The organism is Cupriavidus sp. SIMBA_020, from assembly GCF_046535395.1.
In the GTDB taxonomy this organism is placed as follows: Bacteria; Pseudomonadota; Gammaproteobacteria; order Burkholderiales; family Burkholderiaceae; genus Cupriavidus; species Cupriavidus campinensis.
This window is the reverse complement of sequence record NZ_JAWRWU010000008.1, coordinates 55,722-169,855: the sequence shown is the minus strand read 5'-3', so window position 1 is coordinate 169,855 and position 114,134 is coordinate 55,722. Positions and strand designations below refer to the sequence as shown.

General features: G+C 68.4%; 102 protein-coding genes, 1 tRNA gene and 1 pseudogene (2 of these 104 cut by a window edge). 60 read left to right on the top strand and 44 right to left on the bottom strand.

The features are described from left to right. Window positions 1-773, top strand: partial view of a bile acid:sodium symporter family protein gene (locus SB751_RS17255; RefSeq protein ID WP_144197320.1) — the 3' portion only. The gene continues 256 nt to the left of window position 1, outside the view; only the last 773 of its 1,029 coding nucleotides appear in the window; the start codon falls outside the window, past its left edge; its stop codon occupies window positions 771-773. A 69-nt stretch (window positions 774-842) separates the two neighbouring features. Here SB751_RS17255 and SB751_RS17250 read toward each other — a convergent pair whose 3' ends face one another. Next, the gene (locus tag SB751_RS17250; RefSeq protein WP_144197319.1) at window positions 843-2,342 is read right to left on the bottom strand and encodes an N-acetylmuramoyl-L-alanine amidase; all 1,500 of its coding nucleotides are present in this window, start codon (window positions 2,340-2,342) and stop codon (window positions 843-845) included. Continuing rightward, a complete protein-coding gene (gene tsaE, locus SB751_RS17245; protein WP_144197318.1) occupies window positions 2,336-2,869 on the bottom strand; it encodes a tRNA (adenosine(37)-N6)-threonylcarbamoyltransferase complex ATPase subunit type 1 TsaE in 534 nt (177 codons plus the stop codon). The genes SB751_RS17250 and tsaE overlap by 7 nt, the downstream gene beginning before the upstream one ends. Window positions 2,870-2,885: 16 nt before the next feature. Here tsaE and queG point away from each other — a divergent pair, with 16 nt between their 5' ends. After that, window positions 2,886-4,052, top strand: coding sequence for a tRNA epoxyqueuosine(34) reductase QueG (gene queG, locus SB751_RS17240; RefSeq protein ID WP_246118941.1), 1,167 nt, complete (start codon window positions 2,886-2,888; stop codon window positions 4,050-4,052). Here the strand turns inward: queG and SB751_RS17235 are convergent. Further along, complete coding sequence (locus SB751_RS17235) at window positions 4,045-4,938, bottom strand: AEC family transporter (RefSeq protein WP_144197316.1); 894 nt, start codon at window positions 4,936-4,938, stop codon at window positions 4,045-4,047. The genes queG and SB751_RS17235 overlap by 8 nt on opposite strands. 182 nt (window positions 4,939-5,120) lie before the next feature. Between SB751_RS17235 and SB751_RS17230 the strand changes: the two genes are divergently transcribed. From SB751_RS17230 to plsY, 6 genes are all read left to right on the top strand, one after another. Then, window positions 5,121-5,741 carry a chalcone isomerase family protein gene (locus SB751_RS17230; RefSeq protein ID WP_244845077.1) on the top strand — a complete coding sequence of 207 codons (621 nt, stop codon included), beginning with the start codon at window positions 5,121-5,123 and terminating at the stop codon, window positions 5,739-5,741. 92 nt (window positions 5,742-5,833) lie between these two features. Continuing rightward, window positions 5,834-6,811, top strand: coding sequence for a tripartite tricarboxylate transporter substrate binding protein BugE (locus SB751_RS17225; protein WP_144197314.1), 978 nt, complete (start codon window positions 5,834-5,836; stop codon window positions 6,809-6,811). A 99-nt stretch (window positions 6,812-6,910) separates the two neighbouring features. Beyond that, window positions 6,911-7,390, top strand: a complete 480-nt coding sequence (locus SB751_RS17220) for a methylated-DNA--[protein]-cysteine S-methyltransferase (protein WP_211944082.1) — start codon at window positions 6,911-6,913, stop codon at window positions 7,388-7,390. Next, window positions 7,387-8,325 carry a site-specific tyrosine recombinase XerD gene (xerD, locus tag SB751_RS17215; protein ID WP_144197312.1) on the top strand — a complete coding sequence of 313 codons (939 nt, stop codon included), beginning with the start codon at window positions 7,387-7,389 and terminating at the stop codon, window positions 8,323-8,325. Before SB751_RS17220 ends, xerD begins: the two co-directional genes overlap by 4 nt. Window positions 8,326-8,346: 21 nt before the next feature. Further along, the gene (locus SB751_RS17210) at window positions 8,347-8,838 is read left to right on the top strand and encodes an aminoacyl-tRNA deacylase (RefSeq protein ID WP_144197311.1); all 492 of its coding nucleotides are present in this window, start codon (window positions 8,347-8,349) and stop codon (window positions 8,836-8,838) included. 110 nt (window positions 8,839-8,948) lie between these two features. Then, window positions 8,949-9,557, top strand: coding sequence for a glycerol-3-phosphate 1-O-acyltransferase PlsY (gene plsY, locus SB751_RS17205; RefSeq protein WP_144197310.1), 609 nt, complete (start codon window positions 8,949-8,951; stop codon window positions 9,555-9,557). 6 nt (window positions 9,558-9,563) lie between these two features. On the opposite strand, the gene SB751_RS17200 is transcribed toward plsY, so the two are convergent. Both SB751_RS17200 and SB751_RS17195 read right to left on the bottom strand, forming a co-directional pair. Next, complete coding sequence (locus tag SB751_RS17200; protein WP_144197309.1) at window positions 9,564-10,844, bottom strand: ATP-binding protein; 1,281 nt, start codon at window positions 10,842-10,844, stop codon at window positions 9,564-9,566. Next, window positions 10,841-11,575 (bottom strand): response regulator, encoded by a 735-nt coding sequence (locus SB751_RS17195; RefSeq protein WP_144197308.1) that lies wholly within the window; start codon window positions 11,573-11,575, stop codon window positions 10,841-10,843. The genes SB751_RS17200 and SB751_RS17195 overlap by 4 nt, the downstream gene beginning before the upstream one ends. Window positions 11,576-11,862: 287 nt before the next feature. On the opposite strand from SB751_RS17195, the gene SB751_RS17190 reads away from it, so the two are divergent. From SB751_RS17190 to SB751_RS17175, 4 genes are read left to right on the top strand one after another with little or no spacing between them, the layout of a single operon-like run. Next, a complete protein-coding gene (locus SB751_RS17190) occupies window positions 11,863-13,371 on the top strand; it encodes an MdtA/MuxA family multidrug efflux RND transporter periplasmic adaptor subunit (RefSeq protein ID WP_410748244.1) in 1,509 nt (502 codons plus the stop codon). Between the two features lie 24 nt (window positions 13,372-13,395). Next, window positions 13,396-16,584 carry an MdtB/MuxB family multidrug efflux RND transporter permease subunit gene (locus SB751_RS17185; protein WP_246118940.1) on the top strand — a complete coding sequence of 1,063 codons (3,189 nt, stop codon included), beginning with the start codon at window positions 13,396-13,398 and terminating at the stop codon, window positions 16,582-16,584. Next, on the top strand, window positions 16,584-19,898 hold the full coding sequence (locus SB751_RS17180) for an efflux RND transporter permease subunit (protein ID WP_144197306.1): 3,315 nt from the start codon (window positions 16,584-16,586) through the stop codon (window positions 19,896-19,898). The genes SB751_RS17185 and SB751_RS17180 overlap by 1 nt, the downstream gene beginning before the upstream one ends. Before the next feature lie 5 nt (window positions 19,899-19,903). After that, window positions 19,904-21,427, top strand: coding sequence for an efflux transporter outer membrane subunit (locus SB751_RS17175; RefSeq protein WP_211943633.1), 1,524 nt, complete (start codon window positions 19,904-19,906; stop codon window positions 21,425-21,427). Here SB751_RS17175 and SB751_RS17170 read toward each other — a convergent pair. Both SB751_RS17170 and SB751_RS17165 read right to left on the bottom strand, forming a co-directional pair. Next, window positions 21,424-23,034 (bottom strand): hypothetical protein, encoded by a 1,611-nt coding sequence (locus tag SB751_RS17170; protein ID WP_144197304.1) that lies wholly within the window; start codon window positions 23,032-23,034, stop codon window positions 21,424-21,426. The two genes, SB751_RS17175 and SB751_RS17170, sit on opposite strands and share 4 nt — an antisense overlap. 140 nt (window positions 23,035-23,174) lie before the next feature. Beyond that, window positions 23,175-24,074, bottom strand: coding sequence for a LysR family transcriptional regulator (locus SB751_RS17165; protein WP_144197303.1), 900 nt, complete (start codon window positions 24,072-24,074; stop codon window positions 23,175-23,177). A 138-nt stretch (window positions 24,075-24,212) separates the two neighbouring features. Between SB751_RS17165 and SB751_RS17160 the strand changes: the two genes are divergently transcribed. Beyond that, complete coding sequence (locus SB751_RS17160) at window positions 24,213-24,659, top strand: PACE efflux transporter (protein ID WP_410748243.1); 447 nt, start codon at window positions 24,213-24,215, stop codon at window positions 24,657-24,659. A gap of 101 nt (window positions 24,660-24,760) precedes the next feature. Next, window positions 24,761-26,344, top strand: coding sequence for a D-alanyl-D-alanine carboxypeptidase/D-alanyl-D-alanine-endopeptidase (gene dacB, locus SB751_RS17155; RefSeq protein WP_144197302.1), 1,584 nt, complete (start codon window positions 24,761-24,763; stop codon window positions 26,342-26,344). 60 nt (window positions 26,345-26,404) lie between these two features. Here the strand turns inward: dacB and SB751_RS17150 are convergent, their stop codons facing one another. The 7 genes from SB751_RS17150 to SB751_RS17120 all read right to left on the bottom strand — a co-directional run bounded on the left by SB751_RS17150 (window position 26,405) and on the right by SB751_RS17120 (window position 34,111). Further along, window positions 26,405-27,394 carry an L-threonylcarbamoyladenylate synthase gene (locus SB751_RS17150; protein ID WP_144197301.1) on the bottom strand — a complete coding sequence of 330 codons (990 nt, stop codon included), beginning with the start codon at window positions 27,392-27,394 and terminating at the stop codon, window positions 26,405-26,407. Window positions 27,395-27,403: 9 nt separating this feature from the next. Next, on the bottom strand, window positions 27,404-28,648 hold the full coding sequence (locus SB751_RS17145) for a 5-(carboxyamino)imidazole ribonucleotide synthase (RefSeq protein ID WP_144197300.1): 1,245 nt from the start codon (window positions 28,646-28,648) through the stop codon (window positions 27,404-27,406). A 51-nt stretch (window positions 28,649-28,699) separates the two neighbouring features. Then, on the bottom strand, window positions 28,700-29,197 hold the full coding sequence (gene purE / locus SB751_RS17140) for a 5-(carboxyamino)imidazole ribonucleotide mutase (RefSeq protein ID WP_092292053.1): 498 nt from the start codon (window positions 29,195-29,197) through the stop codon (window positions 28,700-28,702). A gap of 21 nt (window positions 29,198-29,218) precedes the next feature. Continuing rightward, window positions 29,219-30,127 carry a phosphoribosylaminoimidazolesuccinocarboxamide synthase gene (locus SB751_RS17135; protein ID WP_144197298.1) on the bottom strand — a complete coding sequence of 303 codons (909 nt, stop codon included), beginning with the start codon at window positions 30,125-30,127 and terminating at the stop codon, window positions 29,219-29,221. 93 nt (window positions 30,128-30,220) lie between these two features. Then, entirely contained in the window at window positions 30,221-31,285 is a 1,065-nt protein-coding gene (fba, locus tag SB751_RS17130) for a class II fructose-bisphosphate aldolase (protein ID WP_144197297.1), read from the bottom strand. Window positions 31,286-31,405: 120 nt separating this feature from the next. Further along, entirely contained in the window at window positions 31,406-32,842 is a 1,437-nt protein-coding gene (gene pyk, locus SB751_RS17125) for a pyruvate kinase (RefSeq protein WP_144197296.1), read from the bottom strand. Window positions 32,843-32,914: 72 nt separating this feature from the next. Next, entirely contained in the window at window positions 32,915-34,111 is a 1,197-nt protein-coding gene (locus tag SB751_RS17120; protein ID WP_144197295.1) for a phosphoglycerate kinase, read from the bottom strand. A gap of 435 nt (window positions 34,112-34,546) precedes the next feature. Here SB751_RS17120 and SB751_RS17115 point away from each other — a divergent pair, with 435 nt between their 5' ends. Then, a complete protein-coding gene (locus tag SB751_RS17115) occupies window positions 34,547-35,653 on the top strand; it encodes a helix-turn-helix transcriptional regulator (protein WP_410748242.1) in 1,107 nt (368 codons plus the stop codon). Window positions 35,654-35,771: 118 nt separating this feature from the next. After that, on the top strand, window positions 35,772-36,917 hold the full coding sequence (locus SB751_RS17110; RefSeq protein ID WP_211943629.1) for a helix-turn-helix transcriptional regulator: 1,146 nt from the start codon (window positions 35,772-35,774) through the stop codon (window positions 36,915-36,917). A 22-nt stretch (window positions 36,918-36,939) separates the two neighbouring features. Here the strand turns inward: SB751_RS17110 and SB751_RS17105 are convergent, their stop codons facing one another. From SB751_RS17105 to SB751_RS17085, 5 genes are all read right to left on the bottom strand, one after another. After that, window positions 36,940-37,263 (bottom strand): AzlD domain-containing protein, encoded by a 324-nt coding sequence (locus SB751_RS17105; RefSeq protein WP_144197292.1) that lies wholly within the window; start codon window positions 37,261-37,263, stop codon window positions 36,940-36,942. Then, window positions 37,260-38,099, bottom strand: coding sequence for an AzlC family ABC transporter permease (locus SB751_RS17100; protein WP_211943628.1), 840 nt, complete (start codon window positions 38,097-38,099; stop codon window positions 37,260-37,262). Before SB751_RS17100 ends, SB751_RS17105 begins: the two co-directional genes overlap by 4 nt. Window positions 38,100-38,293: 194 nt before the next feature. Beyond that, window positions 38,294-39,619, bottom strand: coding sequence for an MFS transporter (locus SB751_RS17095; RefSeq protein ID WP_144197290.1), 1,326 nt, complete (start codon window positions 39,617-39,619; stop codon window positions 38,294-38,296). 31 nt (window positions 39,620-39,650) lie between these two features. Then, window positions 39,651-41,189 carry an amidase gene (locus SB751_RS17090; protein WP_211943627.1) on the bottom strand — a complete coding sequence of 513 codons (1,539 nt, stop codon included), beginning with the start codon at window positions 41,187-41,189 and terminating at the stop codon, window positions 39,651-39,653. Between the two features lie 221 nt (window positions 41,190-41,410). Continuing rightward, entirely contained in the window at window positions 41,411-44,338 is a 2,928-nt protein-coding gene (locus tag SB751_RS17085; protein ID WP_246118939.1) for a DEAD/DEAH box helicase, read from the bottom strand. 142 nt (window positions 44,339-44,480) lie between these two features. Here SB751_RS17085 and SB751_RS17080 point away from each other — a divergent pair, with 142 nt between their 5' ends. From SB751_RS17080 to SB751_RS17055, 6 genes are all read left to right on the top strand, one after another. Continuing rightward, window positions 44,481-45,401, top strand: a complete 921-nt coding sequence (locus SB751_RS17080) for a branched-chain amino acid transaminase (RefSeq protein ID WP_144197288.1) — start codon at window positions 44,481-44,483, stop codon at window positions 45,399-45,401. Window positions 45,402-45,455: 54 nt separating this feature from the next. Beyond that, complete coding sequence (locus tag SB751_RS17075; RefSeq protein ID WP_092292027.1) at window positions 45,456-45,650, top strand: zinc-finger domain-containing protein; 195 nt, start codon at window positions 45,456-45,458, stop codon at window positions 45,648-45,650. A gap of 112 nt (window positions 45,651-45,762) precedes the next feature. Next, window positions 45,763-46,785, top strand: coding sequence for a lipopolysaccharide heptosyltransferase II (waaF, locus tag SB751_RS17070; RefSeq protein WP_092292025.1), 1,023 nt, complete (start codon window positions 45,763-45,765; stop codon window positions 46,783-46,785). 10 nt (window positions 46,786-46,795) lie between these two features. Beyond that, complete coding sequence (locus SB751_RS17065) at window positions 46,796-47,236, top strand: YybH family protein (RefSeq protein WP_092292023.1); 441 nt, start codon at window positions 46,796-46,798, stop codon at window positions 47,234-47,236. 13 nt (window positions 47,237-47,249) lie between these two features. Next, entirely contained in the window at window positions 47,250-48,302 is a 1,053-nt protein-coding gene (locus SB751_RS17060) for a YheT family hydrolase (protein WP_144197515.1), read from the top strand. A 9-nt stretch (window positions 48,303-48,311) separates the two neighbouring features. Next, on the top strand, window positions 48,312-48,908 hold the full coding sequence (locus tag SB751_RS17055) for a DUF2946 family protein (protein WP_144197287.1): 597 nt from the start codon (window positions 48,312-48,314) through the stop codon (window positions 48,906-48,908). Window positions 48,909-48,917: 9 nt separating this feature from the next. On the opposite strand, the gene SB751_RS17050 is transcribed toward SB751_RS17055, so the two are convergent. Next, window positions 48,918-50,702 (bottom strand): M48 family metalloprotease, encoded by a 1,785-nt coding sequence (locus tag SB751_RS17050; protein WP_144197286.1) that lies wholly within the window; start codon window positions 50,700-50,702, stop codon window positions 48,918-48,920. 111 nt (window positions 50,703-50,813) lie between these two features. Between SB751_RS17050 and moaC the strand changes: the two genes are divergently transcribed. From moaC to SB751_RS17035, 3 genes are all read left to right on the top strand, one after another. Next, on the top strand, window positions 50,814-51,290 hold the full coding sequence (moaC, locus tag SB751_RS17045) for a cyclic pyranopterin monophosphate synthase MoaC (RefSeq protein WP_144197285.1): 477 nt from the start codon (window positions 50,814-50,816) through the stop codon (window positions 51,288-51,290). A 251-nt stretch (window positions 51,291-51,541) separates the two neighbouring features. Beyond that, window positions 51,542-52,024: a hypothetical protein gene (locus tag SB751_RS17040; protein WP_144197284.1), complete on the top strand. Its 483-nt coding sequence runs from the start codon at window positions 51,542-51,544 to the stop codon at window positions 52,022-52,024. Further along, window positions 52,021-52,545, top strand: a complete 525-nt coding sequence (locus tag SB751_RS17035) for a hypothetical protein (RefSeq protein ID WP_092292011.1) — start codon at window positions 52,021-52,023, stop codon at window positions 52,543-52,545. The genes SB751_RS17040 and SB751_RS17035 overlap by 4 nt, the downstream gene beginning before the upstream one ends. Window positions 52,546-52,572: 27 nt before the next feature. On the opposite strand, the gene SB751_RS17030 is transcribed toward SB751_RS17035, so the two are convergent. The 12 genes and pseudogenes from SB751_RS17030 to recA form a co-directional block, all read right to left on the bottom strand. Then, window positions 52,573-54,357, bottom strand: a complete 1,785-nt coding sequence (locus SB751_RS17030) for a Wzy polymerase domain-containing protein (RefSeq protein ID WP_410748241.1) — start codon at window positions 54,355-54,357, stop codon at window positions 52,573-52,575. A 152-nt stretch (window positions 54,358-54,509) separates the two neighbouring features. After that, on the bottom strand, window positions 54,510-54,839 hold the full coding sequence (locus SB751_RS17025) for a pilin (protein WP_410748255.1): 330 nt from the start codon (window positions 54,837-54,839) through the stop codon (window positions 54,510-54,512). Then, window positions 54,833-54,986 (bottom strand): annotated as a pseudogene (locus tag SB751_RS17020) (prepilin-type N-terminal cleavage/methylation domain-containing protein); the annotation flags it as partial. The gene SB751_RS17025 and the pseudogene SB751_RS17020, both read right to left, overlap by 7 nt. A 232-nt stretch (window positions 54,987-55,218) precedes the next feature. Then, window positions 55,219-55,743, bottom strand: coding sequence for a pilin (locus SB751_RS17015; protein ID WP_410748240.1), 525 nt, complete (start codon window positions 55,741-55,743; stop codon window positions 55,219-55,221). Window positions 55,744-55,754: 11 nt separating this feature from the next. Next, entirely contained in the window at window positions 55,755-56,282 is a 528-nt protein-coding gene (locus SB751_RS17010; RefSeq protein WP_410748239.1) for a pilin, read from the bottom strand. Window positions 56,283-56,552: 270 nt separating this feature from the next. Continuing rightward, window positions 56,553-56,987: a pilin gene (locus SB751_RS17005; RefSeq protein WP_410748238.1), complete on the bottom strand. Its 435-nt coding sequence runs from the start codon at window positions 56,985-56,987 to the stop codon at window positions 56,553-56,555. A 260-nt stretch (window positions 56,988-57,247) separates the two neighbouring features. Continuing rightward, on the bottom strand, window positions 57,248-57,943 hold the full coding sequence (locus SB751_RS17000) for a TerC family protein (protein ID WP_144197277.1): 696 nt from the start codon (window positions 57,941-57,943) through the stop codon (window positions 57,248-57,250). A gap of 279 nt (window positions 57,944-58,222) precedes the next feature. After that, window positions 58,223-59,104: a succinate--CoA ligase subunit alpha gene (sucD, locus tag SB751_RS16995; RefSeq protein ID WP_313818917.1), complete on the bottom strand. Its 882-nt coding sequence runs from the start codon at window positions 59,102-59,104 to the stop codon at window positions 58,223-58,225. Window positions 59,105-59,188: 84 nt separating this feature from the next. Then, a complete protein-coding gene (sucC, locus tag SB751_RS16990; protein ID WP_250025060.1) occupies window positions 59,189-60,355 on the bottom strand; it encodes an ADP-forming succinate--CoA ligase subunit beta in 1,167 nt (388 codons plus the stop codon). An 89-nt stretch (window positions 60,356-60,444) separates the two neighbouring features. Continuing rightward, window positions 60,445-61,119, bottom strand: a complete 675-nt coding sequence (locus tag SB751_RS16985; protein ID WP_410748237.1) for a DUF2889 domain-containing protein — start codon at window positions 61,117-61,119, stop codon at window positions 60,445-60,447. A 337-nt stretch (window positions 61,120-61,456) separates the two neighbouring features. Further along, a complete protein-coding gene (gene recX, locus SB751_RS16980; protein ID WP_144197273.1) occupies window positions 61,457-61,915 on the bottom strand; it encodes a recombination regulator RecX in 459 nt (152 codons plus the stop codon). 85 nt (window positions 61,916-62,000) lie between these two features. Continuing rightward, entirely contained in the window at window positions 62,001-63,065 is a 1,065-nt protein-coding gene (recA, locus tag SB751_RS16975; protein ID WP_144197272.1) for a recombinase RecA, read from the bottom strand. A 234-nt stretch (window positions 63,066-63,299) separates the two neighbouring features. On the opposite strand from recA, the gene SB751_RS16970 reads away from it, so the two are divergent. The 19 genes from SB751_RS16970 (at window position 63,300) to creC (ending at window position 82,453) form a co-directional block, all read left to right on the top strand. Next, on the top strand, window positions 63,300-63,989 hold the full coding sequence (locus tag SB751_RS16970) for a response regulator transcription factor (RefSeq protein ID WP_144197271.1): 690 nt from the start codon (window positions 63,300-63,302) through the stop codon (window positions 63,987-63,989). Between the two features lie 12 nt (window positions 63,990-64,001). Further along, entirely contained in the window at window positions 64,002-65,567 is a 1,566-nt protein-coding gene (locus tag SB751_RS16965) for a sensor histidine kinase (RefSeq protein ID WP_250025058.1), read from the top strand. Then, entirely contained in the window at window positions 65,564-65,929 is a 366-nt protein-coding gene (locus tag SB751_RS16960; RefSeq protein WP_144197269.1) for a DUF4212 domain-containing protein, read from the top strand. The genes SB751_RS16965 and SB751_RS16960 overlap by 4 nt, the downstream gene beginning before the upstream one ends. A gap of 250 nt (window positions 65,930-66,179) precedes the next feature. Beyond that, on the top strand, window positions 66,180-67,874 hold the full coding sequence (locus SB751_RS16955; RefSeq protein ID WP_144197268.1) for an MFS transporter: 1,695 nt from the start codon (window positions 66,180-66,182) through the stop codon (window positions 67,872-67,874). A gap of 205 nt (window positions 67,875-68,079) precedes the next feature. Next, window positions 68,080-68,156 (top strand) — tRNA-Met (locus SB751_RS16950). A 192-nt stretch (window positions 68,157-68,348) separates the two neighbouring features. Continuing rightward, entirely contained in the window at window positions 68,349-69,338 is a 990-nt protein-coding gene (locus tag SB751_RS16945; protein ID WP_144197267.1) for an MBL fold metallo-hydrolase, read from the top strand. A 73-nt stretch (window positions 69,339-69,411) separates the two neighbouring features. After that, window positions 69,412-70,422: a LysR family transcriptional regulator gene (locus SB751_RS16940; protein ID WP_211943617.1), complete on the top strand. Its 1,011-nt coding sequence runs from the start codon at window positions 69,412-69,414 to the stop codon at window positions 70,420-70,422. A gap of 151 nt (window positions 70,423-70,573) precedes the next feature. Beyond that, a complete protein-coding gene (locus tag SB751_RS16935; RefSeq protein WP_244844878.1) occupies window positions 70,574-71,551 on the top strand; it encodes an isopenicillin N synthase family dioxygenase in 978 nt (325 codons plus the stop codon). Window positions 71,552-71,558: 7 nt separating this feature from the next. Next, on the top strand, window positions 71,559-72,338 hold the full coding sequence (locus SB751_RS16930; protein WP_144197265.1) for an alpha/beta fold hydrolase: 780 nt from the start codon (window positions 71,559-71,561) through the stop codon (window positions 72,336-72,338). Beyond that, window positions 72,335-73,315, top strand: coding sequence for an ABC transporter substrate-binding protein (locus SB751_RS16925; protein ID WP_144197264.1), 981 nt, complete (start codon window positions 72,335-72,337; stop codon window positions 73,313-73,315). The genes SB751_RS16930 and SB751_RS16925 overlap by 4 nt, the downstream gene beginning before the upstream one ends. An 18-nt stretch (window positions 73,316-73,333) precedes the next feature. After that, the gene (locus tag SB751_RS16920) at window positions 73,334-74,107 is read left to right on the top strand and encodes an ABC transporter ATP-binding protein (RefSeq protein WP_144197263.1); all 774 of its coding nucleotides are present in this window, start codon (window positions 73,334-73,336) and stop codon (window positions 74,105-74,107) included. A gap of 25 nt (window positions 74,108-74,132) precedes the next feature. After that, the gene (locus tag SB751_RS16915; RefSeq protein ID WP_144197262.1) at window positions 74,133-74,894 is read left to right on the top strand and encodes an ABC transporter permease; all 762 of its coding nucleotides are present in this window, start codon (window positions 74,133-74,135) and stop codon (window positions 74,892-74,894) included. Window positions 74,895-74,927: 33 nt separating this feature from the next. Next, entirely contained in the window at window positions 74,928-75,443 is a 516-nt protein-coding gene (locus tag SB751_RS16910; RefSeq protein ID WP_144197261.1) for a nucleoside deaminase, read from the top strand. Between the two features lie 27 nt (window positions 75,444-75,470). Next, window positions 75,471-76,262 (top strand): FAD binding domain-containing protein, encoded by a 792-nt coding sequence (locus SB751_RS16905; RefSeq protein WP_144197260.1) that lies wholly within the window; start codon window positions 75,471-75,473, stop codon window positions 76,260-76,262. Continuing rightward, the gene (locus SB751_RS16900; protein WP_410748236.1) at window positions 76,259-78,541 is read left to right on the top strand and encodes a xanthine dehydrogenase family protein molybdopterin-binding subunit; all 2,283 of its coding nucleotides are present in this window, start codon (window positions 76,259-76,261) and stop codon (window positions 78,539-78,541) included. Before SB751_RS16905 ends, SB751_RS16900 begins: the two co-directional genes overlap by 4 nt. After that, on the top strand, window positions 78,538-79,002 hold the full coding sequence (locus SB751_RS16895; RefSeq protein WP_211944206.1) for a (2Fe-2S)-binding protein: 465 nt from the start codon (window positions 78,538-78,540) through the stop codon (window positions 79,000-79,002). The genes SB751_RS16900 and SB751_RS16895 overlap by 4 nt, the downstream gene beginning before the upstream one ends. Window positions 79,003-79,131: 129 nt before the next feature. Then, window positions 79,132-80,238 (top strand): NAD(P)/FAD-dependent oxidoreductase, encoded by a 1,107-nt coding sequence (locus tag SB751_RS16890; RefSeq protein WP_144197257.1) that lies wholly within the window; start codon window positions 79,132-79,134, stop codon window positions 80,236-80,238. Window positions 80,239-80,277: 39 nt separating this feature from the next. Continuing rightward, window positions 80,278-80,967 (top strand): two-component system response regulator CreB, encoded by a 690-nt coding sequence (gene creB / locus SB751_RS16885; protein WP_144197256.1) that lies wholly within the window; start codon window positions 80,278-80,280, stop codon window positions 80,965-80,967. A 13-nt stretch (window positions 80,968-80,980) separates the two neighbouring features. Beyond that, window positions 80,981-82,453 (top strand): two-component system sensor histidine kinase CreC, encoded by a 1,473-nt coding sequence (gene creC, locus SB751_RS16880; protein WP_250025050.1) that lies wholly within the window; start codon window positions 80,981-80,983, stop codon window positions 82,451-82,453. Here the strand turns inward: creC and SB751_RS16875 are convergent. From SB751_RS16875 to SB751_RS16855, 5 genes are all read right to left on the bottom strand, one after another. Continuing rightward, complete coding sequence (locus SB751_RS16875) at window positions 82,443-83,414, bottom strand: spore coat protein U domain-containing protein (protein ID WP_144197254.1); 972 nt, start codon at window positions 83,412-83,414, stop codon at window positions 82,443-82,445. The genes creC and SB751_RS16875 overlap by 11 nt on opposite strands. After that, a complete protein-coding gene (locus SB751_RS16870) occupies window positions 83,411-85,897 on the bottom strand; it encodes a fimbria/pilus outer membrane usher protein (protein WP_410748235.1) in 2,487 nt (828 codons plus the stop codon). Before SB751_RS16870 ends, SB751_RS16875 begins: the two co-directional genes overlap by 4 nt. 18 nt (window positions 85,898-85,915) lie before the next feature. Further along, on the bottom strand, window positions 85,916-86,623 hold the full coding sequence (locus SB751_RS16865; RefSeq protein ID WP_410748234.1) for a molecular chaperone: 708 nt from the start codon (window positions 86,621-86,623) through the stop codon (window positions 85,916-85,918). Between the two features lie 51 nt (window positions 86,624-86,674). Then, window positions 86,675-87,172, bottom strand: a complete 498-nt coding sequence (locus tag SB751_RS16860; protein WP_144197251.1) for a spore coat U domain-containing protein — start codon at window positions 87,170-87,172, stop codon at window positions 86,675-86,677. A 273-nt stretch (window positions 87,173-87,445) separates the two neighbouring features. Next, entirely contained in the window at window positions 87,446-88,063 is a 618-nt protein-coding gene (locus SB751_RS16855) for a response regulator transcription factor (protein ID WP_144197250.1), read from the bottom strand. Window positions 88,064-88,370: 307 nt separating this feature from the next. Between SB751_RS16855 and SB751_RS16850 the strand changes: the two genes are divergently transcribed. Then, window positions 88,371-88,808, top strand: coding sequence for a universal stress protein (locus SB751_RS16850; protein WP_144197249.1), 438 nt, complete (start codon window positions 88,371-88,373; stop codon window positions 88,806-88,808). A gap of 9 nt (window positions 88,809-88,817) precedes the next feature. On the opposite strand, the gene SB751_RS16845 is transcribed toward SB751_RS16850, so the two are convergent. Continuing rightward, window positions 88,818-89,852, bottom strand: a complete 1,035-nt coding sequence (locus SB751_RS16845) for a serine/threonine protein kinase (protein WP_144197248.1) — start codon at window positions 89,850-89,852, stop codon at window positions 88,818-88,820. 14 nt (window positions 89,853-89,866) lie between these two features. Then, window positions 89,867-91,465 carry a DEAD/DEAH box helicase gene (locus SB751_RS16840; RefSeq protein WP_410748233.1) on the bottom strand — a complete coding sequence of 533 codons (1,599 nt, stop codon included), beginning with the start codon at window positions 91,463-91,465 and terminating at the stop codon, window positions 89,867-89,869. Window positions 91,466-91,866: 401 nt separating this feature from the next. Here SB751_RS16840 and SB751_RS16835 point away from each other — a divergent pair, with 401 nt between their 5' ends. The 14 genes from SB751_RS16835 (at window position 91,867) to SB751_RS16770 (ending at window position 106,037) form a co-directional block, all read left to right on the top strand. Further along, a complete protein-coding gene (locus tag SB751_RS16835; protein ID WP_092291965.1) occupies window positions 91,867-92,253 on the top strand; it encodes a hypothetical protein in 387 nt (128 codons plus the stop codon). Window positions 92,254-92,360: 107 nt separating this feature from the next. Continuing rightward, window positions 92,361-93,713: a tRNA (N6-isopentenyl adenosine(37)-C2)-methylthiotransferase MiaB gene (gene miaB, locus SB751_RS16830; RefSeq protein WP_211943418.1), complete on the top strand. Its 1,353-nt coding sequence runs from the start codon at window positions 92,361-92,363 to the stop codon at window positions 93,711-93,713. An 8-nt stretch (window positions 93,714-93,721) separates the two neighbouring features. Further along, window positions 93,722-94,735 (top strand): PhoH family protein, encoded by a 1,014-nt coding sequence (locus SB751_RS16825; protein WP_144197245.1) that lies wholly within the window; start codon window positions 93,722-93,724, stop codon window positions 94,733-94,735. Between the two features lie 2 nt (window positions 94,736-94,737). Continuing rightward, the gene (gene ybeY / locus SB751_RS16820) at window positions 94,738-95,478 is read left to right on the top strand and encodes an rRNA maturation RNase YbeY (RefSeq protein WP_144197244.1); all 741 of its coding nucleotides are present in this window, start codon (window positions 94,738-94,740) and stop codon (window positions 95,476-95,478) included. Between the two features lie 122 nt (window positions 95,479-95,600). After that, the gene (locus SB751_RS16815; RefSeq protein WP_144197243.1) at window positions 95,601-96,485 is read left to right on the top strand and encodes an HlyC/CorC family transporter; all 885 of its coding nucleotides are present in this window, start codon (window positions 95,601-95,603) and stop codon (window positions 96,483-96,485) included. After that, a complete protein-coding gene (gene lnt, locus SB751_RS16810; RefSeq protein ID WP_410748232.1) occupies window positions 96,482-98,089 on the top strand; it encodes an apolipoprotein N-acyltransferase in 1,608 nt (535 codons plus the stop codon). The genes SB751_RS16815 and lnt overlap by 4 nt, the downstream gene beginning before the upstream one ends. 511 nt (window positions 98,090-98,600) lie before the next feature. Then, complete coding sequence (glyQ, locus tag SB751_RS16805) at window positions 98,601-99,554, top strand: glycine--tRNA ligase subunit alpha (protein WP_144197241.1); 954 nt, start codon at window positions 98,601-98,603, stop codon at window positions 99,552-99,554. Next, window positions 99,551-100,198, top strand: coding sequence for a hypothetical protein (locus tag SB751_RS16800; protein ID WP_377731481.1), 648 nt, complete (start codon window positions 99,551-99,553; stop codon window positions 100,196-100,198). The genes glyQ and SB751_RS16800 overlap by 4 nt, the downstream gene beginning before the upstream one ends. A 35-nt stretch (window positions 100,199-100,233) precedes the next feature. Then, window positions 100,234-102,357, top strand: coding sequence for a glycine--tRNA ligase subunit beta (gene glyS / locus SB751_RS16795; RefSeq protein WP_144197240.1), 2,124 nt, complete (start codon window positions 100,234-100,236; stop codon window positions 102,355-102,357). A 13-nt stretch (window positions 102,358-102,370) separates the two neighbouring features. Continuing rightward, complete coding sequence (gmhB, locus tag SB751_RS16790) at window positions 102,371-102,967, top strand: D-glycero-beta-D-manno-heptose 1,7-bisphosphate 7-phosphatase (RefSeq protein WP_211943419.1); 597 nt, start codon at window positions 102,371-102,373, stop codon at window positions 102,965-102,967. Window positions 102,968-102,982: 15 nt separating this feature from the next. Beyond that, window positions 102,983-103,744 carry a lysophospholipid acyltransferase family protein gene (locus SB751_RS16785; RefSeq protein ID WP_144197238.1) on the top strand — a complete coding sequence of 254 codons (762 nt, stop codon included), beginning with the start codon at window positions 102,983-102,985 and terminating at the stop codon, window positions 103,742-103,744. Beyond that, window positions 103,741-104,625 carry a M48 family metallopeptidase gene (locus SB751_RS16780; RefSeq protein ID WP_144197237.1) on the top strand — a complete coding sequence of 295 codons (885 nt, stop codon included), beginning with the start codon at window positions 103,741-103,743 and terminating at the stop codon, window positions 104,623-104,625. Before SB751_RS16785 ends, SB751_RS16780 begins: the two co-directional genes overlap by 4 nt. Before the next feature lie 92 nt (window positions 104,626-104,717). After that, complete coding sequence (gloA, locus tag SB751_RS16775) at window positions 104,718-105,125, top strand: lactoylglutathione lyase (protein WP_092291943.1); 408 nt, start codon at window positions 104,718-104,720, stop codon at window positions 105,123-105,125. Between the two features lie 9 nt (window positions 105,126-105,134). Then, window positions 105,135-106,037 (top strand): DMT family transporter, encoded by a 903-nt coding sequence (locus SB751_RS16770; protein WP_250025046.1) that lies wholly within the window; start codon window positions 105,135-105,137, stop codon window positions 106,035-106,037. 49 nt (window positions 106,038-106,086) lie between these two features. Here SB751_RS16770 and trpS read toward each other — a convergent pair whose 3' ends face one another. The 5 genes from trpS to SB751_RS16745 all read right to left on the bottom strand — a co-directional run bounded on the left by trpS (window position 106,087) and on the right by SB751_RS16745 (window position 113,107). Continuing rightward, window positions 106,087-107,124 (bottom strand): tryptophan--tRNA ligase, encoded by a 1,038-nt coding sequence (trpS, locus tag SB751_RS16765; protein WP_144197235.1) that lies wholly within the window; start codon window positions 107,122-107,124, stop codon window positions 106,087-106,089. Between the two features lie 62 nt (window positions 107,125-107,186). Next, window positions 107,187-108,029, bottom strand: coding sequence for a 16S rRNA (adenine(1518)-N(6)/adenine(1519)-N(6))-dimethyltransferase RsmA (gene rsmA / locus SB751_RS16760; protein WP_144197234.1), 843 nt, complete (start codon window positions 108,027-108,029; stop codon window positions 107,187-107,189). A gap of 18 nt (window positions 108,030-108,047) precedes the next feature. Then, window positions 108,048-109,103 carry a 4-hydroxythreonine-4-phosphate dehydrogenase PdxA gene (pdxA, locus tag SB751_RS16755; RefSeq protein ID WP_144197233.1) on the bottom strand — a complete coding sequence of 352 codons (1,056 nt, stop codon included), beginning with the start codon at window positions 109,101-109,103 and terminating at the stop codon, window positions 108,048-108,050. Between the two features lie 38 nt (window positions 109,104-109,141). Continuing rightward, the gene (locus tag SB751_RS16750; RefSeq protein ID WP_144197232.1) at window positions 109,142-110,620 is read right to left on the bottom strand and encodes a peptidylprolyl isomerase; all 1,479 of its coding nucleotides are present in this window, start codon (window positions 110,618-110,620) and stop codon (window positions 109,142-109,144) included. Between the two features lie 9 nt (window positions 110,621-110,629). Then, window positions 110,630-113,107, bottom strand: coding sequence for an LPS-assembly protein LptD (locus SB751_RS16745; protein WP_144197231.1), 2,478 nt, complete (start codon window positions 113,105-113,107; stop codon window positions 110,630-110,632). Between the two features lie 177 nt (window positions 113,108-113,284). Here SB751_RS16745 and SB751_RS16740 point away from each other — a divergent pair, with 177 nt between their 5' ends. Further along, window positions 113,285-114,134, top strand: partial view of an aminoglycoside phosphotransferase family protein gene (locus SB751_RS16740; RefSeq protein WP_144197230.1) — the 5' portion only. It continues 197 nt past the right edge of the window; 850 of the gene's 1,047 nt are visible here — the first part of the coding sequence; the start codon lies at window positions 113,285-113,287; its stop codon lies off the right edge, out of view.

The window sequence follows — 114,134 nt, the reverse complement described above, 5'->3', positions numbered from 1 at the left end:
ACGTGGTGTTCCCGGTGGTGGGCGTGGTGCTGATGTTCGCGCTGCGCGACAAGCTGCCGGCAGACCTGCTGCTCGGCGTGTTCTTCCTGTGCGTGCTGCCGTCCACGGTGTCCTCGTCGGTGGCCATGACGTCGATGGCGCGCGGCAACGTGCCGGGCGCCATCTTCAACGCCACCATCTCGGGCCTGATCGGCATGGCGCTCACGCCACTGCTGATGGGCCTGGTGATCAGCGCCTCGGGCACCGGCAACATGCCGCTGGGCCGCGCGCTGACCGGCGTGGCGCTGCAACTGCTGCTGCCGTTCGCGCTGGGCCAGCTGGCCCGTCCGCTGATCGGCAACTGGCTGGCCAGGAAGAAGCAGATCACCAGCAAGATCGACCGTGGCGTGATCGTGCTGATCGTTTATTCGTCGTTCTGCGATGCCACGGCCGCCGGCCTGTGGCACCAGTACCACTGGCAGACCATCGGCGCGGTGATGGGTATCGCGGCGATCCTGCTGATCGTGGTGCTCGGCGCCACCACCTTCGTTGCGCGTCGCCTGGGTTTCTCGGTGGAAGACGAGATCACCGCGGTGTTCTGCGGCTCGAAGAAGAGCCTGGCGAACGGCATCCCGATGGCCAAGATCCTGTTCGCGGGCCATCCCGCGCTGGGCCTGCTGGTGCTGCCGCTGATGGTCTACCACCAGCTGCAACTGATCGTCTGCTCGGTGATCGCCGGCCGCTACGCCAGCCGCAACGACGCCCCGGAGGCGCGCGGCACGGCTCGCGCGTAAGCCTCTTCCGCATGACAAAAGCGGCGCCCTCGGGCGCCGCTTTTTGTTTTCGGACCAGTACGAAAAGGCTTACACCGACGGATTCTTCGCCAACGGCGGGTTCTTCGCGAAGTACGCCTTGATGCCGCGCAGGATGGCGTTGGCCAGCTGCTCCTGGTGCGCGTCGTCGTTGAGCTTGCGCTCCTCTTCCGGGTTGCTGATGAAAGCGGTTTCGATCAGGATCGACGGAATGTCCGGGGCCTTGAGCACGGCAAACCCGGCCTGCTCCACGCTGCCCTTGTGCAGCTTGTTGATGCCGCCGATCTCGCCCAGCACGGCCTTGCCGACCTGCATGCTGTCGTTGATCTGCGCCGTGGTGGAGAGGTCCAGCAGCACGCGCGCCACCTGGGCATCCTTGTTGCCCATATTGGTCCCGCCGATCAGGTCGGCGTTGTTTTCCTTGTTGGCGAGCCAACGGGCGGCCGAACTGGACGCACCCCGCTCGGACAGCGCGAACACGGACGCCCCGCGCGCCTCGGGCGACAGGAAGGCATCGGCGTGGATCGACACGAACAGGTCGGCCTGCACGCGCCGCGCCTTCTGCACGCGCACGTTCAGCGGCACGAAGAAGTCCGAGTCGCGCGTCATCATCGCGCGCATATTGGGCTGGGCGTCGATCTTGGCGCGCAGCCGGTGCGCGATCTGGAGCACCACGTCCTTCTCGCGCGAGCCGGCCGCGCCAATGGCGCCGGGGTCCTCGCCGCCGTGGCCGGGGTCCAGGGCCACGGTCAGCAGGCGGCGCATCTTGAACTGGCTGGGCGGCGGCACATTGGTCTGGGCCATCGGCGGCGGCACCGGCGGCGCCGAGGGGGCGGAAGGGGACGAAGGCTTGGGCCTCACCTGCGCGACAGCGGGCGGCGGCGCCGTGGTGGCGGGCGGCAGCTGGTCCTTGTCATCGAACTTGCGCACCAGCGCGCCAATCGCATCTTCCTCGGCCCCGGGCGGCGCGCCGGCCACGCCCTCGCTGCCTGCCGGCGGCGGGTTCTGGGCGAAGCGGCGCTGCTTGTCCTCGGTATCGCGCACCAGCTTCCAGAGCGGATCGGGCGGATTCACCGGGTAGAGATCGAACACGAGCCGGTTGCGGTAGCTGCCGATCGGGGCCAGCGTGAACACCTGCGGCGAGACGTCTTCCTTGAGGTCGAACACCATCCGCACCACGCGCGGCCGGTTCTGGCCCACGCGCACGGTCTGGATATAGGGGTCGTTGGTGCTGATCTTGGCCACCAGCTCGCGCAGCGTGGGCGAGAGGTCGAGGCCGTCGATATCCACCACCAGACGGTCCGGGCTGCGGATCATCTGGTGCTGCGCGGCCAGCGGCGCATCGGACTCGATGGTCACGCGCGTGTAATCCTCGGCGGGCCAGACGCGCACGGCCACGATGCCGGCGCCGCGCGCGATCTGCGGGCCGACGAGGGTCAGCACCACCGTGCCGGCGCCCAGCCGCGCAGCCTGCGCCATCCACTTGCGCCGGGCCTGCAGCAGTCCGTCGGGTCCATCGGGTCGGTCGGTGGCGAGTCGCTTGATCAGCATGCGTTCAGCAGGATAAGTCCAGTGGGAGTATAGGCCCGCAGCGTGGCCATGCGGGGATCGGCGCCTTCCGGATCGGCGCCCGCGGCGGATTCCAGCGCGCGGATGTCCGATTGGAGCAACACGTGGAGGTCCGGTTCCCCAAGCAGGCGGCCCGCCTTTTCCGGCCATTCGACGAGATTGAACGCCGGCTCGGCGAAACAGTCGCGGAATCCGGCGTCGATCCACTCCTCGGGGTCCGCGAAGCGGTACAGGTCGAAGTGGTAGACGGTGAGCGGCGAGCCATCGGCGCGGGTCACCTCGTAGGGCTCGCACAGCGTGTAGGTGGGGCTGCGGACCTTGCCGGCGTGGCCCAGCGCGCGCAGCACCGCGCGCGAGAGCGTGGTCTTGCCCGCGCCCAGGTCGCCCGAGAGCTGCACATGCACCGTGCGCGGCGGCATGGCCTGCACCGCGACAGCCAGCGCGGCGCCGAACCGTGCGGTGGCGGCCTCGTCCGGCAGCGTCAGGATGCGTTCTTCGAGCAGGGGCATTGCGTACAATTCAGGAATGATCGATGTCGCAGCACCCGCCCCCACTGAAATCTCGCCACAGGCGCCACCGGATCTGGCCGCCCTGGCGCAGTCCATGCGTGCCTGGGGCGCGGCGCTTGGCTTCGATGCAATCCGCATCGCCGACGTCGATCTGCGCCACGCGGAGGCGGGCCTGTTGGCGTGGTTGCAGGCGGGCTACCACGGCGACATGGATTATATGGCCAACCACGGCACCCGGCGCGCCCGGCCGGCCGAACTGGTGCCGGGCACGGTGCGGGCCATCGTCGCCCGCATGCCCTATCTGCCTGCTGGCGGGGCCGACAAGGGCCCCGACGACTGGCGCGGGCACGAACTCGCGCGGCTCGACGATCCTTCCACGGCCGTGCTCTCGCTCTACGCCCGCGGCCGCGACTATCACAAGGTGCTGCGCAACCGGCTCCAGCAGCTGGCGGCGCGCATCGAACAGGCCATTGGCCCGTTCGGCTACCGCGTGTTCACCGATTCCGCGCCGGTGATGGAGGTGGCGCTGGCCAGCCAGGGCGGGCTGGGCTGGCGCGGCAAGCACACGCTGCTGCTGGACCGCGACGGCGGCTCGATGTTCTTCCTCGGCGAAATCCTGGTCGACCTGCCCCTGCCCGCCGATGCCCCCGAGACCCCCCACTGCGGCAACTGCCGCCGCTGCATCGATATCTGCCCCACGGCCGCCATTCTGGAGCCGTACCGGCTCGACGCCCGGCGTTGTATTTCTTACCTGACCATCGAGCACAAGGGGCCGATTCCCGAGGAATTCCGCGCGCCGATGGGCAACCGCGTCTATGGCTGTGACGACTGCCAGCTGGCCTGCCCGTGGAACAAGTTCGCGCACCGGGCCACGCTGCCCGACTTCGACGTGCGCAACGGCTTCGACGCGCCCGACATGGTCGACCTGTTCGACTGGACCGAGGCCGAGTTCAACCAGCGGCTGGAAGGCAGCCCGATCCGCCGCATCGGCCATGAACGCTGGCTGCGCAACCTCGCCGTGGGGCTGGGCAACAGCCTGCGCGCGGCGTCCGGCACCGATCCGGCGCTGGCCGGGCGCATCCGCGCCGCGCTGCGGGGCCGGCAGGACACCGCCACGCCACTGGTGCGCGAGCATATCGACTGGGCACTGGCCCAGGACCCCTCCCCGACTTCCGCTAGCTGACCAGCGCCAGCCAGAACGGCGTGGTGACGATGGCAGCAATGGTCATCAGCGAGATCGTCGCCGCCACCATCGGCCCGTTGCCGCCCATGCGCACGGCGAGGATGTACGCGCTCGACGCCGTGGGCAGCGAGGCGAACAGCACCACGATCTGGTACTGGAGCACCGTCAGCGGCAGGTAGCGTCCGGCCAGCCACGCGAAGGCCGGCATCGCCAGCAGCTTCACGCCGCACCACCACACCACCGGGCCGACGGTGCCCGTGGCGACGCGCATCTGCAGCCCCGCGCCCACCGTCATCAGCCCCAGTGCCGTGGAGGCCGAGCCGAGCCGGTTGAGCGTCATCGCCACCACTTCGGGCGGATGCAGGCCGAGCAGGTTGGTGATCAACCCGCCCGCCGTGGCCAGGATCAGCGGATTGCGCGCCAGTTCGCGCAGCAGCCGCGACTCCCCGTGCCGCGCCAGCGCCCACACCGCCACCACGTTGCACAGCGGCACGGTCACGCCGACGACCAGCGCCATCAGCGCCAGCCCCTCGCTGCCGCCCAGCCGCGACGCCAGGGCCAGCCCGATATAGGAATTGAAGCGGAACGCGGTCTGGAGCCCCGAGGCGAAGTCCAGCGGGGCCGGCCGCAGCACGTACTTGACGAGGTAACCCGTGACCACGCCGAACGCCGTGGTGGCCAGCGCCAGCCCGAGCATGGCCGAGGTGGAGGAGAAATCGAACCTGGCACTGTTGGTGGATTGCAACAGCAACGCCGGGAACAGGACGAAGTAGACCAGGCGTTCCACGCCGGACCAGAACGCGCGGTCGAACGGCGTGTAGCGGACCAGCAGCCAGCCGATCAGGATCAGGCTGAAGTCCGGCACCAGCAGCAGTGCTGAAGACATGTCTCTTTAGTTTTTTTATGCACAACAGACCACCCTTGTGACGCATGCGGCAGCCGGGAACGCGGGCGGGGGACCCTCACGGCAGGCACGGTCAAATGTGCAGACTAGGGCAGATACGGATGGGTATTGTTCCAGAACTCCGGCAAGATGGCATGCCAAATCTCGTCTTGCCCGCCGCACCCATGAAGGTCCCCGCCCGCCGATCCACCGCTCTGCGCAGACATGCCGCCGCACTGGCCGTGGCCGTGGGGCTGTTGTCGCCGCTGTCGGCCATCTCCACGCATGCCATGGCGATGGAGATCGAGGGGGTGCGCTTCGATGACGCCACACGCGTCGGCGGCAAGGAGTTGCAGCTGAACGGCGCCGGGCTGCGCGCGGTGTTCGTCATCAAGGGCTACGCGGCCGGGCTGTACCTGCCCGAGCGCGCGCGCAACGCCGCCGTGGCGCTGGGCACGCACGGGCCCAAGCGGCTGCAGATCCGCCCGCTGCGCGAGGTGGAGTCCGATGCCTTCGTCAGGGCGCTGAACTCGGGCCTGCGCGAGAACCACTCTGAGCCGCAGCTGAAGCTGCTGGCCGACCGCCTCACCCAGCTCGAACAGAACATGACCCTGGTCGGCACGGCACGCCGGGGCGATGTCATCAACTTCGACTACGCTCCCGACAGCGGCACCGTGGTGGCCGTCAACGGCATCCCGCGCGGGCGGCCGATCCCGGGCGAGGACTTCTACCAGGCGGTGCTGCGCATCTTCCTGGGCGAGCATCCGGTGGACCGCGAGCTCAAGCGCGGCCTGCTGGGCGGCTGAATCCGCAACGCCGCCGGCGCACCGCTCGCCGGCGTTTTATGACCTTGCCGGGCGCGATCCGTCCGGCTTTCAGAACGGGAGACTCTCTTCTCATGCACGCTCGTAAAACCGCACTGACCCTGGCCGTTGCCGCCATCGCCTCGGTCGCCTCCGTGGCCCACGCGCAAAGCTTTCCCACCAAGCCGATCCGCCTGATCATTCCGTTCGCGCCGGGCGGCACCACCGATATCGTGGGCCGTGGCGTGGCCGACCAGATGAGCCGCATCCTCGGCCAGCCCGTGGTGGTGGAAAACCGCGCTGGCGGGGGTGGTTCGATCGGCGCCGACGCCATCGCCAAGGCCCCGCCCGATGGCTACACCATCGGCATCTCCACGGTCTCGACCATGGCCGTGAACCCGGCCTGCAACCCGAAGCTGTCGTACGACCCGATCAAGGACTTCAAGCCCATCACGAACGTGGCCAACGTGGCCAACGTGATCGCCGTGAACCCGAACTTCCCGGCCAAGGACTACAAGGAGTTCCTGGCCGTGCTGAAGGCCAACCCGGGCAAGTACTCGTACGCGTCGTCGGGCACCTGCGGCTTCGGCCACATGCTGGGCGAGCAGTTCAAGGTCTCGACCAAGACGTTCATGGTGCACATTCCGTACCGTGGCGCGGGCCCGGCGCTGAACGACGTGCTGGCCGGCCAGGTGCCGATCATGGTGGACAACCTGCCGTCGTCGATGCCCTACATCAAGGCCGGCAAGCTGCGCGCGCTGGTGGTGGCGTGGGACAAGCGCGTGGACGGCCTGCCCAACGTGCCGACCTTCGCCGAAATGGGCCTGAAGGAGCCGAATGACCCGGCCTGGTACGGCCTGGTGGCGCCCGCCGGCACGCCGGACGACGTGATCGCCAAGCTGAACGCGGCCGCCGTCAAGGCGCTGCAGGACAAGGACTTCGTCCAGCGCCTGCGCACGGCCGGCGCCGAGCCGTCGGGCAACACCCCGGCCCAGCACGCCGCCGAGATCAAGAAGGAATTCGACAAGATGAAGACGCTTGTGAAGGTGCAGAACATCAAGCTGGAGCAGTAAGCCGCTTGAGGCTGGCTCCCCTCGCCCCAAGGGGGAGGGGAGCCAGTGGTTGGAAATCGGCATAAAATCCGGGGTCATCACCCCAGCCGTCCGCCAGCCATGTCCCACCGCTTCGATGCCGTCCTGCCCGCGCCTTTCGGCAAGATCGGCGTGCGTGCCGATGGCGAGCACGTCCACGAAATCGTCTACCTGCCCGACAGCTTCGACCTGATCGCCCCGGCCAGCGCCCTCGCGCGCCGCGTGGCCGCGCAGCTGGACGCCTACTACGCCGACCCCGACACCGTGTTCGACCTGCCGCTGGCCCACCGCGGCACCGCGTTCCAGCGCAAGGTCTGGGACGCCATCTCGGCCGTGCCGCGTGGCGGCCTGACCACCTACGGCACCATCGCCAAAAGCCTGCAGAGCATGCCGCGCGCCGTGGGGCAGGCGTGCGGGCAGAACTGGTTTCCGGTGGTCATTCCCTGCCACCGCGTGGTGGCCGCCAACGGGCTCGGGGGCTTCGCCCATCATGGCGAGGAAGGCTTCCACCTCGGCGTGAAACGCTGGCTGCTGCGCCACGAGGGCGCGATGCTGCTATGAGCGAGGTTGTGCACGCCGAGGCGCCGGCCGGCACCGATCCCAGCGCCGATCTCGCGCTGGTGGACCGATTCTGCGACGCGCTGTGGCTGGAAGACGGCCTGTCGCGCAACACCATCGACGCCTATCGCCGCGACCTGGCCCTGCTGGCGCGCTGGCTCCACGGCGCCGCCCACGGCAAGCTGCTGGGAGTGGATGACACCCTGCTGTCCGCCTACTTCGCCGCGCGCCACCTGGAGACGCGTGCCTCGTCGGCCAACCGGCGGCTCACGGTATTCCGCCGCTTCTACCAGTGGGCGCTGCGCGAGCACATGATCCAGGCCGATCCGTGCCTGCTGCTGCGCCCCGCCAAGCAGCCGCCACGCTTTCCGAAGACGCTCACCGAAGCCCAGGTCGAGGCGCTGCTCGAAACCCCCGATACCGCCACGCCGCTGGGCCTGCGGGACCGCACCATGCTCGAACTGATGTATGCGAGCGGGCTGCGGGTGTCCGAGCTGACCAGCATGAAGACCGTGGAAATCGGCCTGAACGAGGGCGTGGCGCGCATCGTGGGCGGCAAGGGCAACAAGGAGCGGCTGGTGCCGTTCGGCGCGCAGGCCGGGGACTGGCTGCGCCGCTACCTGGCCGAGTCGCGCCCCGCGCTGCTGGCCGGCCGCGCCTGCGACGCGCTGTTCGTCACCCAGCGCGGCGAGGGCATGACGCGCCAGACCTTCTGGCACCTGATCAAGAAACACGCGCGCGAGGGCGGTATCCATGCGCCGCTTTCGCCACATACGCTGCGGCACGCGTTCGCCACGCACCTGCTGAACCATGGCGCCGACCTGCGCGTGGTGCAGCTGCTGCTGGGCCATGCCGATATCTCCACCACGCAGATCTACACGCACGTGGCGCGCGAGCGCCTGCGCGAGCTGCATCTCCACCACCATCCGCGCGGCTAGCCCCCAGCCGCGCCGCGCCTCATGAGCAAAGCGAAACATATCTCCGAGACCCCCGCCACGCAGATGCTGCGCCGGCATGGCGTGGATTTCGGCGAGCATCCCTATGAATATGTCGACCACGGCGGCACCGGCGAGTCTGCCCGCCAGCTCGGCGTGCCCGAGCACGACGTGGTCAAGACCCTGGTCATGGAGGACGAACGCGCGCAGCCGCTGATCGTGCTGATGCACGGCGACTGCTCGGTCTCGACCAAGAACCTCGCGCGACAGATTGGCTGCAAGAGCGTGCAGCCGTGCAAGCCCGAGGTGGCGCAGCGCCACAGCGGCTTCATGGTCGGCGGCACGTCGCCGTTCGGCACCAAAAAGCGGATGCCGGTCTATGTGGAGGCGGGCGTGCTGGCGCTGGAGCGGATCTATATCAACGGTGGGCGGCGCGGCTATCTGGTCAGCATCGCGCCGGAGGTGCTGACCCGGCTGCTGGATGCCAGGCCGGTCGAGTGCGCGCTGCCGGACTGAAATCGGACTGAGTCGGGACTGAGCCGGGACTGAATGCTGCCTCACTGACTGAGGCGAGCGGGCGCGCTACAATCGCGCCAGCCTGAAACCCCCAAAAAGATTCCCCTGCAATGGTCAACCTGCTATTCGCCGTCGTCGCCTACCTGATCGGGTCGGTGTCCTTTGCCGTCGTGGTCAGCAAGCTCATGGGTCTGCCGGACCCGCACAGCTACGGCTCGGGCAACCCCGGCGCCACCAACGTGCTGCGCACGGGCAACAAGAAGGCGGCCATCCTGACGCTGATTGGCGATGGCCTGAAGGGCTGGTTCGCGGTCTGGCTGGCCCGGCACTTCGGCCCGGGCTACGGGCTGGAGGACTCGGGCGTGGCGCTGGCGGCGCTGGGCGTGTTCCTGGGCCACCTGTTCCCGGTGTTCCACCGCTTCGCGGGTGGCAAGGGCGTGGCCACGGCCGCCGGCATCCTGTTCGCGATCCATCCGCTGCTGGGCGCCGGCACGCTGGCCACATGGCTGATCATCGCGTTCTTCTTCCGCTATTCGTCGCTGGCCGCGCTGATATCGGCCATCTTCGCCCCGTTCTTCTACGTGCTGATGTTCGGCGTGGACATCATCACCGGCGCGGTCTTCGTGATCAGCGTACTGCTGGTGGTGCGCCATCGCCAGAACATCGCCAAGCTGCTGGCCGGCAAGGAAAGCCGGATCGGCGAGAAGAAGAAGGTCTAGGTCTGCCTACGCGGCCTGTGCCAGCGCCGCGAACGGGAACACCATCTCCACGCGCAGGCCGCCGTCGGGCCGGTTGAGCAGCGTCAGCCGCCCGCCGGCCTGCCGCACCAGGCGGTCCACAATGGCCAGCCCGAGCCCCGAGTGGGCATTGCCGCCGCGCGCCGGGTCCAGCCGCACGAACGGCAGCGTCACGCGCTCCATGGCCTCTTCCGGAATCCCGGGTCCCTGGTCTTCCACCGTCAGCCGCCAGCCATCCGGCGCCCGCGCCGTCGCCACGCAGACGGGCGGCGCGCCATAGGCATAGGCGTTATCGACGAGGTTGCCGATGATGCGGTCGAGCTGGGTGGCGATCATCCGGAAGCCCTCGCCGGCGGCCAACTCCAGCACCACGGTACGGTCCTGCTCCTGCAGCGACAACGCCAGTTCGCCGATGCGCTTGTCCACCGGCACCGGGCGGGCAGTCGGCTCGCTGCTCTGGGCGAAGCTGAGGAACTGCTCGACGATCGCCGCCATGGAGTCCACGTCGCGGGTCACGCCGGCGGCCGCCTTGGGGTCGGACAGCATCTCGGCGCGCAACCGCAGCCGCGCCAGCGGCGTCTTCAGGTCATGGGCGATGCCGGCCAGCATGGTGTTGCGCTCCTGGTCGATGCGCGCGAGGTCCGCCACCATCCGATTGAAACGCACGATCAACTGGCGCAGCTCATGCGGCCCGCGCTCGCGCAGCGGCTTGACCGCGTGCTGGCGGGAAAGCTGCTCGGCGGCTTCGGCCATGTCGCGCACCGGGCGCTGGATCTGCCACGCAATCAGCAGCGCGAAGACGATCGCCACCCCCACCACCAGCACCACGCCGGGCAGCATGCGGTTGTCGGGCGGCGGATTGTGCACGAACAGGATCGGCATGGCGATCCACTGCGCGCGCGTGGGCAGCTTGATCCAGAGGCGTGGCGTGGTCTCGTCCTCAAGCCGGATCTGCGTGCCGGCGGGCAACTGGCGCACGAACTGCTCCACCAGCCGGCGCGGGCGGCCCGGCGCCGGCTCGGCCGAATGCTCGTCAGCCGCGGCGGTGTCGGCCACCTCGATCAGGCTCGGCAGCGCCACCGGCGGCTTCGCGTCGAGCGCGCGCTCGATGCTCTGCAGCTGGAACATCATCTGCTCGACCGAATAGTCAATCTGCTGCTGCCGGCGGTCCATGCGCAGGATGGCCAGCCACGAGAAATGGCTGATGAACAGCACGGCCGCGATCAGCAGCGCCATGCGGCCGAACAGGGTGTCGATCCTCAGCTTCATTGCGGAATGCTGTCCTCGGCTTCGTCAGGCACGAAGGTGTAGCCCCGGCCCCGTACGGTCTGGATATAGCGCGGACGCTGCGCGTCTTCGTCGAGCAGGCGGCGCAGGCGCCAGATCTGCACGTCGATGCCGCGGTCGCTGATGCCGCTGGAACTGCCATACATCAGCTCGACGATGCGTTCGCGCGAGAGCACTTCCAGCGGGTGCGACAGCAGCAGCTTGAGCAGCGCGAACTCGGTATCGCTGATCTGCACCGCCTGGTCGCTGCGCAGCAGCGTGCGCAGCCGGAAATTGACCCGGAACGGCCCGAACGCCACCGACTCGCGGTCCTCGGGCGCGGCGGCCGGGCGCGCCAGCTTGCGCCGCAGCACCGCGTTGATGCGCGCCAGCAGCTCGCGCGGCGAGAACGGCTTGCCGAGGTAGTCGTCCGCGCCGATTTCGAGCCCGACGATGCGGTCGATCTCGTCGCTGCGCGCAGTGAGCAGGATCACCGGGATGTCGTCGTTCTTGGCGCGCAGGTTGCGCAGCGCGGTCAGGCCGTCCACCTTCGGCATCATCAGGTCGAGCACGATCAGCGCCGGCCGCTCGCGCTCGAGGCGGGCGTGGAGGCCGTCGCCATCGTGCAGGACCGAGACGGCAAAGCCCTGGCTGGTCAGGTATTCGCGCAGGAGGTCGCGCAGTTCGGGATCGTCGTCGACGACGAGGATCTGGGTAGGCTGGTTCGTTCGCATAGCCACATGATAGTCAGACCGGCGGCGCCACATGGCGATTTGCCCCGACCGTTTTGTTTCCGGAGGTTACACCCAGCGCCATCGTAATCCGATGTAATAAAAGCGGGCAGCCACGAAATAGGTGGGATGGCGGCGGCACATTATCCTTCAGGCCATCGCACCGCAGCGGTGCCCGCCTGATGCGGCATACTGCTGCAACTTCGCCGCCATAGGGGGCCGAATGCCCCCTATGCCGAGCAAGCCCGTAGGTACGCCCATCGTCGTGCCGTCCCCAGGATTCCCGGTCTATGTCCAGCCCCGAACAAGGTCAATCTCTTCCACCCGCCCCGCCGCCCGCCCCGCCGCGCCCGCCTCGCCCTCCCCGCCCGGCCCGCCGCCGCACCTGGATCGCCGTGGCTGTCATCGTCGTGCTGGCCGGCATCGGCTGGTACTGGCACAGCCACCGGCAGGCCGCGCAGGAGGCCGGCGCGGCCACCGGCGGCGCCAGCGGCCCCGGCGCGGGCCGCCGGATGGGCCCGGGGGGCCCGGGAGGTCCGGGGGGCCCCGGCGCGCAGCCGCGCTCTCCGGTGGTGGTCAATACGGTAATCCGGCGCGATATGGACGTGGTGCTCAACGGCCTGGGCAACGTGACGCCAGTGACCAACGTCACCGTGCGCGCCCAGGTCTCGGGCCCGCTGCTGAAGGTGCTGTTCAAGGAAGGCCAGATGGTCAAGGCCGGCGACGTGCTGGCGGAGATCGACCCGCGTCCGTTCCAGGCCGCGCTCGACCAGGCCGCGGGACAGCTCGCGCGGGACCAGGCGCTGCTCCAGAACGCCCGGCTGGACCAGCAGCGCTACAAGACGCTGCTGGCGCAGGACTCCATCTCCAGGCAGCAGGTGGATACCCAGGACGCGCTGGTGCGCCAGTTCGAGGGCACCGTGAAGACCGACCAGGGCAATGTGGATAACGCGCGCATCCAGCTCGGCTATACCCGGATCGTGGCGCCCACCTCGGGCCGCATCGGCCTGCGCCAGGTGGACCCGGGCAACATCGTCAACACCAGCGACACCAACGGCATCGCGCTGATCACCCAGATCCAGCCGATTGCCGTGCTCTACACGATTCCCGAGGACAACCTGCCGGCCGTGCTGAAGAAGCTCAACGCCGGCGAAAAGCTGCCGGTGCAGGCGTGGGACCGCCAGGTGCGCAACCAGCTGGGCGAAGGCACGCTGCTGACCACCGACAACCAGATCGACACCACCACGGGCACCGTCAAGCTCAAGGCGATCTTCCCCAATGCGGACGGCATGCTGTTCCCGAACCAGTTCGTGAACGTGCGCACGCGCGTGGACACGCTGGTGGACGCCACCGTGATCCCCGTGGCCGCCATCCAGCGGGGCCAGCAGGGCACCTTCGTCTACGTGGTGGGCGATGACAGCCAGGTGAAGGTGCAGGTGGTCACGCTGGGGCCGACCGACGGCGCCCAGACCGCCGTCTTGAAAGGGCTGGAGCCGGGCCAGCGCGTAGTCGTGGACGGCGCCGACCGCCTCAAGGAGGGCATGATCGTGGAAGCCGTGGACCCGGCCGCGCGTGCCGCCGCCACCACGCCGGCCAGTTCGCCACGCGGTCGTGGCCGGCGCCATGGCGGGGCCAGCGGGGCACACGCCGGGGCCAGCGATGCCGCCGGCGCCGGTGGGGCAATGGGCGCCTCCGGCGCTGCCGCCCGCCGTCCTCGTGACACCGACACCAACCCGAACCCGACCACCAACACGCCGGCCAACCCCACCGGCACCGTCGGCCAACGGCCGCAGCAGTAAGCACGGCGACGCACCCGAGACGGCATGAATCCCTCACGCATCTTTATCGAACGGCCGGTGGCCACGGCACTGCTGATGCTGGCCATCCTGCTGTCCGGGCTGGTGGCGTACCGGCTGCTGCCGCTGTCCGCGCTGCCGGAGGTGGATTACCCGACCATCCAGGTCACCACGCTCTACCCCGGCGCCAGCCCGGACGTGATGACCTCCTCGGTCACCGCGCCGCTGGAGCGCCAGTTCGGCCAGATGCCGGGGCTCAAGCAGATGTCGTCGTCGTCCTCGGGCGGTGCGTCGGTCATCACGCTCCAGTTCGAGCTGTCGCTGTCGCTGGACGTGGCCGAGCAGCAGGTGCAGGCCGCCATCAACGCGGGCGGCAACCTGCTGCCGTCTGACCTGCCCATGCCGCCGGTCTACAGCAAGGTCAACCCGGCCGATGCGCCGATCATGACGCTGGCGATGACCTCGGACACCCTGCCCCTGCCCAAGCTGCAGGACATGGTGGACACCCGCGTGGGCGCCAAGATCTCGCAGATCCAGGGCGTGGGGCTGGTCACCATCAGCGGCGGGCAGCGTCCCGCGGTGCGCATCCAGGCCAACCCTACCGCGCTGGCCGCGCTCGGCATGTCGATCGACGACCTGCGCACCGCCATCGGCAGCGCCAACGTGAACGGCGCCAAGGGCAGCTTCGACGGCCCCGCGCGCGCCTCCACCATCGACGCCAACGACCAGCTCCGCTCCGCCGACGAATACCGCCAGATCATCATCGGCTACCAGAACGGCGCGCCGATCCGCATCACCGACGTGGCCGACATCGTCGACGGCCCCGAGAACAGCCGGCTGGCCGCCTGGGCCAACAGCAAGCCCGCCATCGTGCTGAACATCCAGCGCCAGCCCGGCGCCAATGTGATCGAGGTGGTGGACCGCATCAAGACGCTGCTGCCGCAGTTGCAGGCGTCGCTGCCGGCCTCGGTGCACGTGCAGCTTCTGACCGACCGCACCACCACCATCCGCGCCTCGGTCAAGGATGTGCAGTTCGAGCTGCTGCTGGCCATCGCGCTGGTGGTGATGGTGATCTTCGTCTTCCTGCGCAACATCCCGGCCACCATCATCCCGGGCGTGGCGGTGCCGCTCTCGCTGGTGGGCACCTTCGGCGTGATGTACATGGCCGGTTTCTCGATCAACAACCTGACGCTGATGGCGCTGACCATCGCCACCGGCTTCGTGGTGGATGACGCCATCGTGATGATCGAGAACATCATGCGCTACATCGAGGAAGGCGATTCCCCGATGGCGGCGGCCCTCAAGGGGTCGAAGCAGATCGGCTTCACCATCATCTCGCTGACCTTCTCGCTGGTGGCCGTGCTGATCCCGCTGCTGTTCATGGGCGATGTGGTGGGCCGGCTGTTCCGCGAGTTCGCCATCACGCTGGCGGTGTCGATCCTGATCTCGGCCGTGGTGTCGCTGACGCTGACGCCGATGATGTGCGCGCGCCTGCTGCGCCACGTGCCCGAGGAGGAACTGCCGCGCTTCCACCGCGCCACGGGCCGCTTCTTCGACAACGTGATCCACCGTTACGGCCAGGCGCTGGAGTGGGTGCTGAACCGCCAGACCGCCACGCTGGTGGTGGCCGTGGCCACGCTGGTGCTGACCGGCCTGCTCTATATGCTGGTGCCGAAGGGCTTCTTCCCGGTGCAGGACACCGGGGTGATCCAGGCCATCACCGAAGCCTCGCAGACCACCTCGTTCGCGGCGATGGGCCGCAAGCAGGAGGCCGTGCAGAAGGTGATCATGCAGGACCCGGCCGTGGCCAGCGTCTCGTCGTTCATCGGCGTGGATGGCACCAACACCACGCTCAACGCCGGGCGCATGCTGATCAACCTCAAGCCCAAGGCCGACCGGGACAGCATGACGGTGGTCACCCAGCGGCTCCAGGACGCCGTGCAGCAGCTGGGCGGCGTCTCGCTCTACACCCAGCCGGTGCAGGACCTGACCATCGAGGACCGCGTCTCGCGCACGCAGTACCAGTTCACCGTGGAAGACCCGGACCCGGCCACGCTGGCCGAATGGGTGCCCAGGCTGGTGGAGCGGCTGCGCCAGGAACCCGAGCTGCGCGACGTGGCGAGCGACCAGCAGAACAACGGCCTGCGCGCCTATGTGGACATCGACCGCGATGCCGCCGCGCGTTTCGGCATCACCACCGCCGTGATCGACAGCGCACTCTATAGCGCGTTCGGCCAGCGGCTGGTATCGACCATCTTCACGCAGTCCAGCCAGTACCGCGTGGTGCTGGAGACCATGCCGCAGTTCCGCACCAGCCCGCAGTCGCTGGCCGAGCTGCGCCTGCCGTCGTCGTCGGGCGGGCAGGTGCCGCTGGGCGCCATCGCCCGCATCAGCGAGCGCACCGGCCAGCTGGTGGTCAACCACCAGGGCCAGTTCCCGGCCGCGACGGTCTCGTTCAACCTGGCCCCGGGCGAGTCCCTGGGCGCCGCGGTGGACAAGATCACGCAGATCGAAAAAGAGCTGAACCTGCCGATCTCGATGGTGACCGAGTTCCAGGGCGCCGCGCTGGCCTTCCGCGCCTCCCTCTCCAACACGCTGTGGCTGATCCTGGCCGCCGTCATCACGATGTACATCGTGCTGGGCGTGCTCTACGAGAGCACGATCCACCCGGTGACCATCCTCTCCACCCTGCCCTCGGCCGGCGTGGGGGCGCTACTGGCGCTGCTGGTCTCGGGGCAGGACATCGGCATCATTGCCATCATCGGCATCATCCTGCTGATCGGCATCGTCAAGAAGAACGCCATCATGATGATCGACTTCGCGCTCGAGGCCGAGCGCGAGGGCGGCATGACGCCGCGCGACGCCATCTTCCAGGCCTGCCTGCTGCGCTTCCGCCCGATCCTGATGACGACCATGGCCGCCCTGCTGGCCGCGCTGCCGATGATGCTGGGCACGGGCATCGGCTCCGAGCTGCGCCGGCCGCTTGGCGTGACGATGGTCGGCGGCCTGCTGGTCAGCCAGGTGCTCACGCTGTTCACCACGCCGGTGATCTACCTGGCGTTCGACCGCGTGGCGACGCGGCTCAAGGGGTGGCGCAAGCGCCGCTTTGGCGACCCTGACGAGGGTGGCGACGACGAGGACGGCGTGCATCGCCCGCATCCGCATCCGAACCCGAACCCGAACCCGAACGCAACCCCGCAGGAGCCGCACGCCTGATGAACCTGTCGGCCGCCTTCATCCAACGCCCGGTTGCCACCGCGCTGCTGACCATCGGCATCCTGCTGGCGGGCCTCGCGGCGTTCCGGCTGCTGCCGGTCTCGCCGCTGCCGCAGGTGGACTTTCCGACCATCTCGGTCTCGGCGTCGCTGCCCGGCGCCAGCCCCGAGACCATGGCGGCCACCGTGGCCACGCCGCTGGAACGCGCGCTGGGCACCATCGCCGGCGTGACGGAGATCACCTCCAGCAGCTCGCTGGGCTCCACGCGCGTGACGCTCCAGTTCGACCTCTCGCGCGACATCGACGGCGCCGCGCGGGACGTGCAGGCGGCCATCAACGCCTCGCGCGGCACGCTGCCGACCAGCCTGCCGAACAATCCGACCTATCGCAAGGTCAACCCGGCCGACGCGCCGATCATGATCATCGGGCTGACCTCGCCCACCATGACGCGCGGCCAGCTCTACGACGCCGCCTCCACCATCCTCTCCCAGAAGCTGTCGCAGGTGGAGGGCGTGGGCCAGGTGACGATTGGCGGCGCCTCGCTGCCGGCGGTGCGGGTGGAGCTGAACCCCACGGCGCTGAACAAGTACGGCATCTCGCTCGAGGACGTGCGCAACACGATCTCGGCCACCAACGCCAACCGCCCGCTCGGCGTGCTCGAGAACAACGTCAACAACTGGCAGGTCTACGCCAACGACCAGGCGATGACGGCCAAGGACTACATGCCGCTGATCGTGCGCTACGCCACGCCGGGCACGTTTTCGTCCGCCTCGGCCGGCGCGCTGATCGCCAGCACGGCCAACGCCACGGCCGGCGGCGGGGTGAGCACCAAGACCGTCAACGGGATCACCACCACCACCATCACCACCAGCAGCGGCACCACCACCGTCAGCTCGGGCGCCACGGGCGGCAACAGCGCTGCCGCCGGCCCCAACGCCTTCGCGGTGCCGATCCGCCTCCAGGACGTGGCCAGCGTGGTGGATTCCGTGCAAGACATCCGCAATGCCGGTTCGGCCAACGGCAAGCCGTCGGTGCTGCTGGTGCTGAACCGCTCGCCCGGCGCCAACATCATCGAGACCGTGGACCGCGTCAACGAGATGCTGCCGCAGCTGCGCAAGATGATCCCGGCCAGCATCTCGATGGACGTGATGATGGACCGCACGCCCACCATCCGCGCCTCCCTGCGCGAGGTGGAGCACACGCTGATGATCTCGGTGGCGCTGGTGATCATGGTGGTGTTCCTGTTCCTGCGCAACGTGCGCGCCACGCTGATCCCGAGCGTGGCCGTGCCGGTGTCGCTGGTCGGCACGTTCGCGGTGATGTACCTGTGCGGGTTCTCGCTCAACAACCTGTCGCTGATGGCGCTGACGATTGCCACCGGCTTCGTGGTCGATGACGCCATCGTGGTGCTGGAGAACATCTCGCGCCATATCGAGAACGGCATGAAGCCGCGTGCGGCCGCCCTGCGCGGTGCGCGCGAGGTGGGCTTCACGGTGCTGTCGATGAGCCTGTCGCTGATCGCCGTGTTCATCCCGCTGCTGATGATGGGCGGCATCGTGGGCCGGCTGTTCCAGGAGTTCGCCATCACGCTGTCGGTGGCCATCCTGGTCTCGCTGGTGGTGTCGCTGACCACTACCCCCATGATGTGCGCGCGGCTGCTGCGCCCCGTGGACGAGCAGAAGGCCAGCCAGGGCCGCTTCTACCAGGCCAGCGAGCGCGTGTTCAACTGGCTGCACGACCGCTACGCGCGCTCGCTGGACCTGGCGCTGCGGCACGGCAAGCTGGTCTGGGTGATCCTGCTGGCCACCATGGCGCTGAACGTCTGGCTCTACGTGATCGTGCCAAAGGGCTTCTTCCCGCAGCAGGACACCGGCCGGCTGATCGGCTTCATCCGCGCGGATCAGGCCACCTCGTTCCAGGCCATGCGCGGCAAGCTCGACAACTTCATCAAGATCGTCCAGTCCGACCCGGCGGTGGTCAACGTCACCGGCTTCACCGGGGGCTCGCAGCGCAACACCGGCCAGATGTTCGTGACGCTGAAGCCGCTGAACGAGCGCAAGGAGTCCGCCGACGCCATCATCGCCCGGCTGCGCCTGAAGCTGGCCAAGGAGCCCGGCGCCAACCTCTACCTGCAATCGGTGCAGGACATCCGCGTGGGCGGCCGCCAGAGCAGTTCGCAGTACCAGTTCACCTTGCAGTCCGACGACCTGGAGACGCTGCGCACCTGGGAGCCCAAGGTGCGCGCGGCGATCTCGAACATCAAGGGGATCGAGGATGTGGATACCGATACCAACGACAAGGGCCTGCAGACCTCGGTGATCATCGACCGGGACACCGCCTCCAAGCTCGGCGTCACCGCCCAGCAGGTGGATGCCGTGCTCAACGACGCCTTCGGCCAGCGGCTGGTCTCGACGATCTACCACCCGCTGAACCAGTACCGCGTGGTGATGGAGCTGAGCCCGGAGTACCTCCAGGGGCCGCATGCGCTGCAGGACATCTACGTGGTCACCGGCAACGGCCGGCAGGTACCGCTCTCGGCCTTCGCGCGCGTCACGCCGACCAGCACGCCGCTCGGCGTGAACCACCAGGGCCAGTTCGCCGCCTCCACCATCTCGTTCAATCTGGCCGAGGGGTTCTCGCTGTCGGAGGCCACCGACGCCATCCGCGACGCGCTGGCCAGGATCGGCGCCCCCGAGACGCTCCAGGCCAACTTCCAGGGCGGCGCCAAGGCGTTCCAGGACTCGCTCAAGAGCCAGCCGTACCTGATCCTGGCCGCGCTGATCACCATCTACATCGTGCTCGGCATCCTGTACGAGAGCTACGTGCACCCGCTGACCATCCTGTCCACGCTGCCGTCGGCCGGGGTGGGCGCGCTGCTGGCGTTGCTGCTGTTCAAGACGGAGTTCAGCATCATCGCGCTGATCGGCGTGATCCTGCTGATCGGCATCGTCAAGAAGAACGCGATCATGATGATCGACTTCGCCATCGACGCCGAGCGCAATGAGGGCATGAGCCCGCGCGAGGCGATCTATCGCGCCTGCCTGCTGCGCTTCCGGCCGATCCTGATGACGACCATGGCCGCGCTGCTGGGCGCGGTGCCGCTGGCCATCGGCCGGGGCGACGGCGCCGAGCTGCGCGCGCCGCTGGGCATCTCGATTGTCGGCGGCCTGGTGGTGAGCCAGTTGCTGACGCTCTACACCACGCCCGTGGTCTACCTCACGCTCGACCGCTGGCGCCTGCGCGTGCAGGCCTGGCGCACCCGCCGCCAGCGCCACGGCCAACGCCCGGACGCCGCGCCGCGGCTGGAATCCTGACATCCATGATGAAGATGAACCGCCCTCTTTCGCTGCGAGGCGCCTCCGCCATCGCCCTCGCTTGCTTGGTCCTGGCCGGCTGCGCCGTCGGCCCCGACTACCAGCGCCCCGATGCGCCCGTCCCCAAGGCGTTCAAGGAGGCCAGCGAGGCCATGCCGGCCTGGACCGGCGACTGGAAGACTGCCGAGCCGCAGGACGCCACGGCGCGCGCCGACTGGTGGCGCGTGTTCGGCGACCCGGCGCTGGACGACCTGATGGCGCAGGTGCAGATCTCGAACCAGAACATCAAGGCGGCCGAGGCGCAGTACCGGCAGGCCACCGCCTCGCTGCAGGCCGCGCGCGCGGGCTTCTTCCCGGTGATCGGTGCGTCCGCCGGCCTCTCGCGCGGCGCCAGCAGCACCGGCGGCCGTATCACCAATGGCCAGAACGCCACGCTGTCCGCCAGTTGGGAGATCGACGTCTGGGGCCGCATCCGCCGTCAGGTGGAAAGCGCCCAGGCCGGCGCGCAGGCCAGCCAGGCCGACCTGGCCGCCACGCTGCTCTCCACGCAGGCCACGCTGGCGCAGAGCTACTTCCTGCTGCGCATTGCCGATTCGCAGCGCGCGCTGCTCGACCGCACCGTGGCCGACTACGAGAAGTCGCTGCTGCTGGTGCGCAACCAGTACCAGGCCGGCACGGCGCAGCGCTCAGACGTGCTGCAGTCGGAAACCCAGCTGAAGAGCGCGCAGGCGCAGCAGATCGACATCCAGATCACGCGCGCGCAGCTGGAACACGCCATCGCGGTGCTGGTTGGCAAGCCGCCGGCGGACCTGACCATGGCCGTGGTGGAAGTGGACGATGCGATTCCCAACGTGCCGGTGGCCGTGCCCTCCACGCTGCTGGAGCGCCGGCCCGATATCGCGGCGGCAGAGCGGCGCATGGCCTCGGCCAATGCCGATATCGGCGTGGCGCAGGCGGCGTACTACCCCACGCTGTCGCTGTCGGCCACGGGTGGGCTGACGGCGGGCACGCTGGCGCGCTGGCTGTCCTTGCCGGACCGCGTGTGGTCGGTGGGCGCCGGGCTGGCCGGCACCGTGTTCGACGGCGGCCTGCGCGGCGCGGCCAAGGCCCAGGCCGTGGCGGCCTACGACCAGACCGTGGCCAACTACCGCCAGACCGTGCTGGGCGCATTCCAGGAGGTGGAAGACAACCTCGCCGCCGCGCGGCTGCTGGGGCAGGAAGCCACCGTGCAGAACGATGCCCTGCGCTCCGCGCGCGAGGCGCTGGCGCTGGTCAACAACCGCTACAAGGCCGGTACGGCCGGGCTGCTCGATGTGCTGACCGCGCAGACCGCCGCCTATACGGCGGAACGCACGGCGCTGTCGATCACGGGCCGCCAGTACACGGCGGCCGTCACGCTGATCGCGGCGCTGGGCGGCGGCTGGCATGACCCGAGTGCCGAGGCGGCGCAGCCGCCGGTGTCCGCCCTCTCATCGACCCAATCGGCCCAATCGACCCGATCGACCGGATCGGCCCAATCGACTGACTAGCATTCCTGGTAGCCGGGCAGACGCGTCCATTCCTCTGCGTGAGAGATCCACCCCGGGTAAAACTGGCCGTAGGTGGTCTTGTTCAGCCTGAAGTACTCGCGCGCGCCGGTGCTGGGATTGTCGTAGGCATAGATGTCGCCAATGACGCCCCGGTTGTCAGGGGGTGCCCTCCAGGTGTTCGGCACCGGCTTGCGGCAGACGCGGATACTGGAAATGGTCGAGTTCATGCCAATACGATTCAGATCGACAGTGTCTGCGCGTCCGATAAGGAAACTGCAGCGTCCCTTGAATTCGAAGTGCTCGCACACTTGATATCGCTGACCGGCTGGCGCGTCGATCGAGGATGTCGCGTCATTCGCCGCGCCTTGCATGGTCGGCCATTCGCCCCCGGCCGGTACACAGTCCAGACGATCCTGAAAACCGTTACCGCGATACAGGCAGATTGGCACGGGATTCTTCGGCAGCCTGGGGTACACGGGCATCACGGTCACCTCGGACCACCAGCTCTTGTCGAAGCCGCTGAATACGGTGGAAGTGGAATAGCCATAGCTGCCCAGCGTGCGGGTCGTGTTCGATACCGGAATCTGCCCGCTCGTGCGCGCCCACCCCGTCAACACATCGCCGCCGCTGAACGATGTGTCAACCCACGTGTTCGCGCTTCCCCCCGCACGCAGGGCAACCGAGAACTTGTCGGCATGGCGAAAGCGGCTGCAATCCACCGTCAATGGGGATCCCGGCGTGATCACGCACGCCGCCGGCCCCGTGGTCGTTGCCGCATTGCGCTTGGTGTTCCTGGTCGTCCAGGGCACGAAGCGCTGGGTCCTGTCGCCGACAATCGGGTCGATCACCGTGACCTTCTTGTCGTTGATCGGCACCGAGAAGAACTCGCACTGCGCCGTACTGGCCCCGTCGACGGACCGCGCGCTGCGTTGCTGGGGAAAGCAGCCAAAGCACGCGGACACGTGCGAATAACGGAAGGAGGGCCGGAGAACGCGAATATTTCCCCGGGGTGGCCGGGCCACAAAGATCGCCTCGTTGCCCCGGGTGTTGGCGGCAATGTAGTTGGGATTCCTGCGCGATTCGACCTGCTCGATCTGGAGCGTCTGTGCGTTGCGCCGGTAGGCCACGACAGACTCGACCTGATTGGCTTGCACGCCATGAAAGGCCAGCCATTCTTCCTGATGCTGGAAGTGATTCGCGGTGGAGAGATAGCGCTGGTCGCCCGTGGCGCGGTACGCGGCGCGCAGCGACGCATCCGCGCTATAGAAGTTGCCGGCCGCGCGGATGCGGTACACATAGAACGTCGCCGCGGGATTCGTGATCAGCGCATACATCGCACGTTCGTAGGCAAAGGTCTCCGATGCCGAGGTGGGGACGAAGGCGGTATCCCCACGCGAGCAGGATCCGCCGTTCACGTGATCATAGAGATCGTCATTGGTGCCGGCGTTGGGAATGCCGTGGGCAAATACCTCGTCCGGACTCAGGGTAGCGGTGCCGCGATAGACAAAGCTGGGCGGCACCGCACCCGCCGGGCCCGCCATGCCCATCAGTAACACCATGGCCGCAAGCATGGCGGCGCGCGCATACGACAACACAGCGACTCGCATCGAAACCTCCCGACGTGGAAATGCTGTCGGTTATATACGGGCGGATGCCGTGCCGTATTTGCGATTTCACTCAATTGCGATATTTCTTGCGGACGGTCAGATCCATCCGATTTCGGCGTTTGCATTCGCGTGCAAATGTCCTATCGCGCCGGCGCCGCCGGCAACGGCTGCCGCCTCACGCGTTCGCGCAGCCACGTCGCGGCCTTGCCGAGCGACCGCTGCTTGTGCCAGACCAGTTCCATCGCCACGGGCCAGTCCTGGTCCTGGAAGGCCAGCCGGGGCGATACCAGCGTGGCCGCCGCCGGCGAACTCGCGGCGATGTGCCACGGCACGAAGGCCCAGCCCAGCCGCCGCTTGACCAGTTCGACAATCACCCACTGGCTCTCCACCCACCAGACCTCGGCCGCCACGCGCAGCCGCTTCTTCTCCTCGCTGTCGCTGCGCGTGGCCACCATCAGCTGGCGATGGCGCTTCAACTCCTCGAAATCGACCTGCGCATGGGCGGCCAGTGGATGGTCGGGCGCGCAGATCACCGGCATCGGTACCCAGCCCAGCGCGTGGAAGGCCAGCTCGGGCGGCAGCACCTCCTGCCGCCACATGATGCCGAGGTCCGCGCACTGGCTCATCACCAGCCGGCTGACGTCCTCCATCAGCGGGAACAGCAGCTCCAGCTCCACGGCGGGAAAGCGTTGCGAGAACTCGTCCAGCAGCACGCCGAGCACTTCTTCGGGGTACAGCTCGTCCACGGCCAGCGTCAGGCGCGACTCCACGCCCTCGCCCAGGCTCATCGCCACGCCCCGGAAATGCTCGCAGCGCTCCAGGATCACGCGTGCCTCCACCAGCAGGCGCTCGCCGGCCGGGGTCAGTACCGGGTAGCGCGCGGTGCGGTCGAACAGCGCGTTGCCGAGGTCGATCTCCAGGTTGGCCACCGCCGCGCTGATTACCGACTGCGCCTTGCCGAGCTTGCGCGCCGCGCCCGAGAACGAACCGCTCTCGGCGGCGGCCACGAAGGCTTGCAGCTGGTCCAGGGACAGGCTCATGGGGTACTCCTTCCGTCACATCGAAGCTGGATCGGCGCCCGATTGGCATCAATCCATCTGTTTTGCCGATGGTATCCAACTTGTCCTAAGTTGTCCTGCCGATAGAATGGCCTCCATCGATCCCAAGGAGATCCCCTCATGCGCACCACCGCAGACCGCATCCGCCATACCGTCGGCTTCGAGCTGATCGGCCTGCTGGCCTTCGCGCCGCTGGCCAGCTGGGTGTTCGGCTTCGCCCTGCACCAGATGGGCCTGATTGGCGCGGTGGCATCGCTGATCGCCGCGGTCTGGAACTACGTCTACAACCTGATGTTCGACAAGGCGATGCTGCGCTTCCGGGGGCAGCTGCGGAAGACGCCGGCCATCCGCGTGCTTCACGCCATCCTGTTCGAAGGCGGGCTGCTGCTGGTCTTCCTGCCGTCCGTGGCGTGGTATCTCGACATCAGCCTGATCGATGCCTTCATCATGGACATCGCCGTGGCCGGCTTCTACATGGTCTACGCGCTGATCTACAACTGGGCCTACGATGCGATCTTTCCGATCCCGAACGCCACGCCGCGCGACTGCGCCGCCGACTGCCCCTGACCGAACCGAGCGTCGCTGAGACGCCAAGCCGACTTCACGGGTGAACTGGCACGTGAAGCGGCTGTTTTACGTCATCCAGCCGATGGCGGGCATGCGTTAACATGCTCGCCATGCCAAATCGTCCTGCCCTGCTTCGCCTTCCGCTGACGGCCGCCATCGCCGCCGCCGTGCTGCTCACCACCGGCATCGCCGGTGCCCAGGCCAAACCCGCCAAGCCCGCCAAGGCGGCGCAGGCCGTCAAAGCCACCGCCTCGAAATCCGCCTCGGTCCGCCGCGCGAGCGCCGACACCGTCGACCTGGCCGCCGCCCGCACCGGGCTACCGGCATCGGTCACGGCCGCGCTGCGCCGGGCCAACGTGCCGCTCTCTGCCGCCAGCTTCTACGTGGTCAAGGTCGGCGCACCGCAGGCCCGCGTGAGCTGGAACGCCGAGACGCCGATGAACCCGGCCTCGACCATGAAGGTGGTGACCACCTTCGCCGGCCTGCAGCTGCTGGGGCCGGACTACCGCTGGCTGACCTCGCTCTACGCCGATAGCGAGCCCACCGCCGACGGCACCGTCCGCGGCAACGTCTACCTGCGCGGGCGCGGCGATCCCAAGCTGGTGCCGGAGGAAATGGCCAAGCTGGTGGCCACGGCGCGCAACGCGGGCGCCACCACCATCGACGGCGACGTGGTGCTCGACCGCAGCTTCTTCGCGGATGCTGCCGAAGGCACTTATACGATCGACGGCGAGTCCCAGCGCGCCTACAACGTCAATCCGGACGCGCTGCTGTACGCCTTCAAGACCCTGTCGTTCACGATCACCCCGGACGCCGCCGGCCGCACCGTGGACGTGGCGGTCACGCCCGCGCTGGCGCAGCTGCGCGTGGAGAACCGCCTGACCCTGACCAACGGCCGCTGCGGCGACTGGCGCTCGCGCGCCACGCCCAACATCGCCCCGCAGCCGGACGGCACCGTGGTGGCCACCTTCGAAGGCACCTATTCGGGCGACTGCGGCGAGCGTGTGGTCAATCTCGCCACGCTGTCGCACAGTGATTTCATCTGGGGTGGGTTCGTGGCCGAGTGGCAGGCGGCCGGCGGCCGCTTCGCGCACATGCCGGGCCTGCGTAGCGGCGCGGTGCCGCGTGGCGCGTTCCTGCTGTCGCGCCACTACGGCCAGCCGCTTGGCGACGTGGTGCGCGACATCAACAAGTTCTCGAACAACGTGATGGCGCGCCAGCTGTTCCTGACGATTGGCGCGGAGATGGACCGCAGCGGCCCGGCCAGCACGGCGCGTTCCGCGCAGGTGATCCGCCGCTGGCTGACGCGCCAGGGGCTGGACATGCCGGGGCTGGTGCTCGACAACGGCTCGGGACTCTCGCGCGAGGAGCGCATCAGCGCCTATGACATGGCCCGGCTGCTCCAGCAGGCACTGGCCAGCGACGTCGGCTATACCCTGGTCGATTCCCTGCCCATCCTCGGCGTGGACGGCACGCTGCGCAACCGGCTCACGCGCGCCCACGCGGCGGGCAACGCCTACCTGAAGACCGGCACGCTGGCCGATGTGCGCGCGCTGGCCGGCTATGTCGATGCGACGAACGGGAGCCGCTATGTGGTGGTGGCGTACATCAACCACCCCAACGCCTCCGCCGCGCAGGAAGCGCACGATGCGCTGATGGAATGGGTGTTTCGCGGAGCGCCTTGAGCGCCTTGAGCGCCTTGAGCGCCTGGTAGCGCCGGTAGGGCCAGGGCGGCCCTGGCGCAATCAGGCTTCGAATGCCGCCGCCGCGCGGCCCAGGCGGTCGCGTACCCCGTCCCAGTCGTGGGCGTCGGGGACTGGCTCGAACACGAGCCGGCTGAAACCTTCCTTGTCGAGCTTGCGCAGCAGGCCGTAGAGCGCCTGGGCATAGGCGTCCGGTGTGGCCGGGGCTGGCACGAATACGCAGCGCGGGTCGTCGCTGACCTGCGCCCCGCCGACCCAGGCGAGCCGGCCATCGGCCGGCAGCGTCGCCAGAAAACGCGGTAGTTGATCCGGCGAGGCCAGCGTCAGCGGCGTGCGCGGTGCGTAGTGGGCGCGCAGCGTGCCCGAGGCGCGCGGCGCGGCGGCGTCGGGGGCCAGCGGCATCGTGCCGAGCACGTCGGCCATCATCGCCGCCGTGATCGCGCCGGGGCGCAGCAGCACCGGCCCCACCTCGTCGATGCGCGACAGATCGACGATCGACGATTCAATGCCGATATCCACCCCATCGCCCTCCAGCACGTAGACCGTGCCCGCGAATTCGTCCCGCACATGCTCGGCCGTGGTCGGGCTGACCTGCCCGAACTTGTTGGCCGAAGGCGCGGCGATGCCGCCCCGGCCACGCCGGAAGCGCGACAGCAGCGCCTGCGCCACCGGGTGCGAGGGGCAGCGCAGCCCGAGGCTGTCCTGCCCGCCCGCCACCGCCGCCGGAATATGGGCGGCGCGCTTGAGAATGATCGTCAGCGGACCGGGCCAGAAGGCGTCGATCAGCTTCTGTGCCGCCTCCGGCACTTCCGCAGCCCAGTAGCCTACATCGGCGCCATCCACCACGTGGACGATCACCGGATGGTTCGACGGCCGGCCCTTGGCGGCGAAGATGCGCGCCACGGCCTCGGGGTTCTCGGCATCGGCGCCAAGCCCGTAGACCGTTTCCGTCGGAAAGGCGACGAGTTGGCCGGCCTCGAGCAGGCGGACGGCCTCATCCAGTTCGGCCGCCGTGGGCATGCGTGAAGACATCGACGACCCTCAGACCGGGATATGAAGCGCCTGCGCGGCGGCGTTGAACGCCGCATCGGCGGCAGCAGCCTGCTCGCCCACGCAGTTCACATGGCCCATCTTGCGCGACGGCCGCGCGTCGTTCTTGCCGTACAGATGCAGCTTGGCGCCCGGCTGGGCCACCACCGCGTCCCAGGCCGGCGTGCGCTCCAGGCCGAATTCGAACCAGACATCGCCCAGCAGGTTCAGCATCTTGCCGGCCGAATGCTGGCGCGTGCTGCCCAGCGGCAGGCGGGCCATGGCGCGCACCTGCTGCTCGAACTGGCTGGTCTCGCAGGCGTCCATGGTGATGTGGCCCGAGTTGTGCGGGCGCGGCGCCATTTCGTTGGCGACCAGCGTGCCATCGGTCAGCACGAAGAATTCGATGCAGAGCACGCCGACGTAGCCCATCTCCGTCGCCACGGTGGCGGCGGCGGCGCGGGCACGGTTGGCGATGTCGTCAGACACGCTCGACGAAGGCATGGTGGTCGAGAACAGGATGCCGTCCCGATGGACGTTCTCGGCCAGCGGCCAGGTGGCGGTACTGCCGTCGGCGGCGCGGGCGGCCAGCACGGACACCTCGTAGGCCAGCGGCAGCATCTGCTCCAGCACGCACGGCACGTGCTGCATGGCGCGCCACGCGGCGCGCACGTCCTCGCGCGTCTTCACGCGGGCCTGGCCCTTGCCGTCGTAGCCCATGCGCGCGGTCTTGAGGATGCCCGGCAGCACGTTGTCCGGAATCTGGTCGACATCGGCATCGTGCTGGATCACCCAGTGCGGGGCCGGCGGCACGCCGGTGCGCTCGGCGCACGAGGCAAAGAACTTCTTCTCGCCGATGCGGTTCTGGGCGATCGACACGCAATAGCCGCGCGGCGCCACGAACGCGCCCAGCTGCTCCAGGCGGTCCAGCGACAGCGACGGCACGTTCTCGAACTCGGTGCTCACGGCCTCGCAAAGCTGGCCCATCTCGGCCAGCGCGGCCTCATCGGTATAGACCGCGCAGATATGCCGGTCCGCCACGGCGCCGGCCGGGCTGTCCTGATCCGGGTCCAGCACGCAGACGCGGTAGCCCATGGCCTGCGCCGCATGGGTGAACATGCGGCCGAGCTGGCCGCCGCCGAGCATGCCGAGCCAGGCACCGGGCAGGATCGGCGCGGTCGGGTTGTCCACGCCGAACTCGGCGCGCGACTCCGGCGTGTGGGCTTCGGACAGGTGGGGATGGATATCGGTCGGCATGCGGATCGGTTCCGGCGGCTTGCTTATATATAGAGAGAGAGGGACTGAGACTCAGGCCGGCAACGTCATGGCGCGCGCGGCCTCGGTCTGCTTCGCGCGGAACGCCTCGAGCGCGCTGGCCAGCGCGTCGTCCGTGGTGGCCAGCGTGGCGATGGCGTGCAGCGCCGCGTTGGCCGCGCCGGCTTCGCCAATCGCGAACGTGGCCACCGGCACGCCCTTGGGCATCTGCACGATGGAGAGCAGCGAATCCTCGCCGCGCAGGTACTTCGACGGCACAGGCACGCCGAACACCGGGACGATGGTCTTGGCGGCGATCATGCCCGGCAGGTGGGCGGCACCGCCGGCGCCGGCGATGATCGCCCGGATGCCCCGGCCGCGCGCCGACTCGGCGTAGCGGAACATGTCGTCGGCCATGCGGTGGGCGGAGACCACCTGTGCCTCGAACGCCACACCGAAATCCTTGAGCATGGCCACCGCGTGCTGCATCACGTCCCAGTCGGAACTGCTGCCCATCACCACGCCGACCACCGGCTTTGCTGCGTTGCTCACGATCTGTCCTTCCTAGTGCGGTTAGGCGAGTGCTTCGCCGGTCAGGCGGGTCAGCGCCTCACGGTACTTGTCGGCGGTCTTCTGCACCACGTCCTCGGGCAGCTTGGGCGCCGGGGCGGTCTTGGGCCACGGCTTGCCGTCGATGCGCACGGCCTCGAGCCAGTCGCGCACGAACTGCTTGTCGAACGACGGCGGGTTGGTGCCCACCTGGTACGAATCGGCCGGCCAGAAGCGCGACGAATCGGCGGTCAGCACCTCGTCCATCAGGGTCAGCGTGCCGTTCTCGTCCAGGCCGAACTCGAACTTGGTATCGGCGATGATGATGCCGCGCGTGGCGGCGAAGTCGGCCGCTTCCTTGTACAGGCGGATCGAGATGTCGCGCATCTGGGCAGCCAGTTCCTTGCCGATCCGCGCCTCGACCTCGGCGAACGAGATGTTCTCGTCATGCTCGCCCATTTCGGCCTTGGCGGCCGGCGTGAAGATCGGCTCGGGCAGCTTCTGCGCGTTCTGCAGGCCGGCCGGCAGCTCGATGCCGCACACCTTGCCCGTCGCCTGGTAGTCCTTCCAGCCGCTGCCGGCCAGGTAGCCGCGCACCACGGCTTCCACCAGGATCGGCTTCAGCCGCTTGACCACCACGGCCCGGCCCTGCACCTGCGCCACTTCCTCGGGCGCCACCACGCTCTCGGCGCTGATACCGGTCTCATGGTTCGGCACGATGTGCGCCAGCTTGCGGAACCAGAAGTTGGCCATCTGGTTCAGCACGCGGCCCTTGGCCGGGATCGGCTCGCCCAGGATAACGTCGAACGCCGAGAGGCGGTCGGTGGTGACGATCAGCAGCTTGTCGTCGCCAACGGCGTAGTTGTCGCGGACCTTGCCATGGCCGAGCAGCGGCAGGGACTGGATGGAGGACTGATAGAGAGCTTGGGACATGGTGGGGTCTGGGCCGGCGGGAGAGCCAAACGGGAAAACGAAACAAAAAAGCGTCGCCCCCGTATGCTGGGGACGACGCCGTCACGACAGTGATTACTGCACAACCTGGGCGAGCTTGCCCGACTTGTATGCCGAGGCGATGTCGGTCAGGCCGACCGGCTTGATCTTGCTGGCCTGGCCTTCGCAGCCAAACGCCACGTAGCGGGCCTTGCAGACCAGCTTGGCGGCCTCGCGGGCCGGCTTCAGGTACTCGCGCGGGTCGAACTTGCTCGGGTTTTCGGCAAAGAAGCGGCGGATCGCGCCGGTCATGGCCAGGCGGATGTCGGTGTCGATGTTGATCTTGCGCACGCCGAACTTGATCGCTTCCTGGATTTCCTCGACGGGCACGCCGTAGGTTTCCTTCATGTCGCCACCGAACTTGCGGATCTCTTCCAGCAGTTCCTGCGGCACCGACGACGAACCGTGCATCACCAGGTGGGTGTTGGGGATGCGCGCGTGGATTTCCTTGATACGGCTGATGGCCAGGATGTCGCCCGTGGGCTTGCGCGTGAACTTGTAGGCGCCGTGCGAGGTGCCGATGGCGATGGCCAGCGCGTCCAGCTGGGTGGCCTTGACGAAGTCGGCGGCCTGCTCCGGGTCGGTCAGCAGCATCGAGTGGTCCAGCACGCCTTCGGCGCCGATGCCGTCTTCCTCGCCCGCTTCGCCGGTTTCCAGCGAGCCCAGGCAGCCCAGTTCGCCTTCCACGGTCACGCCCACGGCGTGGGCCAGCGCCACCACCTTGCGGGTCACGTCGACGTTGTACTCGTATTCGGCCGGGGTCTTGCCGTCTTCACGCAGCGAGCCGTCCATCATCACCGACGAGAAACCAAGGTCGATGGCGCCCTGGCAGATTGCCGGCGACTGGCCGTGATCCTGGTGCATCACCACGGGGATGTGCGGGTAGGCTTCCACGGCCGCTTCGATCAGGTGACGCAGGAAGTGCTCGCCGGCGTATTTACGCGCGCCGGCCGACGCCTGCATGATTACCGGGGCGTTGACCTCGTCGGCGGCCTGCATGATGGCCTGCACCTGTTCGAGGTTGTTCACGTTGAAGGCCGGCAGGCCGTAGCTGTTCTCGGCGGCATGGTCCAGCAGCTGGCGCATGGAAACGAGTGGCATGTCTAACTCCTGAATGAAAAATTTGGGGGGTTCTTATCGGGGATGTCCGGGCCGGCAGGTTCGCACCACCAGGGTGCCGCGTCTGTCCGGCGCGCCACATCGCGCGCTTATTCCTAAACCTTAACTGCCCACCCTCACGATCTTGAGGGTATTCGTGCCGCCCGGCTGCCCCATGGGCTCGCCGATGGTCAGCACGATGAAATCGCCGCGCTGCACCACGCCCTGGGCCAGCAGCAGCTCCTCGGCCTGCTCCAGCGCCACATCGCGGTCCGTGCTCGACTGCAGCGGCAACGGCACCACGTTGCGGTACAGCTGCATCTTGCGCTGGGAGGCCAGGTTCGGCGTCATGGCGTAGATCGGCACGTGAATCCGGTGGCGGCTCATCCACAGCGCGGTGGCGCCGGAGTCGGTCAGCGCCGCGATGGCCTTCACTCCCAAATGATAGGCGGTGAACAGCGCACCCATGGCAATCGACTGGTCGATGCGCGAGAAGGTCTGGTTCAGGAAGTCGGTGTCCAGCTGCACCACCTCGGACTTCTCGGCCTCCAGGCAGATGGCGGCCATGGCCTCGACGGTCTCCACCGGGAAGCGCCCGGCGGCGGTCTCGGCCGAGGTCATCACCGCGTCGGTGCCGTCCAGCACCGCGTTGGCCACGTCGGACACCTCGGCGCGGGTCGGCACCGGGTTCACGATCATGCTTTCCATCATCTGCGTGGCGGTGATGGTCAGCTTGTTGGCCTCCCGCGCGAGGCGGATCATGCGCTTCTGCAGCGCCGGCACCGCCGCGTTGCCCACTTCCACGGCCAGGTCGCCCCGGGCCACCATGATGCCGTCGGACGCCTGGAGGATTTCCTCCAGCACGCCCGGGCGGATGGCCTCGGCCCGCTCGATCTTGGCGATCATGCGCGCCTTGTGGCCATGCGGCTGGCCGGCCACGGCGGCCAGCTGGCGCGCCATTTCCATGTCGGTGGCGTTCTTGGGGAAGCTCACGGCCACGTAGTCCGCGCCGAGGGCCATGGCGGTCTTGATGTCCTCCATGTCCTTGGCGGTCAGCGCGGGCGCCGAGAGCCCGCCGCCCTGGCGGTTGATGCCCTTGTTGTTCGAGAGTTCGCCGCCCACGCGCACCGTGGTGAAGATCTCGCTGCCGATGACACGTTCCACCACCAGCACGATCAGGCCGTCGTTGAGCAGCAGCACGTCGCCGGGGCCCACGTCGCGCGGCAGGTCCTGGTAGTCCAGCCCCACGCGCTCCTGGTTGCCGAGCGGGCAGGTGGCATCCAGCACGAACGGATCGCCCGGCGCCAGGGTGATCTTGCCGTTCTCGAACTTGCCCACGCGGATCTTCGGGCCCTGCAGGTCCGCCATGATGGCCACCTCGCGGCCACAGGCCGCCGCTGCCTCGCGCACCATTGCGGCACGGTCGATATGGTCCTGCGCGGTGCCGTGGGAGAAGTTCAGGCGCACCACGTCGACACCGGCGGCAATCATGCGGGTCAGCATGTCCAGCGTGCTCGACGCCGGGCCGATGGTGGCAACGATCTTGGTGGAACGAGTCATGCGGGCGGTTTCCTCAGTGGCAACTGGTACGAACAGGGGCGGCTCGGGAACAATCGGGGGAAATCAGGCGAATCAGGCAGCGGCGCGCTGCTGGAGCACTTCCAGCGCGGGCAGCGTCTTGCCTTCCAGGAACTCCAGGAAGGCACCGCCGCCGGTGGAGATATAGCCCACGCGGTCGGCGATGTGGTACTTGGCGATGGCGGCCAGCGTGTCACCGCCGCCCGCGATCGAGAAACCCTTGGAGTTGGCGATGGCCTCGGCCAGCACCTTGGTGCCGTTGCCGAACTGGTCGAACTCGAACACGCCCACCGGGCCGTTCCAGACGATGGTGCCGGCGGCCTGGAGCTGGTTGGCCAGCTGGGCGGCGGTCTTGGGGCCGATGTCGAGGATCATGTCGTCGTCGGCCACGTCCTTGACGTCCTTGACCGTGGCGGCGGCCGTGGCGCTGAATTCCTTGGCGCAGACCACGTCCACCGGAATCGGCACCGAGGCGCCGCGGCGGGCCATGATGTCGATGATGGCCTGGGCGTCGCCAACCAGGTCGTGCTCGGCCAGCGACTTGCCGATCTTCAGGCCGGCGGCCAGCATGAAGGTGTTGGCGATGCCGCCGCCGACGATCAGCTGGTCCACCTTGTCCGCCAGGGACTTGAGGATGGTCAGCTTGGTGGAAACCTTGGAACCGGCCACGATGGCGACCAGCGGGCGGGCCGGCTGGCCCAGCGCGCGGCCCAGCGCGTCGATCTCGGCGGCCAGCAGCGGGCCGGCGCAGGCCACGGGCGCGTACTTGGCGATGCCGTGGGTGGTGGCCTCGGCGCGGTGCGCGGTACCGAAGGCGTCGTTGACGTAGACATCGCACAGCCGGGCCATCTTCTGGGCCAGTTCGTCGCTGTTCTTCTTCTCGCCCTTGTTCACGCGGCAGTTCTCGAGCAACACCACCTGGCCGGGCGCCACGTCCACGCCATCGATCCAGTTCTGCACCAGCCGCACGGGCTTGCCGAGCAGTTCGGACAGGCGTTCGGCGATCGGGGCCAGCGAGTCCTCGGGCTTGAATTCACCCTCGGTCGGGCGGCCCAGGTGGGACGTCACCATGACGGCCGCGCCCGCCTTCAGGCAGGCTTCGATGGCCGGTACCGACGCACGGATGCGGGTGTCTTCCGTGATCTTGCCGGCATCGTCCTGCGGCACGTTCAGATCGGCGCGGATAAACACGCGCTTGCCGGAGAGATTGCCTTGGGAGATGAGATCGGTGAGACGCAGGACAGAGGTCATGGCGAGTAGAAACGGGACTGGGCGGTACGCCAACAGCACGCGGCCGCGTTGGAAATCGGGGAAACCGGCATTTTACCTGATCGCCGTCACGGTTTTATGCGATTGGCCCTAGAAATGCCGCATGAATCACTAATACTCACCCTGTGGGCGAAAGTGCCAGGAGCGCATCGGACTTCACTACAAACCCCCTCGAAGGGAGGGTACAGGTATCTCTGGCGGGTCGCCCCTATTGGGTTAATGTACGCCCTAATGTACTAAACGTATGCACCGCCAGACACGCATAGCAAACCTCGCATATTTGGTACATCGCATCATCAGTTGCAGCCAGCGAGCCGGCAACGACCGGCAATAACGAAAAAGCCATCCCCCTGACCAGCTCCGTTTCGAGGCGCCGGCGACCGGATGGTCCATTGTCGTGAATGCAGGGGTAATCCGATGGACCAAACAAGCATGCACGGGGCAATCCGTGGGCTTTACGAAGGCATTCTGGACCCCGGGGCATGGCACAAGAGCCTGTGCGCCCTGACCGATATGGCGAGTAGCGCACATGCCTCGATGATGGTGTGGGACACCGTGCGCGACCAGGTCACCGTCAACGAGATCGTCAATCCGGTGCCGGAGCTGTTCACCGCGTACGAGAAGGAATACCAGGCCATCGACCCGGCCAAGATCTTTGCCCCCCGGCTGGTGCCCGGCGCCTGGTATATCGATGCGCGCGATCTCGGCCCGCAGGGCATGGCGCGCCACCCCTTCTACTGCGACTTCTTCAACCGCTTCGACCTGCGCTCCTACGTGGCCTGCCTGGTGGAACGGCAGCCGCACTACGAAGTCTATTTTTCGATGCAGCGCGCGCTGAGCCAGGACGCCTTCTCGGGCGAGGACACCCGCGCGCTCGACTGGGTGGTGCCGCATATGCGCAGCGCCATCGCCCTGCGCGAACGCACCCTGGGGCTGTCCGCGCTGGCGTCTGTCTCCGCGCGGCTGCTGGAGCGGCTCGCCTTCGCCGTGGCCGTCTACACACCCGAGCGCCACCTACTGCTGGCCAATACGGCCGGCGAGCGCTGGGCGCGCCGGCTCGACCCCACTGGCAAGACCGGCGACTGGCGCCTCTCGCGCGGCTTTGCCGAGATGGTCCAGGCCGCCTGCCATCCCAACCAGCCGCAGGCCGCGCAGGCCGCGCGCGCCACCGACAAGACCGGCGCCACGGCCGAGGTGCTGGTCCTGCCCCTGCCGCCCACCCACATCCTCGCCGCCTCCTGGCAGCAACCCGCCGCGCTGGTGGTGGTGCACGAGGCCGGCGCCCCATCCGTGCTGCTCGATACCGTGCTGCGCGAGCTGTACGGGCTCACGCCGGCCGAAACCCGGCTGGCCACGCGGCTGGCTTGCGGCGAAGGACTGCCCGAGGCGAGCCGACAGATGCGCATTCGCCACGAGACCGCGCGCACGCAACTCAAATCCATCTTCCTGAAGACGGGCTGCGGCAGCCAGGCCCGCCTCACGCAGATGCTGACGCGGCTCGCCGCCACACTAGAGGGAGGCTAGCACCCTGCATCGCCCCTTTCCCCTGCCGCGATCCCCGTGGCAGGCACGCGAAGTCTTGACGCGCCGCCCGCCTCACCGGAACCGGGCGCACGCCCCGCGCACCTCGCCGGACTCAAGCATGAACGACGGACAAATGCACGAGACCATCCGAGGTCTCTACCAAGGTGTTTTCGAAACGGGCGCCTGGCAGCGGAGCCTGGTCGCCCTGTGTGACGCAAGCGGCAGTTCGCAGGCGTCGCTGGTCGTGCGCAACCGGGCGCTGGACCGCGTGGTGGTCACTCACGCGGTGGACTACAAGCCCGACGCCATGGAGGCCTACACCTCGCACTACTACCAGTTCGACCCGAGCCGGCCGTTCGCCGAGCGCCTGGGCGTGGGGGACTGGTATATCGACCATCGCGACGTAGGCGAGCAGGTCATGCGCACCAGCCCGTTCTATGGCGAGTTCCTGCGCGGCCTGAATGTCGCGTCGGTCATGTCGTGCCTGATCGAGCGGCATCCCACCTACGAGATTTACCTGTCGCTGCAACGGCCGCTCGATGCCAATGTCTATGCCGAGGCGGACGCCCTCGCGCTGGACTGGGTGATTCCGCACCTGCGCGATGCCATCGGCCTGCGCGAGCGCATGCAGGAGCTGGTCGCGCGGGGCCGATTGTCGGAAGACATGCTGAACCGGCTGCCCTTCGGCGTGGTGGTGTTCGATCTGGCCGGCAAGCCGCTGTTCGCCAACCAGTCCGGCGAGCCGTGGGTGCGGCGCCTGATGCCGGCCGCCTTCCTGGGGCCGCGCGCCAGCCCGTGGACGGACAGCGCCTTCTGGCAGTTATCACGGCCGTTCGCCGAGGTGCTCAGCGCCATGGCCGCGCCAGACACGCTGCAGGCCGCGCAGGCCATCCAGGCCGCCGGCCCGGATGGCCGCACCGCGCAGATCGTGTCCCTGGCGCTGGCGCCGATGGCGCAGAGCCTGCCGGGCATGGAGACCCATACCGTGCTGGCCGCCATCCACGAACGCTACGGCACGCCGCGCGCCATGCCGGCCATCCTGCGCGACCTGTTCGGCCTCACGCCGGCGGAAACGCGGCTGGCCGCGCTGCTGACGCAGGGCGTTGGCCTGCCGGACGCCTGCGTCCAGCTCGGCATCAAGCGCGAGACCAGCCGCACCCAGGTCAAGTCGATCTTCAACAAGACCCACACCAGCACGCAGGCGCAACTGGCGCACCTGCTGACCCGGCTCAGCACGATGCTGACCGAGCCATCGCGCTATTAGTTAACAGTGGGGATCAGAAGGCTCAGGTCAGCAGCCGCAGCGCGGTGTACACCGCCATGCCAACCACGATCATCCCGACCATGCGGCGCGTGAACAGGTAGAACACCGTGGCCGCGATGCCGGCCATCAGCTTGGCGTTCATCGGCGAGATGGTGAAGTGGCCCTGCCAGGTCATGAATTCCGGCACGATGATGGCCGCCAGCGCTGCCGCCGGGGCATAGCGCAGCGCGCGCTGGAGGCGGTCCGGCACGCTCACGCGCTCGCCGGCCATCAGGAACAGCGCCCGCGTGAACACGGTCACCACGGCCATGCCGACGATGGCGATCCAGGTTTCCAGATGGCTCATGCGCGGTCTCCGGTCTGGGGCGCCGGCTGCGGCTCGGATATCGCGCGGGCCTCGGCCTTGGCCTTGTCCTTCCGCGCGCGGATGCCGCGCAGCGTGGCGCGCGCCGCCAGTTCGTCGCTGGCCATGCCCGCCGCCAGCGCGCCCACCACGGCCACCACCAGTGCCAGCCGGTACGGGAGGTCGAAGCACAGCAGCGCCAGCACGGCGGACACCACCACGGCCATCAGCGTGGAGCGCGAGTTGATCGTGGCGATCATCACCGGAATCAGCGCCATCACGCCGGCCAGCCCGAGACCCCAGGCGTCCGGGAACACGCTGGCCAGCAGGATGCCGAGCAGCGACGAGACCTGCCAGGTGGCGCAGTTGACCAGCGCCATCCCCCAGAAATAGCCCTCCTTGCCCGGCGCGTAGCCCGGCTCGACGTATTTCTGCATGAAATAGACGAAGTGGAGGTCGCCGTTGAAGAAGCCCAGCACGGTGCGCCGGCCCATCGGCAGATAGCTGAAGTGCGGCTGGAGCGCCGCGCTGAAGATGACGAAGCGCAGGTTGACCACGGCGGCGGTCAGCCAGATGGTCCAGATCGGCAGGCCGGCGGCGAACAGCGGCAGCACGGCCAGCTGGGCGGAGCCGGCATAGACCAGCAGCGACATGCCGATGGCCTCCGGCACGGTCAGCGCCGACTTGCTCATGGCCACCCCGGTGACCAGCCCCCACGAGAACACGGCGGGCAGGGATGGCGCGAAATAGCGTGCGCCGTCGAGAAAACCGTTGCGCTCCACCTCGGCAAAGCGATGCCAGAGGCGCAACCACACCGGGGACGACTGTCGGGGTGTCATAGCAGAGGGCGAGAAGGGTACGGCCAGCGCGTGGAGCGGGGCCGTCGGGGGCACCGCCGGCATCGCGCCGACGGCAAAGCAGACATTATAGGCTGGCGACCGCCGCTGGTAAGCGGCGGCTTAAAAGTGCACGCACCGAGTGTTGTTTCACGGAGAATCGGCCCCCCCGCCTCTCCTCCGCCCTCACCCAGCCGCTATGCCGGGCGGCCCGTGGGCGCCAGCGGCGCCGCTTCCGTCGCCGGCGCCTGCGCCGGGTCCGTCTCGTCATCCCCGCCGCCGGCCTGGCCCAGGTCGATGCCCGAGGTTTCCGGCAGCAGCGCCGCCGACACCATCACCAGCGCGTAGCCCACCCCGGCCACCATGGCGATGGCCAGTGCCAGCGAGGTCCGCCCGCTGTTGAGCCAGCCCACCGCGAGCGGGAAGAACGAGCCGATCACCCGGCCGAGGTTGTACGACACGCCATACCCCGTGGCGCGCACGGCACTCGGGTACGACTCCGAGATCGTCGCGCCAATCCCCGAGAACACGCCCTGCATCAGCACCCCGAGTGGGAAGCCGAGGAACAGCATCGACGTATTGCTGACCGGAATCACCATATAGATCATCGCCATGACGAAGGCGCCGGCGGCGAACGCCATATAGGTCACCCGGCGGCCCCAGCGGTCCGTGGCGTAGGCGCCGGCCACGTAGCCCACCAGCGAGCCGAGGATGGTCACGGCCAGATAGGAGCTGGTGCCGAATACCGACAGCCCCCGCTCGGTCTTCAGGAAGGTGGGCAGCCAGGTGGCGATGGCGTAGTAGGCGCCCAGCATGCCGCCCGACAGCAGGCTGCACAGCAAGGTCTTGCGCAGCAGCGGGGCGCGGAACACGCGCGCCAGGTCCGCCCCCGGCGAGACCTTGCCGCGCGCGGCCCGGCTCTTGAGGAAGACTTCCGGCTCCTGGAGGTTGCGGCGCAGGTAGATCACCACCAGCGCCGGCAGGATGCCGAGAAAGAAGCAGACCCGCCACGCCGTTTCCGGCTCGAACAGGTTGAACGTGATGGCGTAGGCGATGGCCGCGCCGCCCCAGCCGAACGAATAGCTGCTGGCGGTGAAGCCCGAGTACTTGCCGCGATGGGCCGGATTGCGGATCAGCTCGGTCACCAGCACCATGCACAGCGACGATTCGCCGCCGAAGCCCAGCCCCTGCAGCATGCGGAATACCAGCAGCTGCTCGGGCGAATTCGCCATGCCGCACAGGAAGCACGACACCGCGAACACGATGATGGTCCAGCGCAGCACGCGCACGCGGCCGAAGCGGTCCGCCAGCAGCCCGGCGCCCACCGCGCCCACCAGCGACGAGACCAGCGTCCAGGTGACGATGGCGCCCGCCATCGACTTGCTCATGCCCCACTGCGCCAGCAGCGTGGAGATGAGGAAGGAATAGATCATGAAGTCGAACACATCGACCGCATGACCAAGAAACGCGCCGTAGAACCCCTTGCGCTCGGCGCGCGACAGCTCCCTGAACCAGTCCATCATGATGGTTTCCTCCCAGCTTTCAGTTGTGTTGTTATCGATCGATGCCGGCCGCTGCCAGCCCGCGCGGCGGTTGGCAGGCGTAGCCGGCGGCCTCGAGCAGTTGGGCGAAGCGCAGCGACGTGAGATCGCCCCAGCGCCGCGCCACGATCTGCACGCCGCACGGCAGGCCGTCCCGCGCGGGACCGATCGGCGCCACCGTGGACGGCAGCCCGCACAGCCCCGAATGGCCGGCCCAGAACAGTTGCGTGGTCAGCGGCATCGGCTGGCCGTTCACCGGCAGCGTGCGCTGCCACGGCTCGCCGGCTTCGTCGAGCGGGAACGCGGTGGTGGCGGCGGCCGGACACAGCAGCACGTCGTAGTCGGCGAAGAAGCGGCGCCAGCTCTCGGCAAAGCGGTCGCGGGCGGCTTGCAGGCGCAGCCAGTCGCGGTGCGTCAGCGTGGCGCCAGCGAATTGCAGCGTGGCGTAATCGTCACCCGAATCCGGGCGGGTGCGCGCCAGCGCGTCGGCGAAGGCGGCGTCATCCATATAGACGGAGGTGGTGGCGCGCAGCAGCAGCACGTAGCTGCGCCACAGCGCGGCGGCGTCGAAGTCCGGGCGCACGTGCCAGTCCACCCGGGCGCCCTGCCCGGCCAGCCAGTGGCCGAGCGCCTCGATGGGCTGGCTGACCATGACATCGACATCGGCCAGCGGATGGGTCGGCAGCACCGCCACGCGGAAGTCGGCCAGACGCTGGTGCGGGCAGGCGGGCAAGTCCAGCCGCCAGGCGGGCGCGAGGTCCACGTCCGGGCCGGCGATGGCACGCAGCACCAGTTCGAGGTCGCGCGCGCTGCGGGCGACCGGGCCCGCCACGTTGATGTCCTGCTCGGCAAACCCGGCCGGCGCGTTGCCGTGGCCGCGCAGCGGCACCAGCCCGTGACTGCTCTTGTGCGAGAACACGCCGCAGTAGTGCGCCGGGTTGCGCAGCGACGAGCCGATGTCGGAGCCCACATCGAAAAAGCTCATGCCGGCGCAAACCGCCGCCGCGCTGCCGCCCGAGGAACCGCCCGGCGTGCGCGATGGATCGTGCGGATTGCGTGTGGTGCCGTAGATCGCGTTGTAGCTTTGCCAGTCGCGCAGGCCCAGCGGCACATTGGTCTTGCCGAGCAGGATGGCGCCCTGGGCGCGCAGGCGCTGCACCACCACGGCATCGCGCTCGGCACGATGATCGGCGCGCGCCGGGCTGCCGCAGGTGGTGGGCCAGCCGGCCACGTCGAACGATTCCTTGATCGAGAACGGCACACCGTCCAGCGGCCCAAGTGCGGCGCCGGCCTGTCGGCGGCGGTCACTCTCGCGGGCCGCCGCGCAGGCGGCATCGAAGTCCGGCAGGATAAGTGCGTTGATCGTCGCATGATGGGCGACCCACGCGGCGTGGCAGGACGCAACCAGCGCCTGCGCGGTGGTCTCGCCGCTGGCGAGTTGTTCGGCGGCTCGCCAGATCGGCAAAAAGCAGTCGTCCAGCCGGCCAGGGTCGGCCGGCGGCAGGTCAGGCAGGGTCACGTTCGCTCCGTGTGTTGTCTTGGGCCGGCGCATGGGTGCGGCGGCCTGAGGGGGCGCTATCGATACGGCGGCGGTTACAGCGTTCGGTATACTATATTCACCAATCCGAAAATCACAAGGCAGTATTTGTGCCAAGGTGATTTGCACCGCAACAAGGCAGGTAGCGGCTTTTCATGGGATTGGCGCGTGCGGGTGCGTGTGCGCTGCACCATCATCGGGAGCGCTTTGGTATACCGTTTGGTGCGTAGGAGGGATCAGCGCCGCAGCAGGCCGACCAGTTCGTCGATGTCCGGCAAGGCGGCGGCGCGGCCCGTGGCTTCGCCGTCGGTGGCGTCGAGCACGCCGTCCGCCAGCGCGCGCTTGCCCTGATGGAGGTCTACGATGCGTTCCTCGATGGTGCCGGCGGTGATCAGCCGGTAGACCGTGACCGGCCGCTGCTGGCCGATGCGGTGCGCGCGGCCCATCGCCTGATCCTCGGCGGCGGGGTTCCACCACGGGTCGGCTATCACGATGTAGTCGGCCGCCGTCAGGTTCAGGCCGAAGCCGCCGGCCTTCAGGCTGATCAGGAAGACATCGCCCGCCCCGCCCTGGAACGCGGCCACGCGGCGCGTGCGTTCACCGGCCGGCGTGGCACCGTCCAGATACTGGTAGGCCAGTCCGGCCTCATCCAGCGCGCGCCGCATCAGCTGCAGGAAATCGACGAACTGGCTGAACACCAGCGTCTTGTGCCCGTTGGCGGCCAGCGTGGCGGCCAGTTCGGCGAAGGCGCGCACCTTGGCGCCCGGCGCGGCCACCTCGGGCGTGGCCAGACGCGGGTCGCACGCGGCCCGGCGCATGCGCATCAGCTGCGCCAGCACGTGGATGCGGGCGTCGGGTTCGGCCGGCGCTGCCGGCTGTGCCTTGCGCCCCTTCCTGGCGGGCGGACGCAGCAGCGCGCGCTCGGCCTCGGACAGCGCCTGGCGGCGCAGCGCCTCGTAGTGGGCGGCCTCGGCCGGCTCGGGCTCCACGCGGATCACGAGTTCCGTGCGCGGCGGCAGTTCGTCCAGCACCTGCGCCTTGGTCCGCCGCAGCACGAACGGCGCGATCATGCGCCGCAGCCGCACGCGCGGCTCCCGTGCGCCATTGCGCTCGATCGGATTGGCAAAGTGTTCGTTGAAGCGGACCAGCGACCCGAGCAGCCCCGGGTTGCAGAACCGCATCACGGACCAGAGTTCGGAGAGCCGGTTCTCGATCGGCGTGCCGGAAAGCGCCACGCGGCAGTCAGCGGCCAGCGCGAACATGGCCTGCGCGCGGCGCGAAGACGGATTCTTGATCGATTGCGCCTCGTCGGCGACCACCGTGTGCCAGCGCCGCGCGCCGAAATCCTTGCGCGCCTGCTGGAGCAGCTGGTACGAGACGATCACGAGATCATGGGCGCCGGCCTGCTCGACCATGGCCGCGCGATCCCCTTCGGCATAGAGATGGACGTTGAGTGTGGGGGCAAAGCGGCGCGCCTCGGCGGCCCAGTTGCCGCACACCGAGGTCGGCGCCACGACCAGCGCCGCACCGCCGGCGGCGCGGGCCAGCAGCAGCGCAAGCGACTGGAGCGTCTTGCCCAGCCCCATGTCATCGGCCAGACAGGCGCCGAAACCGGCCTCGGCCAGCGCCATCATCCAGCGGTAGCCTTCTTCCTGATACGGACGCAGTTCGGTGGCCAGCGTGGCCGGCACGGCGGCGTCCGTCTCGCGTGCGGCGCGCAGCCGGCGCACACGCGTGCGGAAGTGCGCGTCCGGGTCCACCCCGGCGCCGGCCAGCACATCGTCCAGCCAGGGCGCGGCCACCAGCGGCACGCGGATGCCATCGCGCACCCCATCCCCCACCCCGGCGAGGTCGCGCAGGCGGGCGCGCAGCTGGCCGGTCAGCGCCACGTAGACGCCCTGCCCCATCGGCATGAAGCGCCCGGCGTGGCCGTGCGCCCAGGCCACCAGCTTCTCGAGCGACATCACCAGCCCCTCGGCCACGCGCAGATGGCCCACCAGCTTGAACCACTCGCTGCCGGTTTCCACGCTGACGGCCAGTTGCGGGAGGTCGGCGGGCAGCAGCCGGATCTCGCGGCCGCGCGGCCATTCGAGGTCGATCACGCCGGCAAGGCCGGGCAGCATCTCCACGGCGGTGAGGGCGTCTTCGGGGTCGTCCAGCGTCCAGGTGTATTCGCCGCCGGGTGGCGCGGTCTCGACCAGGAACGGCAGGGCGGCGAAGACTTCGGCCACGTGGGCCAGCTCGGCGTCCAGGTCGCGCTCGGTGGCCATCGCTTCGCCGGCAACGGTCGCCATCAGCTGCGCGCGGCCCGCGCCCGGCGCCAGCCGGGGCCCCATCGGGCCCAGCGGCGTGACCACCAGCCGCAGGCCGATGCCGCGCCCTACCGGCGCCACTTCGGCACGCAGGCGGGTTTCCGGCTCGCGCAGGCGCGCTTCGCCCGAACTGTCGGCATGGATCTGGAAATGGCCGGCCAGCGCGCGCAGCGTGGTGTCCAGCCGGGCGTGGGCGTCCGCGGGCACGGCCAGCCCATCGGCAATCAGGCGGGCGGCCTGCTGCTGCGCGGCGGAGAAGCGAATCACGCGGAGGCGGCGCGGGCCGTCCTGGAGCACCGTGATCTGGCGCAGCGCCTCGGCTTCCTCGCGCGCGGCGGGGGGCAGCAGGTCTTCCATGGCGGGCGCGGGGCGCAGCGGGGGGGCGATGCGGAGCACGTAGCGCTCGCCGCCGTTGGCAATCTCCCGGACGGCTTCCAGCGTGGGGGCGGCCTCGGTGACCTCCATCGGCACGGTCGGCGCGTGGGACAGCACCACCCCCGGGTGCCCGACCAGCGCCATCACGGCGGCGGCGCGGTCCAGCACGTGGCGGCGGTTGCGCGAGCGGTCGCGGCGGATGGCCCGGGCCACGCGGGCGTCCCACGGCGCCAGGGTGTCGTCCTCGGCCACCCGGGCCAGCGGGATCGGGCGGGGCTTGCCCCAGCCGCGCGGGCCGTGGGCCTGCTCCAGCGGTTCCACCGTGCCCAGGACCCCATCGGCATCCACAGTCAGCGCCCACAACAGGCGCCGCCGCCCGCCCTCGGCGGGGGCATCCGCGCCGGCCAGGGCTGCCAGTTCGCCCAGGGCGTCCTGCCAGCGGTCATCGTCATTGGGGGTGGAAGGGAGCGCGGACAAGGGCAAAGACGGGCAATGGGGGCTGGGCGGGATCGGAACGGCGATTGTAGTCCCCCCGCCCGGCCCCGGCCGCGTTGGCACATCAGGGCGCGCGGCTTACAATGGCGGCCTTGTGACATTTCTGGTGCAGAGGGAGACAACCATGTCGATGGCGGATCGCGACGGCAAGATCTGGATGGACGGCAAGCTGATTGAGTGGCGCGATGCCAAGATTCACGTGCTGACGCACACCCTGCACTACGGCATGGGCGTTTTCGAGGGCGTGCGCGCCTACAAGACGCCGGACGGCACCGCGATTTTCCGCCTCAAGGAGCACACGCGCCGCCTGTTCAACTCGGCCAAGATCTTCCAGATGGCCATGCCGTTCGACGAAGCGACGCTCGAGGCCGCCCAGCGCGAGGTGGTGCGGGCCAACAACCTTGAGTCGTGCTACATCCGCCCGCTGGTCTGGATCGGCTCCGAGAAGCTCGGCGTGTCCGCCAAGGGCAACACCATCCACGTGGCCATCGCCGCCTGGCCGTGGGGCGCCTACCTGGGCGAAGAGGGGCTGGAGCGCGGCATCCGCGTCAAGACCTCGTCGTTCACGCGCCACCATGTGAATGTGTCGCTGGTGCGCGCCAAGGCGAGCGGCTACTACATCAACTCGATCCTGGCCAACCAGGAGGCCACCGGCCTCGGCTACGACGAGGCGCTGCTGCTCGACACCGACGGCTACGTGAGCGAGGGCTCGGGCGAGAACGTGTTCATCGTGCGCAATGGCGTGATCTACACCCCGGACCTGGCCTCGTGCCTGGACGGCATCACCCGTGACGCCACGCTGACGATTGCCCGCGACCTCGGCATCGAGGTGCGCGAGAAGCGCATCACGCGCGACGAAATGTACTGCGCCGACGAAGCGTTCTTCACCGGCACCGCCGCCGAAGTCACGCCGATCCGCGAACTGGACGACCGCGTCATCGGCGAAGGCCGCCGCGGCCCGGTTACCCAGCGCATCCAGGAAGCGTTCTTTGCCGCCGTGGGCGGCACGGACGAGAAGTACAAGAAGTGGCTGACGCTGGTCTGAGCGCCGTCATCCGCATCATCAAAAACAAGCACCCTGCAAGCCAAACGCAACACCATGACGCAAACCGCATCCGTCGTCGAAATCGGCGCTGAAGACATGCCCCTCCACTGCCCCACGGGGAACACCCCGACGTGGAACTACCATCCCCGCGTGTTCCTGGACGTGGCCGACACCGGCGAGGTGAAGTGCCCGTACTGCGGCACCGTGTACAAGCTCAAGCCGGGCACCGTTCTGAAGGGCCACCACTGAGATCGCGTCCGAGGCACGCGGCCTGCGCCGCGCGCCGCCGCACTCCCCTCCCGCCCCGGGCCGCGTTGCGCCCCGGGGCGTTGGCATGTCCGGGCCACGCATCACCCACAATATGAAAAAAGCCCTCGTCATCGCCCCGAACTGGATCGGCGACGCGCTGATGGCGCAGCCGCTGTTCGCGCTGCTCAAGGCGCGCCATCCCCGCATGGTCATCGACGCCCTCGCCCCGAAATGGGTGGCGCCGGTGCTCGCACGCATGCCCGAGATCGGCACCGTGTTCCCGAGCGACCTCGCGCACGGCAAGCTGCAGCTCTCGGCCCGGCTGATGTTCGCGCAGCAACTCAAGCACGAAGGCTACGACGTGGCCTATGTGCTGCCGAATTCACTCAAATCGTCGCTGATTCCGTTCCTGGCGGGCATTCCGCTGCGCATCGGCTATCGCGGCGAGGCGCGCTTCGGCATGCTCAACGTGCGCCACGCCAACCCGCCGCGCGACAAGCGCCCGCCGATGGTGGAGCACTACGCACGGCTGGCCCTCAAGCCCGGCGGGCGCCTGCCCGAGCACATTCCCGACCCGCAACTGCGCGTGAAGCCCGAGCGCATGGCCGCCACGGCCGAGCGCTTCGGCATCGCGCCGCAGACCCGGGTGATTGCGTTCTGCCCGGGCGCGGAGTTCGGCCCGGCCAAGCGCTGGCCCGCCGCCCACTTCGCCGAACTGGCGCAGATGCTGCGCCGCTCGTTCCCGTACGCGCAGATCATCACGCTCGGTTCGGCCAAGGATGCGGAGATTGCGGCGGAGATCGTCGCCGGGGCGCCGTTCGTGCGCAACCTGTGCGGCCAGACCTCGCTCGACGACGCGGTGGACCTGCTCGCGCTGTCCGAGGCGGCCGTCTGCAACGACTCCGGCCTGATGCACGTGACCGCCGCGCTGAACCGCCCCCAGGTGGCCGTCTTCGGCTCCAGCGACCCGCGCCATACCCCCCCGCTGTCACAGGCTGCGAGTATCATGTGGCTGCAACTCGAGTGCAGCCCCTGCTTCAAACGCGAGTGCCCGCTGGGCCACCTGCGCTGCCTGAAGGACATCGAACCCGAAATGGTGTTCGTCGAGTTGCGCAAGCTCCTGCATCGACCCTGACCACGCCAACATGCCCCGTTTCGCCCGACTGTTCGATTCCGCCGAAGACATCGTCGATGCCTTCCGCGAAGCCATGAAACTGCGCGATGCCGACGGCGCGCTGCGCCTCTGGCTCGACGAGGATTCGGTCACGTGCGTGATGCCCGACGGCCAGCGCCTGATCGGCCACGACCACCTGCGCCAGGCCTTCATGCTGCTGCTGGAGGAGCAGCCGGTGCTGATCGACGCCATCGAGACCAGCAGCCATGCCTCGCTCGGCGTGTCGATCTTCGACGTCACCGAGGCGCTGCGCTTTGGCGCGGACCGCGTGGAAGCGGACCTCTACGTGCACACCACCTACGTGCTGATGCAGAACCACGAGGGCTGGCGCCTGGCCCACATCCACTGCAGCCCGGCCAACGCGGTGCAGGTAGCCGCCGTGGCCGCCGCCCCGGGCCAGGCGCTGCACTGACCACTTCGACGTGATGGGCCTGAAGCTGGGCGCCCCCTTCGGCGAGACCTTCCACACGCCGTGGTGGCTGCGCGGTGGCCATGCCCAGACCATCCTCGCGGCCCGCTTCACGCGGCACCGGCGCGTCACGTTCCGGCGCGAACGCTGGGACACCCCCGATGGCGACTTCATCGACGTCGACTGGACCACGCACCCGGTAGCGCCGGGCGCCCCGCTGGTGGTGATGTTTCACGGGCTCGAGGGCGACTCGCACAGCCACTACGCCCAGACCCTGATGGACGCGCTGCGCGCACGCGGCTGGCAGGGCGCCATCCCGCATTTCCGGGGCTGCTCGGGCGAGCTGAACCGTGCGCCGCGCTTCTATCATTCGGGCGATTCCGCCGAGATCCGCTGGGTGCTGGAGCGGCTGCGCCAGCAGGTGCAGGCGGGGCAGGCGGAAGGACAGCGCATGCTGGCGGTCGGCATCTCGCTCGGCGGCAACGCCCTGCTCCGCTACCTCGGCGAAGAGGGCCACGGCGCCAGTTTCCTCTCGGCGGCGGCGGCCATCTCGGCCCCGCTCGACCTCGCGGCCGGCGGCGCGGCGCTCTCCCAGGGCTTCAACCTGATCTATACCCGGATGTTCCTGCAAACGCTGAAGCGCAAGTCGCTCGCCAAGCTCGACCAGTTTCCGGGCCTGTTCGACCGTGCGACGATGCTGGCGAGCCGCGACCTCTACGCGTTCGACAACGTGGTCACCGCGCCGCTGCACGGCTTCCGCGATACCGATGACTACTGGAAGCGCGCCGCCAGCAAGCCGGTGCTGGGCGAGATCCGCATTCCCACGCTGGTGCTGAACGCGCGCAACGACCCCTTCCTGCCCGGCCAGCACCTGCCGAGCCAGGCCGAGGTCAGCCCCGACGTGCTGCTGGAGCAGCCCGCGCACGGCGGCCACGTCGGCTTCATGACGCCGCGCGCCGGCGTGCTGGGCCACCTGCCGCTGTTCCCGGTGGCGGGCCATATCGAATGGCTGCCCACGCGCATCCTCGACTACTTCGACAGTGTGAGCGGCACGCGCCAGACGGCGTAGGAGACAACCATGGATGACATCGTCAAGCAGGCGATGGCCCGCTGGCCCAATGTACCGAATGCGTACGGATGGCTGGCGCTGGACCGGCGCGGGCAATGGCGCCTGCGCAACGAGTTCGCGCAGGAGCACGGGCTGTCCGGCGACCCGATCCGCCACGAGGCGCTGATCCACTTCATCGAACGCAACTACACCCACGACGCGCGCGGCGCCTGGTTCTTCCAGAACGGGCCGCAGCGGGTGTTCGTCGCGCTCGGCTACGCGCCGTGGATCGTGCGGATGCATGACGGCGCGCTGGCCACCACCACCGGGCGGCCGTTCAGCGTGACGGCCTGCCATGCGGACGAGCACGGCAACGTGGTGCTGGCGGGGACGGTGGAAGGTCTGGAAGCTGGCGCGCCGGTGCAGGCCGCGCTGCTGCACGACCATGATCTCGACGCCTTCAGCAGCGCCTGCACCTGGCATGGCGAGGCGTGCGGCGCGGCGCTGGGGGTGTTCCATCACGCCGGGCGCGATTTCGACATCGAACCGATTGCCGAGGACGAAGTGCCGACGCGCTTCGGCTTCGTGCGAACACCCGCGCCCGCACCGGAAGCCGAAGCTGGCTGAGGCCAAGCCTCAGTTCGGCATGCCCTTGTTGTCCTGCTTCTCCTCGCGGAAGCGAAGCTGGAGCTGGTGCAGCCGCGCATCGACCTCGGACAGCGAGTAGAAATCGCCATCATTGGCCTTGCGGGCGATCTGCAACTGCTCGATGGCCGCCTGGTAGGAGCCGTCCATCGCGTATTTCTCGGCCAGCGCCTGATGCTGCTGGAGCCGCTTGCCCTGTGCCGCGTAGGCGCGCGCGAGCAACTCCCACCATTCGGCGCGCGCGGATTCCTCGCGTGTGCGGGCGCGCAGGAAGGTCACGGCCTCGTCGAGCTTGCCGGCGGCGACCAGCGAATCGGCATAGGTCAGCGCCACGGCATGGGAGAGCGGGAACGCGCGCATCGAGGCCTGAGCCTGCGCCAGCGCCTCCTGCGGACGGCCCTCGGCCCGCGCCAGCTCGATCGCCATGACGTCGAGCATCGGACTGCCCGAGGTGGCGGATGGAATCGTGCCGTAGAGCCGGCGCGCCTCGGCCAGCGCCCGGTCGGCGTCCGCGTAGCGGCCCAGCCGCTGGTTGGCGAAGGCGATACCGTAGTAGATCGCCGGCTGCCGCACCGGCGAGGCATTCGCCGCTTGCGACTGGAACGTCTCCAGCACGTTGCGCTGGTCGTTGGGGGTGGTGGCCTGGATCACGCGCGACCGCGCCCGCGCGAACTCGTACTCGGGCGTGTTGCCGACCTTGCGCACGGACACGTGGCGCACGCGGTCCTGCATGTCGGCGATACGCTCGGAGGTCAGCGGGTGGGTACGCACATAGGCCGGGATCGAGTTGTCCGAGATACCGGTCACGCGCTGGAGCCGCGAGAAGAAATCGGGCATGCCCTGCGGGTCGAAGCCGGCGGCGGTCATGATCTGGAAGCCGACGCGGTCGGCCTCGCGCTCGGCCCCGCGCGAGAACGACAGCTGGTTGGCCACCGCCGCGCCCTGCCCGCCCATGGCCAGCGCCGCGGCCGCATCGCCGCTCTTGGTGGCGGCCAGCCCGGCCAGCACCATCGACGCCAGCGCGATCCACATCGACTCATCCTGCTTGGTGATGCCACGCGCGATATGGCGCTGCATCACGTGGCCGATTTCATGGCCAAGCACGGAAGCGAGTTCCGATTCGGTTTCCGACTGCACCAGCAGCCCGGTATGCACGCCGATATAGCCGCCCGGCAGCGCGAAGGCGTTGATCGAGCGGTCCCGCACGCCAAACAGCTCGAAGCCGGTGGCGAAGGTGCCCTCGCCATTCGAACCGGCCACGTTCTGGCGGCGCGCGGCCTGCACCAGCCGGTAGCCGAGCGCGTTGAGGTAATCGTTGAGCAGGGGGTCCGAGACGTAGTCGGTGTCGCGGCGGATATCGCGCATGATCCGGTCGCCCAGCCGCCGCTCCATGTCCGGCGACAGCGATGCCGTGGAGGGGTCGCCCAGATCCGGCAGTTGCAGGCTGCCGCCCTCCACCACCGGGTTATTGGTCCGCAATCCGAATTCGGATTTCTGACCCGCCCTGACACTGCGGTTGAGATTGTCATAGACCTGGTCGCTGGCGTCCGGCCCCGGCTCCAACGCGGACGCCGGCGGCTGCGAGGATGGCGCGAGCCGCGAGGCGGGCGCGGTCAAGCCCTGCGGCCAGGCCGGCGCGGCCATGGTCAGCACGAGGGCGGCGGCCACGGCACGGGCAAGTGACGCGCGCATGGCGGGGGCGGCCAAAGCAGCGGGAGCGGTGTCGGCGGCGCGCGCCGGAGCGGGCAGGCGGCGGCGCCAGGAGGTCTTGGGCATATTGCTATGATAGCGGCCTCCGCCGCGCGTTCCCAATCCGGCAGACCCCTTGCCTCGCGTTGCCTTCCCGGATTGCGACGAGCGCTATTTGATCCCTCGAATTCTGACACCATGAGCCAACTCACCCACTTCGACGCCGCCGGACAAGCCCATATGGTCGATGTCGGCAACAAGGCCAGCACCCATCGCGTGGCGGTGGCCACCGGCACCATCACCATGCTGCCGGACACCTTCGCGCTGGTGCGCGACGGCACCGCCAAGAAGGGCGACGTGCTCGGCATCGCCCGGGTGGCCGCGATCATGGCGACCAAGCGCACGTCCGACCTGATCCCCCTCTGCCATCCCATCGGCCTGACCAAGGTGGCCGTCGATTTCGCGCTGGACGGGCCCAGCTCCACTATCGCCTGCGTGGTGCGCACCGAAACCCACGGCCAGACCGGGGTGGAGATGGAGGCGCTGACCGGCGTGCAGGTGGCCCTGCTGACCATCTACGACATGTGCAAGGCGGTGGACCGGGGCATGGTGATCGGCAACGTGAAGCTGCTGGAGAAGCATGGCGGGAAGTCGGGGGACTGGGTGGCGGGCTGATTTGTCGCCCCGTGCCCCCCATTGTCCCCCGTTGTCCCGCCCGTAATAAAGGTAACGCCGCATTTCCAAGCCCCCCGCGCCGGCGCCACTTCCGGAAAATTGGTATTGAATTACCAGCAAGGCACGACGCCGCCCGTCCACGGATCGGGCGGGTCGAGCGTTGAGGGTTAGGTAACAGGCCGCAACGCCGGAAACGCCGCTTTCGGGATGTCGCCGGCACGCATGCAGCACATTGGGTAGGGGTACACATCATGAACGGGCGCAAGCTTTGCCAGATCGCCCTGGCTTTCGCGGCGGTGGCCACGGCCGCCGTCAGCACATCGGCCATCGCCGGCGGGCACTACCACGGGCGCTCGCGCGTGGGCGTGGGCGTCTACGTGGGACCGGGCTGGGGGGGATGGGGACCCGGCTGGGGTCCAGGCTGGGGTCCAGGGTGGGGTCCCTATGCCTACGGCCCGTACTACGCGCCGGGCTACTATCCGCCCGCCGTCGTCGCGGTGCCGGCGCCGAATCCGCCGCAGTACATCGAACAGGGCGCGGATGGCAATCCGGTGCCCGCCCCATCGGCCAGCGGCGCGCCGAATGACTCGCCGAACGCCTGGTGGTACCACTGCGACTCGCCCGAGGGCTTCTACCCGTACGTCCGCGAGTGTCCCACCGGCTGGCAGCGGGTGCCGCCAACGCCGTCTTCGTCCACCACGCCGCAGGGCCATGTTCCGGGAGCGACGTCATGAATCCGCGCATCCTTCCCCTGTTGCTGGCGGGCACGCTGGGCCTTGGCGCCTGCGCGGTCATGCCGTCCGGCCCGAGCGTGATGGCGCTGCCGGGCACCGGCAAGACCTTCGACCAATTCCGTGGGGATGACTACAACTGCCGCCAGTTCGCATTCGGTCAGGTGGGCGGCGTAAGCGCCCAGCAGGCATCGAATACGGCGGCCGTAGGCAGCGCAGCCATCGGCACGGCACTCGGCGCAGCGGCCGGGGCGGCCTTCGACGGCGGTTCGGGCGCGGCTATCGGGGCCGGCGTGGGCTTGCTCACCGGCGCCGCCGTGGGGGCCGGGAACTCGTATAACGCGGGATATGGCTCGCAACGGCAGTACGACGCCGCCTACGTCCAGTGCATGTACGCCAGCGGCAACCGCGTGCCGGTCTACGGGCAGATGGTGTCCACGCCGCGCGCCACCAGCTACGCGGCGCCGCCGTCGAACTACCAGCCCTACTATCCTCCGCCCCCGCCGCCCGGTTACGTGCGCTGACGGCTTCGGCCCTGGCTGGGTTTCGGCTCAGCCGTGGCCCTGCCGGGCGCGTACGCGCACCCAGGCGCAGAAGTCGCGCGGACGGTGCGCGTCGTCCATTTCCTCGCAAGCCTTGTCCAGCGTGTTGAACTGTGCGGCTTCGTCGCCCTGATAGTAATAGCGCAGGCGATCCATCCATAGGCGCGCGCGCTCTGGCTGGCCGGTCAGCGCCAGCAGCCACGCGGCGCGGCCGATCAGGTTCGGGGTGGGCAGCAGGTGCAGCGCATCGAGGTGCGCGGGTAGCAAGTCGACGGCATTCTCGGCCGTGATAACGGTCCGCTCGATGGCCTCCGACGCGGCGTGCTGGCGGAACCAGTGACGCGGCATCGGCAGGCCGTCGCGCCGTTCATCGCTCGCATACTCGCGCGCTTCCACGCGGCGGTAGTCCTGCCAGAGCGTGGTCAGGACGATGGCCGAGACCGCGACGAAGGCGATGCCGATGACCATCGGCACCGGCTTGGGGACTCGCCATTTGCCGAAGCCGGACGGCTCCAGCCATCCCAGCAGGAAGCAGAACGGCAGGAAGAAGTAGAGGTAATGGAGCGGGTATTCGAGCATCGAATGCGCGCCGACCATCGCCAGCCAGAGCAGGATCACCACGGTCTGCGGGCGCTCCGCCGACGCCGCGCGCCACAGCCGGCTTCGCACCACGCGCCACAGCCACGCCAGCAGCAGCATCCCCACGCCCGCCGTCCCCGTCAAACCCGTCTTCGCCAGCAGATCGAGCACGGCGTTGTGGGCGTGCAGGGACATCTCGGCCGTCACGCGCAGTTGCGACATCTGCTGGAACTGCGCCCAGCCGAACTCCCCGTAACCCACGCCGAGCAGCGGATGCGATCGGAACATGGCGATGGCATGCGCCCACAGCGCGCCGCGTGCCGAGACCTGATCGCCGGCCTTCAGTTGCGCGACGGTATCGAACAATCGCCAATCGAATGCCTGCCCGGCGCTCTTGATGACCGGCTGCAGCACCACGATGCCGACGACCAACAGCACGGCGGCGAGCACGAGGCCGGGCGGGCGCGCCATCGGATTCGGCCCGCGCCGCTCGCCGCGCGCCATCGCGGCGGCGATCAGGGCATAGATGGCGGCCAGCCCAACGTGGACAAGGCCGGTGCGCGAGCCGGTCAGCGCGATGCCCGACTCGAGCAGCAGCACGGCGGCCAGCCAAGCCGCAAACCCGAGCCGCGCCCGCCGCGCCAGCCAGATGGCGGCGACGAGGCCAAAGCCGTGGATCGTCGCCTGATGGTTGGGCTGGTTCAGGTTGCCCCACAGCCGGCGGTTGGTGTCGTAGAAATATTCCGAAACGAGGCCGAACATCTGGTCTTCCATATGGAAGACCTGGATCCACTGGGCCAACGTGCCGAGCAGCCCGGCGACGAGGAAGGTGATGGCGACGGCATCGACAATTTCGGCGCGCTCCTCGGTGGACAACCCCTGGCCAAGGCGCCATGCGGCGACCATCATGGCGGCGCCGAGGGCGAGGACGATCTGGGTGGTGAAGCGGCTGCCCGTGATATCGGCCATGCCGGCGGCAGACTGGACGAGCGTCGTGAGGATCAGCCAGAGCGGCAGCAGGACGATCCAGGGGACTTGGGGGGTGTCTGGCGAACGCCGAAAGGCCAGCAGGCAGACCAGCGCGACACCAAGCACGCCGGCCGTCCATTCGCCATAGAAAGTGGCGAGCGGAAGCGTGTGCTTCGACACCAGCAGCGGGAGGGTAAAGGCGGCGATGATCGCCGACCCCGGAAGCAAAGCCCTGGATGGCGGCATGCGGGCGCGAGGGGAATGAAAGGCGCCATGATAGCTTGGCGGCTTGGGGAAGCAGGAAAAGAAAAAGCGCCCGAAGGCGCTTTTTCAAGCTTCAGGCGAGGGAAAGGCTCGCTGTTTGCTTGAGGTTACAGCTCAAGGCGCTGAACCATCAATTACGGGCAACCAGCCGGAGCGTAGGATGCCTTCCAGCTCGTAGCAGCACCTTGTGCGGCGACGCAAGTCCATTGGCCACCAGCGAGGCGCGAAATCGTAATGGTGGCGCCGGACAGCGAGCGCTGAGCCTGCCCGCCGAGGGTGCCAACGTAGTTCATCGAGCCGTCGGCAGCAACCGGGCGCGCTGCCGCGAACGGCAAGGCGGCAGCGTCCATCAGGTTGGACGCAACGTAGCCGACTTCAGCACCGCTCACGGTGAGAGCACCTTGGTTGATGCGGTCTTCGATTGCCGTCTTGTATGCCGTCAGTTCGCTCACAGCACGTGCCATCTGCGACTTCGCCACGTAATCCTGATACTGCGGAATCGCGATAGCAGCCAGGATACCGATGATCGCAACCACGATCATCAGTTCGATCAGCGTGAAACCCTTCTGGGCTTGGCGACCCAGTTTTTTGATTTGTTGTACCCGTTGCATAAGGATTGACCCCTCGATGAGATTTTCGTTACAGAAAGAAACATCTGCTTGCATGTGATGCATTACCCCTAAAGCAGGGAGTGTGCCAGGCCAGCAAATGCCGATAATCTCATGCGGGAGTGACAAAATTTGGCCGATCTACGATTCCAAGGGACGGCCAATCAACAAAATTTGTCACATTTTGTGTCTGCGGGACTGCCAAAGTTTTGCACTTTGAGGCGGGCGGGACGGGCTATGCCTCTGGGGTGTACCCCCACCGATACCGACATGCCTTTGGACGCACATTTTCGCGCGCGTTCGAATAACAGTCCCAAGACGCCGCGCCGCCGCCAGCGTAGCCTTCAGACGGTTTGCCGGTCCCACTTAACTCAAGCTCCACGAACTTGCCCCGGAGCAGCGGCGACGCATCGTCCCGGAAGTACGCCCGGAGAAAACACCCGCCGCCGTCGGAAACCTGGCCCATGGACTGGGCCACCACGCGCTCCACGTACTTTCCGTTAATGGTTGCAGCCGGCGGCAAGGCGGCATCGTTCTCCCCGGTGTTGTCAGGACATTGAGAGGACAAGACATAGGTCTCCAGCACCGAGACCTTCAATCCGCCCAGCAAGTACAGTCCCTCGGCAAACTGGGCCCGCGCCACGTAGGCGCGGTACTGCGGCAGGGCGAGGCTGGCCAGGATGCCGATGATCGCCACCACGATCATCAGCTCGATCAGCGAAAAGCCCGCCCGCCGTGGAAGGCGCTTGCGGCGATCCATGGCGCACCGCCTCAGGCCGAGGTGGAACTCGATCCCCGCACGCTGCAGGACTTCGGCATCAGCTTGTGGTCCACGTTGGAGAAGCAATCCCAGGTGAACGAGCCCTCGGAGCCCTTCAGTTCCAACTCCACATGCTTGCCGGCCAGCGCCTGCGAGACGTCACTCCGGAACCGGGCCGTGATCACGCAACCGCCAGAGTCGCCCACCACGCCATTGGCCTTGGTTTCCACCGATGCCACATACCGGCCATTGATCGTCGAACTCAGCGGCAGGCCGGAGTTATTGGCCGTCTTGTTGTCCGGGCACGACCCGGAGCTGACGTACGCCTCCACCAGCGACGTCTTCAGGCCCGACGCCAGCGTCAGCGCCTCGGCAAACTGGGCCCGCGCCACGTAGTCGCGGTACTGCGGAATGGCAAGGCTGGCCAGGATGCCGATGATCGCCACCACGATCATCAGTTCGATCAGCGTGAAGCCGGCGCGCATGGTCCGGCGCACAAGACGGCCAGACCGCTGTGGATAAGTGTTGGTGTGTTGCATAGGACCCCCTTTCTGGTTGTCGTCATCGACGCGATGACTGGGGTCGTATGCTGTGGCGGGCTGCGCGCTACAAATTTGATCGCGCGCAAGCCGCCGGACGTTGATTCACTCTGATGGAAATGCACCATAAATGGCGCATTTCGCCCGATTTTTTCGATGCTGACCGAGGATGGGAGCGGTCTCACCCGCGGTCAGCCGCCGTCATCAGATCAGGCCGGCGCCGCCGCAGCCGCCGCCACGTGGCTGCACGCCTTGGGCAGGTACTTCCGTTCAGCGCCCGATTCGCACTGCCACGGCACCCTGGTCCGCGCCGGTCATGCGCAGCGTCAGGGACTTGCCGACCAGCCCCTTGGCGATGCCAGCGTCCTTGAAGTTGGCGACGATGGTGCAGCCACCCGCTGCCGTGGGCGTGCCGCCCGTGACCACGCTCTTGATGTACGTCCCGGCGATGCTGGTCGCCAGCGGAATCCCGTCCGCCGCCCCGCTGGCGTTGCTGGGGCAGGTGCCGCCGTACGAGAACGTTTCGATCACCGCCGGCTTCTGCCCTGACGCCAGGCTCAGTCCCTCGGCGAACTGCGAGCGCGCCACGTAGTCCTGGTACTGCGGAATGGCCACCCCGGCGAGGATGCCGATGATCGCCACCACGATCATCAGTTCGATCAGCGTGAAGCCGCGATGGCGGCGTGCGTAAGGCTTGCGTTGCATATTGACCCTTTTCATGGTGATGGTTGATGTCCGTGCCGCGCGGCGTTGCGCACCGGCACGGCACCCATGATCGGGAGGTCAGCCCCCTGCTCCGATTGATCTCCGACAATTCCCACAGGCTTGTGGGAATTGCTTGGAAATCCGCAGGAATTCGTGGCGTGGGCGCCTACAGGGCGCTGTTGCGCCGGCGCCACCAAAGAAAAACGGGCGGCCAGATCGGCCGCCCGTTTCAGGCAATACGAGACTGCGAGTCAGGGGTGTCAGGCCACCTGCGCGCTCCGGCGCTTGAGCAGCTTGCCCACCAGCACCACCAGCACGGCCCCCACCACGCCAAACACCAGATGGGCGTGCGGCACATGTACCTGGAACCACTCGGCGTCCACGGGATCGCTCACCAGCATCTCGCCGGCCAGGTAGCCCAGCAGCGCGGCGCCCAGCACGATGATGATCGGGAAGCGCTCCATCACCTTCAGCAGGATGGTGCTGCCGAACACGATCAGCGGAATCGACAGGCCCAGGCCCAGCACCAGCAGCATCAGCTGGCTGCCCTCGGGGCCCTTCTGGGCGGCGGCGGCCACGGCCACCACGTTGTCCAGCGACATCACCAGGTCGGCAATCAGGATGGTGCGGATGGCTTGCCAGATGTTGTCCTTGGCGTCGTGGCCTTCCTCGTCGTCATCGCCGGTCAGCAGTTGCACGCCGATGTAGACCAGCAGGATGGCGCCGACGATCTTCAGGTACGGCAGCGTCAGCAGCTTCACGGCCGCCACGGTCAGCACCACCCGCATGATGATGGCGGCGGCACTGCCCCAGAAAATGGCTTTCTTCTGCTGGGCCGGCGGCAGGTTGCGCGAGGCGAGCGCGATCACCACGGCGTTGTCGCCGGACAGCACGATATTGGTCAGGATGATGGATCCCAGCGCAATCCAGAATGCGCTGCTCGACAACAATTCCACGGCAAGACTCCTCGTATTTCTAGGTTTATTCCACGTTCGCCGACCGCCCGGCAGGCGGCGCCACTGCGAACTTTTGGATGTCTGAACTTACAGACATGGAGATGTATCGCACGAACCTTTCGATTCGGTTTCAACCTTCCGGCAGGCGGCTCGGGAAATACCCTAGGTCAACGTCTCGCCAGAATGACATTGCCCCCGGCAAGCGGGGGCAATGCGATGCAGTCACCACACGCCAGGCGCCAGATCCGGCACGCCATGGCGCGGGATGTGACGCATGATTTACAGCATCGCCTTCAGCAGGCGGCCCATCTCCGACGGGTTCTTGGTCACCTTGATACCGCAGGCTTCCATGATTTCCAGCTTGGCCTGGGCGGTGTCCGCACCACCCGAGATCAGCGCGCCGGCGTGGCCCATGCGCTTGCCCGGGGGCGCCGTCACGCCAGCGATGAAGCCAACCACCGGCTTCTTCATGTTGTCCTTGATCCAGTAAGCGGCGTTGGCCTCGTCCGGGCCGCCGATCTCACCGATCATGACCACGGCGTCGGTGTCGGGATCGTCGTTGAACATCTTCATCACGTCGATGTGCTTCAGGCCGTTGATGGGGTCGCCACCAATGCCCACGGCCGACGACTGGCCCAGGCCCAGCGCGGTCAGCTGGCCCACGGCTTCGTACGTCAGCGTGCCCGAGCGCGACACCACGCCGATGCGGCCCTTCTTGTGGATGTGACCCGGCATGATGCCGATCTTGATCTCGTCCGGCGTGATCAGGCCCGGGCAGTTCGGACCCAGCAGCAGGGTCTTCTTGTTCTGCTTACGCATCTTGTCCTTGACTTCCATCATGTCGCGGACGGGAATGCCTTCGGTGATGCAGACCACGAGGTCCAGATCGGCGTCGACGGCTTCCCAGATGGCGGCGGCAGCGCCGGCGGGCGGCACGTAGATCACCGACACGGTGGCGCCGGTGGCCTGCTTGGCGTCCTTCACGCTCGCGTAGATGGGAATGCCCTCGAAGTCCTCACCGGCCTTCTTCGGGTTCACGCCCGCCACGTAGGCGTTCTTGCCGTTCGCGTAGTCGCGGCAGCCACGGGTGTGGAACTGGCCGGTCTTGCCGGTAATCCCCTGGGTGATGACCTTGGTATCTTTGTTAATCAGAATCGACATGCTGTAATCCTTTGCTTGGCGTCGCGCGGCGCGGGCAGGGCCTGCGCACCGCGCGCTTGCATTTGTTGGCGTATCGGCGTCGGCTTACTTGCCAGCGGCAGCGGCCACAACCTTCTGGGCGGCTTCTTCCATCGTGTCCGCCGAGATGATCGGCAGGCCCGACTCGGCCAGCATCTTCTTGCCCAGGTCTTCGTTGGTGCCCTTCATGCGGACGACCAGCGGCACGCCCAGCTGCACGGCCTTCGAGGCCGAGATCACGCCTTCGGCGATCACGTCGCAGCGCATGATGCCGCCGAAGATGTTGACCAGGATGGCCTCCACGTTCGGGTTGCTCAGCATCAGCTTGAAGGCTTCGGTCACCTTCTCGGTGGTGGCACCGCCGCCCACGTCCAGGAAGTTGGCCGGCTCGCCGCCGAACAGCTTGATGGTGTCCATAGTGGCCATGGCCAGGCCGGCGCCGTTCACCAGGCAGCCGATGTTGCCGTCCAGCGAGATGTAGGCCAGGTCGAACTTCGAGGCTTCGATTTCGTTGGCGTCTTCTTCGTCCAGGTCACGGTAGGCCACGATTTCCGGGTGACGGAACATCGCGTTGGAGTCGAAGTTGAACTTGGCGTCGAGCGCGATCACCTTGCCGTCGCCGGTCAGGATCAGCGGGTTGATTTCGGCCAGCGAAGCGTCGGTTTCCCAGAACGCCTTGTACAGGCCTTGCAGTGCCTGGCGCGCTTGCGGCACGCTGGCGTCCGGCACGCCGATCTTGCGGGCGATGTCGTCGGCTTCGGCGTCCTGCAGGCCCGCGGCCGGGTCCACGATCAGCGTGTGGATCTTTTCCGGGCTGTGCGCGGCCACTTCCTCGATGTCCATGCCGCCTTCGCTGGAGGCCATCAGGGCCACCTTCTGCGAGACACGGTCCACCACCAGCGACACGTACAGTTCCTTCTTGATGTCAGCGCCTTCTTCGATCAGCAGGCGGTTGACCTTCTTGCCTTCCGGACCGGTCTGGTGCGTCACCAGTTGCATGCCCAGGATGTTGGTGGCGTAGGTCTTGACGTCCTCGATGCTCTTGGCCACCTTCACGCCGCCGCCCTTGCCGCGGCCGCCTGCGTGGATCTGTGCCTTGACGACCCACACCGGACCGCCGAGCTGCTCAGCCGCCTTCAGGGCTTCTTCAACCGAGAAAGCCGGGATGCCGCGCGGAACCGGCACATTGTATTTGCGCAGGATTTCCTTGCCTTGATACTCATGGATATTCATGCGTGTTTCCTTTCGGGTAGGCGTAAAGGGATGGGAAAAATGGGGGAGACGATTCGTCTCTCGCTGTTCCTGTGGGCGGACCGTGACGGTCAGCCCGAGGTTCCGTTGGGCCGGTGGGCCAGGGTGTCGCCGCCCGATGCCGGAGCATCGGCGCGTGACGCGGACTGGGACGATGACGCCGCAGCGCCGGCCTTCGGTGCCGGCTGGTAGCCATACCAGCGCGGGTAAAACTGGCGAACCACCTCGCCCTCGAAATGGAGCGCGTGGCATCCATGGAGCTGGTAAGGCGGTTCGGGATTCGGATCGTTGACGGTGGCGCCGTCGCGCACATTGAAGACATCGCCGGCGAAAGCCTGGATGGCAGTGGTCGGCAGCACGCCGGCCAGCTCGGTCAGGTGGGTGCAGCCGGCCACGCCGGACAGCCGCTCGCGCACCGCCTTGCGGAAACCCTTCGTCAGGTTCAGGCCGATCAGCTTACGGTAAGCCGGGCCGATCGTGTCGCAATGTGTCGGATAAGGCACCCAATCGGAGCAAGCCTCGGCATCCACCACGTTCATGCGGAGATCGATCGTCACGCGCAGCCAGAGGTCGTGCAGCGGCTGGCCGATGGGCCGGATGCCACCGCCGGCGAGCTCGATGTCGCGTGGCTTGGTGTCGGTGAGGCGCGCCTCGATGTCCCACAGGCCGTCTTCCCGCGCATACGCTTCCGCCGTGATGGCACGGCGATGACGCAAGGTGCGGTTGGCAGGCGGGGAAAGTGGCATGACAGCTGGGGCTGACGCGGGATGTTGAGGCTGTGACCGGGGGCAAACGTCACGGCCGGGGCGGGACGGCCGACAGCCGCACGGCCGCCAAGGCCGGAAAACCGGGAGAGTTTAACATGCCGCGCCGCTTTGCCCGGGAACATCCTGCGATATGGAATGTCGGGGGCGAATTGTTGCGCCGGTAACAACGCCGAACCACGGCGCGACAAGGGCTGGCGGGCCGCCATCGTGCCCGGCGGCACGGCCAGTGGTGCGGCGCCACAACGCCCGGCGCCGGATCACAAAATCCCTGTTGCGCACGCAGGTATACAGTGGTCTACGCGGCGCAATCGTCACCTCATTCGTCATCTTCCGCGCCGCGGATGATCTTGCCGACCACGGCGCGCGAGAAGCCGCGCGCGACCATGAAGCGGATCTGCTTGGCCCGCGCCTCCGGGGAATCCGGGGCTGTGCCGAAGCGCTTGCGCCAGACCTCCCGGGCCCGCTCGACCTCGGTTTCCCGCAGTCGGTCCTGAAGATCGTGCAGTTGTTCGTTGCCAAGCTGATGGGTCTTGGCCTCCTGCATCACCCGGGCGGCGCCATAGCGGCTGGCGCGGCGATGGACCAGGCTATCGACGAACCGGTCGTTCGACAGCCAGTTCTCGCGCTCAAGCGCGTCGAGCAGGGTGTCCACTTCCTCGGGCGTCTCGGCGTGCGGCGCCAGCTTGCGCCGCAGTTCGGCGCGGCTGTGCTCGCGGCGCGACAGGTAGCCGACGGCGCGGGCCTTCAGCGAGAGCGGGGGGCGGAAGCCAGCCATCAGGGGGTCATCGACAATGGAGTCCCAATAAAAAAAGCCGCCGCACGATCTGCGACGGCTTCCGAGGAGCGGAGAAAGACCCGCCTCAGCCTTCGATTTCGGCCGGTGCGGCCACGGCCGCGGCGTTCATTGCCACCACGCCCAGCGCCGCACGGACCTTGTTCTCGATCTCAGCGGCGATGTCAGGGTTCTCGCGCAGGTATTCGCGCGCGTTGTCCTTGCCCTGGCCGATCTTTTCGCCGTTGTAGCTGTACCACGCGCCCGACTTCTCGACGATCTTGGCATCCACGCCAAGGTCGATGATCTCGCCCTGCCGGGAAATGCCCTGGCCGTAGAGGATGTCGAAGAACGCCTCGCGGAACGGCGGCGACACCTTGTTCTTCACCACCTTGACCTTGGTCTCGTTGCCGATGACGTCGTCGCCCTTCTTGATCGAGCCGATGCGGCGGATGTCCAGGCGCACCGAGGCGTAGAACTTCAGCGCGTTGCCGCCGGTAGTCGTTTCAGGTGAACCAAACATCACACCGATCTTCATGCGGATCTGGTTGATGAAGATCACCAGGCAGTTGGTGCGCTTGATGGTGCCGGTCAGCTTGCGCAGCGCCTGGCTCATCAGGCGGGCCTGCAGGCCGGGCAGCGAATCGCCCATCTCGCCCTCGATTTCGGCCTTCGGCACCAGCGCGGCCACCGAGTCGATCACGATCAGGTCGATCGAGCCCGAGCGCACCAGCGCGTCGGTAATTTCCAGGGCCTGCTCGCCGGTGTCCGGCTGCGAGATCAGCAGGTCGCCCACGTTCACGCCCAGCTTGCCGGCGTAGTTCACGTCCAGCGCGTGTTCCGCGTCGATAAAGGCGCAGGTGCCGCCCAGCTTCTGCATCTCGGCCACTACCTGCAGCGTCAGCGTGGTCTTGCCCGACGATTCCGGACCATAGATCTCCACCACGCGGCCGCGCGGCAGGCCGCCGACGCCCAGCGCGATATCGAGCCCCAGCGAGCCGGTGGACACCACCTCGATGTCCTTTTCGATCTCGCCATCGCCCAGACGCATGATCGAGCCCTTGCCGAACTGCTTCTCGATCTGGGAGAGCGCGGCGGCAAGCGCCTTCTGCTTCTCAGCGCTCACGCCGGCGCCGGCCTTCTTGTCGTCCATGGTCGTCCTTCAGTCAATGGTGTATAAATAGGCCGCATGCGGCGCGACGCCTGATTTTTAAGCGATTTCCGACGGAAATCGGCCTGAAAGTGATCTGGCGTGCGACCCGACCCGGCTGCCCACAAGGCAGCCTGCGGAATGTCGGGTACTGTATAAAAAAACAGTATGCTTGGCAAGCCCCACCGGTTCCGCAACCGCGTGGCGTGCGATGCTGGCAACAGGGTGGAGACAACCATGCGCATTCTGATTGCGGAAGATGACGACGTGCTGGCAGACGGGCTTACGCGCTCGCTGCGGCATTCCGGCTACGCCGTTGACCACGTTGCCAACGGCGTGGAAGCCGATTCGGCCCTGTCCACCCAGCACTTCGACCTGCTGATCCTGGATCTCGGCCTGCCTCGCATGCCCGGCCTGGAGGTGCTCAAGCGCCTGCGCACGCGTGGCGCGATGCTGCCGGTGCTGATCCTGACCGCCGCCGACGGCGTGGACGAGCGGGTCAAGGGCCTGGACCTGGGCGCCGACGACTACATGGCCAAGCCCTTCGCGCTGTCCGAGCTGGAGGCACGCGTGCGCGCACTGGTGCGGCGTGGCGCGGGCGGCGGCGCCACGCTGATGCGCCACGGGCCGCTGGCCTTCGACCAGGTCGGCCGCATCGCCTATCTGAACGAGCAGATGCTGGACCTGTCCGCGCGCGAGATCGGCCTGCTGGAGATCCTGCTCACGCGCTGCGGGCGGCTGGTCTCCAAGGAACAGCTGGTGGACCACCTCTGCGAGTGGGGCGAGGAAGTCAGCAACAACGCCATCGAGGTCTACGTGCACCGGCTGCGCAAGAAGATTGAAGTGGGCGGCATCCGCATCGCCACGGTGCGCGGCCTGGGTTACTGCCTGGAGAAGTTCCTGCCGGTGGCGGCGGTGCATGGCTGATCCGGTGGCGGCATGCGCCTGCTGAAACTGCCCTGGGGCCGCCCGCCTGCCCTTCCGGACCCGCCACCGCCTCTGCCGACCCTGGCCGATGCCGCCGCCGAGGACGCCGCGCTGGCGGACGCCCTGCCGCACCTGGAGGAATCGTCCGCCCATCCCTCGCCGCGCTCGCTGTTCGGCGAAATCCTCGACTGGATGCTCGCCCCGCTGCTGCTGCTCTGGCCGATGAGCATCGCGGTCACCTACCTCGTCGCCAAGTCCATCGCCAACGGCCCGTTCGACCGCGCGCTGGAGGCCAGCGCCATCGTGCTCTCCCAGCAGGTGCGCGAAGTGAACGGGCGCGTGACGCTGCAGCTGCCGCTCTCCGCGCGCGAGATCCTGCGTGCCGACGAGACCGACAATATCTATTACCAGGTGGTGGGCAAGCGCGGCGAGTACGTGGCCGGCGACCACGACCTGCCGCTGCCGTCCGAGGACGACCAGGGCCATGCCGGGCTGGTGTCCCTGCGCGACGACCGCGTGGCCGGCAACGACGTGCGCGTGGCCTATACCTATGTGGACCTGAAGAGCGCCGGCTCCCAGCCGGTGCTGGTGCAGGTGGCCGAGACGCTGGACAAGCGCGCGCGGCTGGCCAACGAGATCATCAAGGGCGTGATCCTGCCGCAGTTCGTGATCCTGCCGCTGGCCGTGGTGCTGGTCTGGTTCGGCCTCACGCGCGGGCTGGCGCCGCTGACGGCGATCCAGCAGCGCATCCGGGCGCGCAACCCGGGCGATACCAGCCCCATCGACGAGACCGCCGCGCCGCAGGAAATCACGCCGCTGGTGGCGTCGTTCAATGACCTGCTGGCGCGGCTGGACCTGTCCGTGCAGACGCAGAAGCGCTTCATCGCCGATGCCGCGCACCAGATGAAGACGCCGCTGGCCGGGCTGCGCATGCAGGCCGAGCTGGCGCAGCGCGAGCAGTCGCCCGAGGAGCTGCGCCGTTCGCTGGCGCAGATCGCCGGCAGTTCCGAGCGCACCGCGCACCTGGTGACGCAGCTGCTCTCGCTGGCGCGCATGGAGAACCTGGCCGGCGCAGGCGGGATGGCGCCGCTGGACCTCACCGCGCTGGCGCGCGAGGTGGTCAAGGACTGGCTGCCGCAGGCCTGGGCGCGCCGCATCGACCTCGGGCTGGAAGCCGATGACCACCCGGTGACCATCACCGGCAATCGCCTGATGCTGACCGAGATGCTCAACAACCTGCTGGACAATGCCATCCGCTACACGCCGTCCGGCGGCCATGCCACGGTGCGCGTGGCGGCCGATCCGTTCGAGCCGTTCGCCTATCTCGATGTGGAGGACACCGGCCCCGGCATCGCCCCGGCCGAGCGCGAACGGGTGATGGAGCGCTTCTACCGCGTGCTGGGCACCAATACCGAGGGCAGCGGGCTGGGCCTCGCCATCGTGCGCGAGATCGTGCAGCAGCATGGCGGCGAGGTGGCCATCGACGACCACGTCTACCAGACGTCACCCCGCCTGGCCGGCACGCGGCTGCGCGTGACGCTGCGCCGCGCCGGCGCCGGCGCCGGGGAGGCGGCATGAGGCGTACCCCGCGCGACCGCATGACGCCGCAGGAGCGGCGCGCGTGGCGGCACAACCGGCGCTGGATCGCCGCGCTGCTGGTGGTCTGGTTCGTGGTGTCGTTCGTGGTGAGCTGGTACGCGCGGGAACTGCGCTTCGACTTCTTCGGCTGGCCCTTCTCGTTCTGGATGGGCGCCCAGGGCGCGCTGATCGTCTACGTGGGAATGGCCGCGCTCTACGCCTGGCGCATGAACCGCGCCGACCATGAGTTCGAGCCTGACGGCCACCCTGCCGCGACAGCCGGCGCCGATGCCGATGCCGATGCCGCTCCACGGAACGCGCCGCCCACCCCTCAACGCTCTGCAGGGGCCGATGCTGCATAGCAAGAAGCCCGCGTAACCTGCTGCGTGGCGCGCCCGGCGCTCCGCCGGGCCGCAGTGCAGCAAACGGGGTGGCGCGCAAGCCACGCCACCCGCTAGCGTATACCCCGACGATTTAGGCACCATTCCCGTCATTTCTGTCAGAACGCAGTAAGTTTCACCTCCCACAATCCTCCTCAACTTCGATGCAGAGGTCCGCACACGCGTGGCCGCTGACAACGGGGAACCTTTCGATGAGACGGAGGAGACAATAATGGCAAACGCGCAAAACGTGGCAATGCCGGGGGGCAGTGCACAAAACACGCCAATGACACGCGAGGAGCGGAAGGTCATCGTGGCCTCGTCGCTTGGCACGGTATTCGAGTGGTACGACTTCTACCTGTACGGCTCGCTGGCGGCGGTCATCGCCAAGCAGTTCTTCGCGGGCCTGGACCCCACCTCGGCGTTCATCTTCGCGCTGCTGGCCTTTGCGGCGGGCTTCCTGGTGCGCCCGTTCGGCGCGCTGGTGTTCGGTCGCCTGGGCGACATGATCGGCCGCAAGTACACGTTCCTGGTCACCATCCTGATCATGGGCTTCTCCACCTTCCTGGTGGGCCTGCTGCCCAGCTACGCCACCATCGGCTGGGCGGCCCCGATCATCCTGATCGCGCTGCGCATGCTGCAGGGCCTGGCGCTCGGCGGCGAGTACGGCGGCGCGGCCACCTACGTGGCGGAGCACGCCCCGCACGGCAAGCGTGGCGCGTACACGGCCTGGATCCAGACCACTGCGACGATGGGCCTGTTCCTGTCGCTGATCGTGATCCTGCTGACGCGCGAGCTGACCGGCCCGAACTTCGACACCTGGGGCTGGCGTATCCCGTTCCTGCTCTCGATCCTGCTGCTCGCCACGTCGGTCTACATCCGGCTGTCGATGAGCGAATCGCCGGCCTTCCAGAAGATGAAGGCCGAGGGCAAGACCTCCAAGGCCCCGCTGACCGAGGCCTTCGGCCAGTGGCGCAACCTGAAGATCGTGATCCTGGCGCTGATCGGCCTGACCGCCGGCCAGGCTGTGGTCTGGTACACGGGCCAGTTCTACGCGCTGTTCTTCCTCACGCAGGTGCTGAAGGTGGACGCCAAGACGGCCAACCTGCTGATCGCCGGCGCACTGGTGATCGGCACGCCGTTCTTCATCTTCTTCGGCGCGCTGTCGGACAAGATCGGCCGCAAGTGGATCATCATGCTCGGCTGCGCCATCGCCGTGCTGACCTACTTCCCGCTGTTCAAGGCGCTGACGCACTACGCCAACCCGGCGCTGGAGCGCGCCCAGCAGTCCGCGCAGATCGTGGTCACGGCCGACCCGAAGAGCTGCTCGTTCCAGGGCAGCCCGATCGCCCGCGAGATCGACTTCCGCAGCTCCTGCGACATCGTCAAGCGCACGCTGGCCCAGGCATCGGCCAGCTATGAGGTGGTCAACGCCCCGGCCGGCACGCCTGCCTCGGTGAAGATCGGCGACAAGGAGATCAAGGCGTTCGACGCCACGGTCGTGAAGGGCGCCTTCGACGACGAGAGCAAGGCGAAGATCGCCGCGTTCAAGAAGGAAGTGTCCGGCTCGATGGCCTCCCATGGCTACCCGACCAAGGCCGACCCGGCCCAGATGAACACGATCATGGTGCTGGTGATCCTGGTCATCCTGGTGATCTACGTGACAATGGTGTACGGCCCGATCGCGGCGATGCTGGTGGAGATGTTCCCGACGCGGATCCGCTACTCGTCGATGTCGCTGCCATATCACATCGGCAACGGCTGGTTCGGCGGCCTGCTGCCCACCATCTCGTTCGCGCTGGTGGCCCAGAACGGCAACATCTACTACGGCCTCTGGTACCCGATCATCATCGCCGCCATGACCTTCGTGATCGGCGCGCTGTTCGTCCGCGAAACCAAGGACGTGGATATCTACGCCAACGACTGAGCCAAGTTCAGGTTCAGCGCTACGCAACCGCGCTCAGGATAGACCGGCACCGCAAGGCAGTACACGGCCGGTCACTCCTTCTCAGGCAGATCCACGGATCTGCCATTTTTTTGGGCAGCCGCCCGGGGTCCTGCGGAAGCTTGCATAAAACTGTCACGAGGGTGTTGACAGGCTCCAAAGCGTGGGTATAATTGCGGTCTTCGTTGGCGAATTAGCTCAGTCGGTTAGAGCGACGGAATCATAATCCGCAGGTCCGGGGTTCGAATCCCTGATTCGCCACCATCTATTAGAAAAGCCGCAGTCCTTCACGGGATTGCGGCTTTTTGCTTTGGGCGGCCCTTCGGCCTTCCATCCTGGCCTTCCTCTCCCCGCGTGGCCCTCAGCGCGCATTTTCCGACAGATCATTAGAATGGGCCTCCGGCAACTTCCCTGCCCTATTCGCTTCCACTCCCATCCAGGAAGGATCTGTCTCCCATGAAATCCCTCGCCTTTGCCCCCCAGGCCACACGCCGGCTGGTTCGTGCCGCGCTGGCCAGCCTGATGTTCGCCAGTCTTGCCGCCACGGCCGCGCCCGCGCAGGTCAAGGAGCAGGTGCCCGGCTTCTATCGCCAGCAGGTTGGCGACGTGGTCGTGACCGCGCTCTATGACGGTTATATCGATATCGGCAGCAAGCTCCTCAAGGGCATGCAGGCCAAGGATCTCCAGTCGCTGATGGCGCGCATGTTCGTGGTCGACAAGAACGGCGTGCAGACCGCCGTCAACGGCTTCCTGGTGCATACGCAGGACAAGCTCGTGCTCGTCGATGCCGGCGCGGCGCAGTGCTTCGGCCCGACCATGGGCGGGCTGGTCAACAATATCCGCGCCGCCGGCTACAAGCCGGAGGACGTGGACGCGGTGCTGCTGACCCACCTGCACCCCGACCACGCCTGCGGCCTGACCCAGGGCACCACGGCGGTCTTCCCCAATGCCACGGTCTGGGCCTCGCAGAAGGATGCCGATTACTGGCTGAGCGAGGCCGTCGCGCAGCAGGCCCCCGCGGACAACAAGCCGTTCTTCAAGATGGCCCAGGACGCCGTGGCGCCCTACAAGGCCAAGGGCGCGCTCCACACCTACGCCGACGGCGCGCAGCCGCTGCCCGGCTTCAGCGTGCTCGGCACGCCGGGCCACACGCCGGGGCACAGCTCCTACCTGGTGACGTCGAAGGGCCAGACGCTGCTGCTCTGGGGCGACATCGTCCACAGCCATTCGGTGCAGATGGCGCACCCCGAGGTGTCGATCGAGTTCGATTCGGACCAGCAGCAGGCCATCAAGACGCGCAAGGCCGTCTTCGCGCAGGCCGCCGCCAAGGGCTGGCTGATTGCCGGCGCGCACATGCCGTTCCCGGGCCTGGGCCACATCCGCAAGGATGCGCGCGGCTACAGCTGGGTGCCGGTGGAGTACAGCCCGATCCGCGCCGACCGCTGATCGGGAGGGAGGGGGGCGAACCGGACGCGCGCGCCGCCCCCTGGTGCTGGCACGGTGCATGCTCGATCCGGGCATGCACATCCACGCCCGCGCCATCAAGTATTTCGACATGATCCGCCGCTGCGGCTCCATCCGCGAGGCCGCGCGGCGGCTGCACGTGGCCTCGTCGGCCATCAACCGCCAGCTGTTGCAGCTCGAGGAAGAGATCGGCAGCCCGCTGTTCGAGCGCATGGCTACCGGCCTGCGCCTGACCCCGGCCGGCGAGGTGTTCTCGCGCCACGTGATTACCGTGCTGCAGGACGAGCAGCGCCTGGCCACCGAGCTGGAGCTGCTGCGCGGCGTGCGGCGCGGCTCGCTCAGCGTGGCGGCCGTGGAAGGGCTCAATGCCGACCTGATGCCCGCCATGCTGACGCAGATGCACCGGCGCTACCCCACCATCCAGATCGACGTGCGCATCTGCGGCTCCGAACAGGCCGCCCAGACCGTGATCGATGGCGAGGCGGACCTTGGCATCGGCTTCTCCATCCGCCGCCACGACGGCCTGCGCCAGTGCATGGTGTCGCGTTTCGCGCTGGGCGCCATCGTGCCGCCCGGCCATCCGCTGGCCGGCCTGCCACACGTGGACTTTGCCGAATGCGCGGCCTATCCGCTGATCCTGCCCCGGCCGGAGTTGTCGATGCACGCGCTGCTCCAGCCCGTGCTCGCCCATCACAAGCGCGCCTTGCAGGTGCTGCTGGAAACCTCGTCGATCGAACTGGCGAAGGGCCTTGTCGAGCGTGGCGTGGGCATCTTCTTCCAGAGCCGGCTGGGCCTGGAGCGCGAACTGCGCGACGGGCGGCTGGTGCACGTGCCCTTGGACACCCCGGCGCCGATCTGCTCGGAACTCGGCGTCTACGTGCGCGCCGGCCGCACGCCGCCGCCAGCGCTCGACGCCTTTATCCGGATTGCCGCCGAGGCCATCGAGGCGCGCGAGCGCGAGGAAGCCCTCGCGCTGCGCAAGCCCGCCGCGCTGCACCGCGACCGTGCCCCGGCGCGCCAAAGCGAGGCATCCCCGGAGCCGTTCGCGCACGCCTTGAGTGCATGAGCGGATAGCCGCCCCGTCCCCCGCCGCGCTACCCGCCGGGGTGCTCTAACTTCGGCATCGCCCCGCGCAAAAATCGGCGCTATCCAGCGCAGGGGGGCGTCTCTAGACTGGGCTGCATCCGTCGCCCAGCCTTCGAGGCCCGCCGCTCACCGTGACTGCCACCGCCCCCGCCTCCTCCGCCTCGCTTAGCCTGCCCCTGATCGACATCGCCGGACTGCGCAGCGCGGACCCCGCCGCGCGCCGCGCCGTGGCCATGCAGCTGCACGATGCCTGCGCGCATCGCGGCTTCTTCTACCTGACGAACCACGGCATCGACCCGGTGCTGATACGCGATGTGTTCGCGGCCAGCCAGCGCTTCTTCGACCTGAGCATGGCCGACAAGCTCGCCGTGGACAAGCGCCTCTCGCCCTGCAACCGGGGCTATGAGCCGCTGCGCGCCCAGACGCTGGAAGCCGGCGCGCCGCCCGACCTGAAAGAGAGCTTCTATATCGGCGCCGAGATTGCCGCCGATGACCCGCGCGTGCTGGCCGGCCGCTTCAATACCGGCCCGAACCAGTGGCCCGCCACCCTGCCGGATTTCCGCGACGTGATGGAGGCGTATTACCAGCAGGCGTACGCGCTGGGCGCCACCGTCGTGCGCGGGCTGGCGCTGGCGCTGGACCTCCCCGAGGACCATTTCGATGGCTACCTGCACGACGCCTCCGCCACGCTGCGGCTGCTGCACTACCCGCCCCAACCCGCGCAGCCCCAGCCCGGCGAGAAGGGTTGCGGCGAACATACCGACTTCGGCGGCGTGACCCTGTTGCTCCAGGACGAGACCGGCGGCCTACAGGTCTGGGACGCCCTCCAGGCCAGCTGGATCGATGCCCCGCCCGTGCCCGGCGCCTTCGTCGTCAATATCGGTGACCTGTTCGCGCGCTGGACCAATGACCGCTACGTCTCCACGCTGCACCGGGTGATCAACCGCTCGGGCAGGGAGCGCTATTCGGTACCGTTCTTCTTCACCGGCAACCCGCTGCACGAGGTGGCCTGCCTGCCGACCTGCCGTGCCGAAGGCGAGACCGCCAAGTACCCGTCCGTGACCGTGGAGCAGCATCTGATGGACTGCTACCGGCGCACCTACGGCTGAGCCGGTCATGTCGATGCCCCGCCCCCACATCGTCCTGATCCATGGCGCCTGGCAAGGCAGCTGGGCCTTCGCCGCCTGGCAGCCGATGCTCGAAGCCGCCGGCTGGCAGGTGCACGCCGTGGACCTGCCCGGCAACGACCGCAGCCCCGAAAGGCGGGCCGATGCCACCCTCGCCGGCTACACCGCCCACGTGTGCGCACGGCTGGCCGCGCTGGACGCCCCGGCCGTCGTCCTCGGCCACAGCGGCGGCGGCCTGACCGCCTCGCAGGTGGCCGAAGCCCTGCCGGACCGCGTGCGCGCGCTGGTCTACCTCGCCGGCATGATGCTGCCCGCCGGCATCAGCTTCGGCGACGTGATCGCCCAATGCCGCGCCGCCGATGCCGGCTTCCACTACACCGGCATCGTGCCGCATCTCGCATGGGATGCCGATGGCACCACCAGCCGCGTGCCGCCCGCCGCCGCGCGCGAGATCTTCCTGCACGACTGCCCGTCCGAGGCCGCGCAAGCCGCCGCCGCGCGGCTGTGCCCCCAGCCCGACACAGGCCGCGACATGCGCAACACGCTCAGCGCCGCGCGCTTCGGCCGCGTGCCGCGTGTCTATGTCGAATGCCTGCAGGACCGCTCCGTCACGCTGCCGCTCCAGCGGCACATGCAGGCGCTCACGCCGGGCGCCCACCGGATTTCGCTCGACTGCGGCCACGTGCCGCAAGTGGCCTGCCCCCAGGCCCTGACCGACGCCTTGCTGCCCCGCCTTTCCTCAATGCCGTTCCCCGGAGTTCGACCATGACCCTGCGCCCCCTGATCGCTTCGCTGCTGCTGGCCTGTGCCGGCGCCGCCCACGCCGCCGACAAACTCACGGTCCAGCTCGACTGGCTGCCCGGCGGCGACAAGTCCTTCGTCTATGCCGGCGTACAGCAGGGCTTCTTCAAGGAGGAAGGGCTGGAGGTCAGGATCCTCCCGGGCCGTGGCTCCGCCGACGCCGTGACCAAGATCGCCTCCGGCGCCGCCGATGTCGGCTTCGGCGGCATCGCCGCGCTGATGACGGCCGCCGCCGAGGGCAAGATCCCGGTCAAGGCCGTGATGTCGCTCTACTCCAACCAGCCGGACGCGCTGTTCACGCGCGCGGACAGCAAGATCCAGTCGCTCAAGGACATGGAAGGCAAGACCGTGGCCATGCCGACGTTCTCGTCCTCCAACGCGCTGTGGCCGGTGGTGCTGCAACGCAACGGCATCGACCCGGCCAGGATCAAGGTCATCAAGGCCGACCCGGCCACGCTGGCGCCGATGCTGGCCCAGCGCCGCGTGGACGCCACCATCAACTGGGTGACCGTGGCGCCGGCCTTCGGCGCGGTGCTCAAGCAGGCCAACCAGGAACTGTCGGTGCTGCCGTGGACGCGCTTCGGCCTCGACGGCTACGGCTGGTCCGTACTGGCCAGCGACAAGACCATCGCCGAGCGCCCGGACGTGCTCAAGCGCTACCTGCGCGCGCTGAACAAGTCGCTCGATTATTCGATCCAGCACCCGCAGCAGGCGGCGGAGGCGCTCAAGGCGGCCGTGCCCGAGGCGGACGTGGCCGTGGTCAAGGCCGAGTTCGAATCGTCGATCCCGCTGCTGCGCAACGACATCAGCAAGCGCGATGGCGTCGGCAGGTTCAACCCCAAGCTGCTCGCCGCCACCTGGGGCTGGGTGGCGCAGTCGATGCAGTACGCGCCGGCCAAGGTAGACCCCGAGACCCTGGTCGACCGCCGCTTCCTGACCCAGTAAAGGCAACCGCCGAGGCCCATGCAAACTGTCATCGACCTGAACACGGTCACGCAAACCTTTGTCTCCAGCGATGGCAGTCCCGTCACGGCGCTGCAAGGGGTGGACCTGCACCTGCGCCGGCACGAGTTCGTCTCGCTGATCGGGCCGTCCGGGTGCGGCAAGTCCACCATCCTGCGGCTGATTGCGGGGCTGCTGCGGCCAAGCAGCGGCGAGGTGTCGATCTTCGGCATGCCGGTCACCGAGCCGCGCGACGAGATCGGCATCGTGTTCCAGAAGCCGACGCTGCTGCCGTGGCTCAGCGTGCTGGACAACATCACCTTCCCGATGCGCCACAAGTACGGCCGCGTGGATGCGCGCGACCAGGCCCGGGCGCGCGAGCTGCTGGCGATGATCGGCCTGGGCGACTTCGGCCACAAGCGGCCGGACGAGCTCTCCGGCGGCATGCAGCAGCGCGTGTCGATTGCGCGCTCGCTGCTGCACGACCCCGACATCCTGCTGATGGACGAGCCGTTCTCGGCGCTGGACGCCCTCACGCGCGACGAAATGAGCTTCGAGCTGCTGCGGATCTGGAACGAGCGGCCCAAGACGGTGGTCTTCGTCACCCATTCGATCCAGGAGGCACTGCTGCTCTCGGACCGCATCGTGGTCATGAGCGCGCGCCCCGGGCGCGTGGCAGACATCATCGACGTGCCGCTGCCGCGCCCGCGCAACCTCGCCACGCTGGCCGACCCGGTCTTCACGCGGATGGCCAACGACATCCGCGTGCAGGTCTTCAGCCACAAGCCCCAGTAACTGGTTTCCTAAACCCGCCCCCGCCATGACAGCGTTCCTGAACCGCCACGCCAGCCTGTGCGTCTTCGTGCTCGTGCTGATCCTCTGGGAGGCGGGCTGCCGCCTGCTGCACGTGCCCGAGTACATCCTCCCGGCGCCCAGCGTGATCGCGCGGGCCGCCACCGAACTCGGCGCGGCGCGCTGGTTCGAGCATCTGGCCGCCACGCTGGAGGCGGCGCTGGCCGGCTATGTCGTGGCGATCTGCCTGGCGCTGCCGCTGGCCGTGGCCATCACGCGCTCGCCACTGCTGTCGCGCATCGTCATGCCGTGGCTGGTGGTGATCCAGTCCACGCCGATCGTGGCCGTGGCGCCGATCATCGTGGTCACGCTCGGCGCCGGGGTGCTGCCGCGCGTGGTCATCACGACGATGATCGCCTTCTTCCCGCTGGTGGTGTCCACGGCGCTGGGGCTGGCGTCGGTGCCGGCGGAGCTGGTGGAGCTGTCGCGCTCGCTGCGCGCCACCACCGCGCGCCAGTACTGGCAGATCCGCATGCCGTTCGCGGTGCCGTATGTGTTCGCGGCGCTGAAGGTGTCGATCACGCTGGCTATCGTCGGGGCCGTGGTGGCAGAGTTCGTCGCCGCCGAGAAGGGGCTGGGCTACCTCATACTGTTCACCACCTCGTCGTTCAAGGTGCCGGTCGCCTTTGCCGCGCTGATCCTGCTGGTCATCAGCAGCCTCACGCTCTACGGGCTGGTGCAGCTGGCGTACCAGCGGCTGTTCCCCTGGAGCCAGGGCAACCGGGCCTGAGCGACGATCCATCCCCTCACGGAGACCCTGACCATGTCCGAACCCACCACCCTGCCCGCCCAGGGCCTGCCACCCACGCCGGAACAGATCCGCCGCCACCTGCGCCGCGCCCAGCAGGTGGCCGAGCGCGCCGTGACGCTGGGTCACCACCCGTTCGGCGCCATCCTGGTCGGCCCGGACCAGGAAACCGTGCTGCTCGAGCAGTGCAACATCGACACGGTGAACCACGCCGAATCCACACTCGCGCGCGTGGCCGCCACCAACTTCCCGGCCGACTACCTGTGGGGCTGCACGCTCTACACCACCGTGGAGCCGTGCTGCATGTGCGCCGGCACGGCCTACTGGGCCAATATCGGCCGGGTGGTGTTCGGCATGACCGAGCACGCGCTGCTGCAATGCACGGGCAGCCACGCCGAGAACCCGACTATGAGCGTGCCGTCGCGCTACGTGTTCGATCACTGCCAGAAGGCCGTGGACCTGATCGGCCCGGTGCCCGAGATGGAGCCCGAGATCGCCGAGGCGCAGCGCCGCTTCTGGGCGGGCCGATAGTCTGCCCATCGCCGGCCGCCAATCGTCATGGAACTCGTCACGCCCGCCTCGCCACAAGCCGCCCAGGCACTGGCCGACCAGCTTGGCCCCCGGGCGCGCTTCATCGCCGGCGGCACGCTGATCCAGCAGGAATGGGACGAGCCCCGGCTGGCGCCGCGCGACGTCTGCTATATCAATATCCAGCACTGGCCCGAGACCTGGCCGATCACGCTGGAAGCGGGCACCCTGCGCATCGGCGCCGGCGCGCGGCTCGAAGCGGTGCGGCGGCACCCGCTGGTCGGCACCCACGCGCCGCTGCTGGCGGAGGCCATCGCCCAGCTTGGCGCGCTCGGCGTGCGGCATCTCGGCACGCTCGGCGGCAATATCGGCTGGGGCATGGGCGACGCCGCCCCGGTGCTGCTCGCCCTCGATGCCGAAGCCGAACTGGCCGATGGCCGGCGCGAGCCGCTCGCGCAGACCCTGCAACGCCCGGTGCGGCCGCTGATGGTGGCCTTCCACCTGCCGCGCGCGGATCGCCACGGCGCCGTGCACGCGGTGTTCGAGAAGGTGGGCTACCGCGCGGCGTTCTCGCCGGCGCGGCTGCGCATGGCGTTGCGCTGGCACGATGCCGGCCGAGGATGCGCGCTGAGCCACGCCGCCGTGGCCGCGCCGGACCTGCCGGTGCGCCGCCTCGCTGCCGTGGAGGCGCTGCTGGCACGGACGTCGCCCAATCTCGCCACGCTGCGCGCCGCCTGCCTTGCCGACGCCCTGCCACCCCCGCTGGCCGCCATCGCCAGTCGACTGATCGCCGGCCATTGCGGCCTGCTGACGCCGCCATGAGCGCCTTGCCGCCGTTCGCCACCCCGCACCGCACGCGGCGCCTCGCCGACGATGCCACCTCGCCGCGCCCGGACGCCGCCGCCAAGCTGTCCGGCAATCCCGGCTACCTGACCGACCGCATCGCGCCGGGCCAGCTGCGCGGCGCCATCCTCGGCAGCCCGCATCCGCATGCGCGCATCGTGCGGATCGACACCCGTGCTGCCCGCGCGCTGCCCGGCGTGCATGCCGTGGTCACGCATGCCGACATCCCCGGCGTGGCCGACTACGGCCTGCGCAAGATCGACCGCCCGGTGCTGTGCCGCGACAAGGTCCGCTACGTGGGCGACCCGGTGGCCGCCGTGGCCGCCGTCGACATGGCCACCGCGCGCGCCGCGCTGGCGCTGATCGACGTGGAATACGCGCCACTGCCGCTGGTCGATGACGCCGAAGCCGCGCTGGCGCCCGAGTGCCCGGAGCCGGCCCACGTCCACCCGGGCGGCAACCTGCTGCACCGGGTCACGCATCGCCGTGGCGATCTGGCCGCCGCAGAAGCGGCGTCCGTCCATATCGTCGAGGACACCTACACCACGCCGCGCCAGATGCATGGCTTCCTGGAGACCGAGGGCGGCGTGGCCGAGCCCGATGGCCATGGCGGTCTGCGGCTCTGCTTCGGCGGCCACAACCCGGCGCGCGAGCGGCAGGTCATCGCGGACATGCTCGGCCTGCCGTACGACCGGGTCAGCGCGATCGGCACGCCCGTGGGGGGCTCCTATGGCGGCAAGGACGAACTGACCGTGCAGCCCATCGCCGCGTTGCTGGCGTGGCAGACGCAACGCGCCGTACGCCTGCACCTGACGCGGCCGCAATCGGTGGATTTCGGCGTGAAGCGGCACCCGATGCGCATCCGCATGCGCACCGGGTGCGACGCGCTGGGGCGGCTCACCTTCCAGCAGGTGGATATCCTCGCCGACACCGGCGCCTACGCCACGCACGGCCCCGAGGTGCTGGACGCCGCCGTGGAGCACGCGCCCGGCCCCTATCGCTACGCCGCCGTGGCCATCCATGGCCGGCTGGCCTACACCAACAACGGCGTGGCCGGCGCGTTCCGGGGCTTCGGCGCGGTGCAGGTGCAGTACGCGCTCGAACAACAGATCGACCGGCTGGCCGCGCGCGCGGGGCTGGACGCCGCGCGCTTCCGGGCGATCAACCTCGCCGCGCCGGACGCGCCGGGGCCACTCGGCCAGCAGGTGGTGCCGTTCGACGGCCCGCACCGCGCGCTGGACGTGGCACGCGCCCAGCCGCTCTGGCGCGGCCTGCACCGCTGGCACAGTGGCGAAGGCCGCTACGTGCATGGCGTGGGGCTGGCGCTGGTCCATCGCAGCGACGGCTTCGGCAAGGGCGGCCCGGGCGCGAGCCGGATGGAACTCGCCCTGACCGCCGATGGCGCCATCGAACTGCGTTGCGGCTTCACCGAACTGGGCCAGAACCTCGTCGGCACCATCCGCAGCCTTTGCGTGACGCATCTGGGCTGCGGAGCGGACGATGTGCGCGCGGTGCTCGGCGACACGGCCTGCGCGCCGGACTCGGGCCCCGTGGCGGCCTCGCGCGCCACCACCCTGGTCTGGCGTACGCTGACCCACGCCGCGCAGCCGTGGCGCGAAACCCTGCTGGGCGCCGCCGCCGCGCGGCTGGGCCGGCCAGCGCAGGGGCTGCGGCTTGGCGCGGGCGGCGTGCACGATGCCCACGGCCTGTGCCTGCCCTACCGGGCGCTGGCCGATGCGCTCGGCGCCGCCCGCCCCTGCATCGGCGTGGACCTGCCGCCGGAAGACCCCGAGGACAACGCCCACGACACCCACTTCGTGTTCGGCGCGTGCGCGGCGCTCGCCCAGGTCCGGGTGGATACCTGGAGCGGCGTGGTGGCGGTGGAGTCCATGGTGATGTGCACGGCGCTGGGGCCGGTGGCCTCGCCGCAGGGCTACCTCGGCCAGATGGAGGGCGGCGCGGTGATGGGCCTGGGCATGTGCGTGCAGGAGGACCTGCCGTGCGAGGGCGGGCGCTATACGGCGCGCAATCTCGACACCTACCTGATGCCGACGCTGGCCGACGCCCCGGCGATGGACGTCATCGCCATCGAGAACCTGCCCGACGGCGACCCCATCGGCCCACGCGGCGCGGGCGAGATCAGCGTGAACTTCGCGGTGCCCGCCATCGCCAATGCCATCGCCGTGGCGCTGCGGCACCCCGTCACGCGCCTGCCGGTGCAGCCGGCGCAGGTCATCGCCATCCTGGAGCAAGCGTGATCTCTCTCACCCTGAACCTGACGCTGAACGGCGCCCCGGTGCGCATCGACTGCGCCCCCGACACCCGGCTGCTCACGCTGCTGCGCGAGCATTGGGGCCTGACCGGCGCCAAGCCCGGCTGCGAGGTGGGCCGCTGCGGCGCCTGCATGGTCTGGCTGGACGACGCGCCGGCCAACGCCTGCCTGGTCATGGCGTGGCAGTTGGAAGGCCGCGCGGTGCGGACCATCGAGTCCGTCGCGGCAGACGCCGCCAGCCTGCCCGTGCGCGAGGCGCTGGCCAGTTGCGGCGGCGTGCAGTGCGGCTACTGCACCGCGGGCATGGTGATGACGATGACGCACCTGCATCTGCGCGAGCCCCGGCCCTGCCAGGCCGAAGCCTGCGCGCTGCTCAACGGCAACCTCTGCCGCTGCACCGGCTACGGCGGCATCCGGCGCGCGGCGCAGACGCTGTTCCCCGACTGATTCCGACCGATTCCGACCGATTCCGACCGATTTCGACCAATTCCGACGGCGTCCGCGCCTCACATTCGCCTCATACCGGCTTCACCCTCGCTGGCAACACTCACTCCGTCCAACTTCAGGAGCAGTGACATGACGGCAGCCGGTGCGAATTTCGATGCGGACGTGGTGATCGTGGGGGCCAGCTTCGCGGGCGCGGCCTGTGCGCTGGCGGCAGCGCGAGCCGGGCTGCGCGTGGTGGTGCTGGAGCGCAAGGTCGATCCGGGCGAGAAACTGCACACCACCGGCATCATCGTGAAGGAGGCCGCCGAGCAGACCTGGCTGCGCCACGCGCCGGCAGACTGCCTGCACCGGGTGGAACAGGTGCGGCTCTACGCGCCCAGCCTGCGCAGCCTGGCGCTGCGCGCCCCGGGCTACTACTTCCTGACGACCGATACCCCGCGCCTGATGCGCTGGCTGGCTGCCGAACTGGTGTGCCATGGCGTGGACCTGCGCCTGGGCACCGCGTTCACCGGCGCCCAGCCCTGCGGGGGTGGCTGGCGCGTGCCCGGCGTGGGCCGCACGCGCTACCTCGTGGGCGCGGACGGGGTGCGCTCGCGCGTGGCGATCACGGCCGGGCTGGGGCGCGTCCACGACTTCCTCTACGGCGTGGAGTACGAGTTTCCCGGCATGACGCTGCCCGAGCCGGGCGCGCTCCACTGCTTCGTCAGCAAGCGCTTCGCCCCGGGCTATATCGGCTGGGTGACGCAGAACCCGACCGGCGTGCAGGCCGGCCTCGCGCTGCGCCAGGCGCCGCGCCGCCCGCGTGCGCCTGACATCGACGGCTTTCTGCAGCGCGTGCGCCATCTGCTGCAAATTCCGGACGACGCCCTGCCCGGCGCCACGCGGGCTGGGCTGATTCCGTGCGGCGGGCCGGTCGCGCCCATCGCCGGACCCGGGGTAATGCTGACCGGCGATGCAGCCGGGGTGGTCTCGCCGGTGACGGCAGGCGGCATCCATTCGGCATGGCGCCACGGCGAGACCATCGGCGAGGCCATGGCCGCCCACCTGCTCCACGGCGGGCCGGCCCCGGAGCGGGTGGCGGCGGCCAGCGCACCGCGCTTCCTGACCAAGCGCGCGCTGCGCTGGGTGTTCGACCGCCTGCAGTTCGACTGGCCGTTCGAGGTGCTGCTCCATTCCGCGCCGCTGCGGCTGGCCGCCGAGCGGGTCTACTTCCATCGGCGTGGGGTGCGGGCCTGATAAGATCGCGCCAATCTCAGCATCCCGGGCCCGGAATCGATGAACCCGCCGACCGTCGTCGTGGTGGAAGACGAAGCCGCCATCGCCGACACCATCCTCTATGCACTGCGCACCGATGGCATGCAGGCCGAGCACCTCGTGCTGGGCGGCGACGCGCTGCAGCGGCTGCGCGCGGCACCGGCCGACCTTGTGATCCTGGATGTGGGCCTGCCGGACATGAGCGGTTTCGAGGTCTGCCGGACGCTGCGCACGTTCTCTGACGTGCCAGTGATCTTTCTGACGGCGCGGCACGAGGAGATCGACCGCATTGTCGGGCTGGAGATCGGCGCGGACGACTACGTGGTCAAGCCCTTCTCGCCGCGCGAACTGGCGGCCCGGGTGCGGGTGATCCTGCGCCGTGCGGGGGGCCGGGCCGGGGCGCCATCGGCTACGGCGCCACCGCCCGCGCGGTTCACCCACGACGCAGCCGGCGCCCGAATCGCCTTCCACGGCCAGTGGCTGGCCCTCACGCGCTACGAGTACCGGCTGCTGGCGCTGCTGGTGGCGCAGCCGGGGCGCATCTACTCGCGCGCCCAGCTGATGGACATGGTCTGGCACGACGCCGCCGACACCATCGACCGCACCGTCGACACCCATATCAAGACCGTGCGCGCCAAGCTGCGCGCGGTGGACGCCACGTTCGACGCCATCCGCACCCATCGTGGCATGGGCTACTCGCTCGATCCCTGAGCGCCCGGCCGGCATGCATATCGGACTCCGCATCTTCTTCGGCTTCTTCCTGATCGTCGGGCTTGCCGCGTTCCTCACGCTGCGCGTGTTCGTGCAGGAAGTGAAGCCGGGTGTGCGCCAGGCGATGGAGGACACGCTGGCCGATACCGCCCAGGTGCTGGCGCTGCTGGCTGCCGACGACATGCAGCAGGGCCATATCGCCGATGGCGCGTTCGCGCGGCGCGTGGCCACGCTGGCCAGCGTGCCGGTGGACGCGACGATCTGGGGCGTGCACAAGGACACCATCCACTACCGGGTCACCATCACCGACACCCGGGGCGTCGTGCGCTTCGACTCCGCCGGCACCGCCACGGGCGCCGACCACTCCCGCTGGAACGACGTGGCGCGCACCCTGCAGGGCAAGTACGGCGCCCGCAGCACACGCATCGACCCGGACGACGAGGACAGCACGGTGATGCACGTCGCGGCGCCGATCCGGGCCGATGATGTGGGCGGTACGCCCCATAGCGGCCCGATCATCGGCGTGCTGACCGTCTCCAAGCCGAATCGCGTGATGGCGCCCTTCATCGACCGCAGCCGGCAGAAGATCCTGCTCCACGGCCTGCTGCTGATGGGCTGCGCCTTCGTGATCGGGCTGGCGTGCACGCTGTGGCTGGTGCACGGGCTGCGCCGGCTGCAACGCTACGCCCGCGCGGTGGCCGCCGGCGAGCGCGCCGAGATGCCGCTGCGCGGCGCCGGCGAGCTGGCGGAGTTGGGACGCGCCGTGGAGACGATGCGGCTGCGGCTGGAGGACAAGCAGTACGTCGAGCACTACATCCACACGCTGACCCACGAGATGAAAAGCCCGCTGGCGGCTATCGGCGGTGCGGCGGAGCTGTTGCAGGAGGAGATGCCCGCCGCCGACCGGCGCCGCTTCGCCGCCAATATCCAGGGCCAGACCCGGCGGCTCGAACTGATGATCGGCAAGCTGCTGATGCTGGCGGCGGTGGAGCAGAAGCAGCAGCTCGATGCCAGCGAGCCGGTCGCGCTGCTGCCGCTGCTGGAGGCGCTCGCGGAGGCGTGCGAGCCGCGCGCGCGACAGCGCGGCATCACGCTGCGCCGCCAGCCGCTGCCGGCTGGCTGGGGCGCGCCCGGGGTCCGCGGCGACCCGTTCCTGCTGCATCAGGCGTTGGCCAACCTGCTCGACAACGCGCTCGACTTCTCCCCGGCGCAGGGCACGGTGGAGATCGCCGTGCTGCCCGGCTCATCCGGGATGATCGACATCCGCATTACCGACGATGGTCCGGGTATCCCCGCCTACGCGCAGGGGCGGCTGTTCGAGCGCTTCTACTCGCTGCCGCGCCCCGATGGCCGCGACAAGAGCACCGGCCTCGGGCTCTGCCTCGTGCGCGAGGTGGCGGCGCTGCACCATGGCCGCATCGCCGTGGAGAACCGCCCCGGCGGCGGCGCGGCCGCCACGCTGTCGCTACCCGCCGCTAGTACGTGATGGTGACGATGATCGTGTCGCGATAGAGCCCCGGCGCTGCCCCGGCCTGCGGCGGCACCATCCCGTACACCGTGGCTTGGTTGGTGACGCCGGTCCCCGTGCTCATCATGGTGGTCGACCCGCCCGTTCCATCTCCCCATGCGATGTTGTGCGTGGCATCGACATACAAGCCATACGTCAGCGTCTCCGTGCCGCCGTCGCGTGTCATCTTGCGCGAGGTTGGCGTAGCCCCTGCGCCCGTGCCGTTGTTGAGCGCCAGCGCATAGGCCGTGCCCGCCGAGCAGGTCACGCTGATGTTGCCGTTGGCCGACACGGGCCCGCTAATCAGGCCGATCTGCCCGAAATCGATATTGGTCGCCGTGATGTTGCAGTCCGACACCACCGTCGCGCGCACGGTGAAGGTCCATGACGTACCCTGCGGCATACTCGACGAGCAGGCTGGCGGTGTGGACACATAGCCCTGTACGTTCATCGAGGTGTCCGCGGTGGTATAGATCGCGCTATAGCTGCCGGGCCGCACGGTCGCCTGCGGCAGCAGCATGTAGCCGTAATACATCACCGTAGCGGTGGCCATGCCGAACGAATCCGCCTGCATCGTCACCGAACGGGGCTGCGCGGGCGTGAGGTACACGGAGCCCCAGGGTGTGGTGTGCGAGGCGTTCTGGTAGAGGTTGTACGCGAGCGGCGTCGCGGTCGTGCCCGTCATCGTCCGGTTCGCCACCGTGCCGCCGCCCGGCGAGCCGAAGCTCAGGCAGACGCGGGCGAACTTGGTCGTCATGTCGGTGCACTCGACCTTCACCTCGCCGTTGACACCGACAGGCGTGGTGGTCAGCACGTTGACCTCGCCAAACTCGATATCGCTCATCGTGACGGTGCAGTCGATGGCGTAGGCGCTGCCCGCCCACCACAACCAGGCGAACAGCCCGCAGGCCAGCAGGTGGCGAACCAGACGGGCGTTCATGGGCGCTCCCGCAGGACACAGGGGAAGGGGCCGATGGAGGTCATCACATCGCGCGGGGCATAGGGCACCTGCGCCGTGCAGGTCCTGTCGCCAAACGTCACCGTCACCCGGTTGTCCGGCTGCAGCGCGGGGAGGAACACGGCGCCGTCGTAGCCGACCACGGCCGTGGCATCGCTGCCTTCCAGGACGACGTGCGCCCCTACCGGCAGCGGCTGGCCTTGTGCGTCGACCAGCAGCACGGTGGCGCCCTCGTAGCGCGTGACCGGGAAGCGCACCGTCACGCCGGCGCGCGTGGGCGGCACCACGACCTGGCGGTCCGTCGTCACGCTGGCCTCGGCCGGCAGCCCGAGGGTGCTGATAGCGATCCGGTTGCCGTCGTAGGGCAGCAGGTCGGGCACGAGCAGGCGGCCGCCAGCGTTGGTTTTGCCCACCAGCCGGTTCTCGCGCAGCACCGGCACATCGGCCAGGCCGTCGGTCGACACCACGGCGAAGGCGTCGTAGATCGACCGGCCGGCCAGCACCGCGCCGTCCGCCACCACCAGCGAGCCCGCCCCGTAGAGCGAGACATGGTTCGACTCGATACTGCCCGAGTTAATGTGCTCGGCCTGCGCCGTCACGTCGCCATAGCGGCCGCGATAGTCCACCCGGCCGAGGCCGCGGCGATAGGTTTCGCTGCCGGCATCGGCCTGTACGTTCCAGCCGAAGCCGCCCTTGTCGTAGTCGACGGGCCGGTTGGCCGTCACCGAGACACTCTTGCGCCCGTCGTACGAACTGGCGTTCGTGCCGACGCTCACGCTGTTGCCGAGCGAGACGGTCACGCCGATGAAGGCGCCGACGGTCTGCCGCTGGTCGTAGTCCTTGAACACGTTGGCGAAGATGTTGAATCGCGAGCCAATGGACGCCGTATAGCCGACCGATACGATGCGCGAGCCGCCGAGGAACGACGCGTCCTGGCGCGAGTAGCTGACCGACAGCGTCTGCCGCGCCGTCAGCGGCACGCTGAGCGTGATGTACAGCTGATTCTCCGGCACGGGAACGCCCTCGAGCGTGCCGAGATCGCGATACTGGTTCGCCGCGTGGATGCCCTGCACCGTGAAGCTGAACGCGCGCGAGATGTACTGGTAGCCGCCGCTGAACTGCATGCCGCTGGCATCGCCTGTACTGCCGGAGATTGCCGCGTTCGCCACCCCGAAGTACCCGAGCTGCACCAGCCCGCCGATACCTGCGTTGCGCAGGCCGCTGGCGGCCTCCGCATGCGCTTCCACGGTTACGGCGTCGGTCACGCCGTAACGACCCGAAGCGGTGGCGGTGGGCGAGCCGGCGTAGTCGAAGGACAGGCTGCCGTAGTTGCGCCGCGCGTAGCCGGCCTGGACCGCGTACTCCGACAGTCCCCTGGCGAGCAGTCGCGCATCAACATACAGCGGCCGGTTGACGATCACCTCGCGCCCCAGCTGGTCGCGGTAGACCAGCGTGGCGGTGCCCGCGCCGGTCAGCGCCGGCGGCGTGGCGATCACGAAGGGGCCGCCCGACGACTGCGCCGAGAACTGGCGCAAGCCGTTGAGGTAGAGGTCCACCGTGGTCGGCACCACGGCACTGCCGCCCAGCGACGGCACCGGATAGGTCACGAGGTCCGGGCGGGTGTCGAAGTTGTGCGCCACGCTGACCCCGCCCATGCGCACCGCCCGCGACCACGGCAAGGCAGCGGAGACGAAGTCGCCAACCGTATAGCTCATCAGCCGGCGGGGGTCCTGGTAGGTCCAGTAGGTGTCCTGGCGCAGGTACTCGGTCTGGCCCTCGTGCAGCGTGGTAACACCCGAGTTCTGCAACACGCCGAGCGGCGAGTAGAAGCGCAGCTCGCTCGACAGGGACAGGGTCCGGTTCAGGCGGTCGTAGCTGTCGGCAAAGGCCTGCTCCCCAATCAGCGGCTGCGGACCGTGCGTACCGGCGCCCTGCAGCGGGCTGGGATTGCGCTGCACCTCGCGCTGCTCGTCCAGCGAGAGCCGCGTGGTCTGGAGATTGAACGCGTAGTTCACCACCAGGCCGGTGCCCGACTGCACCGGGGGCAGCGCGGGCGGCTCGGCGCCGAGCCGCTGGGCCCGGAGCAGCCCCTCGGGCACGCGCAGCGCGATGCGCTGGGCGGCGGCGTCGTAGTCGTAGCCGAGGCCAGGCACGGCGTCCAGGGCGATCTGCTGGTCTGGGCCGAACGGCAGTTCGTCGACGCGGACGCCGAGTTCCTCCAACTCGCCGGCGGCCATGTACAGCACACCGGCCCGCCGGTCGACGCGAACGATCAGCTCCTTTTCGACACCGTTGACAGCCGCCTGCAGGTAGAAGGCGGTGGAGGCACCGTCATCGGCCTCCGGCACCGGTTGCGACCACGCATGCGCGCCGGCCATCAGGTCCATCGCAACGCTGCAGAGCAGCGCGAGCGCCAGCTTGCGGGGTGCGCGGGCGGCGGCACCTCCACGGGGCGGTTTTGACATGGGCGGGCACGGTCGGCATCAGAGATCGACCAACATCTCGCGCCCGTTGATCAGCATCTTGACGCGCGTGGGCCGGCCCTTGGCCGCGGCGTCCGCTGGCAGCGGCAACTTCCATTCGACCGACTTGCCCGGCAGCACGTAGCCGAGCAGGCCCGGCACCACGGGGCTGGTGCCGCCGCCACGGTATTCCACCGACACGTCGGTGGCCTGCGCATGGGTTTCGCCGCGGTTCACGGCGCCGAGCTTCACCAGATTGCCGTCGGCGGAGGCCGTCACCGTGACCTGCGCGGGCTTGAGCTTCTCGCGCGGGATCACGAACACCGGCAGCGAGTAGCGCATCTGCAGCGTCACGCCGGTCGGTCGAGGCTGGCTGTTGTCCAGCACCTCGTCCACCAGCACCCGATACGCCTCGACCTGCGTGGCCAGGGTTTTTTCCGTGCGCACGAGCCGGATCGACTGCGTCTGGCGCGGCGCCAGCGTCAGCATCGGCGGGCTGGCGACGAGCCGGTTGGTGGGCGACAGTGCGTCCTCGCCCCGCACCTGGTCCCAGCCGAACAATCGCACCTGCGCGTTGAGCGGCGTGTCACCCTGGTTGGTCAGCGTGATGACGGCAGCGGACTGGCCAGGCGGAATCAGCGTCATGGTCGGCTTGACGTGAATCGTCGCCGCGTTCGCATAGGCCATCGTCAGCAGGAACGCAAAAGTCGCCAGGAGTTTTCTTGTCATGTTGTGTCTCCGACAGGGGGTCGGGTGAAGATGGCGCGGCAGGCGCGCGGCTCAATACTGGACAGTGACGGTCACCAGCGACTGATAGGTGCCCGCCGCCGGCATGGTCTGGGGCGGCATGCGGCCGTAGATCGTCCGCTCCTGGTCATTGCCGTTGCCGGTGGCGCCGACGGTGTCCGTGCCGACCGTCTGGCCCCAGACCGCCGTGCGGGCGGCGTCGCTGTACAACTGGTATTTCAGCGAATTCGTGCCGTTGCTCATGCGCCGGTCCGGCACCGTGGAACCGGTGCCGTCACCGGGGTTCAGCGCGATCGTGTAGGCGGTGCCGGTCGTGCAGGCCACGATGATGACGCTGGTCACATCCACCGGCTGGCTGATCGCGCCCACTTCGCCAAAGGCGAGGTTCGGCGTGCTGCGGATGTCGCAATCGCTGACCACCACGGCGCTTACGAGGAACGTACCGGTCTTGGTGGCCGCCCCTGCCAGCTGTGGCATCGGCAGTGACAGCACGGCCGCGATGGCCATGACACGTGAAAGACGAGCAGGCATGACATCTCCTTGTCCGGATCATCGGGTTCGCAGTGCACGCGGTCGAGCTGCGCTCGAATATCGCCGAGATTGCATCGGAATTCGCGCGCCGGATTTGCTTGAAAATCACTGAATCGGCATTCGCTGATAAATCGGTTTCCAACGCTCGCGGTGAGAAACAGCGAAAAGACATTTCCGCGCACTGCTGATATATATGCCGGAGAAATCGAAGTCAATCGTGCGCTGCGAGACTCAAGAAAGATTCATAACGGAGCGCTCCCATCACGTCCGGACTTACAGCAAATGATGTCGTCGCGCAAACTCTGCCAGTTCAATCAGCGATTTGAATTTCAGTTTGCTCATGATATTTGCCTTGTGCGAACTGACGGTCTTGTTGCTGATTTCCAGTAATTCGGAGATCGCCTTATTGGTATGGCCCGAGGCCAGCATGCGCAATACCGTCAGCTCGCGCCGGCTCAAAATGCGCGCAGGGTCGCCGGCCACGGCCGAGATGCGCCGCAGCGTGGGTAGCAGGTGTGTGGGAAACACCGCGAAGCCCTGCATGACGGCGCGCAGGGCCGGCGTGAGTGCGTGCAGGCCATCGCCCTTGTCGACATAGCCATGGGCGCCGCCATGGATGGCGCGCTCGCCGGCGCCGGTCATCGCGGACAGCACCAGCACCCGGGTGCCGGGATGGCGCGATACGAGTTCGGCCAGCAACGCCTCGCCCGGCACGCCGGGCAGGCTCAGGTCCACGACGATCAGGTCGGCGATGGCGTCGCGCAGCACGCGCAAGGCGTCCGCGCCGTTGGTCACTTCCGTGACGGTGTCGAAATCGAGGTCCTCGGTGAGGCGGCTTCTGACGGCAAGCCGGATCGCGGGGTGATCATCCACGACAAGGGCGGTGGGCATGGGCTCGGGCTCCTACAGTTGAGTGATGCCCGAGCATAGGCCGTCCGTTTCCGTGCGGGATGCGGAAAAATCGGCAATGACGCTGCGAAACTTCCGTGTATCGATGCAGAAATTTCAGCTCCTGCGGATTTGTGTCCGCCCGGGGCGCGCGGATGACATAGGCAAATCACATCGCGGCGGACATGACAATCGTGAAATCCTGAAAATTTCGTCTGAATTTGACCTAAGTTGAAAGGCGAGTCCCGCACATCTGCCAAGCTGGCGATGCTGTGTGACACCTGTCATGCCATAACCGGAGATCCCCGCCATGCCCCAAATCATCCTTGCCACCGATGGATCGAGCTTCAGCGATGCCGCCGCGCACTTCCTGGCCACAGGCCGGCTGCTGCAACCGGGCTATACCGTCCATGTGGTACACGTCTCGCCCGAGGTCACGGGCCAGGTGCGCGCCTTCGTCAACAAGGACACCATCGACGCCTGGCACCACGATGAAAGCGAGAAGGCCATGGCCTCGGTCTGCAAGATCCTGGGCGATGCCGGCGTGCCGTTCGAACGCCACCCGCTGCGCGGCTTCGCGCCGGACAAGATCCTGGCGCACGCCAGGGCGGTCCATGCCGATGCCATCGTCATGGGCACCCATGGCCGGGGCTCGTTCTTCGATGCGGTGATTGGTTCCGTGGCGGGCCGCGTGCTGGCGCAGGCCGACTGCCCGGTCATGATGGTCAAGGGCGACCGCCCCGCCTGATCGACGGGCCTACCCCCAGAGCGGGGGTTCGTCCATCAGCGCGATCTGCTCGCGCAATTCGAGGATGCGGTCCTGCCAGTAGCGCGCCGTGCCGAACCACGGGAAGGCGGCCGGGAAGGCGGGATCGCGCCAGCGCGCGGCCAGCCAGGCGCTGTAATGGAGCAGGCGCAGCGTGCGCAGCGCCTCCACCAGCCATAGCTCGCGCGTCTCGAATTCAGCAAAATCCTCGTAGCCGGCCACGATGTCGGCCAGCTGGTCCTGCATCGCCGCGCGGTCGCCTTCGAGCAGCATCCACAGGTCCTGCACCGCCGGCCCCATGCGGCTATCGTCGAAATCGACAAAATGCGGGCCCGGCGCGCCGCGTCCGCGGGCGTCTTCCGGATCGATCCACAATACATTGCCGCGATGGCAGTCGCCATGCAGCCGCAGCAGGCGGATCTCGCCGGCGCGGTCGTAGCAGCGTCGCACGGCATCGAGGGCCAGGTCCACGGCGGCGCGCCAGGGCGCGAGCAGGTCGGCGGGAATGCAGTCGTGGGCGAGCAGGTAGTCGCGCGGCGCCACGCCGAAGGTCTCCACGTCGAGCGTGGGACGCACCAGGTACGGCGCCGACGCGCCCACCGCGTGGATGCGCCCGATAAAGCGGCCCAGCCACGTGAGCGTCTCGGCGCGGTCGAGCGCCGGCTCGCGGCCGCCGCAGCGCGGGAATACGGAAAATCGGAAATCGTCGTGCGCGAGCAGCGTGGCGGGCGGCTGTCCACCTATCGAGGCAGACAGCGCCGGCACCGCCGGGATCTCGGCATCGGCCAGTTGCTGGACAAACGCGTGTTCCTCGAGGATGGCAGCGTCAGTCCAGCGGCCCGGCCGGTAGAACTTGGCGATGACCGGCGCGGCATCCTCGATGCCGACCTGCCAGACCCGGTTCTCGTAGCTGTTGAGCGCCAGCAGGCGCCCGTCCGGCTGAAAGCCGGCGGCTTCCAGCGCGTCGAGGATGCACTCCGGCGTCAGGCCGGTGTAGGGGACATCCGCATCGACGGGCGCGGTCATGAGGCGCGTGCCGCTCAGGGCTTGCGGCCGCCGAGCAGCGCCCCCTGGGGCGCCGGACGACGGTTGCGCGCGGGCGGCGCGCCAGCGGCATCCTGCGTGGGGCGCGGGGCATTGTTGCCGTTGCCACCGCGGCCATTGCCGCCGCCGTTACTACCGTTACCACTACCGTTGCCGACTGCCTGTCGGCCACCCCGGCTGCCGCCATTGGCGCCGTTGCCGTTGCCGTTGCCGTTACCGTTGGCGCCGCGCGCCGGCTGGGCCGGGCGGTTGCGCGGTGCGTCCTGGCGCTGGCCTTCCTGCCGCGGCGCGGCAGGCTTCGGGGCGCGTTCCTGACGGCGTTCGCCGCCCTCGCCCCGGGGCTTGGCCTGGGCCGGCGGGCGCTGGCCACGGCCTGCGCCCTGGCCACCGCCGCCGCCACCACGTTGCTGGCGGCCCTTCTGGATCGGCTCGGCCACGATGCTCGGGTCCACTTCGAAGCCCGGCAGGATGGTCTGTTCGATCTGGCGCTTGATCAGTCGCTCGATATCGCGCAGCAGGCCGTGTTCGTCCACGCAGACCAGCGAGATCGCCTCGCCCTCGGCGCCGGCGCGGCCCGTACGGCCGATACGGTGCACATAGTCCTCGGGCACGTTCGGCAGGTCGAAGTTGACCACGTGGGGCAGCTGGTCAATGTCGATGCCGCGCGCGGCGATATCGGTGGCCACCAGCAGCCGCAGCGTGCCGGCCTTGAACTCGGACAGCGCGCGCGTACGCGCCGACTGGCTCTTGTTGCCGTGGATCGCCAGCGCGGACAGGCCGTCCTTGGTCAACTGCTCGGCCAGCCGGTTGGCGCCGTGCTTGGTGCGCGTGAAGACCAGCACCTGGTGCCAGTCGTGCTCGCGCACCAGATGGGCCAGCAGTTCGCGCTTGCGTTCGCGGTCCACTGGGTAGGCGCGCTGCGCCACGGTTTCCGCCGTGGTGTTGCGGCGGGCCACCTCGATCGAGGCCGGGTTGTTCAGCAGCCGGTCAGCCAGCGCGCGGATATCGTCCGAGAACGTGGCCGAGAACAGCAGGTTCTGGCGCTTGGCCGGCAGGATATTCAGGATCTTGCGAATATCGTGGATGAAGCCCATGTCGAGCATGCGGTCGGCTTCGTCCAGCACCAGCAGTTCCACCTGGGAAAGGTCGATGGTGCGCTGCGACACGTGGTCGAGCAGCCGGCCCGGCGTGGCCACGACGATATCGACGCCGCGCTTGAGGGCCTCGATCTGCGGGTTGATGCCCACGCCGCCGAACATCACCATCGAGCGCAGCTTCAGGTATTTGCCATAGTTGCGGACGCTCTCCTCCACCTGGGCGGCAAGCTCACGCGTGGGGGTCAGCACCAGTGCGCGCACTGGCATGCGGGCGCCGCGCGGGGCCGGATTGCGGGCGGCGGATTCGCCCAGCAGCTGCAGCATCGGCAGCGTGAAGCCCGCGGTCTTGCCGGTGCCGGTCTGGGCGCCGGCGAGCAGGTCGCCACCTTTGAGAATGGCAGGAATGGCCTGCGCCTGAATCGGGGTCGGCGTGGTGTAGCCCTGTTCGGCCACGGCACGCACCAGCTTGTCGGACAAGCCTAGATCGGAAAAAGACATGAAATGACGCTTCAGCCGCCCGTCACGCAAGGGATTGCGCCAATCGCAGGGCGGCATGGGTAGGGAACCGAACCTGAAGCACCCCGAAGGGGGTCAGGTCCCGGTGGGACGGGCCGATTGCCCCCGCCTCCGGTGGGAGAAGGGCCGTAGTGTACCAGCCCGGCGCCCTCCCCATACGCTCCCCCATACCCCGCCGGCGACGGGGTGATGCCAGACCCACCCCAACGACCCACGGCTCCGGGGCAGCCGGGGTGTCCGGATCTCGCCACACCGGGCGCCCGATACCCTCCCAAAGGGGGTGCAAGGCGGGCGAAGCGGGTAGAATGCCGGGTTGCCCGGCCCGTGCGCATGCCGCGCGGCGGCGCCATTCCCTCACCAGTCCACCCGAAGCCGGAGTCATCATGTCCTTGCGGTTCTCCCTGACGCGTCAGTCCGTGTTCCTGGCGGTGGTTGCCGCCGCCCTGGCCTTGCCCGGCGCGGCCGCACTGGCCCAGGACGTGCCCGTGGCCGGCACTCCGGTCCGCGTGATTCCGGCCGATGCGCCGATGGCGCGGATGGTGATGGCGATGCCCACGGCCTCCACGCCGCTGACCGCCAAGCTCGACAGCAAGACGGTGGCCACGGCGCCCGGCCTGCGGGTCTTCAGCACGGAAACACAGCTGCTGAACCCGGTGGTTATCGCCGGCAAGAAGCTCCCGGTGCGCTACAAGCTGGACCTTTACGGCCAGCTCCAGACCGCCTGGGTGCTGACCGATGCCGAGGTCAAGGAATGGAAGGCCTCGCATTAAGCTGAGAAACGACCGTAAAACGTAGCAGGCGGCCGCCCCCGGCCGCGTTGTCCCCAGAAGCAGAAGCAAACCCTGATGCCCCCAGGTAAACCACTGAGACCGGCACCATGAAAAAAGTATTTGTGAAGACGTACGGCTGCCAGATGAACGAGTATGACTCGGACAAGATGGTGGACGTACTCAACGCCACGCAGGGCATGGAGCCCTGCGACAACGTCGAAGACGCCGACGTCATCCTCTTCAACACATGCTCCGTGCGCGAGAAGGCCCAGGAGAAGGTGTTCTCCGAGCTGGGCCGCATGAAGGCGCTCAAGGCCGCCAAGCCGGACCTCGTGATCGGCGTAGGCGGCTGCGTGGCCAGCCAGGAAGGCGCCACCATCGTCTCCCGCGCGCCCTACGTGGACGTGGTGTTCGGCCCGCAGACGCTGCACCGCCTGCCGGACCTGATCGATCGCCGCCGCCGCACCGGCCAGTCCCAGGTCGATATTTCCTTCCCCGAGATCGAGAAGTTCGACCACCTGCCGCCCGCCAAGGTGGACGGCCCGAGCGCGTTCGTCTCGATCATGGAAGGCTGCTCGAAGTACTGCAGCTACTGCGTGGTGCCCTACACGCGCGGTGAGGAAGTCTCCCGCCCGTTCGAGGACGTGCTGGCCGAAGTGGCCGGCCTGGCCGACCAGGGCGTGCGCGAAGTCACGCTGCTCGGCCAGAACGTCAACGCCTATCGCGGCGCCATGGGCGGCACGACGGAAATCGCCGATTTCGCCCTGCTGATCGAATACGTGGCCGAGATCCCCGGCATCGAGCGCATCCGCTACACCACCAGCCATCCGAAGGAATTCACCTCGCGGCTGGTGGAGCTGTACGCGCGCTGCGACAAGCTGGTGAACCACCTCCACCTGCCCGTGCAGCATGCCTCGGACCGCATCCTGATGGCGATGAAGCGCGGCTACAGCGCGCTCGAGTACAAGAGCATTATTCGCCGCTTGCGGGCGATCCGGCCGACCATGTCGATGTCGTCCGACTTCATCGTCGGCTTCCCCGGCGAGACCGATGCCGACTTCGAGAAGCTGATGTCGATGATCGAGGAAGTCGGCTACGACACCTCGTTCTCGTTCATCTTCAGCCCGCGCCCCGGCACGCCGGCGGCCAACCTGCACGACGACACCCCGCATGACGTGAAGCTGCGCCGCCTCCAGCGGCTGCAGGCCGCCATCGAGGAAAACGTGCAGCGCATCAGCCAGGGCATGGTCGGCACGGTGCAGCGCATCCTCGTGGAAGGACCGGCCCGCAAGGACCCCACCGAGCTGCACGGCCGCACCGAGAACAACCGCGTGGTCAACTTCGCGCTGCCCGGCGTACCGCAGGCGCGGCGCGACCAGATGATCGGCCAGATGGTCGATGTCAGCATCACGCAGGCGTTCCCGCACTCGCTGCGCGGCGAGATCGTGGTGCGCCAGTAAGGACCTCCATGAAAATCCAGACGGCGGAATTCGTTGCACCCAAGGACGACAACGCGCGGCTCCAGAACCTGTGCGGGCCGCTCGACGAGAACCTGCGCCAGATCGAGCAGGCGCTCGACGTGACGATCCAGCGCCGCGGCCATCGCATGACGGTGCGCGGCGCGCGCGCCCAGGACGCCGCGCTGGCGCTGGAGCGCTTCTATAACGACTCCCGCGTGGCGCTGTCGATCGACGACATCCAGCTCGGACTGGTGGAATCGCGCCAGATCTCCGCGCACGGCGCCTACCTGCCCGAGACCACGGCCAGCGGCTACGCCAATGGCGAGGAAGACCCGCGCGGGCTGGACGACTCCCCGGTGCTGCACACGCGCCGCACCGGCCTGCAGGGCCGCACCGCCACGCAGCGCGAGTACCTGCGCCATATCCTCGCGCACGACCTGACCCTGGGCATCGGCCCGGCCGGCACGGGCAAGACCTACCTCGCCGTGGCCTGCGCCGTGGACGCGCTCGAGCGCGATGCCGTCAAGCGCATCGTGCTGACCCGCCCCGCCGTGGAGGCCGGCGAGCGGCTCGGCTTCCTGCCGGGCGACCTCGCCCAGAAGGTGGACCCCTACCTGCGCCCGCTCTACGACGCCCTGTACGACCTGCTCGGGTTCGACCGCACGCAGAAGATGTTCGAGCGCCAGATGATCGAGGTAGCGCCGCTGGCCTACATGCGTGGCCGCACGCTGAACCACGCGTTCATCATCCTCGACGAAGCCCAGAACACCACGCCGGAACAGATGAAGATGTTCCTGACGCGGATCGGCTTCGGCGCCAAGGCCGTGATTACCGGCGACACCACCCAGATCGACCTGCCGCGCGGGCAGAAAAGCGGCCTGGTGGAAGCCCAGCACGTGCTGCGCGATGTGCGCGGCGTCGCGTTTACGCGCTTTTCCAGCGCCGACGTGGTGCGCCATCCGCTGGTGGCGCGCATCGTCGACGCTTATGACGAATTCCACGCCCAGCACAAGGACGCCTGATCTTGACCAAGAAGTCTCCCGCCGCCAGCCTCATCCTGTTCGATGCCGACGGCCGCGCGCGCAAGAGCGCCGCGCACGCGCTGCGCGTGCAACTGCCCGATGGGCGCAGCCTGACCGTGGACCTGTCCCAGGCCGCCGACGGCGTGGTGGCCCTGCTGGCCGAACACACCGACACCCGCCAGCAGGCCGGCCTGCTGGTGCGCCCGGACAACCACGACGCCGTATCGGTCGCCGTGACGGCTACGCCACTTGTGACCACCACCGGCACCCCGGCCACGCCGCCGGACGTCGAGCTCGATATCCAGTACGGCGATGGCGTGCGCAAGCGCGCCGGCATGCCGTCCGCCAAGCAGATCGGCAAATGGGTGCGCTCGGCGCTGTTCGCCGATGCCGCCCTGACCATCCGATTCGTCGACGAGGAAGAGGGCCGCACGCTGAATGGCACCTATCGCGGCAAGGACTACGCGACCAATGTGCTGACCTTCGCCTACGCGGAGCACGCCGACGACCCGGTAACCGGCGATATCGTGCTGTGCTGCCCGGTGGTGGAAGCCGAAGCCAGAGAACAGAAGAAGCCGCTCGACGCCCACTACGCGCACCTGATCGTCCATGGCGTGCTGCACGCCCAGGGCTACGAGCACGAGGATGACGGCGAGGCCGAGGAAATGGAGGCGATCGAGACGGAGACGCTCCAGGCGCTCGGCTACGCCGATCCGTACCTGCCGGTGCGCGAGGATCGCTGAAGCGGGGTATCCCCTGAAGTGCCGTGTGCGCCACCTTTGTGCGCCACGGCACCCCCTGTCACGGGGCGGGAATCCTTTTAGTGTATGCTTCAGACGATCTCCACCACGCGCTAAGCCGCGACATGAACGACCCCTATCCCAGTTCGAAACCTGCCAATCACAAGCAGGCGGATCGCCCACGGTCCCTTCTCGAACGACTTTCCGATTTCATTTCCCCTGAGCCGGACACGCGCGCCGAACTACTGGAAGTGCTCCAGGAAGCGCATGAGCGTAACCTGATCGACGCCGATTCGCTCTCGATGATCGAGGGCGTGTTCCAGGTCTCCGAGTTGACCGCCCGCGACATCATGGTGCCCCGCGCCCAGATGGACGCCGTCAACATCGCCGACGCGCCCGAGACGTTCATCCCCTTCATGCAGCAGACGGCGCACTCGCGCTTTCCGGTCTACGAAGGCAGCCGCGACAACATCATCGGCATCCTGCTGGCCAAGGACCTGCTGCGCTACTACACCGACGACACGTTCGACCTGCGCGAAACGCTGCGCCCGGCCGTGTTCATCCCCGAGTCCAAGCGGCTCAACATCCTGCTGCGCGAGTTCCGGATCAACCGCAACCACATCGCCATCGTCGTGGACGAATACGGCGGCGTGGCGGGGCTGGTGACGATCGAGGACGTGCTGGAGCAGATCGTGGGCGACATCGAGGACGAATTCGACCTCGACGAGGACCACGACAAGATCCTGCCGACCGCAGACGGCGCCTGGCGCGTGCACGGGCTGACCGAGATCGAGCAGTTCAACGAAGCCTTCGGCACCGCCTTCCCCGATGACGACGTGGACACCGTGGGTGGCTTGCTGACCAATCATCTGGGGCACGTGCCCCATCGTGGCGAAATCATCACTTTGCCACCACTCCGCTTCGAAGTGCTGCGCGCCGACGCGCGGCAGGTGCATCTGCTGCAGGTGCGCCGCGAGGCGACCGACCACCTGGCCGTGGCCGACGCATGACGCGCGAAGTCCAGGCCGGCGCCGCCAGCACGGCGAGCGCCCGGCAAACCGGCCGCCGCGCCGGGTCCGCTACCGCTGTGTTCCGGCTGCTGATGGCGGCAACGCTCGGCATCGCCCACACGCAGGCGTTCGCGCCCCATGACTGGTGGTGGCTCCAGATCCTGTCGATGGCCGGGCTGGTCGCGCTGCTGGCCGATGCCCCGCGCCCGCGCGCGGCGGCCGCCACGGGCTACGCGTTCGGGCTGGGCTGGTTCCTGTCCGGGATCTGGTGGCTCTATATCAGCATGCATGTCTACGGCGAGATGCCGGCCTGGATGGCCGCGCTGGCCGTGGTGCTGTTTGCCGGCTATCTGTCGATCTGGCCCGCGCTGGCCGGCGGCGCCTGGCACTGGCTGACCCAGCGCGGGCGCCACGGCGTGCTGCCGGCGCTGGCGTTCGGCGCCACCTGGGCGCTGAGCGAGTGGCTGCGCGGCGTGGTGTTCACGGGCTTCCCGTGGCTGGGCAGCGGCTACCCCCATACCGACGGGCCGCTCGCGGGCTTCGCCCCGCTGATCGGCGTGTACGGCGTTACCGCGCTGGCTGCGGCCGTGGCCGCGCTATTGGTCACGGCGGTACGCGCCGCCCTGCGCCGCTCCGCCACGCCAGACACCGGCACGCGTGGCCGGCTTGGCACGGCGCTGGCCCTCGCCATCGGCCTGCCCGCGCTGGGTTTCGCGCTGGCCCCCATCGCCTGGACCACGCCCATTGGCCAGCCGATCTCGGTGCGGCTGCTCCAGGGCAACGTCGCGCAGGACATCAAGTTCGAGCCGGTGGGCATCCAGCGCTCGCTGGAGCTGTACCGCGACCTGATCACGGCAGAGCCGGCGGACCTCGTGGTCACGCCCGAGACCGCGTTTCCGGTGATCCTCCAGGAACTGCCGGTGGATATCGCCCAGGCGGTGCGCCGGTACATGGAGTCCACTGGCACCACGGTGCTGTTCGGCGCGGCCGGGGCCGATTCACCGGTCGACTTCACCAACAGCGTGTTCGCCATCGGGCCCGAACAGCCCACGCTTTATCGCTATAACAAGCACCATCTGGTGCCGTTCGGCGAGTTCATCCCGCTCGGGTTCCACTGGTTCGTGGACATGATGAAGATGCCGCTCGGCGACTTCCGGCGCGGCGGGCTGGACCAGCCGGCGGCGCCAGTACGCGGCATCCATGTGGCGCCGAATATCTGCTACGAGGATCTGTTCGGCGAGGAAATCGCCGCCACCCTGCGCCAGCAGCCTTCCCCGGCCAATATGCTGGCGAATGTGACGAATCTGGCATGGTTCGGCGACACCATCGCGCTGGACCAGCATCTCCAGATCTCGCGGATGCGCGCCCTGGAGACGCGCCGCCCGATGCTGCGCGCGACCAATACCGGCATGACGGCCGTGGTAAAGCCCGATGGTTCGGTACAGGCGCGGCTGCCGACCTTCCAGCTCGGCACGCTGGCGGCCACCGTGCAGGGCACGCAGGGGCTCACCCCCTTCGTGCGCTGGGGCAATGTGCCGGCGCTGGCGGCCTGCCTGGCCGTGCTCGCGCTGGCGTTCGGCGCGCGGCGGCGGGCACGCCCATAGCGGCGGGCCGCATCGCCAATCCATCGCCAAAGAAAAAAACGGGCCAAGGGCCCGTTTTCTTTACGGCCCGGGGCGGATCAGCCCAGGACCGACGTCGCTACCGATACCGCGGCTGCGGCGGCCATCACGGCCAGGGCGACAATATATGGTTTGCGAGAAAGCAGCGTCATGACCAATCCCCAAAAGTTATCGTTGCCCGGACACCTTTTATGAGCGGTTGTCCCCCTGAGGAGGCTGCCCGGGAGCCGCGCGCTTTGAAGCGGCTGCGTAGTTCCACTGTATACAAAAATAGTATCGGCACCTATCGGCGGGTTCTGAATGGCGTGTCAGGATTTACCCGACCCGTTGCGAAAGCCCGACACCGCCGCCGGGGCCCGTTTCGTGACACAACGTACGGGATTGCCCCCTGTTCCGGTCGGCTTGTGGCCAAAACCCGATAGAATTCAGGGTTTGGCAATCCTGGCACGAGACCGCTCGTGCACTTGCCGGCGGCTTTCTTTTTCGTCTTCCTATGCTGACCTTCCAACAAATGATTCTTACCCTGCAGGCCTACTGGGACCGGCAGGGTTGCGCGTTGCTGCAACCGATCGATCTGGAGGTCGGCGCCGGGACGTCGCATGTGCACACGTTCCTGCGCGCGATCGGCCCCGAGCCCTGGCGCGCGGCCTACGTGCAGCCGTCGCGGCGCCCCAAGGATGGCCGCTATGGCGAGAACCCGAACCGCCTGCAGCACTACTACCAGTACCAGGTGGTGCTGAAGCCCGCGCCCGAGAACATCCTCGACCTGTACCTGGGCTCGCTGGAGGCGCTGGGGCTGGACCTCAAGCAGAACGACATCCGCTTCGTCGAGGACGACTGGGAGAACCCCACGCTCGGCGCCTGGGGCCTGGGCTGGGAAGTCTGGCTCAACGGCATGGAAGTGACCCAGTTCACCTACTTCCAGCAGGTGGGCGGCATCGACTGCAAGCCCATCACCGGCGAGATCACCTACGGCATCGAACGGCTGGCGATGTACCTCCAGAAGGTGGAGAACGTCTATGACCTGGTCTGGACCGAGTGGGTCGAGAACGGCGAGACGCGCCGCCTGACCTATGGCGACGTCTATCACCAGAACGAGGTGGAGCAGTCCACCTACAACTTCGAGCACAGCAACACCGAGATCCTGTTCCGCCATTTCTCCGAGCACGAGGGCGAGGCCCGCCGGCTGATGGGTGATACGGGCGAGACCACCGAAGACGGCCAGAAGAAGGATTCCGGCGTGCGTCTGGCGCTGCCGGCCTACGAACAGGTGCTCAAGGCAGCACACACCTTCAACCTGCTCGACGCCCGGGGCGCGATTTCCGTGACCGAGCGCGCGGCCTACATCGGCCGGATCCGCAATCTGTCGCGTCAGGTGGCGCAGGCCTACTACGACTCGCGCGAAGCGCTCGGCTTCCCGATGTGCGGCAACGGGGCCCGCGCATGACCTCGCGCGTGCGCGGCGCACGCATGCCCGCCGCGCCGGGCATCCTGAAGTGGCTGGCGGCGCTGGTGTCGCTGGGCGGGCTGCTGGCGTCCGGCGCCGCGCAGGCAGCCGCCCGCGCAGCCGCCACCCCGGTGCCGCAGGCGCTATACCTGCCGGCCGACCTCACCAATATCTGCGAGGCCGACCCGCAGGCGCTCCAGCAAGCCATCGCCCGGCACTGGAAGCCGTCGCTGGCGAGCATCGACCAGTGGACGCAACTGGTGCGCTCGTTCTCGTGCGACCTGTCCGGCTCGCGCGACCTCGGCTGGCACCGCGTGCCGCTGCGCACCTACGAGAGCGCCATCCGCTACCCGCTGCAGTGGGCCACGTGGGAAGAGCGCAACGGCCGCTCGCGCCGCACCGTCCGCAACTATTATTCAGCGGCGCAGTTGCCGCAGAAGATCGATTTCTGGGTGGGCGGACGGATCGACGAAATCCGCTATGACCGCCGCCAGCAGCGCATCGACGCACGCTTTCCGGCCGCCGGCGCCCGTGGCGCCTCCGGCGTGGTGGCGCAGTGCGCCTACACCACGCTGCAATTCCGCCAGCAGAACGGCCTGTGGCTGCTGTCTGGCGTGGAACCCAATCTCGCGCCGCGCTGCTGACAGCGCGCGCCTTTCATACCCGTTGGATACGATTCATGTCGCAACCCATGACCGATTCGCTGCTGATCGAACTGTTCACCGAAGAGCTGCCGCCCAAGGCGCTCGCCCGCCTGGGCGATGCCTTCGCGCAAGGCCTGACTGACGGCCTGCGCGCGCGCGACCTGCTCGAGGCCGGCGCCAGCGTGACCCCGTTCGCCACGCCGCGCCGCCTGGCCGCACTGGTGACCGGCGTGCGCCGCGGCGCCCCCGACCGCGAGCAGCGCGAGAAGGTCCTGCCCGTCTCCGTGGCGCTGGACGCCAACGGCGCCCCCACCGCCCCGCTCGGCAAGAAACTGGCCGCGCTGGCCAAATCCGTCGGCGTGGCCGAGATCGACTGGCAGACGCTGGAACGTGCCTCCGACGGCAAGGCCGAGGCGCTGTTCTACCGCTACACCGCCCGTGGGGCCACGCTGGCCGACGGCCTCCAGGCCGCGCTGGACGAGGCGCTCGGCAAGCTGCCGATTCCGAAGCTGATGAGCTACCAGCGCCCGGACGGCACCACGGTGCACTTCGTGCGCCCCGCGCACAGCCTGATCGCGCTGTTCGGCGCCGAGATCGTGCCGGTGTCCGTGCTCGGCCTGGCGGCCAGCAATGTCACGCAGGGCCACCGCTTCCTGTCGGCGGGCAGCATCGAGATCCCGCACGCGGCGGAATACGCCACGCTGCTGGAGAACAAGGGCCGCGTGGTGGCGAGCTATGCCGACCGCCGCGAGCGCATCCGCACCGCCCTGCTCAAGGCAGCCGGCGCCGACCAGGTGGTCATGCCGGACGCCCTGCTGGACGAAGTGAACTCGCTGGTCGAGTGGCCGGTGGTCTATCCCTGCCACTTCGAGGAAGCCTTCCTGGCCGTGCCGCAGGAATGCCTGATCCTGACCATGCAGACCAACCAGAAGTATTTCGCGCTGACCGACGCCGCCGGCCACCTGCGCAACCGCTTCCTGATCGTGTCGAACCTGGCCACCGAGACGCCCGAGTCGATCATCACCGGCAACGAGCGCGTGGTGCGCCCGCGCCTGGCGGACGCCAAGTTCTTCTTCGACCAGGATCGCAAGAAGACGCTGGCCTCGCGCGTGGCGCAGCTCGGCAACGTGGTCTACCACAACAAGATCGGCAGCCAGCTGGACCGCGTGCAGCGCCTGCAGCAGATCGCCGGCCATATTGCCGACGCGATGAACGCCCACGGCGTGGCCGTGGACAAGGCTGCCGCCATGCGTGGCGCCGAACTGGCCAAGGCGGACCTGCTGACCGACATGGTCGGCGAGTTCCCCGAACTCCAGGGCACGATGGGCACCTACTACGCGCGTCATGACGACGAGGCCGACGAGGTGGCGCTGGCGTGCTCGGAACACTATCGCCCGCGCTTTGCCGGTGACGCGCTGCCCGAGGGTGCCGTCAGCACCGCCGTGGCGCTGGCCGACAAGCTCGAGACGCTGGTCGGCATCTGGGGCATCGGCCTCCAGCCCACCGGCGAGAAGGACCCGTTCGCGCTGCGCCGCCACGCGCTGGGCATCCTGCGCATGCTGATCGAGCGCCCGCTGGCGGTGCCGCTGGACACCCTGCTGGCGCTGACCGAGCAGGCGTTCGCGGGCATCGCCGCCGTCAAGCCGGCGCGCGAGGCCATCACCGATTTCCTGTTCGACCGCGTGCGCGGCTACCTCAAGGACAAGGGCTACACCACCAACGAGGTGGAAGCCGTGGTGAGCCTGCGCCCGCAGCAGCTGCATGACGTGCTGGGCCGCATGGAAGCCGTGCGCACCTTCGCCGCGCTGCCCGAGGCCGAGGCGCTGGCCGCCGCCAACAAGCGCATCACCAACATCCTGCGCAAGACCGACGAAGCCATCGGCACGGTCGACACGGCGCTGTTCCAGGAAGACGCCGAGGGCGCGCTGCACGCCGCCATCGAACGCGTGCGTCCGGGTGTGGAAGCGGCCTTCGCCGGCGGCGACTTCACCGGCGCCCTGCGCGACCTGGCCCAGCTCCGCGACGCCGTGGACCGCTTCTTCAACGACGTGATGGTGATGGCCGAGGACGCGCGCCTGCGCGCGAACCGGCTTGCGCTGCTGGCCACGCTGCACACGCTGGCCAACCGCGTGGCGGACATCTCCAAGCTGGCCGCCTGACCGGAGCCCTGCGATGCCACAGTCCCAGCCCCGCTTTGTGATCCTCGACCGCGACGGCGTGGTCAACCTCGACAGCGACCACTTCATCAAGACGCCCGACGAATGGGTGCCGATCGCGGGCAGCCTGGAGGCCATCGCCGCGCTGAACCAGGCCGGCTACCGCGTGGTGATCGCGAGCAACCAGTCCGGCATCGGGCGCGGCCTGTTCGAGATGAGCGCGCTGAATGCCATGCACGAGAAGCTGTACAAGGGGCTGGCCAACCTGGGCGGGCGCGTGGAGGCGGTGTTCTTCTGCCCGCACACGGCTGCCGACAACTGCGACTGCCGCAAGCCCAAGTCGGGCCTGTTCGAGCAGATCGGCGAGCGCTTCGGCCTGGAGCTGCGCGGCGTGCCCGTGGTGGGCGACTCCCTGCGCGACCTCGAAGCCGGCGTGGCGGTTGGCTGCATCCCCCATCTGGTCCTGACCGGCAAGGGCGTCAAGACGCGCGACAAGGGCACGCTGCCCGCCGGCACGCGCATCCACGACGACCTGGCCGCGTTCGCCCGCTGGCTGATTGCCGGCGACGGCGCCCATAAGGCGTTTTCGTCACCCGCGCCCAGCGCCCCCTGAATTCCGGCCACACTGATGACCTTTATCCGTTCCCTGCTGTTCGCGCTGTACCTGATCGTGCTCACGCCGCCCTACGCGTGCGCCTGCTTCATCGCCTTCCCGTTCATGAACGCCGACCGGCGCTTCCGCTTCGTGCGCGGCTGGCCGCTGCTGGTGATCTGGGCCGCCCGCCTGATCTGCGGCATCCGCTACCGCATCGAGGGCATGGAGCGCATGCACGCCATGCTCGACAAGCCCGTGGTGCTGCTCTCCAAGCACCAGTCCGCCTGGGAAACCGTGGCCTACGTGGCGCTGATGCCCAAGCCGCTGTGCTTCGTGTTCAAGCGCGAGCTGCTGTTCGTGCCGTTCTTCGGCTGGGCGCTGGGCATGCTCAAGATGGTCCACATCAACCGCAAGGAAGGCACGCGCGCGTTCGCCTCGGCCGCGCGCCAGGGCCGCGAGCGGCTCTCCGAAGGCGCCTGGATCATCATGTTCCCCGAAGGCACGCGCACGCGCGCCGGCCAGGAGAACCCGCGCTACAAGAGCGGCGGCGCCCGGCTGGCCGTGGAGACCGGCGCCTGGGTGATCCCGATGGCGGTCAACTCCGGCCGCGTCTGGCCGCGTAACTCCTTCCTGAAGTACCCCGGCCTGATCACGATCTCGATCGGCATGCCGATCCCGTCGGCCAACAAGACCGCCGACGTGCTGAACCAGGAAGTGGAAGCGTGGATCGAGGCCGAGATGCGCCGGATCGATCCCGAGAGCTATCGCCGCACCGCCAGCGAAGCCGCCGCATGAAGCTGCTGCGTCCCACTCCCGACAACCCCGGCGCGCAGCTCGAACTGCCGCTCGCGGAGGCCGCGCCCAGCCCTGCCCCGTCATCGATCCCGGCGGATGCCGCCTTGCTGGCACCCTCGCTGGACACGCCCCCGGCCGACACCTGGCCGCCCGCCCCGCCCAACGGCCGCACGCTGCACGTGGGCGAGCGCATGCTCCATTACTCGCTCAAGCGCTCGTCGCGGCGCACCATCGGCTTTACCGTGGATGACCGCGGGCTGTCGATCACGGCGCCGCGCTGGGTCACGCTGACCGATATCGAGTCCGCCATCCTCGAAAAGCAGCGCTGGATCTTCAACAAGCTGGGCGAGTGGCGCCACCGCGAGGCCCGCCGCGTGCTGCCCACGGTGCAATGGCGCGAGGGCGCGAGCCTGCCGTTCCTGGGCAAGCCGATCACGCTCCAGCTCGATTCGCCGGCCGGCGCGCTGCTGTTCAACGCCGACACGCGCGTGCTGCACCTGGCCCTGCCCACGCATGCCGACGAGCAGCAGATCAAGGACCGCGTGCAGGGCTGGCTCCAGCACCAGGCGCGCCGCCTGCTGGTGGAGCGCCTGGAAATCTACGCCGACAAGCTCGGCGTGCGCCACACCGGCTTCGCGCTGACCTCGGCCGCCACGCGCTGGGGCAGCTGCACCGCCGACGGCAAGATCCGCCTGAACTGGCGGCTCATGCATTTCCCGCTGTCGATGATCGACTACGTGGCCGCGCACGAACTGGCGCACCTCAAGGAAATGAACCACGGCCCGCGTTTCTGGGAGACCGTGGAATCGATCTTTCCCGAGTTCCGCGACGCCCGCGCCCAGCTACGCGCGCATCCGCCCGAGCTGCTGCCGACGTTCTGACGCCCGGCGAGGCGGGGAGCCGCCGGCGAGGCCGCGCCATCCGGACTAAAATACGGCCTCGCAATCCTACGAATTCCAGAAAAAGGCTCCCCATGCGACTCCTCCACACCATGCTCCGCGTTGGCGACTACCAGCGCTCCATCGACTTCTACACGCGCGTGCTCGGCATGCAGCTGCTGCGCGAGAGCGACAACCCCGAATACAAGTACCGCCTGGCGTTCGTCGGCTACGGCCCCGAGAGCGAGACGGCCGTGCTGGAGTTGACCTACAACTACGGCGTGGACCAGTACGACCTGGGCACCGCCTACGGCCACATCGCGCTGGAAACCCCAGACGCGGCGGCGGCCTGCGAGCGCATTCGCGCGGCGGGCGGCAAGGTCACGCGCGAGGCCGGTCCGGTCAAGGGCGGCACCACGGTGATCGCCTTCGTCGAGGACCCGGACGGCTACAAGATCGAGCTGATCGAGCGGCATTCGACGCGCGACGCGTCGCGCCCGTAAGCCGGCGCGATGAGCACGCAAGCCCTGCGGCGCCCGCTGGACGGCACGGCCATCGGCCTGATGGTGTTGCTGTGCGCCGCCTGGGGCCTGCAACAGGTGGTGATCAAGGTGACGGCGCCGCTAATGGGCGCCGTGCTCCAGGCCGGCGTGCGCTCGGCTATCGCCGCACTACTGGTGTTCGCCTTCGCGTCCTGGCGCGGCACGCCGCTGTGGCAGCGCGACGGCACGCTGCGCCCGGGGCTGGTGGCCGGGCTGCTGTTCGGCGCCGAATTCTTCTGCATCTTCGTCGGGCTGGGCCACACCACGGCCTCGCGCATGGCCGTGTTTCTCTACACCGCGCCGATCTTCACCGCGCTGGGCCTGCACCTCTTCGTGCCCGGCGAGCACCTGCGGCGCGGCCAGTGGCTGGGCGTGGTGCTGGCGTTCTGCGGCATGGCGCTGGCCTTTGTCGATGGCATCGCGGCCACCTCGGCCCACGCCAGCACCCTGCTCGGCGACGCGCTGGGCGTGGTAGCCGGCGCGCTCTGGGCGGCCACGACCATCGTCGTGCGCGCCAGTTCGCTCTCCAGCGCCCCGGCCAGCAAGACGCTGCTGTACCAGTTGGCGGTCTCGGCGGTGCTGCTGCTGGCGATGGCGCTGGCGGCGGGTCAGGCCGGGCGGGTGGAAGTCAACGGGATGGTGGTGGCAAGCCTGTTCTACCAGTCGGTGCTGATCGCGTTTGCGAGCTACCTGACCTGGTTCTGGCTGCTCAGGCAGTACCTGGCGTCGCGGCTGTCGGTGTTCTCGTTCCTGACACCGCTGTTCGGCGTGGCCTTCGGGGTGCTGCTGATGCACGACGCCGTGGGCCTGCGCTTCGGCGCGGCGGCGGTGCTGGTGCTGCTGGGGATCGTGCTGGTGAACCGGAAGAGCTGAGGCACCAGCAGGCACCTGGCCTGATGCCAGGTGCCTGCTGTCGAACGACTTAGCGCGGGAACGAGAACATGCCCAGCGCGTCGCGCACCTCTTCCAGCGTCTGCTGGGTCAGTTCGCGCGCTTCGGCCGTGCCCTTGCGCAGGATCTCGAACACATAGCCCGGGTCCTTGGCCAGTTCCTCGCGGCGCTCGCGGATCGGGCGCAGCATCTCCTGCAGGATGCCTTCCACACGCCGCTTGAGCACCATGTCGCCCAGGCCGCCACGGCGGTAGTGGTCCTTCAGCTCGGTCACTTCCTCCACGTTCGGGTCGAACGCATCGAGGTAGGTGAACACGACATTGCCCTCCACCTGGCCCGGATCGGACACCTTCAGGTGGTTCGGGTCGGTGTACATGCGGTGCACCGCTTCCTTGATCTGCTCGGGCGAAGCGCCCAGCGGAATCGCGTTGCCCAGCGACTTGCTCATCTTGGCCTTGCCATCGACACCCGGCAGGCGGCCATGCTTGGGGATCAGCGCGGCGGCCTCGGGCAGCACGTCACGGCCCACCTGATGGTTGATCCGGCGCACGATTTCGTTGGTCTGCTCGATCAACGGCGCCTGGTCCTCGCCCACCGGCACCAGCACGGCCTTGAAGCCGGTGATGTCCGCGGCCTGCGAGGCCGGATAGCACAGGAAGCCCGCCGGGATGTCGCGGCCAAACCCGCGCGCCTGGATCTCTTCCTTGATCGTCGGGTTGCGCTCGAGCCGCGCCACCGTGACGAAATTCAGGTACATCAGCGTCAGTTCGGCCAGCGCGGGCAGGTGGGACTGCACCGTGATCGTGGTCTTGGCCGGGTCGATGCCGACGGCCAGGTAGTCCAGCGCCACCTCCAGCACGTTGCGGCGCACCTTGTCCGGATCGTGCGCGTTGTCGGTCATGGCCTGCGTGTCCGCCAGCAGCACGTACTGCTTGTGCGAGTCCTGCAGGGCGACGCGGCTCTTGAGGGAGCCGACGAAGTGGCCCAGGTGCAGCGGGCCGGTGGGACGGTCACCGGTCAGGATGACGGGACGCGGGTCGGTTTTCGCGGTTGGCGTGTTGGCGGTCATAAGCGTCGCTGGAACTTCGAGATATTCGGAAAATTCGGAAAATTCGGAAAACTGCGGGGGAATCAGGCCACGCCGCGCGCGCGGGGCGCGGCGCTGTCGCCGACGGTGCGCGCCAGTTCGACATACTCGGCCACGGGCACTTCCTCGGCGCGGCGGCCGAGGTCGAAGCCGAGCTTGTCGAAGTCCACCTGGTCGCGCAGGAACGAGAGCGTGTTGCGCAGCACCTTGCGGCGCTGCGAGAACGCGGCGGTCACCACGTCGCCGAGCACGCCCGCGTCGCAGGCGGGGTACGGCGAGCGCAGCCGGCCATCCTCGCCACGCGGCCACGGGATCATGCGCACCACGGCGGAATCGACCTTGGGCGGCGGATTGAACGATCCGGGTGGCACATCAAGCACATGTTCCATGTGGTAGCGCACCTGGAGCATGATCGACAGCCGCCCGAAGGCCTTGCTGCCCGGCTCCGCCACCATGCGCTCCACCACTTCCTTCTGGAGCATGAAGTGCTGGTCGCGCACCTGGTCCGCGTAGTCCATCAGGTGGAACAGCAGCGGGCTGGAAATGTTGTACGGCAGGTTGCCGACGATGCGCAGCGGGCGGCCGGTCTCGTGCAGCTTGCCGAAGTCGAACGCCAGCGCGTCGCCGGCGTGCACGACCAGCCGGTCGCTATAGCGGCGGCGCAGGCGGTCCACGAGGTCGCGGTCCAGCTCCACCACCTGCATCTGCGGCAGGCGCTCGAGCAGCGGGTCGGTCAGCGCGCCGAGGCCCGGGCCGATCTCGACCACGATGTCATTCGGTTGCGGATCGATCGCGCCGACGATGCCGTGGATGATGCCGTCATCGACCAGAAAGTTCTGTCCGAATCGTTTGCGGGCCACATGGCCCTGGTGCACGTTTGAACGCATGGTGTCTGCGGCTGGCCGTCAGCGGGTGGCGGGCCACACGCCGGCATTGCCGTCGTGGTGGCGCCCGTTGGCGTGGCCAGCCATGGTAATGGCACTGCGGATGGCCTCGATCATGCTGCCGTGCTCGGCGCGGCCGGTGCCGGCCAGGTCGAGCGCGGTGCCGTGGTCCACCGAGGTGCGGATAAAGGGCAGGCCCAGCGTGATGTTCACGCCGTGCCCGAAGGTACCGTACTTGAGCGGCGCCAGTCCCTGGTCATGGTACATCGCCAGCACGCAGTCCGCGTCGCGCAGATGGCGCGGCTGGAACAGCGTGTCGGCCGGATAGGGGCCGCGGGCGTCGATGCCGGCATCGCAGGCCTGGGCCAGCGCGGGGGCGATCACGTCGATTTCCTCGCGCCCCATGTGGCCGCTCTCGCCCGCGTGCGGGTTGAGGCCCGTCACCAGGATGCGCGGCCGGGCGATGCCGAAGTGGCGGCGCAGGTCGGTATCGACGATGGTCAGCGTCTCGACCAGCATCGGGATGTCGAGTGCGTCCGGCACCGCGCGCAGCGGCAGGTGGGTGGTGGCCAGCGCCACGCGCAGCATGGCGTTGTCGTGGGCGGGCTGCGGGCCGGCCAGCATCATCACCACGCGCGGCACGGCGGCGCGCTCGGCCAGGTATTCGGTGTGGCCGGTGAACGGCACGCCCGCGTCGTTGATCGTGCTCTTTTGCACCGGCGCGGTGATCATCGCCGCGTATTTGCCGGCCTGCAGGCCGTCGATGGCGGCATCGAGCAGCGCCAGCACGTAGCGGCCGTTGCGGGCGTCAAGCCTGCCCGGCTCGCTCTGCACGCCGAGCGGCACATCCTCAACCACCACCCCGCCCTCGCCGATCTGGCGGGTCCAGGCATGCCCGACGCCCAGCGCTGCGGCCCGGCTGGCCAGCAGACGGGCATCCCCCAGCACATGGAAGCGGTAGTGCCCGTTGCGGTTGCCATTGCTGCCGGCAAGCTGCAGCAGCGCCCCGATCGTGATGTCGGGGCCGATGCCGGCAGGTTCTCCGGTGGTAATGGCTAGCGCAAGCGGGTCGGGCATGGATGGGCGGTGGGGAAGGTGCCGGCGGTTTCCGCGGATCAGCGCTGGCGGTTGATGCGGTATTCCACGTACGCCGCGCTGCGAAGCTGGCGCACCCAGTCATCATAGGCGGCGCGCAGCTTCTGCTCCCGGACTTCCGCACGGGCGAAGTCGCGCTGCTTCTCCGCCGACACCTCGGTCTCGCGGCGATCCATCACCTGGATCAGGTGCACGCCGAACTGGGTAACCACGGGTTCGGAGATCTCGCCCGGACGCAGCCGGTTCATGGCCTGCTCGAACTCGGGCACCAGCTCGCCCGACGAGACCCAGCCCAGGTCGCCGCCCTGCTGGGCCGAACCGTCCTGCGAGAAGCGCCGCGCGAAGTCGGCAAAGTCGCCGCCGTGCGTGAGGCGGTCGCGCATCGTCGTCATCTGGCGACGTGCCTCGGCCTCGGGCATGTTCGGGCCGGTGCGCACGAGGATGTGGCGCACCTGGGTCTGCGTGATGCGCTCGCTGGCCTGCGGCTGGTCGGCGGCCGGCGCGGCGCGCTTGGCCATCAGCCGGATCACGTGGAAGCCGTTGGCCGACTCCACCACCTCGGGCACCAGTGCGCCGGGCTGGAGGTCCACCACGGCGTTGGCGAACAGCGCCGGCAGGCGGCCGATCTCGCGGAAACCGAGCGCGCCGCCCTGCGCCGCCTCGGGCGCTTCCGAGTTGGCCTTGGCCAGCGCGGCGAAGTCCGCCCCGCCCTGCGCCTGCTTCAGCAGGCCCTCGGCCTTGGTCTTCAGCTCGGCCTTCTGGGCGTCGGACGCGTTCTCGGGCACGCGGATCAGGATCTGGGCCACGTTGTACTCGGTCGGTCCGGCCGGCGCGGCGCCGCCCTTGCGCGCGGCGAGGTAATTGTCGATCTCGCCGTCGTAGACCTGCACCTTGGAGTCAACCTCGCGCTCGCGCAGGCGAATCACCTGCACCTGCTTGCGGAGTTCGTCGCGATACTTGGTCCAGCTCATGCCGCTGGCTTCCACACGGCTGCGCAGTTCGGTGGCGGACAGCTTGTTCTGCTGCGCCACCGACTCGATGGCGCGGTCCACTTCCTGGTCCGTCACGCGGATGCCGGCGTCCTGCGCGGCCTGCGTCTGCACGCGCTCCATCACCAGGCGCTCGAGCACTTCGCCCAGCAGGTCGGCGCGCGGTGGTACCTCGCGCTGCGCCGCGCGCAGCTGGCTCTCGATCTCGTCGGCGCGGTCCAGCAGCTCGCGCCGCGTGATCACGCTGTTGTTGACCACCGCCACCACTTCATCGACAAGCTGCGAGCGCTTCTGGCCCGGCTGCGGCACGCCCATCTGCGGCTCGCTCGGCGGCGCGGCGGTCTGCGGGCCGGCCTGTGGCAGGAAGATGCCCGATGCGCGGCCACCCGGCGCCTTGAGCTGGGCCGCCGCCGGCGCGGCGAGCGTGGCGAGCACCACGGACAGCAGCAGGTGCTGGCAGGCGTTCTGGCGATTCATACGGGACAGCGCGTTAAGAGCTCGACGTTTCATCTTGGTCCGTCATTCATAGTGATCGTACTGGGACGTGGGCACCGGACGTGCGGTAACAGGCTCGTAGCCCGGCACGTTCAGGCGCAGCATGTCCAGCGGGTTGGAACCGATCTTGGACAACCCGCGGAATTCCACCTGCAGGAAGAACCGGCCGGTATAGCCCTGCGTGGTGTTGCGGAAACGCTGGTATACCACGCGTCCCACCCAGCAGTCGGCGGCGTATTCGATGCCGGCCAGCGCATCCACCAGCTGGTTGGCGGTCTGGTCGAACGCCACCCGGCCAATGCCGTAGGTGCGGCGCGTGATCGGCCACTGGCTCGACAGCTCGAACTGGTCGATGGCCGAGTTGTCGGTCACCGAGGTCGGCCGGCGGTAGCGGTAGCCCACGTTGACCAGCTTGCGCGACTCCGGCCGCCAGGCGAACGCCACGTTCGAGTAGTTCACGCGGTTGTCCTCGGGGCTGTACTGGATGCCCGCATCGAGATAGTAGCCGCGGAACAGCTGGATCGTGGTAGCTGCGAGCAAGTCAGAATAGCTCGGCTTGGTATCTGTGGACGTGCCGGTCAGCTGCACGCGCTGGCCGGTGAAGTCCACGCGCTGCGCCAGCGTGCCGCGGAAGCGCTCGATGCCGGTATCGGACTCGATCAGGCGCGTGGTCACGCCCGCCGTGAGCTTGTTGTTGTCGGCGATGCGGTCATTACCGGTGAACGCGTTCTCGCTGAAGATCTGCCCGTAGCCAAAATCTGACTGGACAGTATCGAACAGCGGGAACTGGCTCTGGTCGCGGAACGGCGTGTAGACGTAGAACAGGCGCGGTTCCAGCGTCTGGGTGTAGTTCACGCCGAACAGTTTGCTCACGCCGGGCGCCGCGCGGTCGAACACCATGCCCGAGTCCAGGCTCACCGTGGGAATGGCGCGGCCGAACGAGGTCTGCGCGCCGGTGGTGTTGGTGCCGGCGTCCATGTTGTACTGCGCGGCGTTGAAGATCACCTTCGGCGTCACGAACCAGCCCGGGCGGATGATCGGATAGCTGATCACCGGCTGGATGAAGGCGCGGTCACCCTCGGGCTGCTGGAAGCCGGTGGACGTCAGCGGGATCCGGAAGCGGGTGTAATCGGCTTCCACCGAGATATCGAAGCCGCCGAAGTCATAGCGCGTGTAGCGGCCGTTCACCTGCGGCTCGCGCTCGTAGGACGGCTCGCTGGGGCGCAGCGTCTGGAACTTCTGCACCCGCGCCATGAACGTGAAGTCCTGCCAGTTGTAGATCACGCCGCCTTCCTGCGTGTACTGGCGCAGCGTGGACTGCGAGACCGAGCGCGTCAGGTCGTCCGGGTACTGGTCGTCGGACACCTTGCTGACGTTGGCATACGCCGTCATGCCCGGAATGATCCGCTGGGTGTGCTGGAACGAATACGCCCAGCGGTCGCGCTCGGCCTTCCGGTCGTCTGGCAGGAATTCGGCCCGCAGGCGGCCCGAGTAGCCGTCGCCAAGGTAGCGGTAGTCGCCGCCCAGCTGCACGCCGCGCGAGCTGAGCAGGCGCGGATAGAGCGTCAGGTCGCGGTTCGGCGCCAGGTTGAAGTAGTACGGCACCGTCAGGTCGAGACCCGATTTGGAGCCGTACCCCATCAGCGGCGCCAGCACCCCGCTGCGGCGCTCGTCGTTCAGCGGGAACGAGAACGCCGGCGCGCCGGCGATCGGCACGTTGAAGAAGCGCAGCACGCCGCCGTAGGCGGTGCCCACCTGGCGGTCGTTGTCGATGTCGATGCGGTTCGCGCTGAAGTACCAGTCGGCATTGTCGGGCGAACAGGTCGTGTACGACGCCTTCTTCATCGTGCTGCGGTCCGGGTCGATGAAGTCGATGCGCTCCGCGCTGCCCGCGCCGCCGGTCTGGTGGAAATAGTAGTCGGGCGAGAGCATGTAGCCCTCGTTGGCCTCCACACGCAGCCTGGCCTCGGGGCCGACGGCCAGCGTGCCGCTCTTGGACAGGCGCACGTTGCCCGTGGCATGGGCCTCGTCGGTGTCCTGGTCATAGGTCACCTTGTCGCCCTTGACCACGGCGCCGTCGCGGCGCAGCTCGGCATTGCCCTCGAGCGCCACGCCTTTCTCGCTGAAGCCGGTCAGGCTGTCGCCCGAGACATAGGCCGGGGCGTTGGGGTTCGACGGGGTCGAACCCGGCGCGATGCCGATTGCGCTGGAAGTGGCGGCCTTTGGCGGCGCCTCGTCCAGGCGCGGCACCAGCGCGCCGGCTTCCGGCGCGGGCGGTGGCGGCTCGGGGGTCTGGGTGACCACCGGCTCGGCGATGTCGATGTTCGGAATGGCCGAGCCCGCGCCATATTGCGCGTGCACGCTCACCGACAGGCCCGCCATGGCCAGCACGAGCGGGCGCAGGGTGCTGGCCGGCAAAGCGGCACGCATGCGCCGCGGCAGGCCGCGCAGCGCGGGCGATCGGGTGGCCGGATGATGCGGTGATCGTTGTTGTTCGGTCATGCGGACGGTTATCGGTCGGCTCGGCGCCGGGTGCGGTGCGGCCCCGCGAACGGTTCCGTACTTCCCGCCAACCCTTGCCGGAGCAGGCTGCGGGGCAACAAAGGCCCCTCCCGGGGGCCACCCGGCGCCCGGGTCTGGTCGGGTATTATACGGGGCATCGTATCCACCCAATCCGGCATGGCAGCACTTATTCACGACCCAACCTCCGACCCGCGCATCGCCCAGCTCAAGAGTTGGGTCGCCGGGCTCGGCGCCGCATGGTCGATCGACCCCGACTCCTGTGCCCCGGCATCCGCCGACGCCAGCTTCCGCCGCTACTTCCGCGTGCGCACCGGCCATGCCGCCCATCCGACGGCCATCGTCATGGACGCCCCGCCCGCGCACGAGGACTGCCGGCCGTTCATCCACGTGGCCGGGCTGTTCGGCGAGGCCGGCGTGACCGTGCCCACCGTGCTGGCCCAGGACCTCACGCAGGGCTTCCTGCTGCTGGCCGACCTCGGCAGCCAGACCTACCTGTCGAAGCTGGACGCCTCGTCCGCGCGCGGCCTCTATGACGATGCCGCCGCCGCGCTGGTCAGGATCCAGCTGGCCACCCGCCCCGGCACGCTGCCCGCCTATGACCGCGCCCTGCTCCAGCGCGAGCTGGACCTGTTCCCCGAGTGGTACGTGGGCCGCCACCTGGGCGCCACGCTGACCGGTGCCCAGCAGGCCGACCTGCGCGAAGTCTTCGACGCCGTGCTGGCCAACAACCTGGCCCAGCCGCAGGTCTACGTCCACCGCGACTATCACTCGCGCAACCTGATGGTCCTGGACGATGGCGCCAACCCCGGCATCCTGGACTTCCAGGACGCCGTGATCGGCCCGGCCACCTATGACGCGGTCTCGCTCTGGCGCGACGCCTATATAGAATGGGACGAAGAGCAGCAGCTCGACTGGCTGATCCGCTACTGGGAACGCGCGCGCAAGGCCGGGCTGCCGCTGACCGCCGATTTCGGCGACTTTTACCGTGATTTCGAGTGGATGGGCC

Coding starts and splice junctions, on each gene's coding strand:
- SB751_RS17250 (WP_144197319.1), bottom strand. CDS start 2,342: ATGCTGATCAAGCGACTCGCCACCGACCGACCCGATGGACCCGACGGA.
- tsaE (WP_144197318.1), bottom strand. CDS start 2,869: ATGCCCCTGCTCGAAGAACGCATCCTGACGCTGCCGGACGAGGCCGCC.
- queG (WP_246118941.1), top strand. CDS start 2,886: ATGATCGATGTCGCAGCACCCGCCCCCACTGAAATCTCGCCACAGGCG.
- SB751_RS17235 (WP_144197316.1), bottom strand. CDS start 4,938: ATGTCTTCAGCACTGCTGCTGGTGCCGGACTTCAGCCTGATCCTGATC.
- SB751_RS17230 (WP_244845077.1), top strand. CDS start 5,121: ATGAAGGTCCCCGCCCGCCGATCCACCGCTCTGCGCAGACATGCCGCC.
- SB751_RS17225 (WP_144197314.1), top strand. CDS start 5,834: ATGCACGCTCGTAAAACCGCACTGACCCTGGCCGTTGCCGCCATCGCC.
- SB751_RS17220 (WP_211944082.1), top strand. CDS start 6,911: ATGTCCCACCGCTTCGATGCCGTCCTGCCCGCGCCTTTCGGCAAGATC.
- xerD (WP_144197312.1), top strand. CDS start 7,387: ATGAGCGAGGTTGTGCACGCCGAGGCGCCGGCCGGCACCGATCCCAGC.
- SB751_RS17210 (WP_144197311.1), top strand. CDS start 8,347: ATGAGCAAAGCGAAACATATCTCCGAGACCCCCGCCACGCAGATGCTG.
- plsY (WP_144197310.1), top strand. CDS start 8,949: ATGGTCAACCTGCTATTCGCCGTCGTCGCCTACCTGATCGGGTCGGTG.
- SB751_RS17200 (WP_144197309.1), bottom strand. CDS start 10,844: ATGAAGCTGAGGATCGACACCCTGTTCGGCCGCATGGCGCTGCTGATC.
- SB751_RS17195 (WP_144197308.1), bottom strand. CDS start 11,575: ATGCGAACGAACCAGCCTACCCAGATCCTCGTCGTCGACGACGATCCC.
- SB751_RS17190 (WP_410748244.1), top strand. CDS start 11,863: ATGTCCAGCCCCGAACAAGGTCAATCTCTTCCACCCGCCCCGCCGCCC.
- SB751_RS17185 (WP_246118940.1), top strand. CDS start 13,396: ATGAATCCCTCACGCATCTTTATCGAACGGCCGGTGGCCACGGCACTG.
- SB751_RS17180 (WP_144197306.1), top strand. CDS start 16,584: ATGAACCTGTCGGCCGCCTTCATCCAACGCCCGGTTGCCACCGCGCTG.
- SB751_RS17175 (WP_211943633.1), top strand. CDS start 19,904: ATGATGAAGATGAACCGCCCTCTTTCGCTGCGAGGCGCCTCCGCCATC.
- SB751_RS17170 (WP_144197304.1), bottom strand. CDS start 23,034: ATGCGAGTCGCTGTGTTGTCGTATGCGCGCGCCGCCATGCTTGCGGCC.
- SB751_RS17165 (WP_144197303.1), bottom strand. CDS start 24,074: ATGAGCCTGTCCCTGGACCAGCTGCAAGCCTTCGTGGCCGCCGCCGAG.
- SB751_RS17160 (WP_410748243.1), top strand. CDS start 24,213: ATGCGCACCACCGCAGACCGCATCCGCCATACCGTCGGCTTCGAGCTG.
- dacB (WP_144197302.1), top strand. CDS start 24,761: ATGCTCGCCATGCCAAATCGTCCTGCCCTGCTTCGCCTTCCGCTGACG.
- SB751_RS17150 (WP_144197301.1), bottom strand. CDS start 27,394: ATGTCTTCACGCATGCCCACGGCGGCCGAACTGGATGAGGCCGTCCGC.
- SB751_RS17145 (WP_144197300.1), bottom strand. CDS start 28,648: ATGCCGACCGATATCCATCCCCACCTGTCCGAAGCCCACACGCCGGAG.
- SB751_RS17135 (WP_144197298.1), bottom strand. CDS start 30,127: ATGTCCCAAGCTCTCTATCAGTCCTCCATCCAGTCCCTGCCGCTGCTC.
- fba (WP_144197297.1), bottom strand. CDS start 31,285: ATGCCACTCGTTTCCATGCGCCAGCTGCTGGACCATGCCGCCGAGAAC.
- pyk (WP_144197296.1), bottom strand. CDS start 32,842: ATGACTCGTTCCACCAAGATCGTTGCCACCATCGGCCCGGCGTCGAGC.
- SB751_RS17120 (WP_144197295.1), bottom strand. CDS start 34,111: ATGACCTCTGTCCTGCGTCTCACCGATCTCATCTCCCAAGGCAATCTC.
- SB751_RS17115 (WP_410748242.1), top strand. CDS start 34,547: ATGGACCAAACAAGCATGCACGGGGCAATCCGTGGGCTTTACGAAGGC.
- SB751_RS17110 (WP_211943629.1), top strand. CDS start 35,772: ATGAACGACGGACAAATGCACGAGACCATCCGAGGTCTCTACCAAGGT.
- SB751_RS17105 (WP_144197292.1), bottom strand. CDS start 37,263: ATGAGCCATCTGGAAACCTGGATCGCCATCGTCGGCATGGCCGTGGTG.
- SB751_RS17100 (WP_211943628.1), bottom strand. CDS start 38,099: ATGACACCCCGACAGTCGTCCCCGGTGTGGTTGCGCCTCTGGCATCGC.
- SB751_RS17095 (WP_144197290.1), bottom strand. CDS start 39,619: ATGATGGACTGGTTCAGGGAGCTGTCGCGCGCCGAGCGCAAGGGGTTC.
- SB751_RS17090 (WP_211943627.1), bottom strand. CDS start 41,189: ATGCGCCGGCCCAAGACAACACACGGAGCGAACGTGACCCTGCCTGAC.
- SB751_RS17080 (WP_144197288.1), top strand. CDS start 44,481: ATGTCGATGGCGGATCGCGACGGCAAGATCTGGATGGACGGCAAGCTG.
- SB751_RS17075 (WP_092292027.1), top strand. CDS start 45,456: ATGACGCAAACCGCATCCGTCGTCGAAATCGGCGCTGAAGACATGCCC.
- waaF (WP_092292025.1), top strand. CDS start 45,763: ATGAAAAAAGCCCTCGTCATCGCCCCGAACTGGATCGGCGACGCGCTG.
- SB751_RS17065 (WP_092292023.1), top strand. CDS start 46,796: ATGCCCCGTTTCGCCCGACTGTTCGATTCCGCCGAAGACATCGTCGAT.
- SB751_RS17060 (WP_144197515.1), top strand. CDS start 47,250: ATGGGCCTGAAGCTGGGCGCCCCCTTCGGCGAGACCTTCCACACGCCG.
- SB751_RS17055 (WP_144197287.1), top strand. CDS start 48,312: ATGGATGACATCGTCAAGCAGGCGATGGCCCGCTGGCCCAATGTACCG.
- SB751_RS17050 (WP_144197286.1), bottom strand. CDS start 50,702: ATGCCCAAGACCTCCTGGCGCCGCCGCCTGCCCGCTCCGGCGCGCGCC.
- moaC (WP_144197285.1), top strand. CDS start 50,814: ATGAGCCAACTCACCCACTTCGACGCCGCCGGACAAGCCCATATGGTC.
- SB751_RS17040 (WP_144197284.1), top strand. CDS start 51,542: ATGAACGGGCGCAAGCTTTGCCAGATCGCCCTGGCTTTCGCGGCGGTG.
- SB751_RS17035 (WP_092292011.1), top strand. CDS start 52,021: ATGAATCCGCGCATCCTTCCCCTGTTGCTGGCGGGCACGCTGGGCCTT.
- SB751_RS17030 (WP_410748241.1), bottom strand. CDS start 54,357: ATGCCGCCATCCAGGGCTTTGCTTCCGGGGTCGGCGATCATCGCCGCC.
- SB751_RS17025 (WP_410748255.1), bottom strand. CDS start 54,839: ATGGCACGTGCTGTGAGCGAACTGACGGCATACAAGACGGCAATCGAA.
- SB751_RS17015 (WP_410748240.1), bottom strand. CDS start 55,743: ATGGATCGCCGCAAGCGCCTTCCACGGCGGGCGGGCTTTTCGCTGATC.
- SB751_RS17010 (WP_410748239.1), bottom strand. CDS start 56,282: ATGCAACACACCAACACTTATCCACAGCGGTCTGGCCGTCTTGTGCGC.
- SB751_RS17005 (WP_410748238.1), bottom strand. CDS start 56,987: ATGCAACGCAAGCCTTACGCACGCCGCCATCGCGGCTTCACGCTGATC.
- sucD (WP_313818917.1), bottom strand. CDS start 59,104: ATGTCGATTCTGATTAACAAAGATACCAAGGTCATCACCCAGGGGATT.
- sucC (WP_250025060.1), bottom strand. CDS start 60,355: ATGAATATCCATGAGTATCAAGGCAAGGAAATCCTGCGCAAATACAAT.
- SB751_RS16985 (WP_410748237.1), bottom strand. CDS start 61,119: ATGCCACTTTCCCCGCCTGCCAACCGCACCTTGCGTCATCGCCGTGCC.
- recX (WP_144197273.1), bottom strand. CDS start 61,915: ATGGCTGGCTTCCGCCCCCCGCTCTCGCTGAAGGCCCGCGCCGTCGGC.
- recA (WP_144197272.1), bottom strand. CDS start 63,065: ATGGACGACAAGAAGGCCGGCGCCGGCGTGAGCGCTGAGAAGCAGAAG.
- SB751_RS16970 (WP_144197271.1), top strand. CDS start 63,300: ATGCGCATTCTGATTGCGGAAGATGACGACGTGCTGGCAGACGGGCTT.
- SB751_RS16965 (WP_250025058.1), top strand. CDS start 64,002: ATGCGCCTGCTGAAACTGCCCTGGGGCCGCCCGCCTGCCCTTCCGGAC.
- SB751_RS16960 (WP_144197269.1), top strand. CDS start 65,564: ATGAGGCGTACCCCGCGCGACCGCATGACGCCGCAGGAGCGGCGCGCG.
- SB751_RS16955 (WP_144197268.1), top strand. CDS start 66,180: ATGGCAAACGCGCAAAACGTGGCAATGCCGGGGGGCAGTGCACAAAAC.
- SB751_RS16945 (WP_144197267.1), top strand. CDS start 68,349: ATGAAATCCCTCGCCTTTGCCCCCCAGGCCACACGCCGGCTGGTTCGT.
- SB751_RS16940 (WP_211943617.1), top strand. CDS start 69,412: ATGCACATCCACGCCCGCGCCATCAAGTATTTCGACATGATCCGCCGC.
- SB751_RS16930 (WP_144197265.1), top strand. CDS start 71,559: ATGTCGATGCCCCGCCCCCACATCGTCCTGATCCATGGCGCCTGGCAA.
- SB751_RS16925 (WP_144197264.1), top strand. CDS start 72,335: ATGACCCTGCGCCCCCTGATCGCTTCGCTGCTGCTGGCCTGTGCCGGC.
- SB751_RS16920 (WP_144197263.1), top strand. CDS start 73,334: ATGCAAACTGTCATCGACCTGAACACGGTCACGCAAACCTTTGTCTCC.
- SB751_RS16915 (WP_144197262.1), top strand. CDS start 74,133: ATGACAGCGTTCCTGAACCGCCACGCCAGCCTGTGCGTCTTCGTGCTC.
- SB751_RS16910 (WP_144197261.1), top strand. CDS start 74,928: ATGTCCGAACCCACCACCCTGCCCGCCCAGGGCCTGCCACCCACGCCG.
- SB751_RS16905 (WP_144197260.1), top strand. CDS start 75,471: ATGGAACTCGTCACGCCCGCCTCGCCACAAGCCGCCCAGGCACTGGCC.
- SB751_RS16900 (WP_410748236.1), top strand. CDS start 76,259: ATGAGCGCCTTGCCGCCGTTCGCCACCCCGCACCGCACGCGGCGCCTC.
- SB751_RS16890 (WP_144197257.1), top strand. CDS start 79,132: ATGACGGCAGCCGGTGCGAATTTCGATGCGGACGTGGTGATCGTGGGG.
- creB (WP_144197256.1), top strand. CDS start 80,278: ATGAACCCGCCGACCGTCGTCGTGGTGGAAGACGAAGCCGCCATCGCC.
- creC (WP_250025050.1), top strand. CDS start 80,981: ATGCATATCGGACTCCGCATCTTCTTCGGCTTCTTCCTGATCGTCGGG.
- SB751_RS16875 (WP_144197254.1), bottom strand. CDS start 83,414: ATGAACGCCCGTCTGGTTCGCCACCTGCTGGCCTGCGGGCTGTTCGCC.
- SB751_RS16870 (WP_410748235.1), bottom strand. CDS start 85,897: ATGTCAAAACCGCCCCGTGGAGGTGCCGCCGCCCGCGCACCCCGCAAG.
- SB751_RS16865 (WP_410748234.1), bottom strand. CDS start 86,623: ATGACAAGAAAACTCCTGGCGACTTTTGCGTTCCTGCTGACGATGGCC.
- SB751_RS16860 (WP_144197251.1), bottom strand. CDS start 87,172: ATGCCTGCTCGTCTTTCACGTGTCATGGCCATCGCGGCCGTGCTGTCA.
- SB751_RS16855 (WP_144197250.1), bottom strand. CDS start 88,063: ATGCCCACCGCCCTTGTCGTGGATGATCACCCCGCGATCCGGCTTGCC.
- SB751_RS16850 (WP_144197249.1), top strand. CDS start 88,371: ATGCCCCAAATCATCCTTGCCACCGATGGATCGAGCTTCAGCGATGCC.
- SB751_RS16845 (WP_144197248.1), bottom strand. CDS start 89,852: ATGACCGCGCCCGTCGATGCGGATGTCCCCTACACCGGCCTGACGCCG.
- SB751_RS16840 (WP_410748233.1), bottom strand. CDS start 91,465: ATGTCTTTTTCCGATCTAGGCTTGTCCGACAAGCTGGTGCGTGCCGTG.
- SB751_RS16835 (WP_092291965.1), top strand. CDS start 91,867: ATGTCCTTGCGGTTCTCCCTGACGCGTCAGTCCGTGTTCCTGGCGGTG.
- miaB (WP_211943418.1), top strand. CDS start 92,361: ATGAAAAAAGTATTTGTGAAGACGTACGGCTGCCAGATGAACGAGTAT.
- SB751_RS16825 (WP_144197245.1), top strand. CDS start 93,722: ATGAAAATCCAGACGGCGGAATTCGTTGCACCCAAGGACGACAACGCG.
- SB751_RS16815 (WP_144197243.1), top strand. CDS start 95,601: ATGAACGACCCCTATCCCAGTTCGAAACCTGCCAATCACAAGCAGGCG.
- lnt (WP_410748232.1), top strand. CDS start 96,482: ATGACGCGCGAAGTCCAGGCCGGCGCCGCCAGCACGGCGAGCGCCCGG.
- glyQ (WP_144197241.1), top strand. CDS start 98,601: ATGCTGACCTTCCAACAAATGATTCTTACCCTGCAGGCCTACTGGGAC.
- SB751_RS16800 (WP_377731481.1), top strand. CDS start 99,551: ATGACCTCGCGCGTGCGCGGCGCACGCATGCCCGCCGCGCCGGGCATC.
- glyS (WP_144197240.1), top strand. CDS start 100,234: ATGTCGCAACCCATGACCGATTCGCTGCTGATCGAACTGTTCACCGAA.
- gmhB (WP_211943419.1), top strand. CDS start 102,371: ATGCCACAGTCCCAGCCCCGCTTTGTGATCCTCGACCGCGACGGCGTG.
- SB751_RS16785 (WP_144197238.1), top strand. CDS start 102,983: ATGACCTTTATCCGTTCCCTGCTGTTCGCGCTGTACCTGATCGTGCTC.
- SB751_RS16780 (WP_144197237.1), top strand. CDS start 103,741: ATGAAGCTGCTGCGTCCCACTCCCGACAACCCCGGCGCGCAGCTCGAA.
- gloA (WP_092291943.1), top strand. CDS start 104,718: ATGCGACTCCTCCACACCATGCTCCGCGTTGGCGACTACCAGCGCTCC.
- SB751_RS16770 (WP_250025046.1), top strand. CDS start 105,135: ATGAGCACGCAAGCCCTGCGGCGCCCGCTGGACGGCACGGCCATCGGC.
- trpS (WP_144197235.1), bottom strand. CDS start 107,124: ATGACCGCCAACACGCCAACCGCGAAAACCGACCCGCGTCCCGTCATC.
- rsmA (WP_144197234.1), bottom strand. CDS start 108,029: ATGCGTTCAAACGTGCACCAGGGCCATGTGGCCCGCAAACGATTCGGA.
- pdxA (WP_144197233.1), bottom strand. CDS start 109,103: ATGCCCGACCCGCTTGCGCTAGCCATTACCACCGGAGAACCTGCCGGC.
- SB751_RS16750 (WP_144197232.1), bottom strand. CDS start 110,620: ATGAAACGTCGAGCTCTTAACGCGCTGTCCCGTATGAATCGCCAGAAC.
- SB751_RS16745 (WP_144197231.1), bottom strand. CDS start 113,107: ATGACCGAACAACAACGATCACCGCATCATCCGGCCACCCGATCGCCC.